This is a genomic window from Nonomuraea rosea (assembly GCF_039539705.1).
Classification (GTDB): domain Bacteria; phylum Actinomycetota; class Actinomycetes; order Streptosporangiales; family Streptosporangiaceae; genus Nonomuraea; species Nonomuraea rosea.
This window is the reverse complement of sequence record NZ_BAABDQ010000024.1, coordinates 54,422-166,495: the sequence shown is the minus strand read 5'-3', so window position 1 is coordinate 166,495 and position 112,074 is coordinate 54,422. Positions and strand designations below refer to the sequence as shown.

The following is a 112,074-nucleotide window of genomic DNA, read 5'->3' as shown; positions in this document are numbered from 1 at the left end:
GCGCTGCGCCGCGAGATCGAGCGCCTGGAGGCGGTCCAGGTGCGGCGCGCCAGGGTGGCGGGGCTGGCCTGGGCGCAGATCGCCGACGCGGTCGGGGTGAGCAAGCAGGCCGTGCACAAGAAGTACGGCCGGCGCTAGCCGCTAGCGTCAGCGGCAGGCCTTGCTGCTCACGGAGCAGAACTTGACCTCGGGATAGCGAGCGGACGGCTTGTCCAGCAGGGGCTGCGTCTTCTGCCGGAGGTGGCGCGCGAAAAAGGCGGCAACGTACGCTCGGGTGATCTGCGTGGAGCGGGCTCCGGTCATGGCAGCCCCGTGGTCGATGCCGAGCTGCTCGGCCAGCAGCGGGACGTCGGTGAAGGACGCGTGCTCCGCGCCGGTCACCACCAGCCAGCGCTTCCACCCGGTCAGGCCTGCCCAGTCACGCTCCCAGCTGCCGTCCTTGCCTTGGGGACTGCCTCCGGGGGTGTGCATCGTCGGCGACCCCAGGAACAGGAACGGCCGCGACAATCCCTGCTTCGGGATCGGGGCGAACGTGGTGCCGTCCATGTTGACTCCCGCGCGGATGCGGGAGTCCTTCACCATGGCCGCGATGCTGCTCGCGCCGCCGACGGACTGGCCGGCCATCCCGATGCGCGACCGGTCGATCAGCGCGGCGCCCTTCCACGTCGGCTTCGAGCCGGTCAGCCGGTCGAGGATGAAGGAGACGTCCGCCGCCCGGCTCCGCACCACTTGCTCCCCGAAGTCGGTGTCTTTGCTGTGCTCGCAGGCGGCGCACGTGGTGATCCGCCCGCCGGGGAAGGCGGTGGCGACGCTCTCGTACGTGTGATCGATGCCGACCACCACGTTCCCCCTGCTCGCCAGGTCCTCGGCCAGGCTGGTGAGCGAGCTGCGCGGGCTGCCGAAGCCCGGGGAGAGCACCACCAGGGGCAGGGCGTGCTTGCCGCCCGCCGGTACGGCGTCGCTGAACGCGTTGGTCTGAATCTTGCTCAGCATGTCAGAAGGGACGCCGGTCAGCCCGGCGTCCTTCACCAGGAGCTCGGACTCCTTCGGTGTCACGTACGGGGCTCGGTGCCCGTCCCGTGGCTTGGCCGCCGGGTACCACAGGGAGACCATCAGCTCCCTTGACGTCGCCCCGGTCACCCAGGGGTCAGGCCGTGAGGCGTCCTTCAGATGAAGGGAGGTGACGCCGACCGTTCGCGAGCCCGTCGGCTCGGGCAGCCGCGGCGCGGCTGTGGAACCGATGGCCGCGGCAGGAAAGACCGGAACCGAGAAGGTGAGCAGCCCGGCGAGGGCGAACGCGCCGCCACGCGCCACCGCGCTCCGCTCGGACGTCCGGCCACGGCGCCACCAAGGTCCTGGCCGCGCGCAGTGCGCCTGCGACCGGACGACGCCGCCGTGTTCGGCGGCGTGTCCACGCGCCGGTCTCGCATGATTCATCAACTTCTGCGCCTTCCTCGATCAGTGCGGTCACCCGCGACGGGACGACGCTAGGGGTGGCCGAGGGGTGTGCGCGTCGTCCGCCGGGCCGAATCTCAGGGCGGGTGTCATCACTGCGATGTACTCCTGATGGACGCCGGTATCTGTCATCGCGGAGGATGCGGGGCGTTTCGCGCAGGCGTGACAATGTGCTGATGACGGTGCTATGGGAGCGGCTGATGTGGCGGCAGTACATGATGGACGTACTGCGTCCGGATGAAACGCGCCTCCGGCCGTCGCGCAGGGCGCTGGCGGGCGACCTGGTGCTCGCGATTCTGCTGACCGCGCTCGCGGTGGTCGCGGTGACCGGCATGCGCGCCAGTGACGGAAGCACCGGTGACGGTAGCGCTGGTGACGGTGGCGTCAGTGCGCGGTCATGGCCCCTGGCGGAGTCGTTGCAACTGCGCCCTTCCCCGCCCGCACGCCCGTCGGCTCCGTCCAGGCCGGGTCCGCGGGCGGCGGACGAGCCCGGCGGGCAGGGCCCGTACCCGCCTCTGATGGTCCTGGCCACGCTGCCGCTGGCCGTGCGGCGCCGGTATCCGCTGGCAGCCTTCTGGATGGTCGTGCTCGCGGCCCTGGTCACCCACGAGAACGCGACGTGGATCACCGTGCTCGCCTGCGCCGTCGCCGCCTATGGCGCGCTCGCCTACAGCCGTCACCGAGTGGCGGCGGCGGGCGGGATCGTGCTGGCGGCCGTGCTGACCGGCGTCATCTTCCAGGACGTCGTCCCCGCACTGCCGCCCTGGGCGGGTCCCGTCGTCGTGCTGTTCGGCGCGGGAGCGCTGGCAGGGTCCGTCCGCTTCTGGCAGGGGCGGCTGAAGGCCGGCCGGGATCGGATCAGCGCGCTGCAGCGGGCCCAGGACGACGCCATGCGCAGGGCCGTCGAGGAGGAACGCGCCAGGATCGCCGCCGAGTTGCACGACATCGTGACCCACAACGTGAGCGTGATGGTGATCCAGGCCGGTGCGGCGCGCAAGGTGATGGATGCGGAACCCGGGGAGTCGAAGCGGGCGCTGCTCGCGATCGAAGCGGGCGGCCGGGCAGCCATGTCCGAGCTCCGTCACGTCATGGGATTGCTGGCTGCCTCTCCCGGCAGGGCGGAGGACGAGTGGCCGTCGCAGGACGAACCCCAACTCGGGCCCGAGCTCGGGCCGGAGGACGGCGCGGGATCGCGGAACTCCTCCGAACCCTTGTCAGGGCGTACATCTTCGCCAGAGCCAGAACCCCGATTCAGGCTGGAACCGCAGCCCGGGCTCAATCAGCTCGACGCGCTGGTCGCCCGGGTCCGGGACGCCGGGATACGGGTCGGCGTCGAGCTGTCGTTGCCGCCTGACCCTTTGCCTGCCGGGGTCGACCTGGCCGCCTACCGCGTCGTCCAGGAGGCTCTGACCAACACGATCAAGCATGCAGCCGGCGCGGACGCGTTCGTCGTCGTCGGCCACCGGGGCGGTCGGCTGGAGATCGAAGTCACCGACGCCGGCGGAACACGGTGCGACCCGTCGCCGGCCGGCGACGGCCGCGGGCTGATCGGGCTGCGCGAGCGGCTGGCCGTCTACGGCGGCACGCTGGACACAGGGCTCAGGCCCGGAGGCGGATACCGGATCATGGCTCGGATACCGTGGTGAGCCCTTTGAGCCGGCCCCTGCGCGTTGCGATCGCCGATGACCAGGCATTGGTGCGCACCGGGTTCCGGATGATCCTGACCGCCGACGGCATCGAGGTGACGGCGGAGGCGGCCGACGGGGCCGAAGCGGTCGAGGCGGTCCGGCACACCAGACCGGATGTCATCCTCATGGACATCAGGATGCCGCGGATGGACGGCATCGAGGCCACCCGCCGCATCCTTGCCGAGGACGCCGGCGGCGGCACGCGCGTCATCATCCTGACCACCTACGATCTCGACCACTACGTCTACACCGCGCTCGCCGCCGGTGCCAGCGGATTCCTGCTCAAGGACGTCACCCCTGAACATCTGGTGGCCGCCGTAACCCTGGTGCGCACCGGCGACGCCCTGCTCGCTCCGACGATCACCCGGCGCCTGGTGGAGCGGTTCGCCCGCCGGGACGACACCAGGCCCCCCATCCTTCACCGTGATCTCTCGGAGCTGACGGCCCGGGAGCTGGAGGTGCTGCGGCTGCTGGCCACTGGGCTGAGCAACACCGAACTCGCCGAGCGGCTGACGGTCAGCCCGACGACGGTGAAGACCCATGTCGCGCGCATCCTGTCCAAGCTCGGTCTCAGGGACCGGATCCAGGCCGTCGTGCTGGCCTACGAGACCGGGCTGATCTCTCCGGGCGGCCCAGAACTCGGCGGGCAGCCGGGACGGCTGTAGCCCGGCCGGGGCTGACTCAGCCTTCGACGCCAAGTGCGATGGAGCGGAATCTGGCGTTTACCACCGTCCGCAGGGGACGACCGGATGAGCTACGCGACCAGCGGGAACTACTCTCCATGACTCGCGCCCGCAGATCGCCCAGCCACTTGGGCACCTCGCCCCAGCGTTCCCGCCAGGCCGCAGTGCGGCAGCGCTGGCTGCAGTACTTGGCATCGGCGCGTTTTTGCAGGCCTGCCCACCACGTCCGCCCGCAAACCGGACAGCGCGATCGCGAACCCGCCGTTCGACTCGATGGCACTCACCGAGATGCAGGCCGACAAGGTGAGCGGCGTGTGGATCGCGGCGAACCCCGATCGCGGCCCATCGTACGTCCTCAACTTCCGAGGAGGCCGCTGGACCAGATCCGCCCTTCCTCGGGGACGCATCGGGCGCATCGTGCCGATACCCGGCACGACCGGATTGTTGATCCTGGCCCAGGAGGCCAAGGACACATTTCTGATCTATGAGCTCAGGTAAGGCTTATCCGTGCAGCCGACATGCGCGCGAGGTGCCAACGAGAAAAGCAGCGCCTACCTCCGTCTCACGCACGGATGGAGACAGTCCGAGTGAGCTGATAGCGGCCTGCGGTGGCCCTCTCAGCCCGCGAGTCACACCAAGCCCGTCAGCTTGAACATCAGGGCAGCCCCCGGCCAACCCACCTTACTCAGCGCACACCCTGGCTGATCACCAAGGTCAAGATCAGCGGCTTAGGAGCAGGCACTAACCCACCAACCCGCGCTGCCGCCGAGCAACCTCTTCCGGTAGGCCGTCAGGAACTGTTCGAACGACGGGGCGCGCACAGGCAGCGGGCCGCCATGGATCTCCCAGGAGAACACCTGTCCGCGAACGCCGTCAGGCTCGGGAGCAAGATCGATGCAGTGCAGATTGCCGCCACTGTCCTGCGCGAACGGGACCCAGCCGGGATGCCACCACCGGTATCGGACAGACCCGTTGTCCGGATCCAGCTCGTGCGGTTCCGCACTGTCGAAGGCGCCTTCGGCGAGAAGATCGGTGAGGCCGCGCCGGCAGCTGAGGATGTCCGGCACCGACATCCCGTCGTACTCGAACACTTCCAGACCGGCAGAGCCGCCGAACAACCGCAGGTACGACCGGAAATCGGCCGGCAACGTTTCACCGACCGCGGCTTCGAGTTCGGCGACCGCGGCCGGGGCCGCCGCACCGCGTCGGCTGCTCAATCTCTCGGCGGCACCGACGTCATGCGCGGCGAGCCAGTCGGCGATGTCGGACACGATCGTGATCAGCCGCACGGTGCAGGCGTCGATCTCGACGGGGCTCGGCACCTCACGGCGCAGGAGTGGCGCGGCCGTGACGGCGTGTGCGGCATGCCATTCGGCGACCTCGGATGCGCCGTCGGTCAGATCGACCGCCCCATGCTTTCGCAGCAGGGCTTCAAGGTCGCGGTGATGACGGGACCCGGCGATGCGCAGCGCGTTGGTCCTGCGGTTCCCGGTCCCCTTCATGGCGAGCACGTCCGCCCCGGCAGCCAGCAGCGCCTCCACGATTTTGATGTCCCCGCCGTGTGCGGCCAGCATCAGCGGCGTCCAGCCGTCCGGGCGGGACACGTTCGGATCGGCTCCGGCGCGCAGCAGGGCGGACACGATCGGCAGGGGCTCGTCACACGTGAGCGCGTGGGTCAGGACCGTCCCGGCAGCCGGATCGTCCGGGTCGTTCGGGTCACCCCGATCGCTGTGGTTGACGTCGGCGCCCGCGCTGATGAGGTACTCGACGAGCTGAAGGCAGCCGTTCATGGCGGCGCTGCTCAACATCGTCGGGCTGCCGGAAACCTGTGCGTCGACCGGCAGGCCCGCGGCGATGAACGGGTGGACCAACTCCACCGAACCGGTGTCGACGGCCCGGAAGACGACCAGATCGACCCAACCGTGGTCGTCGTACTCGGCTGCCGGATCGATACCCTGAGCGAACAGCCGACTCAGCGCATCGGGGTTGTTCTCGTCGATCGCGGCAAGAAGGGCGCGTGTTGGCTGCGGCACCCGCGGACGTTAGCACGCTTGATCGGCTAGCTCCTCCACCGGTCGGCGCCAGCGCTTCCACCGGCCGGCGCTAGTCCTTCCACCGGTCGGCGAACCAGCCCAGGGCGATGTTCCAGGAGTAGCCGCGCCGGATCCGACCGGCCACGTCGGGAGGCAGCGTGCCGAGGCCGCGGTGTTCGAGCAGCACCTCCGTGCCGCCCTCGACCGGGGTGAACGCCACCTCGATCTCCATCCGCCCGGTGTCGTTGATGAGGTCGGCCCACACCAGTCGGTGCGGCGGCTCCCAGGCGAGGACCCGGCCGGTGTCGACGTGGCCGCCGTCCGACCACAGCTCGCGCAGGTAGCCGTCCTCGAACCTGATGCCCACCGCGCGGGCCGGGTCGACCCAGCTGTGGCGGCCGCGCACGTACCAGTCGTCGATCTCGTCGGTGAAGATCCGGAACGCGGTCGCCGGATCGACGGGCACGGTGACGGCGGCCTGGACGGAGTCCTGGTCGCTCATCGGCCGCGCTCCACGTGGTCCTTGAACGAGCCGAGCTGCTCGGCCCAGAACGCCTGCACCTGGTCCAGCCACGCCTGCAGCGCCGTGAACGGCTCCTGGCGCAGGGTGTACAGGCGCAGCCTGGCATCCGCCCCGCCGGCCTCGGCCTGGACGAGCCCGCCTGCCCGCAGCACCCGCAGGTGCCTGCTGAGGGCGGGCGCGCTCATCTGCACGGCCTGAGCCAGCTCGCCGGCCGGGCGCGGGCCGTCGCGCAGCAGGTCGATCACCTTGCGCCGGGTGGGATCGGCGAGGGCGGCCAGCGTGGCGTCCACATGGTTAACGTTGTTGTTAATAGTTGCCTGCTTCCGTTACGCTGTTAATCCTTAACGATAGCGGCAATTATTGCGGAGGCGCGTACATGAGTGTCGAGCTGGGCTACTACACCCTGTCCGTACGGGACCTGGACCGGGCGGCGGCCTTCTACGGGGCGCTGTTCGGCTGGGAGTTCACCCGGGAGCACGACCGCTACCTGCACGTCACGAACACGGCCGTGCCCATGGGGTTCACCTCCGACGAGCCCTCGTCACAGCCGAACCTCTACTACCACGTCACGGACGTCGACGCGGCGGCGGCTCGGGTGGCCGAGCTCGGGGGCAGTGCGGGGGAGCTGTTCGACAGCAAGTCGGGACGCGGCTGCACCTGCACGGACGATCAGGGGACCGTGATCAGCCTGTGGCAGCCCGAGCCCGGCTTCGGCTAGTTGCCAGGCGGTTTCACGCATCTCCGGCGTCACCTTGCCGTCGTCCGCGTTGAAGCGGATCTCCAGGACGAGGTTGCTCACTCGCACCCACAGCGTCATCCGGCTCAAGTCCGTCGCGGCGAAGGCCTCGCCCCCCAGGCCCTTCACGGGTTGGGCCGGCTCGTCGGCCTCCCTCCTATAGTAGGCGAAGATCTCCTCGGCCACGGTGATCCCGCTTCTGTTCCTCCACGCTCGTGCGTGCCGCACCGTGAGCCCGCCGCATCGGGTCGCCGACTGGGGGACGCCCTCCGGCAGCAGGGAGCAGGCGTACGACGCCGCGGCGAAGCGCCCGTCCGACGGGTCGGCGGTGGGCGCGGGCCGGTCCAGGGCCTCGGCGGCCCATTGAGCGGCCTTCCGTGCCTGGTCCGGGTGCTGAGGGTCGAGCTTCGCATGCCAGCCGTAGTTGATGTTGATCACCGCGTTGCTGAGACGGAAGGCCAGGACCGTGGTGTGCGAATGGTCCATGACCAGGATGAACGACTCGTCGCCCACCTTTGCGCTGGTGGGAGTCTCGGGCAGGGCCTCGACCAGCATGCCGGGAAAGACAGAGTCCGGGGGCGGCCAGGGGTCTGTCGGACTGCTGGAGGTGCGCGCGTTCAGCTGACGGACAGTGAAAGGGGGGCGGCCGATCAGGACGCCCCCTTTTATGTGCGTTCAGGTGGGCGAAATCGTATGCCTGCATCGTGATGCTATAGCCTTGGCTGGATGTCCGAAGACCAGCCGGTCAAGCGGCCCGTGCCTACCATGCGTGACATCGCCGCCGCTGCAGCAGTCTCGCAGAGCACCGTGTCCCGTGTTCTCAGCGGCGCGCCCACCACCGTGCCCATCGCGCTGGAGACCCGCCAGCGGGTGCTGCGGATGGCCAGGGAGCTCGGCTACCGCCCCAACCCGCTCGCCCGCGGGCTGCGCGGCGCTTCCACGAACCTCATCGGCGCCGTGGTGCGCGACTTCAGCGACCCCTTCTTCGCGGGGGCGATCGAGGCCCTCGTGGTCGAGTCGATGGCGCACGGCTACAACGTCGTGCTGGGCCACGTGCCGGGCGGGGCGGGCGACGCGGCGGTCTCGCTGACCACCGTGCTGGAGACGCGGCACATCGACGCGGTGGTGCTGCTCGGGGACATGCAGCAGCATCCGCAGCTCCTGGCCGACCTGCGCCACTCGATCGTCCCGGTGATCGCGCTCTGGCCGGGCACGAGCCCGCGCGAGTTCCCGACCGTCGACGCCGACGACCGTGACGGCATCCGGGCCGGGCTGGAGCATCTGGTGGCCCTCGGCCACACGAGGATCGCCTTCGTCAACGCGGAGCTGCCCAACGAATACCGGGCCAGGGAAGACGCCTATCTCGACTTCATGCGTGCCCGGTTCGGCGCCGCGCCGCACGGCTATGTGGAGCGCTGTCCCAGCACCCTGGCCGGCGGCGATGCCGCGCTGCGGCGCCTGGTGGACCGGCCCGACCCGCCCACGGCGGTCTTCGCCTCGACCGACGTGGTCGCCCTGGGCGTGCTGCACGCCGCGCACAGCCTGGGCGTCACGGTGCCCGACCGGCTGTCGGTCGTCGGCTTCGACGACATCCTCATGGCGGCCCACACCGTGCCGGCGCTGACCACCGTACGGATGCCGATAGCGGAGATCGTCGGTTACGCGGTCACGCAGGCGGTCCGGCTCGCGCGCGCACCGGCCGGCCCTCCGGGGCCGGCCCTCGAGATCTTCAAGCCGGCGCTGATCGTACGGGATTCGACCGCCCCTCCGGCCCTGGGGTGAGGCCGGTCAGGACGGGATCCACACGCGCATCGCCTCCGCCCGGCGGTTCGCCCAGGCGAAGTAGGGGATCGCGCCGGCGGTGAGGCCCTCGCCGGACGGCTCCGAGGTCACGTCGACGACCGGGACGTCCACGCCGATCATCGCCGGCTCGATGTCGGGCCGCGGCACCTCCCGGGGCCGGCGGCCGCCGTCCCACGCCAGGTTCTCCAGCTCGGCCGGGGCGTCGGCGGCCTCCAGGCAGTAGACGAGCGGGCCGCGCTCGACGGCGACGCAGCCGCGCATCGCGTCGGCGCGCCGGTCGGGCACGGTGACCCTGATCACCGGTTCGAGATCGAGGACGACGCTGTCGCCCGCGTGCCACCGCCGTGCGTGCCGGACCACGGGGCCGTTGGCCGAGCGGCTCCAGGCCGGCACCCGCAGGGAGAGCATCCACGGCCGGTCCGGCGTCTTCAGCACGCGGACGGTGACGCGGCCGTGCCACGGGTACTCCGTCCGGATCGCGAGGCGGACGTCCCCGACGGTGAGGTCGGCGTCCGCGTACTGGTGGATCTGGACGCCGCCCTCGTCGCCGGTGGCCAGGTAGTGGTGCCAGGAGCTGAGCAGGCGCATGAGATTGGGCGGGCAGCAGGCGCACGGGTACCAGGGCGCGCGCCGGACGTGCCCGGCCGGGTCGGCGGCGCGGTGCGTACGGCGCTGCAGCGGGTTGGTGTAGAAGAACTCCTCGCCGGAGAGCGAGACCCCGGACAGCACGCCGTTGTACATGGCCCGCTCGATCGCGTCGGCGTATTCCGCCTCGCCGGTGGCCAGCAGGAGACGCCAGGCCAGCATCACGCCGGCGATGGCCGCGCACGTCTCGGTGTAGGCACGGTCGGGAGGCAGCTCGTAGGGGTCGCCGAAGGCCTCGTCGCGGTGCCGGCTGCCCGTCCCGCCGGTGAGGTAGGTCCGGCTGCGGGTCAGCTCGCTCCAGCGGCGCCGCACGGCGGCCAGCAGCTCCTCGTCGCCGAGCTCCACGGCGACGTCCACCGCGCCGCAGTCCAGGTAGAGCTGGCGTACGGCGTGCCCGGCGACGGTCGCCGCCTCGCGTACGGGCTCGTGGTCCTGCCAGTACTGGGCCCCGAAGCGCCCCTGGCCGATCAGCCCGTACCCGCGCAGCCCGAGCATCCGCTCGGCGAGCGCGAGATGGCGCTCCGCACCCGTGACCCGGGCGAGCTCCACCAGCGCCATCTCTATCCCCGGATGCCCGTCGAGGCCGGGCCTGCCCTGCGCGCCGAACTCGGCCGCGATATGATCCACGGCGCGCGTGGCGACGGTGAGCAGCCGGTCGTCGCCCAGCCCCCGGTGCCAGGCGACCGCGGCCTGGATCAGGTGCGCCACGCAGTAGAACTCGTGCCCGTACGCCAGGTCGCCGTAGGGGCGGCCGTCCTTCACCACCTGGACGAAGCTGTTGAGATAGCCGTCGGGCCGCTGCGCGGCGGCCACCACCCCGATCGCCTCCTCCGCGGTCGCGCTCAGGGCCGGGTCCGCGCCGCGCGCCAGCTCCCAGCCGGCGGCTTCGAGCCACTTGTAGACGTCGGAGTCGAGAAACGGGAAGGGCGTGCCGCCGTTGTCGTTCTCGGCCTGATACCGCCCCGGCCCGCCGGCGGCCAGCCGGAGGTTGCCCAGCGCTCCGGACTGCTGGAGCCGGCCGAAGCCGTGCGGGATCGTCTTCTCCCGGTTGAGCCGCTGCCGCTGCGCCCAGAACCCGCCGACGATCTTCACCTGGGTGGCTTCGACCGGGCACAGCCGCGATTTCGCCGCCGCGGTCGGCCACACGCTGCCTGCGTTCACTTGATGGCTCCGCTCATCAGACCCGACACGTAGTACCGCTGAAGCAAGAAATAGACGAGGACACACGGGATGATCGAGATGGTGACGCCGGCCTGCAGCATGCCCCAGTCCGTGCCGCCGAGGCTGGTCTCCGTCCGCGACGTGGCCAGGATCAGCGGCAGGGTGAACATGGAGCCGCGGCTCATCATCACCAGCGCGCCGAGGAACTCGTTCCACGAGGTGATGAAGGCGAACAGCGCGGTGGTGACGATCGCGGGCGCGGCCGACGGGATGAAGACCCAGCGCAACGCCTCCCAGGCGGAGGAGCCGTCCATGATGGCCGCTTCCTCCAGCTCCCTCGGCACGGCGCTGAAGCTGTTGCGCAGCACGTACAGGCTGAACGGCAGCTGGATGGCGGTGTGCAGGATCGCGAGGCCGAGCAGCGAGTTGGTCAGGCCGATCTTCGCGAACATCAGGAACATCGGCGTGAGCAGGGCCTGGTATGGGATGATCAGCGCGAGGAGCAGCACCACGAAGATCACCTCCTTGCCCGGGATGGGGAAGCGCGCCAGCGCGTAGGCCGCGGGCACGGTCAGCAGCAGCGTCAGCACGATGGCCAGCAGCGCCGTGCCCAGGCTGTTGGCGAGGTAGACCGGCAGGCCCTGCTGGTAACTCCACAGCCGTGCGTAACTGTCGAAGCTGAGCCCGTGCGGGAGGTAGGTCGGGGGAGAGGCGGCCGCCTCCTCGGTCGGCTTCACCGAGGCGAGCACCGACATCGCCAGCGGCATCAGCATGACGGTGCAGACGGCGAGACAGACCGCCGCCACCAGATACCTGCCGCGTCTCTTCACGGGTGGCTCCGGCGGGTCAGCAGCAGCTGGATCACGGTGAAGACGAGGATCGTGAAGGCCAGGATCATCGACAGGGCGGCGCCGTACCCGAGCTTCAGGTAGGGGAAGGAGTTCAGGTAGATGTAGAAGACCGAGGTCGCCGTCTCGTTGCCCGGCTGACCGGCGGTCATGATGTAGAACTGGTCGAAGGCGAGCAGCGAGCCGATCACGCTGACCAGGGTCACCAGCAGGACGGTGCGCAGGGTCAGCGGCAGGATCACCCGGGTGACCCGCTGCCGGGGGCTCGCCCCGTCGACGAGCGCGGCCTCGACCACCTCCGACGGCACGGCCTGGATCGCGGCGACGAAGAGGATCATCCCGAAGCCGATCACCTTCCAGACCACCGAGGCGATGATCGCGAAGGTGGAGACGCCGGCGTCCACGCCCAGCCACAGCGCGGGCTTCGCGATGATCCCGAGATCGAGCAGGACCCGGTTCACCAGCCCGAAATCGGTGCTGAAGAGCCAGTACCAGAGCAGGCTCGACACCCCGAGACCGATCACGACCGGGACGAAGACCACCGTGCGAGTGAGCCGGCGCAGGCCGGTGTTCCTGGCGGTGAGCAGTGCCAGCAGGTAGCCGCCGACGATGAGGAACGGAGTGATGAGCGCGGTGTAGAGCAGGGTGAAACGGAAGGAGACCCAGAACTGGGTGTCGTCGAAAGCCCGCTCGTAGTTCGCCGCCCCGACGAATCTCGGCGGGGACAGCAGGGACCAGTTGTGCAGCGACATCCAGGCCATCTGCACCAGGGGATAGGCGGTGAAGGCGAGCACGAAGAGCAGAGCCGGTGCCAGGTAGGCGAATCCGACCAGGCGGCCCCGTGGCCCGTGGCGCATGACGGCTCCTCTTGGGGGTGGGGTGTCCACCGGGGAGCCACCCCGGTGGACGCGGCGAGGCTGCCGGGTCTACGACCGGCCGGCGATGGCCTTCATCTCTTTCTTGGCGTCGGCGATGACGGTCCCGAGGTCGTCGTCGCCGTAGTAGGCGCGCTGCAGCATCTTCAGCCACGGCCCCTGCGGCGAGTTGATCTGCTCGAAGAACGTGACCGTGTACGGCGTGCGGCCCACCGTGAGCGCCTTGGCCACGTCGCGGACCAGCGGCTCGGCCTTGAAGTACGGGTTGTCCACCATGTCGGTCCTGGTGGTCAGGTTGAGGGCCTTGGCGTAGACCTCGACCTGCACCTCGTCGGAGAGCAGGAACTTCATCACGTTGACCGCGTCGTTGACCCGCTTGCTCCCCTTGGGCACCACCACCAGGTCGCCGCCGATGAAGGAGGCCGACGAGTTCGGCGTCACGCCGGGCAGCAGGGCGATGCCGAAGTCCATCTTCGGATTCTGCTGGCGCGCCAGCGTGATGTTGAAGTTGCCGGTGCCCATCATGCCGACCTTGCCGGAGCCGAACTGGAGGTGGAACGTCTCGCCGTTCTCCGCGCGGCCGCCTTCGGGGACGTCGCCGGCCTTGACCATGTCGCGGGCGAACTGCAGCACCTGCTCGACGCCGTCGCCGACCAGCGGCTCGCCTCCCGGGCCCGGCGCTTCGATGGTGGCCCCCGAGGCCCACATCAGCGGGCCGACGGTGAAGATGTTGCAGCCGGCGCAGTTGCCGGGCAGGTAGTAGCCCTTGACGCCGCCGCCCAGCGCGGTGATCTTGTCCGCGTACGTGCGCAGCTCGGCCAGGCTCGTGGGCGGCTTGTCCGGGTCCAGCCCGGCCCGGCGGAACAGGTCCTTGTTGTAGAAGAGGGCGGACACGTCCGCGTAAAGGGGCACGCCGAACAGCCGGTTCTCGAAGGTCGCCACCGTCATGTGCCCTTTGCTGGCGGTCTTCAGCTCCGGCCAGTCCTTGGTCTGGTCGGTGATGTCGACCAGTTGCTGTTCCTTCTCGAACTGCGGGGCGTAGATCAGGTCCATGCCCATCAGATCGGGGACGTCGCCCGAGGCGACACCCTGGGCGATCTTCCCCACCATCTCGGTGTGGGGAATGTACGTGAGGTTGATCTTGCAGTCGGGGTTCTTGGCGTTCCAGGCCTCGACCAGCATGTCCACCATCTGCTTGTTGCCGCCTGAGCGCTCCCACATCGTCAGGGCGCCCTTGCTGGCGCATGTCGTCGTCGCGGCCTGCGGTCGGGCGGCCGGCGGGGGTGGCTCCTCCTGGCCGCAGGCGGCGGTTGCGAGCAAGAGCGCCGCCACGGCCGCCCGGACGGGCCATCGGGGATGGGTCCTCATGGGCCAGGCCTCTTCTCTGGGGAGTGGACCGGGGTGCTGAGATGCCTGCTGATGGGAACGTAGCCGAAGATGCATACGATTGCACGCAATCGTTTTCGTCAGGTTTCCGTCGCGACTGCGGCAGCCGTCCGAGGCCGGGAAGGCGCGGTGCCGCATCCGGCGACGGCGATTATCACGGAATGAATACGAATGGGTGCAATCGTATTCACCATCGGTTATGTTGCCCCTAGCAACGGTGCAGGTCAACGCTGGTCCACTCCAGAGGGGGGAGTGCGACGCGCGGCCGTCCGGCCTGTTCGGGGGTCGCAGCTGCATGCACGGCGAACTGTTAACGCAACCGCAAACAATCGCCAGGTGACATATGGCCCGAAGCATCCTGAGGCGCGCCTGGGTATCAGGCGGCCCGCGTTCGGGGGCTCGCAGGACGACGCCGGCTCGATCGGCATGGCGCCCGCCTGCGGGCACGGGTGCTCGAAGCCGATCCGCTACTCAGCGGCGATGACGTAGATCAGCGTATCTGAAGGGAGATCGTCCATGCCCAGCAGCACCCTCGTCAGAAACAGACTCGCCACCGCCGTCAGGGTCGTCCTGGCGGTCGTGGTCGCCCTGGCGCTGAGCCTGCCGGCCGTGTCCCCGGCGCAGGCCCAAGGCGGCGGGCCGAGCATCACCAAGAAGCACTTCGGGACCCTGTCCAACGGCAAGAAGATCGACATCTACACGCTGCGGAACTCGGGCGGGATGCGGGTGAAGATCCTCACCTATGGGGGCATCCTGCAGTCGATCGAGGTTCCCGACAGCGGGGGCGAGCTGGCCAACGTGGCGCTCGGCTTCGACAACCTGTCCAACTATGTCACGAAAAGTCCGTACTTCGGGTGTATCACCGGCCGGTACGCCAACCGTATCGCCAAGGGCCGGTTCGCCCTGGACGGCAGGACGTACCGGCTGGCCACGAACGACGGCCCCAACCACCTGCACGGCGGCGTCAAGGGCTTCGACAAGCGGGTCTGGACGGCACAGCCGTTCAAACGGCGCGACAGCGTGGGGCTCGCGCTGACCTACACCAGCCCGAACGGCGAGGAAGGCTACCCGGGGACGCTGCGCACCAAGGTCGTCTACACGCTGACCGGCGACAACCGGATCAGGATGGACTACCGCGCCACCACCAGCAGGCCCACGATCGTCAACCTCACCAACCACGCGTACTTCAACCTGCGCGGCGAGGGCGACGGCCGGATCCTCGGCCACGAGCTGCAGATCAACGCCTCCCGCTACACGCCCGTCGACAAGACGCTCATCCCCACCGGGAAGATCGCCCGGCTGGGCGGGACGCCGCTGGACTTCCGCGAGCCCACCGCCATCGGTGACCGCATCGGCAGCAAGAACCAGCAGATCACGCGCGGCGGCGGGTACGACCACAACTACGTGCTCGACGCCCGCGGGGTGGCGGCCAGGGTCGTCGAGCCGGACAGCGGGCGCGTGCTCGAGGTCATCACCGACCAGCCGGGCCTGCAGTTCTACTCGGGCAACTTCCTGGACGGCACGCTGCGCGGCACCGGCGGCCACCTCTACCCGAAGCGGTCCGGCTTCGCCCTGGAGTCGCAGCACTTCCCGGACTCGCCCAACCACAGGAACTTCCCGTCGACCGTCCTGCGGCCCGGTGACGTCTACCGGACCACGACGATCTACGCGTTCTCCACGGTGTGACACGTGCGTGCGGAGAACGCCTCCATCCCCCGCCGATCTCATGAGGCAGGATCATGAAAGACATCCATCGGAAGGTCGAGGAGGCCCTCGACACGCTCAACCTGAACCCCGTCGCGCGTCGCCGCCTCCTGACCGGGGCGGGCCTCGTCAGCGCATCGGCCGCCGCGACCGCGCTGCTCAGCGCGTGCACCGGCGACTCGGGCGGGAGCACGCCCGCCGCCTCGGGCGGCACCGCGGCGGCGGCCGGCGCCGGTGACTTCCCGGCCACGCCCAAGTGGAAGTTCGTCTTCGTCTGCCACGTCACCACCAACCCGTTCTTCACCCCCACCCAGTACGGCGCCCAGGACGCGTGCGCGCTGCTCGGCACCGACTTCCAGTGGACCGGGTCGAAGGACTCGATCGTGGCCGAGATGGTCAACGCGACCAACACCGCCATCTCCGCCAAGGCCGACGGGCTGGCGGTGGCGGCCGTGGACAAGGCGGCCTTCAAGGCGCCGGTCGACCGGGCCCTCGACGCGGGCATCCCGGTCGTGACGTACAACGCCGACGGCTCCCGTGAGGACAAGGGGACCAGCCGGCTGGCCTACATCGGGCAGGGGCTCTACGAGTCCGGGTACGCCCTCGGCCAGCGGGCGCTCCAGCAGGTGGACTCCGGCGCCGTGGTGGGGTTCATCGCCACCCCCGGCGCGCTGAACATCCAGCCCAGGATCGACGGCGCCGCGCAGGCGATCAAGGACTCGGGCAAGTCGATCACGTTCGAGTCGGTCGGGACGAACGCCGACATCACCAAAGGGCTGTCGATCATCGACGCGTACGCCCAGGGGCACCCCGGCCTGGCCGGGATGCTCGCCGTCGACGCCGGATCGACGCAGTCGGTCGGGCAGGTCGTCAAGAAGTACAACCTGCGCTCCAAAGGGCTCAAGGTGGCCGGCGGGTTCGACCTGGTGCCCGAGACGCTGACGGCCATCAAGAACGGCGACCTCGACTACACCATCGACCAGCAGCCGTATCTGCAGGGGTTCCTGCCGGTGGTCTACCTCTACCTGTACAAGCTCTCCGGCGGGCTGCTGTTCCCGTCGGAGACCAACACCGGGCTGCTCTTCGTGACCAAGGACAACGTCGGGCCCTACCAGACCACGAAGACCCGCTTCGAAGGCTCGGAGACCGCCCAGAAGGTGGTCGAACGGTCCGGGGCCATCGCCCATGCCTCTTAGCAGGGCCTCGTAGAAGTGCGGCGTGCGTCCCGAATCGGCCCGGGGCGCACGCCGCGCCTCCCGTACAGTCCATGAGGAGGAGGGCGACATGCCCGACATCGGCGATGACGTCCGCGATTCGCCGGCGCCCGCGGACGTGACAGGGCGGCCCGCGCCGAACGGGGCGCGGCGCGGCGCGACCTGGATCCTGCTGCGGGTCAGGGACGAGTTCCTGCGGCGGCGCGAGGCGAGCGTGCTGGTCGTGGCGCTCGCGCTGGGGGCCTACTTCGCCTCCGCCTCCGAGGCGTTCCTGACCCCCGACAACATGGTCAACATCACCCAGGCGGCCGCCCCCAGCGCCATCGTCGCCTGCGGCATCGTGCTCCTGCTGGTCAGCGGTGAGATCGATCTGTCGGTCGGGGTGGTGGCGGCGCTGGCGCCGTTCATGATGCACTACGCGATCGACTACTGGGGGCTGCCGGGGATCCCGGCGATCCTGCTCGCCCTGCTGACCGGCACGGTCATCGGGCTGGGGAACGGGCTCGTCACGGTCCTGCTCAAGGTGCCCTCGTTCATCACCACGCTGGGCACCTTCTACCTGGTGACCGGGATCGTGCTGACCACGTCCGGCGCCTACCCGGCGGAGATCCCCGCGTCGGTGGACAACCAGATCGGGCAGTGGCTGGGGGCGGCCATGTGGGCGCATCTCGGGTGGGCTCTGGTGATCGTGGCGTTCTTCCACGTGCTGTTCACGCGTACGCGATGGGGGTTGCACACGATCGCCGTGGGCGGGAACCTGCTGGGGGCGCAGGAGGCGGGCGTCCGAGCAGGGCGCATCAAGATCGGAAATTTCATGATTGCGGGCACCTTGGGGGCTTTTGCCGGGATCATCGAGGCGTTCCGGGTGCACACGATCGACCCCAACCTCGGCGGCGGCACCGGCCTGATGTTCACCGCGGTCTCCGCCGCGGTCATCGGCGGCACGGCCCTGGCCGGCGGCTCGGGCACGATCATCGGCGGCGCCCTGGGCGCGCTGGTGCTGGCCGAGCTCCAGGACGGCTTCAACCTGATCGGCATCTCCGCCAACCCGTACTTCCTGATCCTCGGCGGCTCCATCCTGCTGGCGATGATCGCCAACGTGTACCTGAGCCGCTTGCGAAGGGCGGGCAAGACGACATGACCTCCCCGGACGCCCCCTCCACCGACGTCCTGCGGGTGGAGCACGTCTCCAAGCGCTTCGGTACGGTGACCGCGCTCCGCGACGTCAACATCCGCCTGGCCAAAGGCGAGGTGCTCGGCCTGATCGGCGACAACGGCGCCGGCAAGTCCACCCTCATGAAGATCATCTGCGGCTTCCACCAGCCCGACACCGGCCGCATCCTGCTCGACGGCGACGAGGTGTCCTTCAGATCCGTCGACCACGCCCGCGCGCTCGGCATCGACACCGTCTACCAGGACCTGGCGCTGATCAACGAGCTGAGCGTCTATCACAACATGTTCCTCAACCGGGAGCCGGTGATCCTCGGCTGCCTGCTGAACAACCGCAAGATGCGCAGCCTGGCCCGCCGGCATCTCGACGACATGGGCGTCCACATCCCCTCCGTGGACGTGGAGGTGGCCAAACTGTCCGGCGGGCAGCGCCAGGCCATCGCCGTCGCCCGATCCGTCTACTCCCGTTCCAAGATCCTCCTGCTGGACGAGCCGCTGGCCGCGATGGGGGCGAAGGAGGGCGTGCAGATCCTCGATCTGGTCCGCGATCTCAAAGCCCGCGGCGAGGTCTCCATAATGATCATCGCGCACAACTACGCCCAGGTCCTGGAGGTCTGCGACCGGGTCAACCTGCTCCAGCACGGCAGCATCACCTTCGACAAGCCGACCGCCCGTACCTCCCTGAAGGAGCTCACCGACCTGGTCGTGGCGGAATACCGCACCGCCCGCGCCGGGCTCCGGCCGGCCGGGGACCCGCCCTGAACGCGCGGGCCGCGTCCGGACCTGCGCCTGGGGGCGTAGCGGGCCGCCTACGGCCTGCGCCCGCGGACGTAGCGGATCGCCAATCCGGTGGGCGATGTGCGTGACCGGCCCGTACGTGATCGTTGGGGCATGACCGATCAGCCGTTCAGGTTCTCCTCCCGCTCGTCCCGTCGCGCCCTCGCCCTGCTCGGCGGGTGCGCCCTCCTGGGCGCTGTCAGCACCCCGGCGGCCGCCCAGTCGCCCGGTCATGGGAGGTGGGTCGGCACGTGGGCGGCCGGTGTGACCGCGGTCCCGGACCGGGCTCCCGGCTACCCCGACGGGAGGATCGCCTACGTCGAGGACCAGACGGTGCGGCAGGTGGTGCACACCAGCGTCGGCGGTGACGCTCTCACGCTGCGGCTGTCCAACGAGCACGGCGACGAGGCGCTGCGCCTGGGCGCGGTGCACGTGGCCGCGCGCGCCGGCGCCGGAGGCACCGACATCGACCCCGCCACCGACCGGACGGTGACCTTCGGCGGGAACCGGGCCGTGACACTCGCCGCAGGCACGCGGATCGTGAGCGATCCCGTCGCGCTGGACGTGGCGCCGGACGCCGATCTCGTGATCAGCCTCTACCTGCCCGGACGCACGGAGGTCAGCACGGTCCACCAGTACGCGCTGCAGGTGAACGCCGTCGCGGACGGCGATGTCACCGGGGCCAGGACGGTGACGCCGGTCGCCGCCCCGGAGCAGTGGATGTTCCTGTCCGGCGTGAGCGTCCGGGCCCGTACCCGGACCTCGGCCGTCGTGGCCCTGGGCGACTCGCTCTCCGACGGCGTCACGACGACCGCAGGCGCCAACCACCGCTGGCCCGATCTGCTCTCGGACCGGTTGCGGGCCGGCCGTAGCCCTGACCTGGGCGTCGCGAACGTCGGCATCGCCGGCAACCGGCTGCTGCACGACCCGAACCCGCCCGCGGGGCAGCCCGTCGAGGCCTACGCCGCCTATTTCGGGCCCTCGGCACTGCACCGGTTCGAGCGGGACGTGCTGGGCCAGCCCGGCGCCGAGCACGTGATCGTCCTCCTGGGGGCGAACGACCTGGGCCAGCCCGGCTCGTCCGCCCCCGTCGCGGAAACCGTCACGGCCGGGCAGCTCATCCAGGGGCATCGGCGCCTCATCGCGCGGGCGCACGCCCGGGGGCTGAAGATCTACGGCGGCACCGTCACGCCGCTCAAGGGCGCGCAGTTCGGCTTCTGGAGCGAGGAGATCGAGGCCAAGCGCCAGGCGGTCAACCGCTGGATCCGCACGAGCGGCGCGTACGACGCCGTGATCGACTTCGACGCGGCCGTCCGCGACCCGGCTCAGCCGCTCCGCCTGCGCCCCGACTACGACGGCGGAGACCACATCCATCTCAACGACGCCGGCGCCCAGGCCATGGCCATGGCGGTGCCCCTGCGTCTCCTCCGCTGACGGCGTATGCCCGGTGTGCGGATTGTTCCAGAGAATATCCCGATTGATGCGTTCGCCTTCACGGGTTGACGCCCTACGCGCGGGTCTTGGGGCCGACCGGGCCATGTGGTCGGCCTTCGGTCGTTGACTCGTCCCGGCGCCTTGGACATTGTTGCTCGATGTAGCTATTCGAGTACTCATAGTGATAGGGCTGAGGTGTCGTGATGATGCGGGATTCGTCCGGGACGGACACGTTCGCGATCGTGGGGCTGGGGTGCCGGTTCCCCGGCGGGATCGTGGATCTGGCCGGGTTGTGGGAGGCGCTGGAGTCCGGGCGTGACCTGGTCGGGACGGTCCCGGGAGACCGGTTCGAGGCCGCGCGGTTCGTCGACACCGGGATGGTGCGGCGGGGGAAGTCGTACACCGCGCGAGGCGGGTTTCTGGGGGATATCGCCGGATTCGACGCGGACTATTTCGGGATCTCGCCCCGGGAGGCGGCGCAGATGGACCCGCAGCACCGGCTGCTGCTGGAGACGGCCGTGGAGGCGCTCGACGACGCGGGGATCGACCCCGCGACTCTGGCGGGCTCCGACACCTGCGTGTTCGTCGGCCTCTCGGACTTCTCCTACGCCGGATTGCAGATGCAGAGAGCTTGGCGGTTGAACGCCTATTCGATGGCGGGCGGTGCTCATTCGATCGCGGCGAACCGGTTGTCGCACTTCTTCGACCTGCGCGGGACGAGCATGGCGATCGACACCGCCTGCTCCTCCTCGCTGGTGGCCGTGGAACGCGCCTGCCGGGAGCTGGCCTCGGGCGACAGCCGGGTGGCGCTGGCCGGCGGGGTCAACGTGCTGCTGAACCCGAACGTCTTCGCCGGGTTCAGCCAGGCGTCGATGCTGTCCAGGCGGGGCCGCTGCGCGGCGTTCTCGGCGGACGCCGACGGGTTCGTCAGGGCCGAGGGCGCGGGCATGGTGGTGCTGAAGCCGCTGGCCGACGCGCTGAACGACGGGGACCGGATCCACGGCGTGATCGCCGGGGCAGGGAGCAACTGCGACGGGCGCACCGCCGGGCTGGCCCTGCCCAGCGCGCAGGCGCAGGAGGACCTGCTGCGGCAGGTGTACGAGCGGACGCGGATCACCCCCGACGAGATCGTGTACGTGGAGGCGCACGGCACCGGCACGCAGGCGGGCGACCCGGCCGAGTGCGCCGCGCTCGGCCGGGTCCTGGGCGCCGCGCGGAGCGTGGGTCCGCTGCCCATCGGGTCGGTGAAGACCAATCTCGGGCACCTGGAGTCGGCGTCGGGCATGGCGGGGCTGTTCAAGGCCCTCGCCGTGCTGCGGCACGGCACGATCCCGGCCTCGTTGCACCTGGAGCCGGTCAACCCCCGCATCGACTTCGCCGGGCTGGGGCTGGAACCGGTCGGGAGCATGCGTCCGCTGGCGTCCCGGGACGAGCGGCGCTTCGTCGGCGTCAACTCCTTCGGGTTCGGCGGGGCCAACGCCCATGTGGTCGTCGGCCCGCCGCCCGCCGCTCCGTCGGGCACCGGAACGACCGGCGAGCTGCCGTTGATCGCCTCCGGGCGCACCCCGCAGGCGGCCGACGAGGCGGCGCGGCGACTGGCCGACCGGCTGGCCGGGGCCGAGCCGGCGGAGTTCTACGACCTCGCGGCCACCGCCGGCCTGCGCCGGGCCAGGCACCGCTACCGCCGGGTGGCGCTGGCCGCGTCCCCGAAGGAGGCCGCGCGGATCCTGGCCGGCCAGGGTGGGAGCGCGGAGGCGGTCGAGCGGGGCCGGGTCGGGCTGGTCTTCGCGGGCAACGGCTCGCAATGGGCGGGGATGGCCGCCGACCTGCTCGGCGACCCGGTCTTCCGCGCCGAGGTGGAGGCGGTCGACGCCGTGCTGACGCCGCGGCTCGGCTGGTCGGTCGCCTCCTACCTGCGTCAGCCGGCCGAGGAGTGGGGGCTGGAGGCCACCGAGGTGGCGCAGCCGCTGCTGTTCGCGGTGCAGGCCGGGATCGTCGAGGTCCTGCGCGATCGGGGCGTGCGGTGGTCGGTCGCGCTCGGGCACAGCGTCGGAGAGGCCGCGGCCGCCTACGCCGTCGGGGCGCTGACGCTGGAGGAGGCGGCGTGGGTGGTCGCCGAGCGCAGCCGGGCCCAGGCGGTCACGGCCGGTGACGGCCGGATGGCCGCGGTGGGCCTGCCGCCGGCCGAGGCGGAGAACGTCCTGGCGGCCTACCCGGGCCTGGTCGTGGCCGCGGTGAACAGCGCCGGGGACGTGACGATCGCCGGTCCGGAGGACCAGCTCAAGCCGCTGGGAGACGAGCTGACGGCCCGGGAGGTGTTCTTCCGGCTGATGGATCTCGATTACGCCTTCCACAGCCCGGCCATGGATCCGGCCCGTGCCACGCTGGCCGCCGGCCTGGCCGGGCTGGCCCCGAGCGGGAGCACCGAGGCGCTGATCTCCACGGTCACCGGCGGCCCGGTGCCCGACAGCGGCCTGGACGCCGGTCACTGGTGGCGCAACGTGCGCGAGCCGGTCCGCTTCGCCGACGCCGTCGATCATGCCCTGGACGCGGGCGTCGACGTCCTGCTGGAGGTCGGCCCCCATCCGGTGCTGCGTACGTACCTGCGCAGGATCGTCGCCGGACGCGGCCGGGCGGCCGTTCTCGCCACGCTGCGCCGCGACACCGCGGGCCCTGGCGCGTTGCGCAGGACCGTCGAGGCGCTGATCGCCGCCGGGGCGGAGACGGACTGGGCGCGCTGGTTCCCCCGTCCCGCCCGGGTGGCGGAGCTGCCCGCCTACCCGTGGCAGCGTGAACGGCACTGGAGCGGCACCCCGCAGGAGTGGATCGTCAGCAGCGGGTCGGGGCGGCTGGACCACCCCCTCCTGGGTGAGCGGCTGCCGGCGGCGGAGCCCTCCTGGCAGGGGCCGATCGAGCCGGCGCTGGTGCCCTGGCTGGCCGACCACAAGGTGGCCGGATCGGTGGTGTTCCCCGTGGCCGGTCACGTCGAGATGGCTCTGGCCGCCGGCCGGCGGGTGCTGGACGGCCCGGTGGAGCTGGCCTGGCTGGCGGTGAGCCGCCCGCTGGTCGTCCCATGGGAGCGGGCCGGCGAGGTCCGCATGCAGCTCGCGTTCTCACCCGGCGACGGCATGGTGTCCATCACCAGCACCGAGGCCGCCGACGGCACCGGCGGTGCGCGGCCCCGTCTGCACGCCCGGTGCCGGGTCCGCGAGCTGCTCGGCCCGCCGCCCGCGCGGGTCGACCTGGCCGGGGCGCGTGCCCGCTGCACCAGCCAGGGCGACGCCGGCGTCCTCTATCCCGAGCTGGCCGAACTCGGTCTGGAGTACGGGCCCGCGTTCCGGCAGCTCGTACGCCTGCACATCGGGGACGGGGAGGCGCTGGCCGCGTACCGGCACACCACGGACCCGGCCGACACCGCGCGGTACGTGGCGCATCCGGCGCTGCTGGACGCCGCGCTCCAGGCGTGTGTGCCCCTCGCGACCGCCCGGGCCGCCGGGCAGTGCTGGCTGCCGTCCGCGATCGGGTCCGTCCGCGTGTGGCGCAGCCCGTCGCCGGAGGGGATGCTGCACGTCCGCGACCGCACGCGCGCTGCCACCGAGCTCTGCTTCGACGTGGTCGTCACCGACCCGGACGGCAGCGTCACCGCCGAACTGCGCGGCGTGCGGCTGCGGCGGGTCTCCGGACTGGCCGACCGGGCGCCCCTGCGGTACGAGACCGTGCTGCGCGCCGCGCCGCATCTCGACCTGCCGCCCGCGTCCTCGCCGCTGCCCGGCAATCACGACCTCGCCCGGGCCGTCGCAACGAGCGTCTTCGCGCTGGAGGCCGGTCGGCGCTCCGTGCGCTTCGCGGACTTCGCCGCCCGGCTCAAGCAGGTCACCGCCCATGTGGCCGCCGCCGCGTTCACCGGCCTGTTGCCTGCGGGCGCGGCCGAGTTCACGCCGGCCGACCTGGTCAGGCAGGGCATGCTCCCCGGCTACGACCGGCTGGCGCGGGCCCTGCTCCGGCTGATGGCCGGCCACGGTCTGGCCGCTCTCGGCGCGGACGGGCGATGGCGGCTGACCGGCGCCGCGAACCCCGGCCCCCTCCTGGCCCGGCTGTCGCCCGACTTCCCGGCCTGCGCCGCCGAGGTGCAGCTGGCGGTCCGCCAGTTGCCGCACCTGCCGCAGGTGCTGCGTGGCGATCGCGACGCCCTGCACCTGCTGACCGGCCAGGGCTCCGCAGAGGCCCTGCAGCAGTTCTACGACGTGGCGCCGAGCGCGTTCCACAACCGGGTCGTCGCCGCGCTGACGGCGGAGATCGTCCGGGCCTGGCCCGATGACCGGCCACTGCGGATCCTGGAGATCGGCGCGGGCACGGGCGGCACCGCCGCCGCCGTGCTGCCACTGCTGCCGCCTGAGCGGTCCGTCTATCACTTCACCGACGTGTCCGAGGGCTTCTTCGCCCGCGCCCGGCACCGTTTCGCCGGCCACACCTTTGTCGACTACCGGACGTTCGACCTGAACGCCGACCCTGCCGGGCAGGGCTTCGCCGACGGCTGCTACGACCTGATCGTCGCGGCCAACGCCCTGCACACCGCGACCGACCTGCCGTCGGCGCTGGCCCGGGTACGCGGCCTGCTGGCCCCCGGCGGCCGCCTGCTGGCCTTCGAGATCCACGACACCGACTATCTGCTGCCGTTCTTCGGCACACTGGACAGCTTCTGGAGCCATGCCGACGAGCTCCGGCCGGATTCGCCGCTGCTGAGCGGCGACCAGTGGACCGATGCGCTGAATGCGTGCGGCCTGACCGACGTCGTCCGTCTCGCTGACACCGGCCTGGCCGACGTCGTCCGTCTCGCTGACACCGGCCTGGCCGATCCCGTTCGCCTAGGTGACACCGGCGAACCGCTCACGGGCAACGCCTCGGTGTTGCTGGCCGCCGCACCCGCGGACGAGACCGCCCAGCCCGCGCTGCCACGACCCGACGACGGCACCCGATGGATCGTGGCCACCGAAGACGGGCCGCAGACGCCACTGGCCGAGCACCTCGCCGCACTCCTGCAAGGCGACACGCGGCACGTGCCGGTGACGACCGCGCCCGCCGGCCCGGCGGCCTGGACGGCGGCGCTCACCGGCGCCGGCGACCCGGCCGTGGTGCTCCTGCTCGGCGACGCCCCGGCCGGCCCCCAGGCGATGCTGGAGCAGGCCGTACGGCGGGCGGCCACGCTACGCGCCCTGGGCACCGCCTGCCGGCACCTGCCCGAGAGCGTCCGGCCCGCCCTGTGGCTGGTGACCCGCCCCACCGGCGCACTGCCCCCGCCCGAACGGGCCACCTGCCCGCACGACGCCGCGACCTGGGGCATGGCCCGCACCCTCGCCAACGAGCAGCCCGGCCTGCGAGTGACCCGGCTGTCGCTGGAACGCCTCGGCGACCCGGCCGCCGACGCCCACCGGCTGGCCCGCGAACTGCTGCAATCCCCCGCCATCGACGACGACAGGCCGGCGGCCCGCGAGGACGAGATCGTGCTCACCACGGCCGGCCGTTTCGTGCCCAGGGAACGCGAACTCCCGTCCGGCGAGCACGTCGAACCGAGCGGCGACCAGCCGTTCGCCCTGGAGATCAGCGCACCCGGCCTGTCCTACGAACCGACCTGGACCCGCATCCAGCCCCTCACACCCGGACCCGGCCAGGTGGTGATCGCGGTACGCGCCGCGGCGCTCAACTACCGCGACATCATGCAGGCGACCGGATTGCTGCCCGCCGAAGAAGCCGAGGAGTTCGCCGGGAACAAGGGCCCCGGCCTCGAATGCGCCGGAATCGTCACCGCCGTGGGCGACGGCGTGCACGACCTGTCGGCCGGAGACCGGGTCTGCGCCGCCGTCCCGGCAAGCCTGGCCTCGCACACGACGGCACCGGCGGCCGCCGTGGTGAAGATCCCCGACGAGCTCAGCTTCGCCGAGGCCGCGACCCTGCCGGTGGCCTTCCTGACCGTCCACTACGCGCTGCACGACCTGGCGCGGCTGACGGCCGGCGAGACCGTGCTGATCCACGCCGCCGCCGGCGGGGTCGGGCTGGCCGCCGTCCAGTACGCCCGCCTGGCAGGCGCCACCGTGATCGCCACCGCCGGCAGCCCGGCCAAACGCGACCTGCTGCGCGCCCTGGGCGTCGAGCACGTCCTGGACTCCCGCACCCTCGACTTCGCCGCCCAGACCCTGCACATCACCGGCGGCGACGGCGTCGACGTGATCGTCAACTCGCTGGCCGGGCAAGCCATCGACCGGGGCCTGGAAGTGCTGAAGCCCGGCGGCCGGTTCATCGAGCTCGGCAAGCGAGACATGTACGAGAACAAGCCGCTGCTCATGCGGCCCTTCGCCCGCAACATCGCCTTCTTCGGCGTCAACCTCCTCGCCCTGCTGCCCCAGGCGGCCGGGCCGGACGGCAACCGCCGCCTGCTGCCCGGCGCGGCCGGGACGGGCAGCAGTCGCGGCCTGCCGCCGGGCGCGAGCGGGCCGGACGGCAGCCGCCGCCTGCTGGCCCAGGTCGCCGAACGCGTCGCGGACGGCCGCTACCGGCCGCTGCCGCACACGGTCTACCCGGCCGCACGGGTCAAAGAGGCGTTCGAGCTGCTGCAACACTCGCGGCACATCGGCAAGGTCATCGTGAGCCTCGATCCGCAGGACGGCCCCGTCGGCGTCCGCACCCGGCCAGAACCGGCCCGGCTCGACCCTGACGGCAGCTACCTGATCACCGGCGGCCTGAGCGGGTTCGGCGCCGCCACCGCCCGCCGGCTCGCCGATCGCGGCGCCCGCCACCTGGCCCTGCTCTCCCGGCGCGGCGCCGACGGCCCCGAGGCGGCCGCCGTGCTGTCCGACCTGGCCGCACGCGGCGTGAGCGCCACGCCGTACGCCGCCGACGTCACCGACGCGGCGGCCATGGCCACGGTGATCGGCCGCATCGACGCCACCGGGCACCGGCTGGCGGGCGTGATCCACGCGGCCATGACCCTCGACGACGGCCCGCTCACCGAGCTGACCGACGAGCGGATCCGCGCGGTCCTGGCCCCCAAGATGGCCGGCGCGGCCGTCCTCGACGTCCTGACCCGCGAGCACGACCTCGACCTGTTCTGGCTGTACTCCTCCTTCACCGGCGCCCTCGGCAACATCAAGCAGTCCGCCTATGTCGGCGGGAACCTGTTCCTCGAAGCGCTGGCCCGGCGACGGCACGGCGACCGACCGGCACTCGCCATCGCCTGGGGCGCGCTCGGAGACTGCGGCCACGTCGCCCGCGAGGGCCTGACCCCGGCCATGGAGGCGTTCGGCGCCGAGCCGGTCGACTCGGGCAAGGCGCTGGCCACGTTGGAGACGCTGACCGGGTCCGGCGCCGTCGTCGCCGGTATCGGCCGATTCGACTGGCTCCGGCTACGCACCTTCCTGCCGACCCTGGTCGCGCCCCGTTTCGCCGGGCTGCTGCCCGATGACGGCGACCACGGCGGTCACAGCCGTCAGGACCTTGTGGCCGCGCTGGCCGGCCGCTCCGCGGAAGCGGGGCTGGAGATCGTCGGCCGCACCCTCGCCGAGCTGCTGGCCCGGATCCTGCAGACCGAGGTCGCACGCCTCGACGCGCGGGTGCCGCTTCAGGACTACGGCGTCGACTCCCTGATGGCCGCCGAACTGCTGACCACGCTGCGCCAGCGGCTCGATGTCGAGATCCCGCCCATGGAGCTCCTCCAGAGCGGTATCACCCTCACCGATCTCGCCCGCCACGTCCTGCTGCGCCTCGGCGGCCGCACCACCGGCTGAGGGGCGGCGGCCGGGCGCCTGGACGCCCGGCCGCCGCCGGCCGGGCGGGCGTCAGCGGGGCACGTCCCCCGAGCTGGGCAGGGCGCGGAGACCCCGGACGGCCGCGGCGATCCCCTTCTTGTCGTAGCCGCCGGTGGGCATGGTGGCGCCGTGAGCGTGGCGGATGATGCCCTGCGCATCGATGAGGACGCTGCCTGACTGCTGCAGCGAGCCGAAGACCTTTCTGGTCAGGCCGATCGTCTCGTGCGGGGTGCCCCGGCGGCCCACGAGGACGGGGAACGGGACCTGGCGCCTGGTCTTCCACGTGGCCGCCGCCTGACGGTCCTCGGGAACCGCGACCAGCACCTGAACGTCGTCGGCCGCGAACTCCTCGCGGCGCCGGCCGAGGTCTTGGACGTGCCTGTTGCAGACCGGGCACGACACCGACCGCATGAAGTAGATCAGCACGGCTTGCTCGCCCTGGTAGTCGGACAGGCGGACGGGCCGGCCGTCGGTGTCCTCCAGCAGCATGTCGGGCGCGGGCGATCCGGTTTGGAGCATGGCGGAACTTCCTCTTCAATCTCGGGTCAGGGAAATACGGCCTAGAGAGGTCAGGCAGGGCCGGTCACGTCGCCCAAGCTGAGCCGGACCTTGTTGCGGGCCCGGTGCAGGTGGGACTTCATCGCGGCGTTGCTCAGGCCGAGCGCCGCCGCGACCCTCCGCCCGGGGTGGCCCAGCACGTCCCGCATGATCAATACTCTGCGCTGAACGTCCGGCAACTCCTGGATCGCCTGCGCGACGAGCTCGGCTTCCAGGCGGCGGAGGGCCTCGTCCTCGGCTGACGTCACCGGATCGGCTTCGGCGTCATGGCGTTCGAACAGCAGCCGGGTGCGGCGCAGGCACTCGTTCCTGACGATCCGGAACATCCACGATGCCAGCGCTCCGGTGGCCCGCAGGGTGCCGATCTTCTGGTAGAGGATGATCAGCGCCTCCTGCGCGGCGTCCTCGGCATCCTGCGGGGACGCGCACAGATGCATCGCGAAGCGCCGCACGTGCGAGTGGGCGCCGTCGAGCACCGCGATGATCGACTCGTGGTCACCAGCCTGCGCGGCCCTGATGAGCTGCGCGCTCGCCCAAGAGCGGTCGGTCACGCCTGCGCCCTCCTCACCCATCCCCATCTCCTTCCAGTGCGGCCATTCACCCCATAAGAGGCGCTCACCCCGCGAAAGGATTCACCTGAATTCAAGCCGGCTCGCCTTTGCGCACCGGCCGGGCACGCTGTGATCATGCCGGTCATGAGTTGCGTCTTCTGCCGCATCGTCGCCGGCGCCGAGCCCTCGCAGACCATCCACGAGGACGAGCATGCCATCGCCTTCCTCAACCCCGCCCAGGCCACCAGGGGTCACGCGCTCGTCGTGCCGAGAGCGCACCACCGGGACCTGGCGGAGATCCCGGTGGAGACGGCGGCGCACGTCATGCGGGCCGCGGTCGAGGTGTCCCGGCGGCTCGCCGGCGCGCTCGGGGCTCCTGGGGTGAACTTCTGGCACGCCAGCGGGGAGACGGCCTGGCAGAGCGTCTTCCACTTCCACCTCCACGTGGTGCCCCGTTTCGAGCTCACCGACCTCACGCCGCCGTGGACGGAGGTCGTGCATCCGGTCGAGTCCCTCGCTGGGCTGGCCGAGGAGATCAGGGGCTGGCGCTGAAAGAGGGGATCCGGTCTCGCAGGCGATCGCGGGCCGTCCGATTGAGGTAGGAATGTGGCGTGGACTCTGAGTTACGCGCCCGCATCCTCCACAGAGCGGGTTTCGTGGTCCGGCTGGTGCTGTTGCTCCTCCTGCTCGCGGGCCTGGTGATCGTCAGCGCACGTTTCTCGCCCTCCTCGCGGACGCTGGGACAGTTCCGTGGAGCGGTGCTGGCCGGGGAGGTCGACCGGGTGACCTACCAGGCCAGAGAGTCCGGCGAACTGGTGTCCCTGACGTGGTCGGAATCCCCGCTGGCCTGGCGGCAGGTTGAGGCTGGCGGGATCGCCGATTCCGAAGGGGCGTACACGACCGCGCGCCTCATGGCCGACGCGCGCCGCACGTTCGTTCCGCCGTCCTTGGTGCGCGAACCCGTGGGGGAGTCCTCCGGCGACGGCCTCTTCCCCGACTGGCCCTTCGACGCTTCCGGCGGCTGGTGGATCGCCGCCTCCTGGTTGCTCGCCTTTTTCGCCATGCTCTTCTCCACACCGCGTCTCGCCAATCGGTGGGCCTGGTTCTGGCTGTTCACCGTCGGGCAGATCGGCGCGGTTCTCTACCTCATGCTGGAGCCGAGGCCGCTGTGGCGCGGCCCCGGCGAAGGGGGCAGCCGAGCCAAGCGGGTGGACGGGGTCCGCGGCTGCGGCTACTCGATCCTGCTGGCCATCGCCTGGTCGTTGGCGGCGATGGGGCTCGGCCGGCTGGCCGGACTGGCCCTGGGCTGAGCACGTGGTCAGCTGCCGGCGAGTACGGCGATCGCCTCGATGGAGATGAGCAGGTTGCGCGGCAGGCTGACGTTGCCCGGCGCCGAGCGAGCCGGCGGCGGGTCAGGCATGTAACGGGCATAGACGGCGTTGATGGCGGCGAAGTCCTCGACGTTCGCGTAGAAGATGGTGGTCTTGACCAGGGTCGCCAGCGACGCGCCTGCTGCGGTGAGCACCGCCTCAAGGTTGCGCAGCGCCTGCTCGGTCTGTTCCTCGATGCCGTCCGGTGCGACGCCGGTGGCCGGATCGATGCCCGCCGTGCCCGAGCAGAAGACGAGTCCGTTGGCGATGATCGCCTGGCTGTAGGGCCCGATCGCGCCCGGCGCCCGGTCGGTTGCGACTTCCTGACGAATCATCGCCGATCCTCTCCATCCGTCAAACGTGCACCAAAGGTCCTATGCGCGTGCCTCGTACACAATGTTGAAGGGTGTCTCGGCGACGCGGCGGAAGCTGCCGAATCCGGCGTCGGTGGCGATCCGGCGCATCGGCTCCTCCCCGGCCTGGGCCCCGAGCGAGTAGCCGCCCTCCTGCGAGAGCGCGTTCGGCACGCACAGGAACGTCGAGAACGAGTAGTAGACCCGGCCGACCGGGCTGAGGTTGTCGCCCACGGTCGCACCGGCGAACGGCTCGACGATCATCCAGGTGCCGCCGTCGGCCAGCCGCTGCCGCACATGGCGGGCCGCGCCGAGCGGGTCGCCCATGTCGTGGAGCGCGTCGAACGTCGTCACGAGATCGAACGGGCCGCCGGTGAAGGTCTGCGCGCCGGCGACCTCGAACCGGGCCCGGCCGTCCAGCCCGCGCTCCGCCGCCCGCTGGCGCGCCGCCTCGACCGACTCGGCGTGGTAGTCCGAGCCGTACACAATCGATCGCGGATATTCCGCCGCCATCAGGAGGGTCGAGGCGCCGTGCCCGCAGCCGATGTCCGCGACGAGCGCGCCGTCGCGCAGCTTCGCCTCCACCCCGTCCAGCGCGGGCAGCCACGTGCTGATCAGACTGGCGCTGTATCCCGGACGGAAGAAGCGTTCGCACCCGGCGAACACCTGGGTGTCGTGGGCGTGCCAGCCCACCCCCGCGCCGGAGCGGAACGCCTCGGTGATCTCCGGCTCGGCGCGCAGCGCGCCCACCGCGAGCTGGAACGCCCCCGGGACGAAGACCGGGCCGTCCGGATCGGTGAGCGCGAAGGCCTGTTCCTCGGTGAGCGAGTAATGTCCCGTCCCCTGGTCGTACTCCACGTAGCCGCCGGCCGCCTGGCCGCGCAGCCACTCATCGACGTAGCGCGGTGCGGTGCCGGTACGTTCCGCGAGCTCGTGCGGTCGCAGCGGGCCGCCGGCGAGGGCCTGGTACAGCCCGAGGCGGTCCCCGGCCACGATGTTGCCGGCCGCTATCGTCGCGCCCAGATCGCCGACGAATCGGTTCATGAACTCGGTCAGCCGTGCCTGGTCGATCGCCATGAGTCACTCCTTTGTCGCGTCGTGTGAGCCTTCACTCCAGTTCTAAGGGCGGTCCGGCCGCGGCGGCATCCGCGCCGGCTACCTAGGCCGCGCCGCGGCATCACCGATATCGGGATCGGTGGCGGCGGGAAGCCCGTTCGCGCCGGTGCCGCGTGCCAGAATGCGAGAAGTGGGCAGGACGATTCTGGAGCGCGAGGACGAGCTGGCCGCGCTGGGCAGCGCCGCCCGCGACGCCGGTGACGGTGCCGGTTCGGTGATCCTCGTCTCCGGTGAGGCGGGGATCGGGAAGTCGAGCCTGGTCGAGGCCATCCGGACGGTGCTCCCGGCGGAGGGCCGGCTCCTCGTCGGCTACTGCGACGACCTGGCGACGCCGCGGGTGCTCGGCCCGCTGCGCGACCTCATCGGCAGCGTCGGCACGGCACTGACCAGGGCGCTGGAGCGCGGCGACCGGGGCGAGGTGCTGGAGGCCCTGCGCGACGAGCTCGGCTGGGCGAACCACCCGACGGTGCTCGCTGTCGAGGACGTGCACTGGGCCGACGAGGCGACCTTCGACGTGCTGCGCTACCTGGTCCGCCGGGCGGCGCAACTGCCTCTGGTGCTGGTGCTGACCTACCGCGACGACGAGCTGCGCACCGACCATCCGCTGCGGCAACTGCTCGGGCTGGCCTCCAGGGCCGGGCGGGTCCGCCGGCTGCGCCTGGCCCGGCTCACCGTGGCCGCGGTACGCCGGCTGAGCGCCGCCGCGGACGTCGACGCCGACGAGGTCTTCGCGGTGACCTCCGGCAACCCGTACTTCGTCACCGAGGTGCTGGCCGCCGGTGACGCGACCGCGGTGCCGCTGACCATCGCGGACGCCGTCCACGCCCGGGTGGCGCAGCTCGACCCGGCCACGCTGGAGGTCCTCGAACGGCTCGCCGTCGTACCGTCGGCCGTGCAGCGCTGGCTCATCGATGAGCTCGTACCGGCGGGCCCGGCCGCGCTGGCCCCGGCCGAGCAGCGCGGCCTGCTCGCCGTCACGCCGAGCCGGGTGAGCTTCCGCCACGAGCTCACCCGCCGCGCGGTGGCGGACTCGATGCCGGCGGCGCGGCGGATGGCGGCGAACCGCAGCGTGCTCGCCGCCCTCCTGGCCAGGCCGGGCATTGAGGTGTCCAGGATCGTGCACCACGCCGCCGAGGCGGGCGACACGGCCGTCATCCTCCAGTACGGGCCGATCGCCGCCCGGGAGGCGTCGGCGGCCGGGGCGCACCGGGAGGCGGCGGCCCATCTGCGGCTGGTGCTCGACCAGCACCCGATCCTCGAGCCGCGAGCCGAGGCGGAGCTGTGGGAGGGCTACGCCATCGAGTGCTACACCGTCGACGCCCCGGCCGCCGACACGCTGGCGGCCCAGCGGCGCGCGGTCGAGCTGCGGCGCGGTGACGACCCGCGCGCCTGCGGGGCCTCCCTGCGCTGGCTCTCGCGGATCTGCTGGTGGGCCGGCGATCCGGAAGGGGCGGACGCGGCGGCCGACGAGGCGATCGCCGTCCTCACCGCCGCCGGCGACGTCGACCTGCTGGCGATGGCGCTCAGCGGCAAGGCACAGCTGCACGCGCTGGCGGGGCGGAGCACCGAGGCCATCGGCGTGGCCGAGCAGGCCATCGCGCTCGGCAAGGACACGCCGGGGACCCTGTCACACGCGCTCAACAATCTCGCCATGGCGTTCTCCGTGACCGGCGACCCGCGCTCCCGCTCCACGATGGAGGAGAGCCTGCGGACCGCGCTCGACGCCGACGAGCCGGAGCACGCCTGCCGGGCCTACGTGAACCTCATCCTGCACGACCTGGAGGCACTGCGGCTCGACGACGCCAGACGCCGGCTCCCCGAGGGCATCGAGTTCGCCGAGCGCTCGGATTTCGTGATGTTCTCGCGCTATCTGCAGGTGGCGCTGGGGACACTGCATTTCGCGGCCGCCGACTGGGACCAGGTCGTGCCGGCCGCGGCGTACGCGCTCGACAGCTCCCCGCCGGTGCGCTGCGCCGCGCTGACCGTGATCGGCCGTGCCCAGCTGCGCCGCGGCGAGCACGGCGCGGTGGACACGCTGCGCGAGGCGTGGCGGACCGCGGTGCCGCTGGGCGAGTGCCAGTGGATGGGCCCGGCCGCCGTCGGGCTGGCCGAGGCCGCCATGCTCGACGGCGACGCCGGTGCCGCCGTCGCCGAGCTGACCGAGGCGTACGAGCTGGCCCGCCGGTTCGGCACGGCCGCCGTCCGGGCGGAGCTGGCGTACTGGCTGACCCGGGCGGGCCGCCCCGTCGGCGGGGACGGGCTGGACCAGCTGCTCGCCGACGGGGACGGGCGGATCCATCCGTACGCGCTGCTCGCCCGCGGCCGGTGGCGGGAGGCGGCCGAGACGTGGCGCGCGGCCGGCTGCCGCTACGAGCACGCGGCGGCCCTGGCCGAGAGCCCCGAGCCGGCCGACCAATTAGCCGCGCTCGCCCTGCTCGACGGGCTCGGGGCCGAACCGCTCGCCCGGCTGGTCCGGGCCCGACTGAAGAGCCTCGGCGTGGCCAGGATCCCGCGTGGCCCGGCGCCCGCGACCCGGATCAGCCCGGCCGGGCTCACCGAACGCCAGGGCGAGGTCGTCCAGCTCCTCGCCCAGGGCATGACCAACGCCGAGATCGCCGGTCACCTCGTCCTCTCGGTGCGCACCGTGGACAGCCATGTCGCGGCGGCGCTGGAGAAGCTGGGCGCCCGCACTCGCAAGGAGGCCGTGGCGCGCGCCCGTGACCTGGGCATCCTCGACCTACGGTGATGACGGCGGCGAGCGCAGAGTTCCCGCGCACGCTGAGCGAACGAGTGATCAAGAGCAGGCTGCCGCGGTCCGCCGGGGACCGCTTCGACGCTCGCGCGATGGAGAGGACGCAGTCGTGACCCCCGGCTCCAGGATCCCCCGGATCAGCGGTAGCGCGCGCCACAGGCGTCGACGGCGTCGGCCACCGCCTTGGCCCGGTCCGCGGCCGCGGCGATCACCGGGTCGCCGGCAGCGTGCGGGGCGCATCTGCCGACGATCTGGTGGAGCCGCTCGGTCAGCACCGTCCAGGCGGCCGCCCGCCAGGGGACCACGTTGTCCATGACGTAGTACATCTCGAAGGCCGGCCCCGCCGTGCGTCCCGGATGCGCGGGGCCGGCGGGCCGCCGGGCCAGCTCGGTGCCGAGCGGCCGCAGGACGCCCGCCATCATCGCGATCGCCGCGCCCACCAGGACGCCGAGCTCTTCCTCGCTCTCGTCGGTGTGGGTGAAGAAGCGGGTGAGCAGCCACAGAATGGCCTCGTAGGCCAGATTGCACAGCTCGGCCAGCACCATCGTGCCGGGATCGCCGATCAGCGGCTGCGGCTCGCGCACGTCGAAGGGCTGGCGGGTGAACGCGCCGAGCGCGGGGTGGGCGGGCTCGAAGCCCGGGTCGGCGGCGCGCAGCGCGGTGTACTCCTCCCAGACCTTCAGGAAGCGGCCGTAATGGGCCTCGCGCCAGTCGCCCTGGGCTCCCTCGCCCTGCTCGATGATCTCGTCGATGGCGGCGCACGCGGACTTGAGATCGGTCACCGCCACCATCTCCGGCCAGCGGAACAACTCCGCGGTGGCCTGCGCCGCGGGTGATCCGCAGAACACCTGCTCCTCGCCGACGCGGGCGGCGAGAGCGGTCAGACCGTCCCTGATGCCGCGGTAGAGGTGGCCGACGGTGGCGAACTCCTGCGCCCGGGGGAAGATCTCGCCGGCCACGACGGGCTCGGGCGGCGGGTCGCAGGCGATGAATCCGGCGGCGTCCACCCGTTCCATGCCTTCGGGTCGTTCGAGGAAGAGGAAGTGGGTCAGCGCGGCCTCGCCGAAGGGTAACAACCGCATCTGGATCGAGGGTGGGAAGGGGCCGCAGGACTGCGGGAAGTTGGGCCGGTTGAAGGTGGGCGCGGCGCCGATGGCCGACATCAGGTTGGCCACCAGGGCGAGGTGCAGCATCTCCTGTACGGCGATGCCGTGCAGCTCCTGCCGCCAGCGGTCCACCGCGGCCTGCTGATCGGCGGTGAGGCCGTCGCTCTTGAGGCTGAACTCGGCGAACAGGTACTGGCACATGATCATGTGCTCGAGCTGGGCGGCCTGGTACAGCAGGTACCACACGTGCTCGCGGTGCTCGATGACGATGGGAGGCTCAGCAGTCATGGCTTACACGATTACACAGAAGGCGACGGCCGTCATGGAGTGATCCGGAGCTCGTCCGGCGTCCAGCCTGCGGTGCCCGCCACGATCCGGACGGCCGCGCGGGCCAGCGGCTCCAGCCCCGCCACGTCGACCTTGTCGATCGTGTCCGCCGAGTCGAACAGGTACATCGGCGCCGACAGGAAGTGCACCAGCGGCACGCCCTCGGGATGGAAGAACGCGCCGTCCGTGGGCGGCATCGGCGAGAACACGTCCGGAGGCAGGACGAACGAGCGCCGCAGGTCCTCCGCCTCCAGCGTCGTGGCGACCAGCCGCTCCAGCTGGGGTGCCCGCGTCGTGAACCACCACCTGACCTCCGGGTCGGCGGTCGGCACGAGCTTGCCGTCCACCGCCTCGCAGCGCAGCGCGGCGTGCTCCAGGTGCAGCTGGAGCACCACATCGGCCAGCTCAGGCCGGTGGCGGTCGATGAAGGCCCGGGTGCCCGCCGCGTGGGCCATGTGCCCGGAGGTGAGGAGGAAGGTCAGATTGTGCGGGCGCTCCGCCGCCGGGACGCGCGCCCAATGGCGTGCGGTGGCCAGGACGAGGGCCAGGCCGGAGGCGTCCTCGACGGCCGAGGCCCAAGGGGCGTCGTGGTGCGAGGCGACGATGACCGTGTGGGGGGAGCCGCCGGGGAGGGTGGCGACGACGTTGTGCGTGATGACCGTGTCGACGGCGGACTCGGCGATCAGCTCTCCCTCGCAGGGGAGGCGGGCGAGCAACTGGCGGGCGTCCGTGCCGGACAGCCACAGGCCGGGGATCGGGCGCTCGATCGCGTCGTACGGCACGTAGTAGTCGCGGGTGTCCCAGGGGAGGCCGGTCAGCGCGCCGACGAAAGCCGCGGCGCCCGCCGCAAGCGCGGGCTCGACGACCTCCATCATCCGCGGGCCGAACGGGAGCGTCTGGACGAGCGTGCCGAAGCTGCCCTCGGGGTCGTAGGCCGAGGTCGCGAGCGTCTTGACGTACGACTGCGGGAGCTCGGTGAAGGTCAGCTCGTCCACCACGATGTCGCCGGGCCGGGCGTCGGCCAGCCGCGCGATCCGGCCGCGCAGGCTCTTGGCCGGCGCCGTGAACGGCAGCGGCAGGCCGGTCCACGAGGTCCCGTCGTCGAGGCGGAGCAGCCCGGCGCCCGGCCGCCAGCGCCGCACCTCGACCGGTTCGAGCGTGACCTCCAGGCCGAAACCCGACAGGCGTTCGGCCAGCCACTGCTCGGTCCACGCGTCCGCCGGGTAGCCGGGGCGGCGGATGCCCTGCCCCACGACGGTCTCGATCCAGCCGAGCATCTCGGCGGCGGACGGAATGTGCTCCATGCCTGCGATCCAACCATTGACAGGACCTGCTTGTGAAGCGAGAGTTCCGGTCATCCGTACAAATTTGGGGAGCTTGTATGAAGCTGATCGTGCTCATCGCCGCGCTCTTACTGGGCGTCCTGGCCAGTCCGGCCCAGGCCGCGGACACCATCGAGGCGCACTACGAGGTCGCCGGCCCGTGGACGGTCGCGACCGCCGACGCGCCGGGGTACAAGCTCTACTACCCGGCCGACCTCGGGGCCGGAGGCGTCGTGCACCCGATCGTCACCTGGGGCAACGGGACCAACGCGGTGCCCACGCAGTATCCGGGGCTGCTCGGCCAGCTGGCCTCCTGGGGGTTCGCCGTGGTCGCCTCCACCGACACCACGACGGGGACCGGGTCCGAGATGATCGCCGCGGCCCAGTACCTGATCGCCAGGAACGCCGACGCCTCCAGCGTCTTCTACGGCAAGCTCGACGTGACCAAGGTCGGCGCGGTCGGCCACTCCCAGGGCGCGGGCGGCGCGGTGAACACCGCCACCAAGTCCGGCGGCCTGATCGACACCGTCGTGCCCATCGCGCTGCCCGCTCCGGTCTGGGTGGGCGCGGGGGACAGCTTCGCGGTCGGCCAGCTGACCTGCCCGGTGCTGTTCGTCAGCGGGTCCACCGACGTGATCATCTCCCCCAACTCGGCGCTCCAGACGTACTACGACCAGGTCCCGGGCGCGGCGGCCAAGGCGCTGCTCAAGGGCGCCGGGCACAACACGATCCAGGGCACGGGCGGCGGTTTCCTCGGGTACGTGACGGCGTGGCTGATGTACCAGCTCCAGGGCGACACGTACGCGCGTGGCGCGTTCGCGGGCGCGGCACCCGAGATCAACACCAACGCCGATTGGCAGAACCAGGTGGAGAAGAACCTGCCCTGAGCCGTCACGCGCCGGCCGGGCGCAGCGCGAAGGCGGCGCGCGGGTTCCCGGTCAGCGCCGCCGTGGCCACCGCGCCCAGCCCCGCCGCCTCCAGCCGGGGCACGAACCGCTCCAGCAGGTACGTCAGCCCGGGCCCGCCGCCCAGCCCGGGCCAGTACGACCGCCGCGCCAGGTCCATGCCGAACAGCAGCCGATGCCCCAGCCCGCGCCCGGCCAGCTCCGCGACGAGCGCGACGATCTCGCTGTCCGGCCCGTACTTGATCCGCCCGGGGCGGTCGAAGGCCAGGTAAGCCCCCCTCTCCGCCAAGGAGATGAGATATCCGGCATCGGGGTTATGGTCGATGTGCCCGAGTACGACCCGATCGGCCGCCACTTCGCCGGCCGACAGCGCGTCCAGCAGCTCGTGCCCCATCGTGCCCTTGTCGCAGTGGGTCACGACGGGCACGCCGGTGCGGACGGCCGCCTGCGCCACCGCGCCTGCCAGCCGCCGCACCCCGCGCCCGAACGCGTGGTACGCGGTCGCGATCTTGATGGCTCCCGCGCGGGCGGACGAGCGCCGGACCAGCGGCCCGACCAGCCCGTACTCGTCCATGCCCAGCACGATCTCCGCGACCAGCAGCTCGGTGATCTCCTCCGGCGCGTAGTGGTGCAGCCAGTGGGCGTCGCTGTAGTAGGCGCTCTTGTGGAAGCCGGTCACCGCGATCACGTGCAGCCCGGTCCGCTCGGCCAGCGCCTTCATCAGCGATGGGCTGCGGCCGAACCCCAGCGGCGTCATCTCCACCGCCGCCGACAGCCCGAGCCGCTGGGCCGCCGTCACCTCCGCGACGGCCGCGTCCAGGGAGTCCAGCCGGTAGTCGGGCTCGTTGCGGACGGGCCAGTCACCGGTCATGAAGAAGTGCTCATGCGCATAGGTCACACCGAGGGCGTCCACGTCCCCCAGCACCGTGCGAACCAGTCCCGCCGTCACAGGAGCGTCCCTTCCTCCAGCAGAGGTCTCGCCGTCACAGGAGCGCCCCTTCCTCGCGCAGCCGGGCGCGCAGCAGCTCGACGTCCAGCGCCGCGGGCTCCGCGCCGGCCTGTGCGGCCAGCGCCGCGGCCGTCCCGGCCGCCTGCCCCATCGCCATGCACTGCCCCATCGAGCGGGCGGAGGCATGGGCGTCGTGCGTGGCCGACAGGCACCGCCCGGCCACGATCAGCCCGCCGACCTCGACGGGCAGCAGGCACCGGTACGGGATCCCGTAGGTCCCGTAGTCGCGCACGTACTCCCATCGGGTGGCCGATCCCGCGGCGTGGTCCTCGATGGGCGCGCCGCACCGGGCGATCGTGTCCGGAAACTCCCGCCCGGCCAATACATCATCAGAAGTCAGGACATATTGCCCGATGAGGCGTCGCGACTCCCGCACACCGATCCGTACCGACGTGCTCAGCAGCACCGCCGACTCGTACCCGGGCACCTTGGCGCGCAGGAAGCGGACGTACTCGCGCACCTGCGCACGTCCCTCACGTTCGGCGCGGGACAGCTCGAACGGGTCGGTCGGGTCGAGCCCGCTCACCCGGGTCAGATTGGTGTGCACGATCCCGTCGTTGACGGTCCTGTGCACCGATCCCTCGCGCCTGGGCAGATCGGCGTCGGCCATCAGCGCGTGCAGCTCGGCCGAGCTCGTGGCGGACAGGTCCACCCCGCCCAGCCGGAACGTGGCCGTCATCGGCTGGGCCCGCAGGCCGGGACGCTCCAGCGCGGCCCCGGCCCGCCAGGCCACCTCGCCGTCGCCGGTCGCGTCCACGATCACCCGGGCCTTGACCAGGAACCGGCCCGCCACGGTCTCCACCTCGACCCCGGTCCCCGGCACGTACGCGCAGACCCTGGCGTGCAGGAGCACGCTCGCGTCCGAGGTGAGCTCGTCCCAGACGAGCTTGAGCTCCTCGGGCTCGTACGTGACGCCGGTGCCGGCCCCGTAGGTGTTGGGCCGCTCGAAGGCGGCGCCGGCGGCGAAGAGCCGCTCGCACACCTCCCAGCCGATCCCGCCGACCACCCTCCGCGAAACCGGACCGGGGGCGTAGAAGCCGTAGAACGTGTCGAGCACGGCGACACCGGTGCCGCCGAGGAAGCCCGCCGGCTCCACCAGCAGGCACGACGCGCCCGCGCGCACCGCCGCGACGGCGGCGGCGCACCCGGCGCTGCCGCCACCCGCGACGACCACATCGCCTTCCCACAGGACGTTCATCGCAGATGCCACCCTCCGTCGACGGGAATGACCGCGCCCGTGGTCCGCCCCGACGACGGCGAGAGCAGCCACACCACGGCCTGCGCCACTTCCTCCGGCCGGCAGGGCGCCCCGCCGAGCGGCATCAGCGCGGGCAGCCTGGCCTGGACGGAAGCGGACGTACGCGCACGAACGCTCATCGGCGTGGCCACGAGCCCGGCCGAGATCAGGTTGACCCGCACGCCGCGCGGCGCGGCCTCGCGGGCGGCGGTCCTGATCAGTGGGATCAGCGCGCCCTTGGCCGAGGCGTAGGCCACCGTGCGGAAGTCGTCGTCGACCGACGTGCCGAGCGCCGAGCCGATCACCACGATCGAGCCGCCCTCGGGCAGCAGGGGGATGGCCGCGCGCAGCAGCCGGAACACCGACTCGTGGTTGACCCGGTGCACCTCGTGCCAGGCCTCGTCGGTGCACTCGGTCACGCCGCCGTCGCCGAGCGACCTGCCGGACATGCCGACCGCGTGCACGACACCGGCGATCCGCCCGTGCCGGGCCGTGGCCTGGGCCAGTGCCTTCTCGACCTGGCCCGGCGAGGTGATGTCGACGCCGTCGGACAGGTCCACGCCGTAGGCGCTCGTACCGGCCGCCTCGATCGCCGCCATGCACGCGCCGCCGATGCCGCCGTCCGAGCCGGCCACCAGGACGGCGCTCATGGCTTCCTGAGCACGGCCGCGGCGCGGCGGGCGTGTTCGAGATAGGCGGCCTCGAACAGCTCGCCGGAGCGGGCGGCGCCGACGAGCTTGGCGCTGGAGATCACCGGCGGCGTCCAGCCGCCCGCGACCAGCAGCTCGGCCGTGCGGACCTTGATCTCGTTGACCACGGCGACGGCCGCCACCGTGCTGCCGGGCCCGACCGGCTCGGCCAGCCCTTCGACCTGGCACAGCGCGTCGCCCACCGGGGTGCGCAGGTCGATCACCACGTCGGCATGGTCGGCGAGCCGGGTCCCGCTGGGATGGCCGGGCTCGACGGCCATGGTCTCGTTCATCGAGGTCACGGCCACGACCCGCAGGCCCGCCTTGTGCAGGCCCATCGCCATCTCGACGGGCACGGCGTTGAGCCCGCTCACGCTGAACACGATGGCCGCGTCGCTCGGCCGCAGCTCGAAGTTGGCCAGGATCGCGTCGGCCAGCCCTTCGACGCGCTCGATGAACATGGCCTGCCGCATCCCGTTCGAGCCGGCCACCTGGGTGTAGAACGTCGTGGACAGGTCGACGATGGGATGGAAGCCGGGATAGGAGCCGTAACGGGGGAACATCTCCTCCACGCCTATCCGCGAATGCCCGGTGCCGAACGTATGCACCACTCCTCCGCCGAGGATGGCCTCCGAGGCGATGCGAGCGGCTTCGGCAAGGTTCTCCTCCTGTGTCCGTTCGATCTCACCGAGCAGGTCCATGGCGCGGCTGATCCACTTCATCCCGATCTCCTCCCATAGAGTGCGGCGCCGATGGCTCCTGCCATCGGGCCCAGTACGGCGGGCAGCACCGCGATGTCACCGATCAACGGTCGTCTCCGCGCGAGCTCGGCACGCAGGGCGGAGCGCATGAGGTCGAGCGCCCCGGCCACCCCGCCGCCCACGACCACCGAGCCGACGCCGAGGAGCGAGGCGGCGTCGCCCAGCGCCACGCCGAGCGCCCAGCCGGCCCGCTCGAACGCCTTGACCGCCCGCCCGTCACCCGCCCTGGCCGCCTCGGCGGCCTCCGCCGCCGTGCCGGAGCCGGCGGCCCGCACGATGCCCGGCCCGGCGGCGAACGTCTCCAGGCAGCCCTCGTTGCCGCAGCAGCAGGCCGGTCCCCCGGGGGAGACCGTGAGATGGCCTATCTCACCGAGGTTGTCGCGCGGCCCGGCGAGCACGGCCCCGCGCAGCGCGACGGCCCCGCCCACGCCGGTGCCGAGCACCGCGAACAGCACGTCGGCCAGCCCGCGGGCCGCGCCCAGCTCCAGCTCGGCGCGGGCGAACGCGCGGGCGTCGTTGACGACGGAGACCGGGGCTCCGGCCAGCTCGCGCAGCCGGGCGGCCACGGGGTAGCCGTCCCAGTCACCCGGAGGGTTCGGGACGAACAGCGCGGTTCCGGTGTCGCGATCCACGTGCCCCGGGAGCCCGATCCCGATGGACTCGACGCGACGGGCCAGCGAGGCCGCGAGCTTCACCGTCTCGTCCGGCCCCGGCGGCGTGGGGACGGAGCCCGACCGGGTCACCGTGTCCCCGTCCATCAGCACCCATTTGGTGTTGGTGCCGCCGACGTCGATGCCGAGCAGGGTCACGGCCCGACCTCCAGCACCGGGGAGGCGAAGCGGGCGCCGCCGCGCGGCGGCTGGAAGGGCTCGACTCCGAGCAGCCGCAGGTAGGCCAGCAGCGGCTGGGAGTGGCTGTGCAGGTTCGCGACCGGGTAGGCCTGCATGGCGACGCCCACGGCGGCCAGGTCCCACGTACGCCCTGGACGGCCGGTCTCGGGCGCGAGGTAGGCGTCGGGGCCCGACAACGTGCCTTCCCAGACGTCCGGGTAGGCGGCCGTGTGCGCGGCCAGCGTCATCCGCCGCCACCAGTCCCAGGCCAGCTCGGGGAGGTGCGCCGCGGCGGCCCAGACGAGCGTCATGTTGATCGCGTACCAGATCGTGCCGACCCCGCCCGGCCCGTACGCGTCGCGCGCGGGCCAGCGCAGCCGCGCGCCCAGCGGGGAGCCGGCGGCCGAAGTGCGCTCGATCGTGCGCAACAGCTCCACGGCCCGCTCAGGTGGGGCGGCGCCGCACAGAATGGCCCACGGCTGCACCTCCAGCCACAGATCGTCGTCGCCGACGACCGCTCCCGGGCCGTACGCGCGGCGGTACCAGCGTCCGTTCCATTCGCCCGCGACCAGGTCGCGCAGCTCCTCGCCCAGCTTGCGGGCCTCGGCGGCGGTCGAGTCGTCGCCGAGGCGCCCGGCCAGCGTCGCGTAGCGGGGCAGGACCCAGGCGGCCATGGCGGAGTTCAGCACGGACTCGCCCTGGGCGATCATCACCTCGCGCGGCACGCCGCTCTCGCTGATGGCCATGTCGTTCCAGTCGGCGTTGAGTATGCGGAGATGTCCGTGCTCGCCCCGTCCGACCACGTCGGCGAGGAACCTGAACTGCCTGCGCAGGTTCTCGTGCAGCGGCACCTCGGGGGCCTCGTGGATCGGGTGGTACGGCACCGGCGCGCGGAAGGCGGCCTCGTCGCCGGTCGCGCTCAGGTACTCGGCGGCCAGCCACAGGGCCCACAGATTCTGGTCCGACGGGCGGAACAGGTCGGTCCAGGGGCGCTTGTCCGGTCCGAGCGCATAGGGCAGGTCGCCGTCGGGCCCGCCCCAGGCGCATGTGTTGCGCAGCACGGAGAGCGCCAGATCCGGCTCGATGTAGACGAGGGGGAGGGCGTGCTGGAGCGGGTCGCGGGCGGCGCCGTTGAAGCCGTGCCTGAAGGAGTAGCAGGATCCCTGGTCCAGGGTGTGGCCGCCGAGCACGCCGTCGGCGCAGGCCGCGCCGGTGAGCAGGGCGGCGTGCCAGGGGATCTCCCGCTCGGCCTCGGGCGCCTGGGCGGCGGCCGCGCGCGGCAGCCGGCCGCGCAGGGCCGCCAGGCTGCCCTCGAACGACGCGGTCTCGAAAGCCGCGGCGTCGGGCGACGCGGGCTCGGGCGACGTCGGCTCGGACGACGCGGCCTTGGGGGCGGAGTCCAGGAGGCCGAAGCGGAAGTCCAGCACTCGCTCGCCTCCCGCAGCCAGCTCCAGCGGCACCTCCAGCCGCCCGCCCCGCGTCCTGGACCCGCCGACGGGCTCCGGCCAGGATCGGGCCCCTGCTCCGCCGACGGGCTCCGGCCCGGAGCGGCTCTCCGCCTCGCCGAGGAGCTCCAGTTCGAGGCCGGGGTCGTCTGTGGCGGTGGCGCCGGTGATGAGCTCGACCCGGGCCGCGGCGGTCACCCATTCCTCGGTCAGCTCCAGCCGCACCGGCGCGTCGAGCAGGTTGCGCACCCGCAGCCGGATCAGCACCCAGGGCTGCTCTCCCTCCGGGCACAGGACCGTGCGCTCCAGGGCCACCCGATCGTCGGCCACCCGGACGATGGCGAAGGTAGGCCCAAAGACCCGCTCAGATCCCGAAATATCGGTGGAAAGCCCGCCGGCTCGGGTCACGCCGGTCCCGCGCGTCAGCCACAGAAGGCCCGTGTGCTCGTCGAACAGGTCGCTCAGCCCGTAGTTGTCCGACACCAGCGTGATCCGCCGGTTGCCCACGTGCGCGAAGTGCCGTCGCGTGGGCGGGTCCAGCACGGGATCCCACTCGGCACGCGCGTCCCGCTCCTGGTCCAGCGTGTACGCGAACGCCGGCAGCCCGTACGCCGTCGTCCACACCCCGTAGGTGCTCATTTGCGTAGTCCTCCCAGCGTCAGCCCCGCCACGTAGTAGCGCTGCAGCAGGAACATCAGCGCCAGCGGCGGCAGCGCCGTGACCAGCGCGGCGGTGCCCACCAGGCCGGCGCTGAAGTCGTACTCGGTCTGGAGCTGCGACAGCCCCACGGGCAGCGGCCACAGCCCGGGATCGTTGGCCACGATGAGCGGCCAGAGCAGGTTGTCCCACTGCGCGAGGAACTGCAGCAGGAAGAGCGTCAGCAACGCCGGCCGCAGCAGCGGCACCCCGACGCGCAGGAAGATGCGCAGCTCGCCCGCCCCGTCCACCCGCGCGGACGACAGCAGCTCACGCGGCAGCGCCAGAGCGAACTGGCGCACCAGGAACACCCCGAAGGCGCTCATCATGAACGGCACGATCATGCCCTGGAAGGTGTCGATCCAGCCCAGCGCCTTGACGATGAGGTACATCGGCACGAGCACCACGATCGGCGACAGCGACAGCGTCCCCACGATCACCGCGAACAACGCCCGGCTGCCGGGGAAGCGGAGCTGCGCGAGCGCGTATCCCGCGGCCGAGGAGAGGATCACCTCCAGCACCGCGACGCCGAGCGAGAGAATCAGGCTGTTGCGCAGGTAGAGCGGGAAGCCGCCCTGCCCGAACAGCGTCGCCACGTGCGCGCCGAGCTGGGCGGCGTCGAACGACAGCCCGCCCAGGTCGTCGGCGTCCGAGGCCGAGGAGACGGCGAACATCGCGTAGACCGGCAGCAGCATCACGGCCACGACCAGCGTCAGCACCGTACCGCGGAGGATCTTCACTCGTCATCGCCTCCCCGCAGCACGCGGAACTGCGTGAACGACAGCGCCAGCATGGCCACGAGCAGCACCATCGCGATCGCCGACGCGTAGCCCATGCGCTCGAACGTGAAGCCGGTCGCCCACATGTAGAGCGGCAGCACCTCGGTCGCCCCCGCCGGTCCGCCCTTGGTCAGCAGGAAGGCGGGCACGAACGACTGCATCGCCCCGATCACCGCGATGACCACCACGAACAGCAACGTGCGGCGCAGCAGTGGCAGCGTGATGCGGTAGAACATCCGCAAAGGTCCCGCGCCGTCGATCCCGGCGGCCTCGAAGACGCTCAGCGGCAGCCCCTGGAGGCCCGCGGTCAGGATGATCACGAACAGGCCGAGGTGCTTCCACGTCGTCATGATCACCAGGGCCCACAGCGCGAGCCCCTCGTCGGTCAGCCACGGCTTCGGCTCCACGCCCACCAGCCCGATCAGCGCGTTCGCCAGGCCCCTGTCGGCGAAGATCGCCGACCAGGTCAGCGAGGTGGCCACCAGCGGCATCGCGGCCGGGATCATGACCAGCGCGCGGAGGAAGGCGTTGTAGCGGCCCGGCTTGCTCAGCGGCACGGCTATCGCCAGGCCGAGCACGACCGACGGGATCACGGAGGCGGCGGTGTAGACGGCGGTGACCGTGGCCGAGTTCCAGAAGCCGGGGTCGTCCAGCATCCTGCGGTAGTTGTCCAGGCCCGTCCACTCGGGCGTGCCGGCGAAGTCGTAGCTGGTGAAGCTGAGGTAGACGGCAGAGGCGAACGGCACGACCCAGAAGACCAGGAAGTAGAGGGCGGCGGGGAGCGCCAGCAGGCCACCCGCGCGCGCCTCCGCCTGCCGCTGCCCGCTGCCGGACCGCCGCACGGCACGCGGCCCGAGCCGTCGCGCGGGCGCGCCTAAGGACGTCGTCACAGGGCGATCCGCATCGCCTGGTCGAAGTCCGCCGCCGCCTGCTCCGGCGTCTTCTTGCCGAACGCCACCGCGTCGGCGGCGTCGGTCAGCGACTTGGCCATCTCGTTCCAGACGGGCGTCTGGGGCCCGAAGTCGGCGTACGGCGCGGACGCCGCCATGATGTCGATGGCCTTCTGGTCGGCTCCCCGCAGCTTCTCCCAGCCTTTGACCGGCGTGAGCAGGCTGGCGTCCTTGAGCTGCGTGGCGGCGACCTCCTCGCGCTGGAGATAGTCGATGAAGTGCCACGCGGTGTACTGGAGCTTGGACTGCTCGGCGACCGCCCACCCCCACGTGTACGCGGGCGCGACCGGCTGACCCGACTCCCAGCGCGGCATCGGCGCGATGTCGAAGACCTTGCCGAACGTCAGCTTGGCGCTCAGCGACGGGAACAGATCCATCGCGAACAGCCCGGACACCAGCATCGCCGCCTCACCGGTGGCGAACAGCCCGAACCCGGACAGCGGGTTCGACAGCTTGGGGTTGCCCAGGCTGCCGTAGTAGCGCAGCGCCTCGACCCCGGCGTCCGTGGCGAGCGTGGCCTTGCTCGCGTCGGGGCTGAGTATCGTGCCGCCCTTGCCCTTGACCAGGGCGAGCAGCTGCATCAGCGTCCACTGCGGGTTGCCCAGGATCCACTGGAGCCCGACCTTCTTGCCGTCTGCCGAGGTCAGCCGCTTGCTGTATTCGGCGACCTCCTCCCAGGTGGTGGGCGGCTTGTCCGGATCGAGCCCTGCTTCAGCGAATCTGTCCTTGCGGTAGTAGAGGTAGCAGATCGTGTAGTCGACGGGGACGCCGTACAGCTTGCCGTCGTAGGACAGCGAGCCGATCGCATGCTCGTCGTACGTGCTGACCAGCGCCTTCTCGTCGGCCACGCCCATGGCCTTGGGGACGACCGGGGTGAGCCGGCCCTTGCGCGCGTGGCCGGGAATGGTCCAGCCGCCGACCTTGAACAGGTCGGGCGGGACGTCGCCGGCGAACGCGGTCAGCAGCTTGGCGTCGAGCTTGTCGACCGGCACGTACAGGGGGGTGATGTCCACCCCGCCGAACTCCTGGACGTACCGGTGCAGCAGCGGGTTGAACACCTTGTCGTACGCCTTGGTCTGGTGCAGCCAGACGGAGATCTTCCCCCGCGGCACCCCGTCGGCGGGCACGGCGTCGACCGGGTCCGAGCCGCAGGCGGCGAGCAGGCCGGATGCCGTGGCGAGTGTGGCGGTTCTGAGCAAGTCACGGCGCGTCAACCTGGTCATGCTCGACCTTCCGATAGGGGGTCAGTGGCCCATGAGAGCGTTCTTGGCGTCGTTGAGCTCCACGGAGAACACGGTGAGATCGCCGCGGGCATGCCGGATGGTGTATTCGAGCGCGGTCCCGCTCTCGGCGCAGGTGCTGCGGGCCGTTGCCAGCAGGGCCGCGGCCATGGGCACGCGCAGCAGCTCGGCGAGCCGGTAGTCGGCGTTGACCGCGCCGATGGTCTCCCGGCCGCTCGCGGGCGTGAGACCGTACTTGGTGCGCAGCAGGTCGTACAGGGAGCCGGTGAGATCCTCGTCGAGGATGCCGGGGACCAGCTCGACGGGCAGGTGGGCGCTCTCCACCATGCAGGGCACGCCTTCGAGCAGGCGCAGCCGCTCGACGAAGACGACCTTCTCGTGCTCCCGCACCCCGAGCGCGACCGCGACATCCGGCCCGGCCGGCTGGAGGTGAGCCTTGAGCAACTGCGTCGTGGGCCTGCGGCCGAGCCGCGCCATCGTCTCGGTGAACCCGACCGGCCGCGATCCCAGCTCCGGCGTCACGGCCAGCGGCGCGGTGTAGGTGCCGCTGCCCTGCCTGGCCACCAGCAGCCCCTCCTGGACCAGGTCGCCGATCGCCCGGCGGGCCGTCGCCCTGCTGACGCCCGCGTAGACCATCAGGTCCTTCTCCGCGGGGATCATCGTGTTGGGCTCGCAGTCGCGGATCACCGCCCGCAGGCGTTCGCGCAGCTGGTAGTAGAGCGGCACCGCGGCAGACGGATCGAGCGCCAGCCTGCGTTCCCAGTCGGTCATGTGGTCCCCGCCCTAAGTTGTACGGACGACCGTATCTTTCCTCGCGCATGGAGAGGGTGTCAACCGCCGCGACCTGGAATCAGACCAGGGGAGAAGCCCAAGGGCTGAGGGCGCCGGTGCGGGCACGGACTCTCCCGCTGGTTCGGCACGCCCTGAGACGACCGTGCCCGTCGTCGGTGCCGGCGGTTGTCGTGGGGACGCGTCCAGCAACGGCGCGAGCTTGCCCGCACAGGGTGCGTGCCCGATCTGCCGGCACAGCCGCAGGGCCTGGCCGGCCCGGTGCGCCGCCGCCTCGCGGTCGCCGTCGCCGCCGCCCAGGGCGATCGGCCCGTCAGGCCCATTGGCCGACACCGGCCCGAGAAGCGCGAACCGCGCCTCCGATTCCATGGGTCCCCTTCACAGCAAGCTTCTCCCGCTGTGATGCTGCCAGGGCCAGGGCGGTCGCCGGGACCAGCACGCTCAAGATCTTGTTCCGCATGAAGACCCTGCCTTCGCTCGATGACGCGAAGAAGCGTCGCAGCCGGGTCTTCGGGAACTCTTCTCGTTCGCTTCCGTGCCCACGCGGGAGGCAGCGGACGATCGCGGCCCCCCTTTCCGGGGTAGCGAGCGCTTCCATGAGAAGTCCGACCCGTCGCGAGCGGACAGCGGGCACCGCCGCAGGCGCTGCGGCCGGCCTCATCTGGGGGCTGGCGTTCCTGATACCGGTGCTGCTGCCCGGCTGGAGCCCGGTGGCCGTGACGGCCGGCCGGTATCTGGCCTACGGCGCCGTGTCCGTGGTGCTCTTCGCGCTGGACGGGCGCGCCCTGTGGCGCCTGCTGCGGCAGCACTGGGGCGTCGCGCTGGCGTTCGCGCTGACCGGCAACATCCTGTACTACCTCCTGCTCGTCATCGGCATCGAGCTCGTCGGAGCGCCGGTCGCCAGCATCGTCATCGGCTGTCTCCCCGTCACCGTGGCGCTGCTCGGCAACGCGCTGTCGCGGGCCTACCGCTGGCGCTCGCTCGTCCTGCCGGCGACGCTCGTGGCGGCCGGCCTGGTCATCGTGAACGTGCTGGCCCTGGGCGGCGCGAGCCCCGCAGCGGATCGGTCGCTCGGGCCGGCGGTCCTGGGCCTGCTGGCCGTCGTGGGCGCCGTCCTCCTGTGGACCTGGTACGGCCTGGCCAACGCGCGGTTCCTGAGCCGCCACCCCGAGGTGCCCGGCGGCGGCTGGTCCACGGTGATCGGTCTCGGCACCGGCGCCATCACCTTGGCGGCCCTACCCGTGGCCGCGTTGTCGGGTCAGCTCGCGCCCGAGCCGTCAGGGCGGCCGCCGAGCCTGGCCGCGTTCCTCGTCGCGGTGCTCGTCCTGGGCGTCGTGGTGTCGTGGGCGGCGACGAGCCTGTGGAACGTCGCCGCGGCCCGGCTGCCACCCACGGTCGCCGGCATGCTGATCAACATCGAGACGGTGGCCGGGTTCGGCTACGTGTACGCGGCGCGCGGGGAATGGCCTCCCCTGGGACAGGTCGCGGGGTTCGCCCTGATCCTCGCCGGCGTGCTCCTGGTCGTCCGCCTCCGCGCCACGAAGGCCGTACCCGCCGAGAGCAGGCTCAGCCGGGCCATGCTGCTGTAGCCCGTCGCGTCGTCAGCGGGCGAACTTCTCGATGGCCGCCGGGGTGACGGGGGTGAAGAAGTTGACGAGGTTGCCGTCGGGATCGCGGAACAGGAGCGAGCGGTTGCCCCAGGGCATCGTGGTGGGCTCGTTGACGAAGTCCCGCACGAAGCCGGTCAGGTTCCGGTGCACGTCGTCCACGTCGTCGACGAGGAACTCGAGGATGACGCTGCGGTTGTCGGCCGGGCGGGCCGAGCCGGGCGCGAACAGCGGGACGGTACGGGCGCCGGCGATCGCGAGCGTGGCCGATGTGGTGCTGAGCTCGGCGAAGTCCTCGTTGGACCAGGTCGCCCGTACGCCGGTGGCGCGCTCGTAGAAGCCGACGAGGCGGGCGACGTCGCCCGTGATGATGCGGATCGAGATGAAGTTCATGAGGTGCTCTCCTGGCCGGTGAATGCTGCTGACCAGACGTTACGCCGAATACTGGACAGAACCCGCCCGGTATCTGTAGGAGAATTCGGAGCATGTCACGACCCGTCGCCCGCGTGCTCACCCTGCTGGAGCTCCTGCAGTCGGGAGGCATCAGGACCGTGGCCGAGCTGGCCGATCGGCTCGACGTCGATGAGCGGACGGTGCGGCGGTACGTCGACCATCTCCTCGACCTCGACGTGCCCGTCGAATCGGTGCGCGGCCGCTACGGCGGATACCGGCTCGGCTCCGGATACCGCATGCCGCCGCTCATGCTGAGTGACGACGAAGGGCTCGCCGTGCTGCTCGGCCTGGTCGCGGGCCGCAGAGCCGGGTTGACGACGACCACGGGCACGGCGAGCGAGACGGCGGCGGCCAAGATCCGGCGGGTGCTGCCCGAGCGGCTGGTGCGCAGGCTCGACGCCGTGCTCGCCTCCGTCGCCTTCACCGCGCCGTCCGGCGAGTCGGCCGCCCCGGAGACCGCGGTCCTGCTCTCGATCGCCGACGCGGTACGCCATCACCGGCCGATCTCGATCCGGTACACCGCCGCCGGCGGCCGGCGCAGCGAGCGCACGCTGCATCCGTACGGGCTCGTCGCCCACTCGGGCAGGTGGTACGTGACCGGCGTGGATCCCGAGATCGGCGCGGACCGGACGTTCCGGCTGGACCGCATCGACGGCACCAAGACGCTGCCCGGCTCGTTCGAACCGCCCGCCGGGGTCGATCCGGCGGAGCGCCTCCTGTCGGGGCTCGCCACGGCCCCGTACCGGCATGAGGTGACGCTGCGGATCCAGGCGACGGCCGAGCAGATCCGCACCCGGCTGCCGGCCGCCGTCGCGATCGTGACGGAGCCGCCGCCCGCGAGCGGCACGGAGAGTGGCACGGAGAGTGGCACGGATTCCGGGACCGAGCACTGGTCGCGCGTCGAGCTCCGCGTGGAGCGGCTCGACTGGCTGCCGGCCGTGCTCGCCTCGCTGGACCGGCCGTTCGTCATCGAACGGCCTGGAGAGCTCCGCGACCTCGTCGCAGCGCTCGCCGACCGGCTCGCACAATCGGCCCGGCGCAGTGTGTGACGGACATCGGTAAGGCCGCGTGCCGATCCGGACAATCGCCTGGACAACGACGTACTGAAAACAACTGTAAAAACTGCACCGTTCCATAGGGAAATGCACCGTTCCACATCGCAGACCGGGTCTGGCGGCCGGTTTGCGCATGGCCTATCTTCCTCACCAAAGGTCGCATCCCGGCCCGGTCTAATGGGCCGGCGAGATGAAAGGCGTTTTATGTCACGCATAATGCCGCGCCTCGCTGCAGCGGCAACGCTGGTGGCCGGAAGCATCGCCCTCGCCCCTGGTGCAGCCCACGCGGCGGCCGCCTGCTCCGCGCCCCAGGAGAAGACGTTCAACCTCCCGGGAAAGCCCGACGTATGGGTCGGGGCGGAGCTGTGCATATACAGCTCAGGGACGAGCGGAAATACCAAGAAGGCCGTGCTCAGCATCAACTGGGACGGGTCGTTCCTCGGCGGCACCCGATTCGACAAATTCATCGCGCAGTCCCGCGTCGAGCGCCATGACACCGTTCTCGACTCCAATAACTGCGACTGGAAAAGCGATCTGAACGGGCACGCCAGTTCCGAAGGGCAGATGTGGGACTGCTTCGCCTGGTGGACCTCCGCCGCGAACGGCGGCTGGACCGCTGACGGGGTGATCATCTACAACATCAACAACGACGGTAAGGGAGACATGCGCTGGGAGCTCGGCGGCTCCCCGTCCATCTCCCTCGCGCCGGACGGGACGGAGACGACCGAGCCGTCCGCGGAGGCCCCCGCCTCCTGACAGCAGCGCCGTCTCCCGCCGTCAGCGGCCCGGCCAGTACGGGCTGAACAGGTCGAACTTGTTCGGCAGGCCCAGCAGATAACGCACGTCGTCGGCGTCGTGCAGCGGCTTGAACTCGCGCGGCAGATAGAGGCTGAAGAGCTGGGCCCGGGTCGCGGAGGAGCCGGCGGCGTCGAGGGCGGCGTTGGCCGCCATCCGCCCGGCCTCGTTGCCGCCCTCCATCGTGGCCAGGTTGATGCTGTTGCGGACGTAGTCGGCGGCGAGGAAGAAGTTGGGGATCTGGGTGCCGGCCGTGGGACGGTTGCTCCAGGACGCGGGCGTGTTGATGAGCAGCGGCTCGTCGTTGGCCACGGCCGCGGTGCCCTCGCCGGTGATCGCCGGATCCACGAACCAGGACCGTACGATCGAGTCGGGCAGCAGCGCCGCCCCACCGGGCAGGGCGGACCGCACCTGCGCCAGCACCTCTTGAACGATCTCCGGCCTGGTGCACTGCCTGGCGGTCTTGCCGAACAGGACGCCAGGCGTGCTCCAGTCGGAGAGGTCGAGCGACAGGCAGTCGGTCACCGTGCCGTCCCCGTAGCTCGCCGCGAAATTCCGGCTCCAGAACTGCGCCTGACTGATCGAGGTGAGCGCCCACGGCGTGCCCGCGTAGATGAGATGGCCGTTCGCGATCGGCCGGGGCTCCGATCCAGGGCGTGATCCAGACGTCGTCGGAAGGGCCGTTGAGCACCTGGTCGGGCGGACCGTACGGGCCGAGGCCGCTGCAGATCAGCGCCTCGAACATCAGGCCCATGGTACGGGTGTTCGCCTTGTCCGGCTGGGCCGCCACCAGGGACGCCGTGAACAGCCTGACCAGCAGATCCCGGTACTCCTGCGACATGAAGTCGGCGAAGCCCATGTTCTCCCACTGGCCCAGCCGCCGGCGACGAAGGCCACGAGCTTGGAGACGAAGAACTCGATCTGCGACAGCGGAACCGAGGTGACGGCCGTCAGGGCGGTGCGTAAGTAGTCCCTGATCGCCTCGGGGGTGAGGGTGCCGCCGACGCCGCCCGGGGATGCTCTCCCGCGCTGCGCGGGCTCGGCCGCGGCCGCCACCCTGGCCAGGGCAGGGCGCCGCGTGATCGCCGTCGATCCGGCACGGTTCCCCGCCACCACGGTCTCCACCCACCTGCTCTTCGCCGGCGGCGTCGCCGAGCCGGCCCGCGTCGGCGCCCTGGAACGCGTCGAGAAGATCGGCGCCCCGCGGCTCTCCCGCGCTTTCATCGGTGGCCCCGGCCATGCGTCCGACGGCTCCTACACCCCGATCGACGGCGTCGACTACGGCCTGTGCGTCCGGCGCGCCGCCCTCGACCAGGCCCTGGCCGAGAACGCCCGCGAGGCCGGCGCGGAGATCAGGCACGGGCATCGCGTCACCGGCATCCTCTGGCAGGACGGCCGTGCCGTCGGCGTGCGCGTCCAGGACGGGCACGGGCACGGGCACAGGCACGGGGGCGCGGAGTACGAGATCCGCGCCCGGCTGGTCGTCGGCGTGGACGGCCGCCGCTCGACCGTCGCGCGTCTGGTCGGCGCCGACCGCCCGCGCATCGCCCACGCCAACGGGCGGGCCTGCTACTACGCGTACTACGAGGACCCGCATCGGGACTGGCGGTCCACCGCCGCGATGTGGCTGACCGGCCGCGAGCTGGGCAACGCCTTCCCCTGCGACGGAGGGCTGACACTGGTGCTGCTGATGCCACCGGTCGATCGGGCCGCGGACTTCCGGGGGAGCCTGGAGGCGGAGTTCGGCCGTACCGAGGGCCTCATCCCGGGGCTGGCCGCGCGCCTGGCGGGGCTGCACCCGCAGCACGAGGATCGTCAGCTCCGCCGAGCACCCGTCGTTCTTCCGCCGCTCGGCCGGTCCCGGCTGGGCTCTGATCGGCGACGCGGGACACTTCAAGGACCCCGTCACGGCGCAGGGGATCCGCGACGCCGCGCGCTCCGGCACGGCGCCGGCGCGCGGCCGGCCATCGTACGGGCGGCCGCGAGCACCCTCCTCGAACTCGCCGGTCATCGGGCGGAGGCCAGGCGCTTGCTGGACGTCGAGGCGGCTCCCCGGACCTGAACGCGGGCTCGCGGCCGGGGGAGCACGACATCAGCCGCATTTCGAAAACTGATGAAACGTTGCCTTCCTTCGCGAATCGTGTCTACGGTCAACTGTTTGAGGCTCGACGACGGGCCCCGATCTCGCCCGCGTGAGAAAGGCGGTCTCGTGACGCAGCTTGTCATCGAAGGCCACGGCGTATCTGTGACCCTTGATCCGGGACGTACCTACCGAATGGGCCGCGACCCAGGATCGGATGTCGTCGTCACGGCCGATCGGGTCTCGCGTACGCATGCCGTGCTGCGCTTCGAGGGCGGCCAGTGGATCGTGGAGGACGCGGGCAGCCGCAACGGCACGTACGTGAGCGGCCACCGCATCCAGCGCGTCGTCGTCGGCCCGGGGACCAGAATCGGCCTCGGCGACCCGTCCGAGGGCGGGATCATGACCTTCCGCGCGGCCCAGCCCCAGACCCCGCCCCAAGCTCCCGTCACGACCCCGCGCCGTACCCCGGTCGCAACGCCTCCCCAAGCGCCGCCCCAAGCCTCGCCTCAAGCCCCGCTCCAAGCCCCGCCCCCGCGCTCGGCCCCTCCGCGTTCCGCACCTCCGCATTCGGCACCCCTTCGTTCCGCACCCCCGCGGGAGCCGGGACGCCGGCCGTCCGGCCCCGGATACGCGGCCCCCCAGCAGCAGCCCGCGCAGGCGTCCCCCGCATACGGAGGCGGCGCCACGGTCCGCTTCCCCCGCACCGGGCAGTGGCGCGAGCCGGCCGCCGTCAGGAACCTCACCGGCGCGCAGGTCGTGCGCATCGGCCGGGCGCCCGAGAACGACATGGTCGTCACCGACCTGCGGGTGTCCCGGCGGCATGCCGAGCTCCGCATCACCGGCGGCGTCCACGAGATCGTCGACGTCGGCAGCCGCATGGGGACCTACGTCAACGGCCGGCGCGTGCAGCAGGCCCGCATCTCCCCGAACGACCTCATCGGCATCGGACCGTCGACGTTCCAGCTCGTGGGCGACACGCTCACGGAGTACGTGGACACGGGCGAGGTCTGCCTCCAGGCGCATGACCTCACCGTCACGGTGGAGGGCGGCAAGGTGCTGCTGGACCACGTGACGTTCCCGGTCGGCGAGAAATGCCTGCTGGGGGTCATCGGCCCCAGCGGCTCGGGCAAGTCCACCCTGCTGCGCGCACTCACCGGGTTACGCCCCGCCGACCAGGGCATCGTCACGTACGACGGGCGCGACCTCTACCGCGACTACGCCGAGCTCCGCTCGCGGATCGGCCTCGTGCCGCAGGACGACATCCTGCACAGCCAGCTCACCGTGCGCCGTGCCCTCATCTACGCCGCCGAGCTCCGCTTCCCCGACGACACCAGGCAGCACGAGCGGAAGGCGCGCGTCGACGAGGTCCTTCAGCAGCTCGGGCTGGAGAACCGCAAGGACAACCGCATCTCCTCGCTGTCCGGCGGGCAGCGCAAGCGGGTCAGCGTCGCCCTCGAACTGCTGACCAAGCCGTCGCTGCTGTTCCTCGACGAGCCGACCTCCGGCCTGGACCCGGGGCTGGACAAGTCGGTGATGCAGATGCTGCGGGGGCTGGCCGACGACGGCCGTACCGTCGCCGTCGTCACGCACAGCGTCGCCAATCTGGACATCTGCGACCGGCTCCTGGTGATGGCGCCGGGCGGGAAGATCGCCTACTTCGGCCCGCCCGCGGAGGCGCTGCCGTTCCTGGGCTTCACGGACTGGGCGGACGTGTTCCTGGCGTTCGACGACCCGGCCAGGGACTGGGCCGCCGAGTACGCGCGATCTTCGCCGTACCAGGAGTACATCGCCGCCGACCTGATCAAGCCGGTCGGGATGCGGCAGCCCGTGCAACGCGAGCTCCCGCCGAAGCAGCAGAGCTGGCCGGAACAGCTCAGCACGCTGGTACGCCGCTACTGCCGCGGCATCGTGGCGGACCGGCTGTTCCTCGGCATCACGGTCGCCCTGCCGATCGTGATGGGCCTGCTGGCGCGCGTCGTCCCGACCGGCAACCTGATGGGCCCCCCGAACAGCAACGGCAACGCGGCGAACCTGCTGCTGATCCTGTGCATCGGCGGCTGTCTCACCGGCGCCGCGAACGCGGTGCGCGAACTGGTCAAGGAACGCCCCATCTACCAGCGAGAACGGGCGGTCGGGCTGTCCAGATCGGCCTATCTCTGCTCCAAGCTGCTCGTCCTCGGCCTCATCACCGTGGCCCAGGGCATCGTGCTGACGTACGTGGCGATGCTGAACGTCAAGACGTACGACAAGGGCGTGTTCACGGCGCCGCTGACCGAGCTCTCGCTGGCCGTCGCGCTGTTGTCGTTCACCGCGATGACCGTCGGCCTGCTCATCTCCGCGGTGGCCAAGACCAGCGAGACGACCATGCCGCTGCTCGTGCTCGTGACCCTGATCCAGCTGGTGTTCTGCGGCGCGCTGGTCCACCTGGACGGCAAACCGGTGATGGAGCAGCTCTCCTGGCTCGTACCGGCTCGCTGGGCGCTGGCCGCGCTGGCCGGCACGCTCGACGTCGGCCAGCTCATCCCGCACGTCCAGGACCCGCCGGACCCCTTGTGGAGCCAGGACTTCGGCACCTGGATCCTGGACATGAGCGTCCTGGCCGCCCTCGCGGTCGTCTGCGCCTTCCTGGTCGCCCGCATGCTCCGCCGCCACGAGCCGGCGGTGATGCGCGGCAAGTGATCGCTCATATGCCCGTGCTCCTGGGAGGTGGCGACGATGACGACAGAGGCGGATCCGGCGATCGGCCGGGTGCTGCGGCACTGGCCGGTTCTGGCCGGGCTCGGGGCGGCCGCGCTCGTGGTCCTCGGCATGGCCACGGGCGCCGAGGTGGCGAAGGCGCTGGCCGCCTCGGCGGTGGTCTACCTGGGGGCGGCCGCGCTGGGGAGCCGGTCCGCGACCTGGCCCGTGTTCTTCGTGACCCTCGCCGTCATCGTGGCCGCGGACCTCATCGACGAGGACTTCGAGGCGACCTGGGCGGTGCTCGGGCTGGGCGTCCTGCTGGGCGGCTACGGTCTGGTGCGAAGCCTGCGCGCGGGCACGCGTCCGGACTTCGCCGGGCTGCCGTTGCAGTCGCTCGCCCTGCTCGGCTTCGGGGCGGCGGCCACGGTCGCGCTGTTCGTCGACGTGACGGCCGGCAGCTATCTGGTGGCGCTGGGGCTGCTCGGCCACGCCGCGTGGGACGTCTACCACTACAGGGCGGACCGGGTCGTGTCGCGTTCGCTCGCCGAGTTCTGTTTCGTGCTCGACACCGCCGTGGCCGTGGCGATCATCGTTCTGACGATCAGATCGTGAGGATGCGGAAAGCGCACGGCGGGGGGGCGCTCAAGCGCGCCGCCGCCGTGTCAGGCTCAGCAGGTCAGGCGGCCTCTGCGGCGCGGAACGTCTTGAGCGCCTCCGGGCCGAAGTACGCGCCGTAACTGGTCGTGGAGTTGCGCAGGGCGTGGGCGGAGATCTGGTAGCCGGTGCCGGTGACCTTGTTGAAGCCCTGGAACCAGGGGCCGCCGCTGGAGCCGCCGCCCATGTCGCAGAGCATCGCGTATTTCATGCCGTACGCCGGGTTCGCCGACGCGCCGCTGCAGTACTGCAGGGTCTGGCCGCCGTTGCCGTTGCTCGGGTAGCCGAGCAGCAGGTTGGAGGTCCCGGCCGTGGTGGCGTTGAACCTGATGCCCTGGCCGCCCACGGTCTGCAGCACCGTCTTGCTCTTCACCGGCTTGACGACGAGCATGCCGAAGTCCAGCGGCGGCTGGTGGGCGCCGTCCTTGTAGTAGCCGGACCAGATGAACATGGTGCGGGCGGCGAACTTGCCGTACGGCGCCGTACCGTTCTTGTACGCCGGGACGAACACCAGGTTCGTGCTCCACCGGCCGTCGTTGTCGATCAGAGCGTGGCCGACAGTCACGACCACGTCCCCGTCGTCACTCGTGACCACGTTGCCGGAGGCCACGAAGTCCTTGCCGTTGCCGCCGGTGCCGAACACCTTGCCCGCGGTCTTGGCGATCAGCCCGCGAGACTTCCAGGTCAGCTGCTTGGCCGCCGTGGTGACGTACGGCACGGCCCATTGCCGGGTCGCGGACGAGAGGGTGGGGGCGACGTCCACCTGCTCCCCGGCGGCGAACGGCGTGACGGTCTTCGCTCCCGCCTTGGCGGCGGGCGCGGTGAGCGGCGCGGCGGCGCGCATCCGCGCCGGCGTCCAGTAGTCGTCGCCCGCCGCCAGCGTCGTGGGCAGCTGGTGCGCGAGCGGGCCGTCGGCGGGCGGCTCGGCGGTGGCCGGGTGAGCGACGAGCGCCAGCGTCAAGGTCGTCAAGCCGGCGATATACAAGGTACGCATGGAGCCCTCCGTGACAAATGTGACGACGGAGGTTTACCACACTTGACATCAAACCGGGCAATCCGCCAAGATCACCGCCCGCTCCAGTACCTGCCGGGCGGCCTGCGCCGAACGCCTGCCGAGCCCGCACGCGGGCGAGACGTCCACGGTGCGGGACAGCGCGCCCTCCACGACCCGCAGGATGCGCCGCTGATCGTCCGGGTCCTGATCCTCGTGCACCAGGCCGGCCGCGAACCCGACGTCGCCGGGGATCGAGGAAAGCGACTCCAGGCCACGGTAGAAGCCCGGGTCGAGGGGAGGCGGCCGGTCGCCCGCGGCCAGCGGCACGTGCACGTACTCCAGGGGGCGGCCGGGCGGCCAGGCCCGTAGCAGGGCCCTGACCATGGCGACCAGGGGCGCGACATTGTTCAGCCGCCGCAGCGCCTTGTTGCCGAGGTCGCCGACGCACAGGTGCACGCCGAAGCGGCTGCCCGCCGGCGCGGCGGCGACCTGCGCGACCATGCCGCGGGCCAGCAGCCGCGCGGTCGCCGCTCGTAAGGGCGGGGGAGCGCCGGCCACCATCACCAGCTCGACCGGGACTTCGAGCTGGAACAGCACGTCCCCGCCGCCCCAGCCGGCGATCTCGCCGATCTCCCGGGCCAGCGCGTCGCGGAAGGCGCGGCGGCGGGTGAACGCAGCCGCCGGTCCGAAGGCGAACAACGCGAGGTCCAGGTCGCCGGGGATCCCCACCTGGAACGACACCGCGTCCAGCCCCTGCTCCGCGCGGATCTCCTTGAAGATCCCGTAGCTCTCCGCGGCGGCGGCCGCGTGGCCGGTGCGCAACGAGGCGGCGGTGAGTTTGTGCCCGCGCCTGACCTTGAAGACGGGACGGTCGTCGTAGCCGGACCAGTCGCCGTCGGCCCGCAGCTCGACGTCCGGGTGCTCGCGCAGGCCGTCGATGATGTGGGCGATCCAGTTACGCCGTGCGCCCGGCTCGCCGTCCGGCAGTGATCGCAGGTACGGGCCCGCGGTGGCGGCCATCTCGATCATGGCCTGGCGGGCGTCGGCGGCCGGATGGCTTCCCACGAGATGGACATGGCGGGGTGGCATGGCCCTGAGTCTGCGCCTCGCCAGGCCGTCCCCAAAGCCTTTGACATGGAATCATTTTCAACAGAAAGCATTCTGGTTAGGCTCGCCGCCATGAAGCCCACGCACCCCTTACGCTGGCTGACCGCCGCGGTCCTCGCCCTGGGCCTGTCCACGGTCGCCCCCGCTTCGGCCGCCGCGCAACACGCGCCGCCGCGCCCCTCCGGCACCCTCCTGCGCGGCCTGGACCTCGACCGCGCCACCGTCCTGGACCTGCAGCGCGCCATGAACGGCGGGCGCTTCGACTCGGTGGCGCTCACCGGGTTCTACCTCGACCGCATCCGCAAGGTGGACCCGCTGCTGCACGCGGTCGTCCAGACCGACCCGGAGGCGCTGCGGGAGGCGGCCCGGAGCGACCAGCGCCGCCGCCGCGGTGCGCGCGGCCCGCTGGAGGGCATCCCGGTCCTGCTCAAGGACAACATCGACACCACAGGACGGCTCCGTACGACCGCCGGCTCGCTGGCGCTGCTCGGCTCCCGGCCGGCCCGCGAAGCCTTCCTGGTCGAACGGCTGCGCGCGGCCGGCGCGGTCGTCCTGGGCAAGGCCAACCTGTCGGAATGGGCCAACTTCCGCTCCACCACCTCCTCCAGCGGGTGGAGCGCCGTGCGCGGGCAGACGAACAATCCGTACGTGCTCGACCGCAACCCCTGCGGCTCCAGCAGCGGATCGGCGGTCGCCGCCGCCGCGAGCCTGGCCGCCGTGACCATCGGCACCGAGACCGACGGCTCGATCGTCTGCCCGGCCGGCATCAACGGCGTCGTCGGCATCAAGCCGACCCTCGGCCTGGTCAGCCGCGCCGGCGTCGTGCCGATCTCCGCGGCGCAGGACACCGCGGGGCCGCTGACCAGGAACGTCACCGACGCCGCCGCCGTGCTCTCGGCCATCCAGGGCGCGGACCCACGCGATCCGGCCACCGTTCCCGGCGGGAACCGCGACTACCTGGGGGCGCTGCGGCCGGACGCGCTGGCGGGCAAGCGCATCGGCGTCTGGCGGTCGGCGGCCGGCGACAACCAGGACGTGCTGGCCACCCTGGACGCCGCCGTCGCCACCCTCAAGGCACGGGGTGCGACCGTGGTCGACGACGTCGAGCTGGAGGGCATCGACGAGGTCGGGGAGCCGGAGTTCGCGGCCCTGCTGACCGAGTTCAAGCACGATCTCAACGTCTACCTGGCCCAGACCCCCGGCCGGCACCCGCGCGACCTGGCCGGGCTGATCGCGTTCAACCAGCGGCACGCCTCGACCGAGCTGCGCTACTTCGGGCAGGAGCTGTTCGAGCAGTCGCAGGCGACCACCGGCGACCTGACCGACCCCGCGTACCGGGCCCTGCGGGAGAAGGCGACGTCGCTGGCCCGGCAGGCGATCGACACCGCGACGGCGCGGAACCGGCTGGACGCGGTGCTCGCCCCGACGAACCACGGGGCCTGGGTGACCGACCTGGAGAACGGCGACGACTTCACCGGCTTCGTCTCCTCCTCCGCGCCCGCGGCCGTCTCCGGCTATCCGGCGATCACGGTCCCGGCCGGCCACGCCAGGGGCGTCCTGCCGCTCGGCGTCACCTTCTTCGGCGGGCCCTTCTCGGAGCCGGCCCTGATCGCTCTGGGGTACGCGTTCGAGCAGGCCACCGCCGTCCGCAAGCCCCCGGCGTACCTGCCGACCCTGCCCTGACCCTGGTATCCCCGCACGACCGGATCGATAGTGTGCGGGAGTGAGTGGAATGCCGGATCGCGGCGCGTTGCACGGCCGGGTCGCCGTGGTCGCCGGGGCCACCAGGGGAGCCGGGCGCGGCATCGCCGCGGCCCTCGGTGAGGCCGGCGCCACCGTCATCTGCACGGGCCGGAGCACCGCGGCGGGCAACAGCACCTCCGACTACGACCGTCCGGAGACGATCGAGGAGACGGCCGGCCTCGTCACGCGGCTCGGCGGCACGGGCATCGCGGTCCAGACCGACCATCTGCGATCCGATGAGGTCCGGCGGCTGGCCGGCCGCGTCCGCGATGATCACGGTCACATCGACGTGCTGGTCAACAACATCTGGGGCGCCGAAGTCCTCAAGGGCGGTCCCGCCGACTGGAACACCCCGATCTGGGAGCACGACCTCGACGCGGGCCTGCGCATTCTGCAACTGGCCGTCACCACCCACCTGATCACCTCCCATCACCTCCTTCCGCTGCTCATCGACAAGCCCGGCGGCCTGCTCGTCGAGGTGACCGACGGCACCGCCGCCCACAACGCCGGCCGCTACCGCATCTCGGTGTTCTACGACCTGGCCAAGGCCGCCGTGAACCGCCTGGCGTTCTCGCAAGGCCACGAGCTGGCGCCCTACGACGCCACGGCGGTCGCGATCACTCCTGGCTGGCTGCGTTCGGAGACGATGCTCGACAACTACGGGGTGAGCGAGAGCAACTGGCACGACGCCCTCGCCGGCGACAGGGACGACGGCCGTCCCACCGCGCCGCCAGGGTTCGCCTCCTCCGAGTCGCCCCGCTACATCGGCCGCGCCGTGGCCGCGCTGGCCGGGGATCCCGATCGCCGGAGATGGAACCAGGAGTCGGTCACCTCGGCCCAGCTGGCCCGCGAGTACGGGTTCACCGACATCGACGGCAGCCGGCCCGACAGCTGGCGCGACAGCGACTGAACAGCTCCGGGGGGCCGTCGCCGGGGCTCTCCTCGGCTATGAGGGATTTGTTCTGTGCCGCGGTGCGGACCTGGCCCTCGTATTCGCCTTGGCCGATGATCGCGCTGTCGAACGGCAGGATCGCCCGGAGCCGAGATTGCCCCAGCTGCCCTTGCCCGGGTCGTCCGAACAGGGGTCGTCCCGCCAGCGAAGGGTCCTTGGACCAGAGGACCTTGTCGATGCGGGCGTGCACGGTCCGGTAGGTGAGACCTTCCTTCCGCTCCACCTCGGTCTTCGTCGGCGGCTGCTCGGTCTCCTTGTCCATGGTGTAGACGACGACGTGCTGAGCGCCGGCGGCGATGCGGGAGACCGCGGCTGCCCTGTTCACGTCGATGTCATGAGCCTGACTCGCGGGCTCTAGCCGGCCCAGTAGCCGTCGTCGGTTTTCGAGGCCGCGGCGGACTCGGCGCTTTCGAACCCCGGGGCCATCGACGCCGACGTGCCGGCGAGATATTCATGATGGTCGATGCCGAGCAACCTGATCCAGCTCTGCTGGCCGAACGTGAGCGCGATGAAGCACCCGAGCTCGACGAGCTCCGCTTCGGAGAAGTGCCGGTGCAAGCGCTCCCAGAACGCGTCATCGGTGTCGAGACGCCAGGCGATCGCCTCGGCGTAGGACAGCGCCGCCCGCTGCCGCTCGTCGTACTTCGGCGCGGACTCGAAGTTCAGCAACTCGTCGTACTGCTGCTCCGACAGGCCTGCTGCGGCGGCTCTGACCGAGCGCTGATTGCCGCAGAACTCGCACTTCACGGTACGGGAGATGTAGACCCGGCAGAGCTCCTTGACCGCGTGATCGCACACGCCGCCGTAGAACAGCGCCTTCCAGGAGTCGGCGAACGCCCAGAACGCGTTCGGCGCATGCGCCCGCACCGCCGAGCTCTCCGGCCGTGGCGTGCCCTCGCGGGCGCATCGGTGCATCTCCTGCCGCATCGCTTCGTCCATCGAGTCAAGCGGCACGTAGCTGATGCGATGTTCGTCCCGCACGGCGCGCTCCCATCCACCGGGTGCCTTCCCTACCTTCATACCGCCGTCGTCATGCCCTGGGAATGCCCTGGGAATGCCCTGGGAATGCGGTGCTGACTGCGGTGCTGACTGCGGTAGCCCGGCCCGGCGCGGCGTCACGGGCTCAGGAGAGCGCCCGGGTGGCGCCTTCCTGGGCCGGCGCGGGACACGGCGCGAGCGTTCGCGGCGGCCGCCAGTCCGAGCGCCGGGGCCTGATCGCGCCGCGCCAATACAGTGCCCCGGCGGCGCGCCGCGCCAGGATGTCGAGCTGAGAGTCGAGGAGCGGCACCTGGGTGTCGGCCAGCTCGGCGCGCACCAGCGCGACGAGGTGCTCCAGCAGCGACTGGTCAGGGTCGGCCTGCGGTTCGGGCGCGATCTCGTCCCGGTGCAGGCCGGGCTTGCGCGGATCTCCCTGCCCGCCGCAGACGCGGCATTCCTCCTGCGCGTCCGGGTCGGCCGGGTCCGTCCACGCGACGTACCGGTGCGGCAGCATTGGTGGCTCGAACATGGGCGAATCACCTCTCACCCAGAGTAAACGCCGAGGTCGTGCCATCGGAAGCGGTGAGCCCGCCCATGATGCTCCACCGCGATATAGCATCCGGCGGGTGAACGGGAAGACCTGGACCGACTACCTCCACGAACGTCACCCGCCGGCCAGGCTGTCCGCGTGGGCGCGCGAGCTGGCGTACTTCCGCTTCTGCCGCGCGTACGGCGGACACGCCAACGACGGCGACCACCTGCTGGTCAGCCTGCGCACCGAGACGCAGACCGGCCTTCTGCGGACGCTGTCCGCCCTCGGCGTACCCGTGACGCGGCTCCCGCCCGGCCGGCCGCGGCCGGTGCCCGGCGTCGCCTACTCCGCGGCCGAGTTCGCCGGCTTCCCGGCCGCCATGCCGCGCTTTCCCGAGATCGGGCAGCCGGGGCACGTGGAGATCGCCGGGCACCGCGCCCACGTCTGGTCGCACGGCGACCGCCTCAACATCAGCCTGGCCGACACCGTCGATCACTACAACGTCACCGACGCCGCGGTCGCCTCGGCCAAGTCGATCGAGGCGCTGCTGGCTCCGATCGCGGGCCAGGTCGTGGACCCGCCGCAGGACGACAGGAACTGCGTCTGCCCCCGCTACTACCCCGGCCTCTGGTGAGCCGGCGCGCACCCCAGGACGACAAGGCCCCTCACCTGCTGTTCAGAAAGGCGAGCACGGCGAGCACGCGGCGGTGGCCGCCGTCGGCGGGCGGGAGGCCGAGCTTGGTGAAGATGTTGCCGACGTGCTTGTGAACGGCATTGTCCGTGATGAACAGCCGGCCGCCGATGTCGTTGTTGCCGAGCCCTTGGGCCATGAGGGTGAGCACCTCGCGTTCGCGCCGCGTCAGCCCGTTGACGGCGCTCGTCCCGCCGCCGGCCAGAAGCTGGGCGATGACCTCGGGGTCCATGACGGTGCCGCCGCCGGCCACCCGGCGCAGGCCGTCGACGAACTCGCTGACCCGGCTCACCCGGTCCTTGAGCAGGTAGCCGACGCCCCCGCGTCCGTCGGCGAGCAGCTCCCGCGCGTAGACCTTCTCGACGTACTGCGACAGGACGAGCACCGGCAGGCCGGCATGCGCGTGCCGGATCTCCAGCGCGGCCCTGATTCCCTCGTCGCGGAAGGACGGGGGCAGCCGGACGTCGACGATCAGCGCGTCCGGCCGGTGCCGGTCCACGGCCTCGACCAGCCCGGGACGGTCGATGACGACCTCGGCGACCTCGATGCCCTTGGTGCCCAGGAGAAGCTCGAGACCGGCGGAGAGCAGGACGTTGTCCTCGGCGATCACGACTCGCACGGGAGCTCCACGGATACCGAGGTCGGGCCGCCCGCCGGGCTGGTGACCAGCATGGTTCCGTCGAGCGCGGCGACCCGCCGCCGCATGCCGCCGACGCCGGTGCCGCGGCTCTCGTCGACACCGCCGACGCCGTTGTCGGTGACCTCCGTCAGCAGCCTTCCCCGGTCGCGGGTGATGCGCACCCGTACCTGGGTCGCGCCGCTGTGCTTGGCGGCGTTGGTGAGCGACTCGGCCACGATGAAGTAGGCGGCGGCCTCGACCGCGGCGGGCAATCGGCCGAGATCGCCGAGGTCGATCTCGGCGGGCACCCCCGAACCCGCCGTGAGCGCCGCCAGCGCGCCGGGAAGCCCCCGGTCGGCCAGGATCGGCGGATACATCGTACGGATCACCTCGCGCAGCTCCGTCATGGCCTCCTCCGTGCCTTCGTGCGCCTCCCGCAGCAGGCCGGCGACATCGCCGGAGCCGTCGGCGAGCGACTCTCTGGCCACTCCCAGCCGCATGGCGATGGCGACCAGCCGGGCCTGCGTGCCGTCGTGCAGGTCCCGTTCGATGCGGCGCAGCTCCGCGCCGTGGGCGTCGAGCACGCCCGCGCGGCTCTCGGTCAGCTCGCCGACCCGCTCGGCGAGCCGGTCCTCCGGCGAGGGCTCCAGGGCCGCCAGGCATCTGCTCGCGTGGAACACCGCGAGCCGGGGCACCGCCCAGAACGCCAAGGCCGAGAAACCCGCGATCTGGACGGCTCCCATGGCCAGCGCGCCGCCCCAGCCGGTCGCCGGGAAGACGCCCAGCAGCCGCAGCGGCATGTCCGCCGGGAACACCCACCACAGCGGAGCCGCGAGCGCGGTGAACAGCACCGTGCCGACGCTGGCCACCGTGGCGAGTCCCGCCGGTATGCCCGTCGCGACGTGCCGTAACGCCCAGCGGACGTCCCGCCTGGTCTCCGGATCGTCGAGCACCTGACGCCACGGCGCGCGGATCCCCTTGCCCGATGTCATGCGCCGGGGGGACACCTGGCTGCCGAGCAGCGCGGCGGCACGGCGGCGATGCCATTCGGCCCATCGCCGCAGGACTCCCAGCGCCCGTGGGAACAGGCCGAGGCCGCCGAGGCCGGCTGACAACGCCGCCGCGGCGAGGAGTGGCAGTGCCATGGTGGTGGCCATCGCGGTGGGCAGGCCGAGCAGGAGGTATCGGCTGCTCCGCAGCGTCTGCTGCCATCGTTCGCGCATGGCCTCCAGTCTGGTCGGCGGCGGCGGTGGGCGCACTACAGCCGGCTGTAGTACCGATCGGGTCGCCTGCCCCATCGTGTGCGGATCGGGGGCGAACCTACCGTTCGTGGTCATGAGCACACCAACGCTTCTCCGTCCCGCCGTGCCCTGGTTCGGGGTAACGGTGTTCCTGGCCATCACGTTCGGCGCCATCTGGGCCGCCGGGGCCGCGGTCTGGCTCGGCGGCGGCGACGTCCAGGGGGACGCCGCCGCGCCCATCCTCATGCTGGCGATGTACACGCCGACGCTGGGAGCGCTTCTCACGGCGCTGATGAGCGGGGAGCTGCGGCGTCCGGGCGACCTGCTGAGACGGACGGGCGTCCGGTCGTCGCGGCCGTTCCCGAGGGTGGCCGGTTACACCGTGGCCGGGCTGCTCCTGGCGCCGCTGCTGGCGGTGGCGGCGCTGGGCGTCAGCTCCGCGGCCGGTGGGTTCGTCTTCCACGATCCGCTGCCGTACGGGAGCCTGGCGGGCGTCCTGGCCTCGCAGCTCCTGATCTTCCCGCTCGGGATGGTGCTGACGTTCGGGGAGGAGTTCGGATGGAGCTACCTGCTGCCGAAACTGCTGCCGCTCGGGCTGTGGCGCGGGCTGCTGATCAGCGGGGTGGTGTGGGGGGTGTTCCACGCGCCGTTCACGTTGCAGGGGTACCACTATCCCGGCATGCCGGGCGGTCTGGCCGTCCTCGCGTTCACGGTCGCGTCGGTGCTGCTCGGCGCCTTGCTGGGCTGGCTGCGTCTCGCCGCGGGGAGCATCTGGCCGGCGGTGGTGGCGCACGGCGCGGCCAACCTGATCGCCTCCGCCCTGCCCGCCGTCCTCGGCAAGCCCACGAGCGCCGCCTTCCACACCTCTCTTTCCGGCTGGCCGGGCTGGGTCGTGATGGCCGCCGCACTCGCGGTGCTCATCGTGACGGGACAGTTCAGGAAACTCACGGTCTAGTACGGTGGCCACCGGACCGGCCTGGTGACGCCTGCACCGAACCATCACATAAGCCGCGCAACGCCCGCATACGCGTCTGCTTTGATGACCGCGTGATCAACCGGAGATCGATCAGGGCCGGCGACGCGTCCTGGACGTTCGGCTGCGGCCTGACCGCGGTCATCGCGGTCACGTGCGCGACGGCCGGGACCTACTTCGACATCACCCTGGTGGCTCGGGCTCAGGTCTATTGCGGGACGGATCTGAGCTCGGGAGAGAAGCTCGTCGAAGTGCTCTGGCTGCTGAGCCGGATCGTCGTCGTCCCGATCGTCTCGGTTCTGTCCGCGATCGCCTCGTTGCCGCTCCACCTGCTCGGCCGGCTTCCCCGGCTGGCCGGCCGGGTGTGGCCGGTTCCCATCCTGCTGGCTCTCACCATCGCCGTCTCGATCGCCGGGCCGGTGGCGATGGTCCTGTACGACGTGGCCGCAGAGGGTACGCCTGACGGTTGCGTGCTGCCCTGGTGGCCGACATGGCTCCCCGCGTCGTGAGAGCCGGGAGCCGTGATGCCGGCGAGGGTACGCGTGTTCGTCAGGCGGGGTCCGCGAGCCTGATCGCCGCGCCTGACGCCGCGCGGCGGGAGGCCCGCAGGGCCGAGGCCAAGGCGCACTTCGACGGTCCCGTCCATCTCGCCGCCCCCGGCCTGGTGCACGACCTCACCTGAGGAGCGCCGGACGGCCGGCATTCATCGGCGCTTCAACGGGTGGTCGTTTGAGGTGAATAGCGGCGCTACGCCGCTGTTCACCGTAAATACAGGAGATGTCATGCTCCATCCCGTTCTTGCGCCCGTGCTCGCGGGTCTGGTGCTCGCCGCCCCACAGGCCGCGGCGGTCCCGGCCGCGCCCACGCAGGCTCCCGCGGTGGTCAAGGACGTCCGCATTCCGCCCGTACCGCTGGGCGACCTGCTCGACCGGCGGACGCTCGTCGTCGCGAACGACAACGACTTCGGGCTCGGGGAGTTCGGTGCGGACGGCCGGCTGGTGGACAGCGGCGTGCCCAGCCACATCGTCACCGTCCGCCTCGCCCGCCCGGTGCGCTGACGGCCGGACGGGCTTGCGGCGGGGTCAGCCGTACGACTTGGCGACCCCGTCGAGCAGGTGCTCAAGAGTGTCGTAGGAGGGGATGTCGACCACATCGATGAGGTCGGTCGCGATGGGCACGTGATGATCCGCGGCGACCTTGGCGAACCGGGTCGCGTCCGTCGAGCGGAACCCGTGCTCGGCGGCGAGACTCTGCAGCTCCGGGTCGGTGCTCAGCAGCCGCCCGACGCGGTCGCCTGACGCGTTGAGCGGCACGAGCGTGTGCTGGGACAGCACGGTCGGTGACGGGTACATCAGCACCATCCCCGGCTTGATCTGCCCTCGCGTGGCCGCGTCGACGAACTGCGCCTCGTAGATCCAGGTCATCGGGGTCGGCCCCATGCCCACCGTGAGATATTCGTGGAACGGGCCCTCGGAGGTGTTGTCGGTGTAGCCCTGGCTGGTGAAGAGCCGAGTCACCAGGGGCAGCACCTTCTTCTCCGCGGCCGCGCCGTGCACGATCGCGCCGTCGTTCGCGACGTAGCCGGCGATCGCCAGATACATGGCCGCGGAGTTCGAGGTGCGGGGATCCGTCGTGGAGATCGCGATGTTCTTGCCGACGGGATAGGCGGTGTTGCCCGGCAGCTGGTCCCATTTCACGTCCGTGGTGGCGAGCTCCAGATAGGCGCCGACGTCGAAAGTCAGCACGGGTCCCTTCTTCACCACGCCGGCCTTGGTCAGCAGCTCCACGATCGGCTGGAACGTCGCGATCGCCATGGGGGAGGAGAACGGCGTGTATTTCGTGCTGACATGCCGCTGACGCTGGATGTACTCGCCCGCCGGCGCGCTCGACGGGAACGCGAAGTCGTAGCGCCCGAGGTCGACCGAGGTGGCGATCTGGCGCGAGCCCGCCGGCTCGACCTCGACCTTCACTCCCTTGCCGGCGAGAGCCCGCACCACGCGGGGATCCTCGAAGAACGCCTTCTTCTCTGACCCGATCACCCCGCGCACGAGCAGCGGAGTCGGGGGCGCGACCGCCGCCGGCTCGATGTTCAAGACCACCACTGCGGCGATCAGGGCGACCGCGGCCACCAGGACAATGGAGATGAATCCCTTGCTGCGGACTCGCGAAAGCCGCGGATCGCTTTTCGGCGAATGACTTTGCGATGAATCGTCAATGCCGGCGGCGGTGTCCGGGACGGATTTCACCGTCGTCGCGGAAAGGGCCGTCTCCGGAGTGGCGTCCGCCGGTTCGGCAGAAGGCGCATCAGCCGGAGCCGCCGTATTGGCCGTCAACTCGCCACGGGCGATGCGTTCGGCCAGGATGGGGACGAAATCTCGGACCGGATGGCCGTCGAAGCGGAGCCGGGCCGCCTCCATCACACCCTCGACATGCTCGGCGGAATGGGCGTCGGCGAAGACCTGGATCAGGTGATCGGTCGTCCGGCGTATCGCCTGTTTCTCGCGGAGGGTATCGACACTCACCCGTATCTCCTCGGCCTAGCATTGGTCGGATGTCGCGGCAAGCTGCCGTGCTTGCCGGGGCGCCGGGCCCAACCTTATAGGGGTTTTCGGGCGCGTCGATAACCGAGTCAACGTTTTATTCAATTTCGCTGGGGACCGGCCGCTTGGAAAGTGTTTGTTCACCTTCGAGTGGCCTTTCAGCTCTCTGGGAATAGCAGCTGTTTATTTTCGTTCACGGAGATGGCACGTGAATGAAGCCGTTGCCGATGGCCGGGGACGGCGGGCCACGTGGACCACGGCGGGCGGCAGATTGCGCCAGACCGTCGTGGTCGTCACGACCTCCTCGAACTGTGCTCGCAGGTCATCGAGCAGCCGCCGCGCCGGGGCGGCCCAGCGCATCCAGGTGTAGGCGAACTGCGTGCAGACCCCCGTGTTGCGGGCGCATGGCCCAGGGGTGAACAAGGGGCTCCCGGATCAGAGCTTGAGCGCGCGGAGCAGCTTGGGTCTGGCGGCCTTGTCCCAGACGGGGGCGAGGCCGCGGTCCGCCGCGGCGGCCTCGTGGCGTTCGCCGGCCAGCAGCAGGCCGAGAGTGAAGGCGTCGGCGGTCGTCAGGCCGGGGCGGGTGGCGAGCCGGGCGAGCTGCCGCCGGGCGACGAGGGCGTCCTGGCGGCGGCCCAGGGCTTCCTGCAGGCGTTCGGCCTGCCGGGCGAGCTTCTTGGCGGGTTTGCCGAGCGTGGGCCTGGCCGCCTCAGCGGTGTAGCGGGCGCGTTTGGCCGCCTTGCGGGTGGAGTGCAGGGCGCGGTCGCGTTCTGGGCCTTCGGGCAGGTGCGCGGCCTTGCCGTACTTGGTCAGGACCTTGCGCCAGCTCCTGGCCACCAGGGCGGGCGTGAGGCGGCCGGCCTTGCGGTTCGCCCGATCGTGGACGGGCGGGCCGGCGATGAAGTCGTCGACGGCGGTCAGCAGGGCGAAGTATCGCGGTGTGCGCAGTGTCCTGCCGAGCTCCTGCCGGGCCTTGCGTTCCCGCGTGGCCAGTTGAGCGGGCCATTCCGCGCTCGTCAGGCGGCTCATGCGGCGCTGCGCGGCGTCTCCGTCCGGGTCGAGGCCGCCGGGCAGCGGGTCGGCGAGCTGCCGGTCGAAGCGGGCGTTGAGCACTTCGAGATCGCGAACCGTGCCCAGCTCGCCGGCCAGCCATTTCAGCTCCGCGTCGAGGGAGCCGGCCTGGTCGCGGTCCAGCAGCCGGGAGTGGGTGCGCAGCAGGCTGCGGATCCGGCGGACGGCCACGCGCATCTTGTGCACCGAGTCGTCGTCGTGGTCGGCCAGCCGTACCAGCGGGTCGTAGGCGAGCACCTGGTCGCGCTGCCGCCGCACATACGCGATCAGGACCTCCGCGGCACTGCGCGCGGGGGCGCCGCCGGGGTCCGGGATGAGGTCGTCGCCCAGCACGTGTGCCAGCTTGGAGACCGCGGGGGAGGGCACCGCGCCGGCCTCGCGCAGTCTGGCCTCGACCGCGTCCAGCACGCCGGTGGGGCCGTCCACCAGCTCGACCTCGATCTCGCGCCAGGAGGCGGGCCGCCGGTCGGCGTCGAGGCGGCGGCCGAGCACCACGTCATCGGCCACCTCGGCCAGGACCTCGCCGCGGCGGCCGCGCAGCCGCCGTATCGTGCGGGTGGTCTGCACGGTGACGATCGGGACGAGCTCGTGCCCGCGTACGTGCGCCGCGACGAGCCCGGCCAGCCGGGCCGGCACCCGATGGACGCCGACGCCCAGCGGGGCGCGCACCTCCTGCCTGGTGCCCTTGGCCATCGGCACCTTGAGATGCCAGCCCTCGTCCGGTCCGCCCCGGCGGCGGCGAAGGGTGATGCCGTGGGCGGCCAGGGTCAGGTCGGGGGTGTCGACATAGTCGGCGACCAGCTGCCGCGTCTCGGGCTCGTCCACCGTGATCCGGCCGTCCGGCCCGGTGAAGTCCTCGATCACGATCTCGGCGACGCCGTCGACCTCGTATGTGCGTTCGACCTCCGTATGGCCTGCCATCTCACTGCTCCTCGACGATCCGAAACACCCCCACTACCCGGTCAAATGGCACAAAACGACCAGGTGGTTTGAGTGCGCGGAGCGTCGTTCCGCGACCGGCGTGCTCGGCCGGGTGCGCCTACTACCGGTCGTTCGCCTTGATGGCGACGCTGACCAGGGCGAGGAAGAGTTCGAGGTCGAGGGGGGTCTCCACCGAGATGGCCACCCATCCTCGTTCGGATTCGGGGTCGAGGTGCGTGCAGGCGTTCAGAGCGTTCTCGAGGCGCTCGATCACCGGCCCGGTGAGGTGGAGGCGCGCGGTGCTGCGGCCGGTCAGCCGCACGATCTCGTGGCCGTCGGAGGTGAACACGGCGCCCGCGGCGGTGGGGATCAAGGTCAGCGAGGGCCAGCTCTGCAGGTGGCGTACGGCCTGGCCGAGACTGGAGGCCCGGCGTTCCAGCGAAGCACTCTGGGGGCTTGCCATACCGACCATGCTGCCCGGCATGTCTTCGACCAGGTAACCCGCTGTTCTCCAACTGTTACGCGACCCTGATGGCCCCGCAACACCTGACTGACCTCGGTCGGAAGAGGTGTCGTGCGGTTGGCCGCGACATGAACATCAGGAGTGGCCGGCTCCTGCGCGATTAGCCACCGGCGCCGGGTGAAGGTGCGAGTCCATGGATGCGAACACCGTGCTGCTGGCCGTCGTCGTGGCCACCGCCCTGGCTTTCGACTTCACCACCGGATTTCATGACACGGCCAACGCCATGGCCACCTCGATCGCCACCGGAGCGTTGCGCCCGAAGATCGCGGTGGCCATGCTGGGGACGTACCTGGTCTGCCGCCTGACCCGCTCGGTGCCGGAGCGGCTGCGTGAGCGCGGGTTCCGCTACGGGCAGATCGGCTCGGCCTGGCTGATCACCCTGCCCGCGGCCGCCGCGGTGGGGGCGCTGGCCTGGGCGGGGGTCGGCGGGATCGGGGGCGCGCTGGGCGTCAGCGTGGTCTTCGCCGTCGCGCTGCTGCTGTCGGGCGGGCTCTACCTGGCTTGGCGCCGGCAGCCGGTGCACGCGGGCAACGTCAACGACGAGTGGGCCGGCCGGCTGACCCCCGTCCAGCCGTGACCACTGAGCCGGTCTCACGGGACCGGCCCCAGCGGGCCGGTCTCAGGGGGCCGGTCTCAGGGGGACGGGTCGGTGTGGTCCTCGTCGTAGATGTCGGAGGCCGAGCGGACGATGAGCGGATCTGGCGTGCCGACCACCTCGTGGTCCTTGTTGTCGTAGTCGAACTGGCTCAGCACGTGGCGCATCGCCTCCAGCCGGCCGCGCTTCTTGTCATTGCTCTTGATGACCGTCCACGGAGCCTCGGGGATGTCGGTGTTGAGGAACATCTCCTCCTTGGCGGCGGTGTATTCGTCCCATTTGTCGAGGGAGGCCACGTCCATCGGGGACAGCTTCCACTGCCGTACCGGGTCCACCTGGCGGATGATGAAGCGGGTGCGCTGCTCCGAGCGGGTCACTGAGAACCAGAGCTTGATCAGGTGCATGCCGTCGCGTACCAGGGCACGTTCGAACTGCGGCGCCTGCAGCATGAACTCCCTGCACTCGGCCTCGGTGCAGAAGCCCATCACCCGCTCAACCCCGGCCCGGTTGTACCAGGAGCGGTCGAACAGGACGATCTCCCGCGCCGCGGGCAGGTGGGCGATGTAGCGCTGCAGGTACCACTGGGTGCGCTCGCGCTCCGACGGCTTCTCCAGCGCGACCACGGTGGCGCCGCGCGGGTTGAGGTGCTCCATGAAACGCTTGATCGTGCCGCCCTTGCCCGCCGCGTCGCGCCCCTCGAACAGGATGACCAGGCGCTCCCCGTTCGCCTTGACCCAGTACTGCAGCTTGACCAGCTCGATCTGGAGCAGCCGCTTGTCCTGGTCGTAGTCGGGGCGGGGCAGCCGCTCGCCGTACGGGTAGTGCTCGCGCCAGGTGTCCACCGGGCTGCCGTCGGAGCGCAGCAGGACCGGGTCGTCGTCATCGCTGTCGTCCACCCACAGGCCGGGGGTTGAATCCAGCAGGGAGACACGATCCATAGTCGTCCTTTCGTGTGTCAGGTCTATCACCCCGTACCCGCGAGGCCATGGGCGGAACGGCGGCGGGCTCAGCGCAGGAGGCTCAGCCCCAGCAGGCCCTCCTTCGTGGCGCAGGGCCGGAACCCGGGCTCGGTGAGCCGGAGCTTGGTCAGCTGCACGCCGTGCCAGGTCGGCTCGGCCGCTTCCAGCCGGCCCGGCGGGCCGCCGATCCGGCAGCCGTGCCGGAATGCGGCACAATGCCGGATGTGATTGTGGACAAGGCGATCTACTGCAACGGCGTGCGCGAGACCATCACCGGCGACATCAGCGACGCGTTCAGCGAAGCACGGGCCGCGGGCGACTGCTTCCTGTGGATCGGCCTGCACGAGCCCAGCCAGGAGGAGTTCGACCTGATCACCAGCGAGGTGAAGCTGCATCCGCTGGCGGTGGAGGACGCCATCCACGCCCATCAGCGGCCCAAGCTGGAACGCTATGACGACACCCTGTTCGTGGTGCTCAAGCCGCTGCTGTACGTGGACGAGACCTCCGACATCGAGGTCGGCGAGATCAACCTGTTCCTCGGGCGCGACTTCGTCATCAGCGTCCGCCACGGCCACGCCGGCCCGCTGTCAGGGGTGCGCCGGCGCATCGAGTCCGATCCCGGCCTGCTGGCCGCCGGGCCGGCCGGGGTGCTGTACGCGATCTGCGATCAGGTCGTCGACACCTACTCCCAGGTCTCCCACGAGGTCGAGCACGACCTCATCATGCTGGAGCGGCACGTCTTCAGCGGCGAGTACGCCGACGTCACCGAGGACATCTACTCACTCAAACGCGAGGTGCTGGAGTTCCGGGCCGCCCAGGACCCGCTGGTGCCGGTCCTGGAGGAGATCGTCAAAGGCCGGGTGGAGCTGTGCGGCGACATCCGTGACGAGTTCCGCGACGTGCTGGATCATCTGCTGCGCGTGGACACGGCGGTCGATGAGCACAACGAACTGCTGACCAGCGCGTTGAGCGCGCACCTGGCCCTGGTGGGGCGTGAGCAGAGCGCGGCGGCCATGCAGCAGAACGCCGACATGCGCAAGATCTCCTCCTGGGCCGCCCTCATCGCCGTCCCCACAATGATCGCCGGGATCTACGGCATGAACTTCGACCACATGCCCGAGCTGCACTGGCTGCTCGGCTACCCGCTCAGCCTGACCGCCATGGTGATCGCCGTCATCATCGTGCACCGGCTGCTGCGCAAGAGCGGGTGGCTGTGAAGTCCTCCGCCCGCCGCCGGCTCACGCCCAGCAAGCTCCTGCTGGCCGCGGTCATCGCCTGGATCATCATCCTGACCGTCCTCATCCTGCTCGACCCTCAGGCATCCGGCCCCACGCCCTGATGATGGACAGTTGTAATTTTGTTGACACTTGTCCATTATCTGAAGGGTGACCTCCGAGCCCGCTCAGGACCGCCGGGTCCGCCGTACGCGGGCCGCGCTCATGCGGGCCGCGATCACCCTGGTGACGGAACGAGGCACGGCCGCCGTGGCGATCTCCGACATCGCGGCGGCGGCTGACATCAGCCGGCAGGCGATGTACCAGCAGTTCGGCGACCGCGACACGCTCCTGCTGGCGGCCGCGGTCGATCTGGCGCAGCGCGAGCTGCTGCCCCGCGCCGCGGAGACCTCGGCCGCGGTGACCGGGCGCGACCGGGCGCTGGCCGTGGCGCGGCACTTCGCCGGCCATCGGGTGTTCTACCGGGCGCTGCTGACCGGCTCGTGCGCCTTCGGGCTGAACAGGGCCCTGGGCGAGCTGCTCCTTCCGATCAACCGGCAGGCCGTCGAGCGGCTGGCCGGTGAGCGGCTCGACGCGCACACGGTCGAGGACCTGGCCGCGTTCGTGACCGGGGGCGCGGCCACGCTCGTCAACACATGGCTGGTGGACGGCGACGACCCGCTGGACCCGGAGGAGTTCACCGACCGGCTGATGCGGACGATGTCCATCGTGACCGCCGCGATGCGCGAGCCCGACTCGATCGCCAGGGCCGGGGAGCACGACCGGTGAATCCGTACGAAAAGCCGAAAAGTCAGGAGCTGTCGATGAGCGCAGGCGAGCCCCAGGTCCGCACCACCGCCGGAGCGGTACGCGGCCGCCAGGAGGACGGCCTGGCCGTCTTCCGCGGCGTCCCGTTCGCCGAGCCGCCGGTGGGCGGCGCGCGCTTCGCGGCGCCGCGGCCGGCGCGCGGATGGGAGGGGACGCGGGACGCGTTCGCCTTCGGCCCGCCGCCCCCGCAGGAGGCGGGAATGGCCGGCCAGAACGGTGCGCAGGGCGACGACTGGCTGACGGCCAACGTCTGGACGCCCGATCCGGACCCGGCCGCCCGCCGTCCCGTGATGGTGTGGATCTACGGCGGCGCGTACAAGCTCGGCTCCTCCAGCAGCCCCGGCTACGACGCCCGCCGGATCGCCCGCGACGGCGACCTCGTGGTGGTCACGTTCAACTACCGCGTCGGCATCGAGGGATTCGCCCAGATCGAGGGCGCGCCGGCCAACCGGGGCCTGCTCGACCAGGTCGCGGCCCTGCGGTGGGTGCAGGAGAACATCGCGGCCTTCGGCGGCGACCCCGGCCAGGTCACCGTCTTCGGCGAGTCGGCCGGCGCGGGCTCCATCGCCGCGCTGCTGGCCATGCCGAGCGCGGCGGGGCTGTTCCGGCGGGCCATCCTCCAGAGCGTGCCGGGCACGTTCTTCTCCGCCGAGCTGGCCGGCGACATCACCGCCGCCATCGCCGCCGAGCTGGGTCTGCGCCCCACCGTGGCCGACCTCTCCGGCGTGGACCCCCGGCGGCTGCCCGAGGCCGGGGCCGCCGTGGGCGCCGGCATGCGCAAGTACGCGGACCGCTGGGGGCAGGTCGCGCACACCCCGACGCCCTTCTCGCCCGTGGTCGACGGCGACGTGCTGCCGGCCACGCCATGGCAGGCGCTGTCGGACGGCGCCGGACGGGACGTGGAGCTGATCGCCGGGCACAACCGGGACGAGTTCCGGCTGTTCGTCGCCTTCGGCGGGCTGCTCGGGAAGGTCGGCGACGAGCAGGCGGCGCAGGCGCTGCGCGTGTTCGGGCCGGGCCAGGACGGCGAACGGGCCTACCGCGCCGCATTCCCCGGCGCCACGGCCGGAGACCTGTACGAGCTCGTCCAGTCCGACTGGCTGTTCCGCATGCCCACGCTGCACCTGGCCGAGGCGCAGGTCGCCGGCGGCGGCAAAGCGCACGTCTACGAGCTCACCTGGCCCAGCCCGGGCAGCGGCGGAGCCATGGGCGCGTGCCACGGGCTGGACGGGCCGCTGCTGTTCGGCACCTTCGACGCCCACCTCGGCCCCATGCTGCTCGGTCCCGAGCCGTCCGCCGAGGCCGAGGCGCTGTCGGCCCGCTTCCGCGCGGCCTGGACCGCCTTCGCCGCCACCGGCGACCCGGGCTGGCCCGCGTATGACACCCGGCGGCGGCTGGTCCAGATCCTCGACGCGGAACCGGCGGTCACCGCCTACCCGGAGGAGACCTCCCGCCGCCTCTGGCAGGACCACCGCTTCCCGGCCCTTCCCCTGCTGACCTCCTGACGCCGGCCGGCGGTCTGCCGCTCGCCGAGCGCGGCGCGGACGGCGTCCACTCGCCTGCCCGCGATGCGTCAGCGGGTCTCGCCGCCGGTCTTGGCGCCCTTCAGGTCCGCGCCCGTCAGGTCGGCGCCGGTGAGGTTCGCCCCTTTCAGGTCCGCGCCGCGCAGGATCGCCTTGCGCAGATCCGCGCCGCGCAGGTCCGCCCCGCTCAGGTTCGCCCCGCGCAGGTCCGCGCCCCGCAGGTCCGCCCCGCGCAGGTCCGCGTTGAACAGGTCCACCCCGCTGAGGTCCGCCGAGCTCAGGTCCGCCTTCCTGAGGTTCGCCTCGAACAGGTCCGCCCCGCTCAGGTCCGCGCCGTTCAGGTGCGCCCCGCCGAGGTCCGCCGTGAACAGGACCGCGTACGACAAGTCCGTGCTGTTCAGGTACGCCCCGTGCAGGTCGGCGCCGGACAGGTCCGCATGATCCAGGTTGGCCCCGCTCAGGCGGGCTCCACGCAGGTCTGCCCGGGTCAAGACGGCGGTGCCGAGGTTCAGGCCGCTCAGGTCCGCGCCCGGCACACGGATGCGCGCCAGGTCGCAGACGCAGACCCAGTCGTGCCCGAGCTCGGTGTTCGCCGCGTCGTAGACGCTGCCGAGCACGGTCAGGGCCATCTGCACGTCGGTGGCCGGCTGTCCGAGCGACCGGGCCTTCGACATCGATTCGTGCTCGCGCACGTACGTGGCCATGACGTCGACGGTCGTCACCCGATCGCGCTGGGAATCCTGCGCCAGGCGGCGCAGCGTGTGGATCGCGTCCATGCGGACCTCGATCTTCGCCGAACCGAGCCGCTCCACGGCCTGGGTGTACGTGGTGACGACCGGCTCCTCCCGCGGGGCCTCCATGGACCCGGTGATGTAGGCGAGCCCGCCCGCGGCCAGCACCAGCCCGAGGACGAGGCCCCAGGTGCCCATCCGCTGAAGAAGCATCCTCCGCCCGGAGCCGGCGGATTCCTCGGGCGGGCCTGCCTCGATCTCGTCCGGGCCGGGGCGGGTACGCAGTCTGCTCGCGACCCGGCGACCGGCTGCGACCACTAGGGCGGCGGCCGCGAGGGCGGTGAGCGCCAGGGGAGGGAGGTCGGCCGTAGAGTACGGCGGCACCAGGTATGCGGGAAGCCACTCCAGGACCGGCCGCCACCAGGCGGGACCGGCGAGCAGGGAGAAGGTCACGGTGGCGATGACGGTGAGGACGACCGCGCCGATCGACCAGATCAGGATCCGCCGCAGACGTGCTTGCCGGGTTGTCACAGTAACCATTCGACCTGAAGGCGGGTGCCAATGGTAGGCCTTTCCCCCGAACTATCACTTAGGTGATCCATCGGACGCTGAAGCAGCGGTCCAGGGGGTAAAGCGCGCCCTTCATCGCCGCCGTGGGCGGGTGAGGCGGCGGAGGCGCGGCCACTGCCACATGACCACGCCGGACGCCACGAGCACCGGCACGATGAACCACTGGATCGCCGCGTGCGCGGGCGAGCCCGGCGGCGGCGCCAGGTAGACGTAGGCGGCGATCGCCAGCCCGCCGATCAGATGCAGGGTGCGCTGGACGGTGCGGATCTGCTTGCCCTTCATGGTGCCCTCCGTTATATGGCTTGCCATGGATACTACATGGCAAGCCATACAGTTAGTCGGCGTGGAGGGCCGTCCGGAGATCGGCGAGCAGGTCGGGCCGGGCGGGACCGGGGGTCTGGAGGCGTACGGAGTGAAGACGGCCGTTCCAGGAGGAAGGGACGCGGTAGCGGTCGGACACGGGCAGGCCGGCGTCGTGACCCAGGCGCAAGCCGGTCCCGCCGTGCTGGAGGGCGACGGGGAGGAGACCGTCGAAGGTCACGGAGCCCACCACCGCGTCGCCGTGGAGGAGGTGGAAGGCGGGGCCGTCCTGGCCCGTGGTGTGGGCGACGCCCAGGGACTGGCGGCCGGGCGGCACGGGGCGGTCGCCGGTGACCTCGATGAGCTCGCCGGCCCGGGAGAAGGTGAAGGCCAGGCGGCCTGCGGCGACGTAGAGCGCGAAGCCGCCGTGCCGGTCCCCGAGGGCGAACAGGACGCCGTCCGAAGCGCCGGCGGCCTCCACCTCGGCGGTGAAGCGGAAGCCGCCGAAGAGCATGGGGAGGGACTCGTCGCAGACGGGCGAGGCCCCCGGCCGGAACGTACGGTCCCCGCCCACCGGCCAGGCCGGGCCGATGAGGGCGCCGAAGCGGTTCACGAGGTCGTCGTAGAGCGGCAGGACGTGGTTGCGCCCGGCCTCCAGGTCCCACCGCCGCCGGAGCTCCCCGACGACGCCGGGATGCTCGGCGGACACGTCGGTGGCCTCGGAGAAGTCCGCGGACAGGTCGTACAGCGCCCAGTGGTCCGCCGCGAAGCTCCGGCTTCCGGTGAGCAGCCGCTCCTCGTCGAGCACACCCGTCGAGACGTGATCGGTGGTCGCCTTCCAGCGTCCGTGGATGAGGGAGCGGGAGCCCAGCAGCTCGAAGTACTGGGTGTCGCGCGGCGCGGGCGCCCCGGCGTCGTCGAAGCCGGCACGGAAGCTGGCGCCGTCGATCCGCTGCTGCTCGATCCCGTCCACGACGTCCGGCGCCTCGATGCCGATCGCGTCCAGCAGCGTCGGGAACAGGTCGTTGACGTGCACGACCGGGCCGCGGATCGCGCCGCCGTCGCGGATCCCGTCCGGCCAGTGGACGATGAGCGGCGTACGGGTGCCGCCGAGCCAGGTGTAGCGCTTCCACAGCCGGAACGGGGTGTTGCCGGCCCACGCCCAGCCCCACGCGTAGTGGTTGTAGGTGCTCGGGCCGCCCCAGTCGTCGTAGTGGGCGAGGTTGTCCCGCAGGGACTCGGCGATGCCGGAGGTGAAGCGGTGCTCGTTGAAGCTGCCGTCCACGCCTCCCTCTGCGCTGGCCCCGTTGTCGGAGAACAGCACGACGATCGTGTTGCCGAGCTGTCCCGTCTCCTCCAGCTGGTCGAGCAGGCGGCCGATCTGGGCGTCGGCGTGGGTGCGGAAACCGGCGAAGACCTCCTGCTGGCGGGCGTACATGCGGCGCTCGTCGGGGCCGAGGTCGGCCCAGGCGCGCACCCAGTCAGGACGCGGCGTGAGGACGGTGCCGGGCGGGACGACGCCCGTGGCGAGCTGGCGCTGGAAGATCTCCTCCCGCCACGCGTCCCAGCCCCGGTCGAACCGGCCGCGGTAGGGCTCGGACCATTCGGGCGTCACGTGGTGCGGCGAGTGCGTGGCGCCGAGGCCGACGTACAGGAAGAACGGTTTGCCGGGGGCGGCGTGGCGCTGGTCGTCCAGGAAGCGGATGGCGCGGCCGGTCAGGTCCTCGGTGAGGTGGTAGCCCTCCTCGGGGGTGGCGGGCGGATCCACGTAGTGGTTGTCCTCCACGAGGTTGGGGGCGTAGTGGTTGGCGTCGCCCTGCAGGAAGCCGTAGTAGCGCTCGAAGCCGGCGCCCAGGGGCCAGTGGCTGAACGGGCCCGCCGCCGAGCGCTCGTAACGCGGGGTGAGGTGCCATTTGCCCACGGCCAGGGTGGAGTAGCCGTGGTCGCGCAGGATCCGCGGCAGGGGCGCGGCCGAGCGCGGGATGCGGGCGGTGTATCCGTGGTGGTCCAGCGGGAGGTCGGCGAGGAAGCCCATGCCGACGGCGTGGTGGTTGCGTCCGGTGAGGAACGAGGCCCGCGTCGGCGAGCACATCGCCGTCACGTGGAAGCGGTTGTAGCGCAGCCCGCCGGCGGCCAGCCGGTCCATGGCGGGGGTGGCGATGTCGGAGCCGAAGCAGCCGAGCTGGGCGAAGCCGGTGTCGTCCAGGACGATGGCGACGACGTTCGGGGCGCCGTCCGGCGGCCGGCCGGCCCTGCGGAAGATCGGTTCGGAGGTCATGTGCGGCGCTCCTCGCTAGGACGGAACGGACTACGGCTGTGGTGCCCCGATGGCATTGATCGTGCCGCGCTGTGCGCAGGAGCACCAGGCCAGCGGGTAGATGTGCGCAGAGCGATCAACGGTGAGGGGCGATGGTATGAGGTGACAGGGATCGTGCGCCCCGAAGATCGGGGCGAAAGCCCGCGTTCCCGCCAGCAGAAAGGGCCCTATGCCCGCTCCAGCACAACCTCTCTGGGCGGCCGTATCACTCCTCATCGCGATTGACCGGCCCGGAGAGGCGGGCACATGATGTACCGGCTCCCCCTCGACGCGCCGCCGCGGCATCCCGTCGCCGTGACCCGGCCGCGCACGCTCGTGACCGACCCGGCCGGCCTGTTCACCGAGCTGGCGCGGCTGAACATGCCGTACGGCGACTACGTCGTGTGCGGCTCCGCCGTCCTCTACGTACGCAACCTGCGGTCCTGCATGGGCGACCTGGACGTGCTGGTCCGCGGCCCGGCCTGGGGCATCGCCCTCACCCTCGGGGTCACGCCGAGCACCGCCCCGTCCGGCTACGGGCAAGTGATCAACCATCCGGCGTTCGCCATCGAGTTCGTGGACCGCTGGACCCCCGGATGGTCGACGCACTACCTGATCGAGACCGCCGACCTGATCGACGGCATCCCGTTCATGCGGCTGGGCGACGTCCTCGCGTGGAAGTCGCGTGCTCGCCGGCCCAAGGACCTGCCGGACATCTACGCCATCGACAACCTGCGCCGCCTGTGGAGCGGGCCTGCGGCGTGACGAGCGCGACGCGCGTCACGGGAGCGGTCCCGGGTCGCCCTGGCAGATGAAGGCCCCCCAGGCGAACGGGTCGGAGTCGTGCCGCCTGACTGCGAGCTGGGCGGCCCGCAGCGCCTCTGCGCGACCGTGGCCGGCCCGGATCACCTGGTTGTAGAAGTGCTCCATCACCTGCCTGGTCTCCCGGTCGGGCACCTTCCACAGGCTCATGACCAGGGTCTCGGCCCCCGCCAGCATGAACGCCCGGCGCAGGCCGAAGACACCCTCTCCGACGTGCACGTAGCCCAGGCCGGTCTCGCAGGCGGACAGGACGACGAGCCGGGTGCCGACCAGGTCCATCGTGGCGACGTCGTCCGCCGTCAGCAGGCCGTCTGCGGGCTGGGCTGCCGGCTGGGCTGCCGGCTGGGCTGCCGGCTGGGCTGCCGGCTGGGGGAGCGCGGCCGCGTTGGCTCCGGCCAGGGCCAGGCCGGAGCGCAGCAGCGGGTTGACGGGCACCGCGTCCCCGGCCGGCCCGCCGGAGGTCGCCGGCACGGGCCCGGGGTCGGGGAGGAAGAAGCCATGCGTGGCGATGTGCAGAACGGCTGGCGCCCGGACCTCTTTGAGCGTGGCCTTCAGCGCCTGCGCCTGGAGCAGCGGGCGGACCCCCAGAACACTCGCGACGTGCTCGCCCTCGGCGCGGGTGCCGGCCAGCGGGGTGAACCGGAGCCCAGGCTTCTCGCCGTCGCTCCCCAGGTCGAAGTCGGGGTCGGCGATGACCAGCGGCTCAGAAGCGGGGGAGGGGGAGCCGGGACCGGCGAAGCGGGCGAGGTCCCTGCCGACGCTGAGGTACGTCAGGACGAAGTCGTCGATCACCCACCGCTCGGCCCCGAGAGGCAGGATCTCGAAGGGCAGCCTGGTGAGATCGCCGTCGGGGGCCAGGAACAGCCGCCGCCGGTCCCCGGCCGCCTCGCGGACGGGATCGAAGACGCGGCGGCGCAGCCCGTACCCCGCGTCGGCGGCGCCGATACCGGGCGGCAGGGCGTCCGGCCGGATCTCCGGCTCATGCGTGATGACGGAGCGGTAGAAGGCGATCAAGTCGTCGATCGGCTCGGCCGGGCCGAGGTCCAGCAGGGCGACCTCGTCGGGTGCCCCATCGAGGAGCACGAACGCGAGGTAGCGCGCCGGCCGCAGATCCGACAGCGGGTGGCCGGACCGGGGCGAGCCCGGCGCGACGTCGAAAGGTGTCACGCGGACGAACTCCACCAGCGCGGAGCCCGCCGGCAGCGCCGCGGCGATCGTCGCCCGGCCGGCCGAGCGCAACCGCTCGTTCAGCCCGGTGCCGGGAACCTGGCGGGCCAGCTCGGCCTCCAGGTCCTGGCGGCGGATGTCCCATTCCGACAGCAGGCGCCGCTCCTCCTCGCTGTACGGCGGACCTGCCAGCATCCGCCCGGCGCTCTGGGCACGGAGCGCCGCCAGCTCGCGGAACTGCGGCGCGAGCCGCGGATGGCGATGCCCGAGCGACGCGTCCCGCTGCGCGGCCGCCCCCTCGGCCACGATCGCCTTACGCCGCAGCACGAGGTCGAACGCCATCAGGACGGCGGCGGGACGCCCGGTGGGAGGCGCTGCGGGAGGCGCTGCGGCAGGCGCTGCGGGATGCTCTGAAGCCAGCGACAGCACGACGGACAGGGCCAGGGCCAGATCGGCCTGAACGGGGGCGATGTACGCCATCCGCTGGCGCTCCGAGGCGAGCATGAAGACCTTCTCGACGAGCTGGTCCTGCCGCTCGGCGACCTCCTGGACCAGCTCCAGCGCTCGATCCGCCCGGCCGAGCCGCGCCGACAGCAGGCAGAGGTTGCTGAGCGTCTGCACCAGCATCGGGTGGTCGGCGGCGCGGGTCAGCCGGTGCACCCGCAGGGACTCTTCCAAGATCGACTCCGCCTCGTCGGGGTGGCCGAGCCGCATGTGTGCCAGCGCGAGGTTGTTGAGCGTCTCCGCCACTTCCGGGTGCTCGTCGCCGAGCACCAGCCGGCGGATGTCCAATGCCTGGACGAGCAGGTCCTCCGCCTCGGCGGGGTCGAGGACCGTCAGGGCGACGGCGAGGTTGTTCAGCGACTGGGCGACGTCGGGGCTGTCGGGCGCCAGGTTGTCCTGGCGGAGCCGCAGGGCCTCCCGCCACAGCGTCACGGCTTCCACCGGGTCGCCGGTGTCCCACATGAGGATCGCCAGGTTGTTGAGCACGATGGCCGTGCTCACCTCGTCGCCGATCCCGCGCTGGACCTCCAGCGCCCGCCGGAGACGGCGCTCCGCCGCCGCATGCTTGCCGATCATGGTCAGCAGCTGCCCGAAATTGTTGAGGCTGGTCGCCACCTCGGGATGCTCGTCCCCGAACCGGGCGGCCAGCATGGAGCCGGCCTGGCTGTGCAGCTGCTCGGCCTCGCCGAAGTGACCGAGGTGTCCCAGCACGTCGGCGAGCATTCCCATGGTGTAGGCGATCGCCGGGTCTCCTGGCGGCAGCGCCGCGCGCTGATTGATGAGCGTCAACCGCAGCATCGACTCCGCACCGGTGAAGTTGCCCAGCCTCCGGTGCAGGTGGGCGAGAATGCCCAGCGTGTTGGCCACGTTCGGATGGTCCCCGCCGAACGTCTTCAGCCCCGTGGCCAGCGCCGCTTCGAGCACCGGCTTGGCGGCGGCCAGGTCGCCCCGGTCGAGCAGGAGCCGGCCCAGATTGCTCAGGGCCGTCGCGTGCTCCGCGGACTCCTCCCCGAACACCTCGTGCCGGACCGCCACGGACTCGCGCAGCAGCGGCTCGGCGCTGCGGTGGTCGCCGGCGCGCGCGTAGGAGTCCGACAGGTTGTTGAGCACGAACGCCAGCCCGGGGCCGGGCTCCGGCGCGGCGCGGAAGATCGCCAGCGCCCGCTCCAGGAACGGCCGTGCCTGCGCGAACCTGCCCAGCCCGGACAGGGTCAGGCCGAGGTTGTTCAGCACGAGCGCGGCGTCGTCGTCCTCCGCTCCGTCGAGGAGCGTCAGCGCCTCCTCCAGCAACGGCACCGCGGCCGCCGGATTCTCTGCCTGCCGATGCGTCTCGCCCAGGTTGTTCAGCGCGGCGGACAGCTCGCGCCGCGCAGCGTCCGGGCTCGCCCGGACGATGTCCACCACCGCCTGTGCGGTGGGGACGGCGTCGGCGGGGCGGCCCAGCCCTTGGCAGAGCTGGACGGCCTGACGATAGAGCGGCAGGGCCTCCGCCGCGTTCCCGTCCGCCCGGTGGAAGTCCGCCAGGGCGGTCATGGCCGAGAACGCGGTCATCGGTTCGGAGCCGCCGTACGCGAGTGACAGCTCCAGCGCCTCTTCACGCAGCGCCAGCACCTCGTCCCGGCCGGCGGCCGGGTCGGACACGCCGGCCAGCCGGGTGAGGGCGTCCGCGAGGACCAGCGGATCGGCGTCGGCAGCCGTCCGCAGGCCGTCCACGACGCGCCGCCACAGGACGATCAGGACGCCCCCGCCGGCGTGGTGCGCCGTGAGGGCCTTGGCGGCCGCGAGCAGCCGGTGGGGATCGGACCCCGCGCGCTCGATCTCCTCCATCAGGAGCGCCTCGGCCCCCTCACGGTCACCTGCGGACCGCAGCAGCCGGGCGAGCTGGAGGCGGCGCTCGGCGACCTGGGCGTGATCGGCTCCGAGCGCCGCCGACTCCGTCTCGAACGCCTCCCGGAGCAGCGAAACGGCCTCGCGGTCGTCGCCGCCTGCGTGCAAGAGCGAGGCGAGCCTGGCCTGGAGACCGGCCACGGCCGGTGAGTCCGCGCCGAACAGCCGGCGGCGGATGTCCAGGGCCTCGCGGAAGAGGGATTCGGCCGCGGGTCCCCGGTCCGTGGCCCCGTACAGCTCGGCCAGGTTGAGCAGGGCGGTCGCGACCCCGGGGTCATCGCCGTCCGACGTCCTGCGGATGATGGCGAGCGCCTGCCCGAACAGGGATTCGGCGGCGCCGTATTCCTGCAGCGTCTGCTTGAGCGCGGCGAGATTGTGCAGCGCCCAGCCGACGTCGCGGTGCTCGGGGCCGCGGGCCCGGCGGACGATGGCCAGCGCGCGCTCGTAGTGGTCGTCGGCCTCGACCAGCCGTCCCGTCGTGAAATAGAAGGCGCCGAGGCTGTTGAGGCTCCTGGCGTACTCGGCGGAATCGGCGCCCGAGACGGCGGCGTGCAGCTCGGCGACCTCATGCAGCAGCGGCTCGGCCGTTCCCGCGGGGTCGTCCGGCTCGGTCGCCAGCGTCCCCGCCACCTGGCTGAGCAGATCCAGGGTGCGGATCGTGTCCGGATCCTCGTCGCCGAGGCCGGCGCGGCGCAGGTCGAGGGCGCGCCGGTACCCCTCCGCCGCTTCCACGTGGCGTCGTTGCGCCGAGATGGCCGTGGCGAGGTTCTCCCAGGCGAGCGCGAGCTCCTGACCAGGGCCGAACGCGGCCTCGACGCCGTCGGCGGCCTCGCGGAAGAGCGCCTCGGCCGCAGGGTGGTCCCCGCTGTCGAAGAACAGCGCGCCGGCCTCGTTGAAGGCCGTCAGCACCTCGGGGTGGGTGCCGCCGAGCCGGTGGCGCGCGTGCACGGCCGCGCCCGTCAGGTACGTGGCGGCGTCGTGGCCGTCCCCGAGCTCCTGGGAGAGCACCGACAGCAGGCGGAGTCCCTGTTCCAGCTCCGGATGACCGTCTTCGAGCACGGTGGCCCGGATCGCGTGGGCGTGCTCGGCGAGCGGAAGCGCGTCGGCGTACCTTCCTGTCGTGGTGTGGATCAGTGCCAGGTTGCCGAGGCAGGTGGCGTACTCCGGGCTGTCCTCGCCCGCGGTGCGGCGGGTCAGGTCGAGCGCCTCACGGGACAACGCCTCCGCCGCGTCCGCGTCGCCGAGGACCCGACGCAGCTCGGCCAGGTTGTTCAGCGTCGCGGCGAGCTGGGCCGCGTCCTGCGGCGGCAGCCCGCGGGCGATGTCGAGTGCGTCCAGGGCGCGGGCCAGGGCCTCCTGATGGAGTCCCTGCGCGTACAGGCCGGCGACCTGCTGGTTGAGCGCCGCCACCTGCCGGACCGGCGATGCGACCATGGCTCTCCTCGCCTGGGGGTCAGATCTCCCCCCTCCGTATCGCCTCGCCCGCCTTCGACACCCCTACGGGGTCGAAGAGCGTCCACAGCGAGGAGAGTGTGTGCCGTTCGAGGTCTGCGAGACGCGGCGACGCCCCGAACGCCCGCATCAGGGGCCACCCCTGCGACAGCATCGGCACGAACGGCACAGCCCGCGCCACGGGGAAGCCGCTGAGCATCGTGATGTCGAAGAGCCGGACCCCTTCGAGATCGCCGGCCAGCCAGTTTCCCATCGCGCGGATCCGGTCGCGATCACGCAGGTCGTGGTAGGCGTACGCGGCGAAGAGCGCGAGTGCCGGGTCGAGGCTCTTGAAGCTCTGCATCTTCCTGGCGAGCAGCGGAGCGTCGTCGGATTCCAGCCGGAAGACCCCGAACTCGGCGGCCGATGCGATCAACGCGCGCAGGGCGCGCAGCTCCGCTGCCCGCTGCTGAAAGTCGCGCCGGCGCTGGGATCCGTTCGAGGGCTCGTACACGACGTCGGCGAGCTCGCCGTCCCGGTAGGTCAGCTCGGCGATGAAGTCGGGGATCACCGGGAGGACGGCGCCGTTGCCGTCGGCGAACCTCAGCAGCACCTGACCCTGGCGCCCCGGATCCGGAGTGACCCTGACCAGGTCGTAGCCGGGGCCCAGCACCTCGGCCTCGGCGTGCGCGGCGTAGACCTCGTCGATCGTCGTCCCGCGGACCTTGAACCCGCAGCGGGTCTCGAAGTGGCGGGGGCCGGACGAGGGGAGCCTGCGATCCACCGCGTCCCGCAGCGGCGGCCAGGCCGGGCCCCGGCGCACGGCGTCCAGGGCACCGGGCCCGAGGTCCAGCGCCCGCCGTAAGAGCGCCTGCGAGAGCGCGGGCCGGGAGTCGTCGACGACATCGGCGGGAAGCGGACCTCGCGTCCCTTCTCTCGGCCAGCCGTAGGGCATCGGGATCTTGGACAGCCACACGTCGTCCCCGGAGGTGATCCGCGCGTCCGGGATCTGGTTCGTCCCAGGAGGGAGGCGCAGGGCGCGCAGCCGCCTGGCCATGTCCGCCTGGAGGTGCTTCTTGAGGGGGCGCGGCCGGATCAGCCCGAACAGCTCCCGGCCTTCCTGATGCCGGTCGAGGACGCTCGTGTCCTGCCCGGTCAGCGCGTCGGTCAGGGCGTCGGTGTAGAGCGCGCGGAAGCGGCCCGCGGTCGTGGCGGGATCCTTGACCTCGTACGCGGGCTTGCCGAGGGTGCTGGCGAAGAACACGTCCACGTCCCGCTCGGGACCGTCGGGGCCGGTGTTGGGAAAGATCTCGCTGCCGCTGACCTGCTGGGCCTCGATGCCTTCCGCGGCGGTGCGGCAGGCGTCGGAGATCAGGACGACGTGCGGGATGCCGCATCGCCGGGCCAGCACGATGCTGCTCTCGACGTTCACCGCGGCCTGGGAGTCCTCCGGGGCGTGCGACAGCAGCCAGTATTCGCCGTACTTGATGTTCACGCCGTGCCCGGCGAAGTAGATCACCAGCTGTTCGACCCCGGCACGATCGACGATCTCCTTGACGGCGCGCTTGATGTCGTACACCTCGACGGGCCCGGTCTCGTCGGTCAGGACCGTCACCAGATCCGGGCGCATTCCCTGGCCGAGAGCCCAGCTCCGCATGGCCGCCACACCCGCGGTGGTGGCCGCGAGCGGGGGAAGGTCTCCCGTCCTGCTCACCCCGATGAGAACGGCTGCCTGCAGCACGCCCCTCCCTCCCCGTGAAGCATCATTCTCGGCGTGCGCCGAGGCGGCTGTCCAGACCGCATGCGGCTCTCGTCAGTAGTCGAGCACTCCGCTGATGACGTCGATCTCGTCATCGGTGCTCAGCTCGCTCTTCAGGAACACGAAGGTGTCGAGCAGCCGCATGCCCTCGCTCGCCCGGCGCCAGCGCCAGACCTCGCCGTCCTTGGTGGCGGCCCTGGTCAGAAGGTCGAGGTGGTTCGCCCGGTCCCAGAGCAGCCCGTTGGCGTTCGCATGGAGCGCGGGGGAGGCGCCCCCTCCTGCCCCCGTACGCACGCGGAAATAGGCTGCCTGACTGCCATGCGGTGAGAGGGCGAACGCGGCACGGCCGCTGCGCTTCTCCTTCGGATACTCGAACATCCGGGCGTCGGTCAGGCGGATCACCCGGCCGCTTCTCAGCTTGAGCTGCCACGGCGCGCACAAGTGCTGCACTCCGACACGCGGCGCCGCCTGCGCCGCCACTCACTGCCCGGCTCAGCTTTCGGTGATCAGTTTGCGGTAGACGTCGTAGGCAGGCTTGGGCCGGTAGTCGCTGGTGGTCAGCCCGAGCTGGGCGGCCGGCTCGGCGCGGGCGGAGTCGGCGTCACGCAGGCCGAACAGCTCGTGGTGCGTGACGTTGTGGCGGGTGGCGGCGGCGGCCACCGTACGGATCATGATGTCGAGCCGGGCGGCCTGGTCGGCGGGTGGTCGGGTCCGGTGGGGGTGCCGTTCTCGGCGACGTGGATGGGCACGTCCGGGCCGAGGTGGGCGCGGGGCATGCTCTCCTCGCGCAGCTGGCGCAGCGCGTGCTCGGTGAGCCCGGCCAATGCGGGCTCCGGCACGGGAGAGAAGGCGTCCGGGTAGAGCCCCAGGCCCACGTAGTCGATGTGGGCCGCGAAGTCCGCGGGTGCGAGCGCCTCCAGATGCGCCCAGAACTCCTCGTCGCCGCCGAGGAACTCCGGCGGCTCGGCGACGGAGAAGCCGAGCAGGACGTCGCGGTGCCCGGCCGCGTCGAGCAGGCGGCGGGCGTGGCGCGTCCCGGCGGTGAGGGCGTCGAGCACTCCGGGGGAGCTGCCGTCGATCCAGGGCAGCTTGAAGTTCGGCTCCAGGGTGATCTGCAGGAAGTGCGCGAGGGCCCCGTACCGGTGGACGGCCTGCTCGATGAAGGCCAGCCAGCCGTCGAGGTCGCGTTCTTCGGGCAGGTAGCACAGGACCAGGTCGAGCCGGCGGTTCCCGGTGCGATACCACTCGTCGGGCATGGTCAGCTCGCGCATCCGCCGCTCGGGCGCCAGCACCTGGGCCTTCTCGGGGTCCGCGGGCGTCCCCAGGAAGTGCACGTATTCGCGCACGACGAAGGGCCGTCCGCCGCTCAGCCCGCCGACCAGGTCGTCGATGGCCGCCGGGTCGTCCGGCGGGCCCGCCGTGGCGGCCACCTGGCCGGCCGCGTAGATGCCGTACGTCAATCCGCTCATGTCTGTCCCTTCGCCGGCCAGGCCAGCTCGCCGTCGTCGATGCGCGCGATCAGCGCGCTGATCCATTCCGCCTCTGAGCGCAGCTGGTGCAGGACGAACCCGACCTCGATCATGATGATCTCCGGCAGGCCGGGGTCGTTCGCCCGCTCCAGCTCCGCGATCCGCTCCCGCAGTGACTCCAGCCGCCCGCGCAGCACGTGCGGGGCCTCGGCCCGGTCGAGCGCGCCGAGATAGGCCAGGGCGTCCACGAACGCCGAGGTGGCCACCTTGGCCTCGCGGATCTGCCGCCGCACCCGGTCCCTGAAGACGTCCCAGCCCTGCTCGGTCAGGGCGTAGACGGTGCGTGCCGGGCGGTTGCCCATCTGCTCGACCCCGGTCGGGGCCACCCAGCCGGCCGCCTCCAGCGACCGTACGAGCGTGTAGACGGAGCCGCTCTTGGCGTTCAGGTACGGGTAGCGCTCGTTGAGCGCGGCCGCCAACGCGTAGGGGTGCATCGGCTGCTCCACCAGGAGGCCGAGCAGCCGCAGGGTCAGTGGGTTGTCCACCGCGGTCAAGGGCATACCCGAATACTATCAGTCGTATACGGCTATACATCCGCAAAGGCGTTTGCGGTGGGACGCCGGCCTGCCCGGCCGTGCGGCGTTTCCTGGATGATCCGCGGGTCGAGCGGGCGGGTGCTCAGGAGTGCCCGATGATCTGGTGCGGCCGGTAGGGGGTTTCCAGGCGGGCCGTCTCCTCTTCGCTCAGGGCCACGTCCACCGCCGCGATCGCGTCGTCGAGATGACCCGCCTTGCTCGCCCCGACGATCGGCGCGCTCACCCCGGGCCTTCCCAGGAGCCACGCGAGCGCGATCTGCGCGGCGGGCAGGCCGCGTTCATCGGCGACCGCGCGCACCACGTCGACGACGTCGAAGTCCGCGTCCTCGTACATGCTGCCGGCCAGCGGGTCGCTGCCGGATCGGACGGTGTCCCGCCGGCCGTCGCGCCGGCGGCTCCCGGTGAGCAGCCCGCGCGCGAGCGGGCTCCACGGGATGACGCCCACCCCCTGGTCCACGCAGAGCGGGAGCATCTCCCGCTCCTCCTCCCGGTACACGAGGTTGTAGTGGTTCTGCATCGACACGAACGCGGTCCAGCCGGCTGTCCGTGCGATGTGCTGGGCCTTGGCGAACTGCCAGGCGTACATGCTGGAGGCCCCGATGTAGCGGGCCTTGCCGGCCCGCACCACGTCGTGCAGGGCCTCCATGGTCTCCTCGATCGGCGTCTCGGGGTCCCAGCGGTGGATCTGGTACAGATCGACATGGTCGGTCCCGAGCCTGGTCAGTGAGTCGTCGATGGCGGCCAAGATGTGTTTGCGCGACAGCCCCCGGTCGTTCGGGCCCGGACCTGTCGGGAAATAGACCTTCGTGGCGAGGATGTAGTCGTCGCGGCGGGCGAAGAGCTTGGCGAGCAGCCGTCCGGTGATCTCCTCGCTCGCGCCCTCCGAGTACATGTCGGCGGTGTCGAAGAACGTCACGCCGCTTTCGACCGCGCGCCGCACGATCGGCTCGGCCGCGTCCTCGCGCAGGATCCAGTCCCGGGAACGGGGACTGCCGTAACTCATCATGCCCAGGCAGATCCGGGAGACCCGCAACCCCGACGAGCCCAGCTTCACGTACTGCATTCAGGTGCGCCTTTCTGTGGAACCTTGGTAGCGGACTCGCGGTGCACGGCGACCGAGAGCACCACGAGAGCGACTCCGGCGAGCTCGGCGAGCGAGGGGAGCTGCCGGAGCACGGCGATGCCGATCACCGTGGCCGTGGCCGGCAGCAGCGCCACCAGCAGCGCGTACGTCGAGCGCGCCATGCGTGCCATGGCGAGCTGATCGCACACGTACGGGATCACCGACGAACAGATCCCCACCCCGATCCCGGCGGCCAGCGTGATCGGCTCGAACACCGCGGGCGCGGCCTGCCAGACGCCCACCGGCGCGACGAGCACGCAGGCGACGAGCATGGCGGCGGCCAGCCCGTCGATGCCGTCGACGCCGGGCAGCCGCCGGGCCGTACGGTGGGCCAGCACGATGTAGGCGGCGAACAGCACCGCGTTGGCGAAGGCGAACGCCAGCCCCAGCGGCTCCCCCTCCAGCCGGATGCCGGTCAGCACGTAGACACCGCCGACGGCGGCCACCAGCGCCACGAGGTTACGTACGGTACGGGCCCCGAGCGCCGCCAGCACGATGACCGGCAGGAACTCGATCGCGGCGACGGTCCCCAAGGGCACGCGGGCGATCGCCAGGTAGAAACAGACGTTCATGGCCGCGAGCACCGCGCCCCAGGCGATGATCGTACGACGGCTCGCGGCGTCCATCCGGGCGAGGGTCCGCCAGGGACGGCGCCAGAGCGCGAAGACGAGTGCGGCGCTCCAGATCCGCAGCGCCGCCACCCCGAGCGGGGCGAGCGCGGTGAACAGAAGCACGGCGAAGGCCGGGCCGAGGTAGTGGAAGACGGCGCTCCCGATGAAGTAGGTCCATGGAGGCGCCGCGGAAAGGACGGCACGAGGGCCGGTGTGCGGCATGACGCCATGGTCGGCCACTCCGTAATTTAGAAGAATGGCGAATCGAAAGATCAGACCCGAGCGTGCGTACGAACCGAAGGGAATGGACGCCCTCGACCTTCGTATTCTCGCCGAGCTGCAGGTCGACGGCAGAGTGAGCTTCGCCGAGCTCGGCCGCAGGGTCGCTCTGTCGGCCCCGGCGGTGGCCGACCGGGTGCAGCGGCTGGAGGAGTCGGGGGTGATCACCGGCTACCGGGCCGAGGTCGATCCGCGGGCGCTGGGGTTCCCGGTCACGGTGATGGTACGGATCCGTCCGGCGATCAGGGAGCTGCAGCGCATCTCCAAGATCGCCCAGGAGGTTCCCCAGATCGTCGAGTGCTACCGGATGACCGGCGACGACTGCTTCTACTTCACGATGCACCTGCGGGGGGTCGACGAGCTCGAACCGATCCTCGACCTGTTCACCCCGTACGGTCACACGACCACGTCGCTCATCCACACCGCGCCGGTGCCCCGCCGCCCCCTGCCCCTGGAGCCCTCCTGATCAGTTCAGATCGGAGCGCGAGTGCCTTGACCAGCTCGGCGGCCATCACGGCCTGGCCTGCGGCGGAGAAGTGGATGCCGTCGGCGCTCAGCAGGTCCGGCCGGTCGTTGACCGGGTGATCCCACATGTCGGCCAGCACCGCGCCGTGCTCGGCGGCCAGCTCGCGGATGACGCCGTTCAGGGCGCGGACCCGGTCGTGCCAGTCCGGGAAGCCCGGCACGACGAAGGCCCGGCCCAGGGTGAAGGTCGTCAGCAGCGCGCCGGTCGCGGCGGCGCGCCCGAACAGCTGCCGCATGGTCCGCCCGATCGTGGCGAGGTCGGGCTCGGGCCGCCACAGGTCGTTCGCGCCGCAGGAGATGTGCAGCAGGTCGGGGCCGAACTTCACGATCCGGCCCAGCTGCCTGTCCAGCGTCTTGGCCGCCGTCGCCCCGATGACGGCGGTGTTCAGGTACGCGAGGCCGGGGTGGACGCGGCGGAGCAGGCCGGCGAGCCGGTCGGGCCAGCCCATGTCGGCGTAGCCGGGGCTGGGGCCGTGGGTCCCGGCCGCGAGGCTGTCGCCCATCGAGGCGAAGCGCCGCCAGGGCGCGTCGGCCAGCCACGTCGCGCTCTGCATCGGCAGGCAGAAGGGGTCGGACTCCTCAGCGGGGAAAGGCGTCATAAACAAAACGTACGATCGATCGTACGTTCACGCAAGCTCGCCGCCGGCCGGGGTGAACGCCGCGGCGTGGTCGCGGGCGAAGTCGGCGAGGTCGCGCGCGGGGCGGCCGAGCAGGTCGCCGACCGTACGGGTGGTGACGTCCCCCCAGCCGGAGCCGTACGCTTGCGCGTACTCCTCCAGCATGTCGGCGATCCAGACCGGGACGCCGTAGCCGAGCAGCGTCTCGCGCTTGGCGTCGTCGCCGACCGGCAGGTACGTGACGGACCTGCCGAGTGCGAGACTCAACTGGCCCGCGACCTCGTCGAACGTCAGCGAGCGCGGGCCGGTGAGCGTGTACGTCTCGCCGTGGTGCCGATCCGGGTCGTCGAGGAGCACCCGGGCGGCGCACTCGGCGATGTCGCGGACGTCGATCATGCCGATCCGCGCCGAGGCCATGTTCAGCGAGAACGTGCCGGTGGCGGCGATGTCGCCCGCCTCGTTCAGCAGGTTCTGCATGAACCAGTGGGGACGCAGGATCGTCCAGCGCAGGCCGCATCGTTCGGTCTCCCGGTCCGACAGCGCGTGCAGCCGGCCGCTGCGGTTCGGCGCGTCGTGCGCCGCGCCGACGACGGACAGGCGCACGACGCGCTCCACTCCGGCCTGGCGGGCGGCCCACACGGCGTTCATGTTGTGCTCCGGAGCGCGCGGGCCGTTCGGGGTGAGCAGCCACAGGTCCTGCACGCCCTCGAAGGCGGGCGGCAACGACCTGGCGTCGTCGAGGTCGCCGGTGACGACCTCGGCGCCGCGCTCGCGCAAGCCCGTGGACTCTTCGCGGACGAGAGCGCGAAGGTGCACGTCGGCCCCTTTCAGCGCATCGAGCAGCGCGCTGGACACGGTTCCGGTGGCTCCGGTGATCAGGACAGTGCGTGACATGTTCGTCATCCTTCGGTCGAGACGGCATGGGCGGGGGTGTCAGCCGGGGTGTTCGCGGGTTTCCGCGCCGCCCGGCCGGCGGTGACGCGTTCCAGGGTCCAGAGGACGACGGTCCCGGCCGAGAGGGTGGCGCCCAGGACGCACACGCCGGTCCAGCCGCCGTACGCCCAGACCGCCGAAGCCAGTGCGGATCCCACCGCGCCGCCGACGAAGAGGGAGGTCATGAAGGCGGAGTTGATCCGGTTGCGGGCCTCGGGGCGCAGCGCGTACAGGACGTTCTGGCTGCTGTTGAGCACCGCCTGATGGGCGAGGTCCAGCGTGATCACGCCGGCCAGCAGCCAGACCAGCGAGCTCGAACCCGCCGCGATCGCCGCCCAGGACGACAGCAGCAGGACCGTCCCCACGCCGGTCACGATCTGCACGTAGCCGCGGTCGGCCAGCCGCCCCGCCACCATGGCGGTCAGCGCACCGACGGCACCGGCCAGCCCGAAGAGGCCGATGGCCGACTCCGACCAGCCGTACGGCGGCTGCACCAGCAGGAAGGTCAGCGCCGTCCACAGGACGCTGAACGAGGCGAGGCTCAGCGCCCCGATCCCCGCCCGCCACCGCAGCAACGGCTCATACCGGAACATCGCCATCGTCGAGCGCAGCAAACCGAGGTACGACCCGCCGCCGCCGTCACCGCCGAGCCGGGGCAGGAAGACCCGCAGCAGCACGGCCATGAGCACCATCAGGACGGCGTTCACCCAGTAGACCGTCCGCCACCCGCCCAGCTCCGACAACGCCCCGGACGCGGTGCGCGCCAGCAGCAGGCCGAGCATCAGCCCGGTCATCACCGTGCCGACCACCCGGCCGCGCTCGGCCGGGTCCGCCAGCGTCGCCGCGAACGGGACCACGATCTGCGCTCCCACCGAGGTCAGCGCGGTCAGCGCCGTACTGGCCAGGAGCACCGTGCCGTTGGGGGCGACGGCCGACACCAGCAGGAACACCGCGGTCGCCGCGTAGAGCGACACGGCGAGCCGCCGCCGCTCCACCAGGTCGCCGAGCGGCACCAGCAGGATCAGCCCCAGCGCGTACCCCGCCTGCGCGGCCGTCACCACCAGCGCCGCCGGCGAGGGACCGATCCCCAGCTCCCGGCCGATCAGGTCGAGCAGCGGCTGCGCGAAGTAGTTGCCCGCGACTGCCAGCCCGGTCGCCACCGACATGAGCAGAAGCAGCCCGCGGGACATGTGTTGTTTCGTCGCCGTCATGGCCCCAGCTTCGGCGACAAGGGATCAATGAGTCCAATGCATGTTTGTCATCTCATCGATCGTGTATCACGATGGATCCATGGAGCTGCAGCAGATGCGCTACGTCGTCGCCGTCGCGGAGACGAGCAACTTCACCCGCGCCGCCGAGCAGTGCCTGGTCGTCCAGTCCGCGCTGAGCCACCAGATCGCCCGCCTGGAACGCGAGCTGGGCGCCAAGCTGTTCGACCGCACCAGCCGCCGCGTCCGGCTCACCCCCGCGGGCGAGGCGTTCCTCCCCGCCGCCCGCCAGGCGCTCGACGCCGCCGAACGCGCCCAAGCCGAGGTGGCGGCCGCCGCGGGCGAGATCCGCGGCCGGCTCGCCGTCGGCGCCATCCCCACCGTCGCGGCGGTCGATCTGCCGGCCGCGCTGAAGCGGTTCCACCTGCGGCATCGGCAGGTACGCATCAGCCTCCGCTCGGGCGCGAGCGAGGAGCTGACCGAACGGGTCCGGCAGGGCACCCTGGACGCCGCCTTCCTGGGGCTTCCCCTGGGCGCGCGTCCCAAGGGCGTGCGCGGCCGCGAACTGGCGCGCGGCGACCTCGTCGCCGTGGTGGCGGCCGGTCACCCGCTGGCGGCCAGGGAACGCGTGGACCTGCACCAGCTGTCGGACGAACCGTTCGTCGACTTCCCACCGGGCAGCGCCGCGCGGGCGCAGTCGGACGAGGCGTTCGCGGCGGCCGGAGTCCGGCGCGAGGTCGCCTTCGAAGTGACGACCGTGGACTTCATGGCCCGCCTGATCCGCCAGGACCTGGGCATCGGGATGCTGCCCGCCGCCTTCGTGTCCGAGCTGCCCGATCTGCCGGTGCTCCGGCTTCGCGATGCTCCCGCACGCATGGAGCACCTCATCTGGAGCCGCTTTCCGCCGTCGCCCGCCGCCGCGGCGTTCCTCTCGGTCCTCGGCGTCCCGGCGGCGGACTCCTGACGTCTGGCCTACGGTGTGGCGCCGTAGGTTCCGTAGGCCGGGACGCCGGTCGATTCGAAGGTGTGCACCGACAGGCCGCCCGGCGTCATCTCGTGGCGGACGAGCCGCAGGCCGGCCGGGGCGCCGCCGTCCGGGAACAGGCGCCGGCCCTGGCCCACCACGACCGGGGCGATCACGAGCCGCAACGTGTCGACCAGCCCGGCGGCCAGCAGGGACTGGGCCAGCTCGGCGCTGCCGTGGACCTGCAGCTCACGGCCGGGCTGCCGCTTCAGCTCGGCGACCTGGGCGGGGACGTCGCCGGACAGGATCGTGGTCGGGTCCCACGCGGCCTCGGTCAGGCTGTGGGAGGCCACGTACTTCGGCAGGCCGTTCAGCGCGGCGGCGGAGGGGTGGTCGGTCATCTTCGGCCAGTCCCGCGCGAAGCTCACATAGGTACGGCGGCCGAACAGGAACGCGTCCGCCTCGCCGAGCCAGGCGCTGACCAGCCGGTCGAACTCCTCGTCCAGATGCGGCACGAACCAGCCGCCTCGCGTGAACCCGCCGCTGGTGTCCTCGTCCGGGGACCCCGGGCCCTGGGAGACACCGTCAAGCGTCAGGAACTCCTGTACGACCAGCTTCATCCCGCACCACTTCCGCTTCTCGATGGGGGAACGCGACCGTCCCCGCTCATTAGACAGCCGTGGCGCGCGAAACTCATCGGCCCTGACCTTGCTCATAGACGATTAGTCATGTATGAGTAATCGCATGAGTTCGACGAGATTGTTCGTCCTCGGTGAGCTGGCCCGCCGAGGGCCGATGCACGGCCATCAGATCCGCCGGGCAGCCCAGCTCGACCACCTGGACCTGTGGACCGACGTCAAGCCCGGCTCGCTGTACGGGGCGCTGCAGCGGATGGCGGCAGAGGGGCTGGTGCGCCCGCTGCGGACCGAACGGCAGGGCGGGCGGCCACCGCGGACGATCTACGAGATCACCACCGAAGGCCGGCACGAGCTGGAGATCCACCGCTCCACGGCGCTGCGCGACACCCGGATGCTGCCCAACCCGATCGACCTGGCTCTGTTGCACGTGCAGGACATGCCGGAGGAGTCGGTCGGCGCGGCCTTGCGGGACCGGCGCGCCTCGCTGTCCCACCAGCACCAGTCCATGCTGCACCTGCGCGACGAGGCCGACCCGTACCTGACCGCGATGGAACGGGTGATCTTCGACCACACCCTGCGGCGGCTGCAGCTTGAGCTGGACTGGCACGACGAACTGCTCGGCCAGCTGCCGAAGCTGCTGGCCGCGGACACCACCGAGCGCGAAGGCGGGCAGGACGATGGCTGAGCGGATCGCCGTCATCGGCGCGACCGGGCTGATCGGCCGCGCCGTGGTCGCCGCGCTGGTGGCGGGCCGGCACGAGGTCGCGGTGCTGGCCCGCGACCCCAGCGGGGCGCGCGAGCACGTCCCCGGCGCCGGCGACTACGTGGCCTACCGCCAGGAGGAGGAGATCACCGGCGACGGCGCGGCGCTGCTGGCCGGCGCCGATCACGTGGTGAACCTGGCGGGCGCGTCGGTGTTCCGGCCCTTCACCGGGCGCCGATACCTGCACAAGGTGACCCAGCAGCGGATCACGGGCACCGAACGGCTGGTCGCCGCGTTACGCGCGGCTCCGGCACGAGCACGTACGCTGATCAGCGCCTCGTCGATCGGGGTCTACGGGTTCGGCGCACCCTCCGATGAGGAGGTCGCCGAGACGACCCCGCCACTGCCCGGCCACTACGCCGAAGGATCGGCGGAATGGGAGGCCGCCGCCGAGGCGGCCGGCCCGCGAACCAGGGTGGTGCTGCTGCGCATGGGGTACGTGCTGGCCGCCGAGGGCGGCCTGGAATACCAGCTCCAGCAGGCACGCAAAGGCAAGGCGGCCTACTTCGCCCCTGGTACGCAGTGGCTGCCCTGGATCCACCTGGACGACGTGGTGGAGTTCGTCCTGCGCGCCGTGACCGAGGAACACTGGCGCGGCGCCTACAACCTCGTCGCGCCGCAGGCGGTACGCAGCCGCGAGTTCGCCGAGACCCTCGCCCGGGTGGTCGGCTCGCCTCCGCCGCGGAAGTCCCCGGCCGTGCTCGCGCGGGTGTTCGTCGGGGCCGGCGCCGACATCCTGCTCGGCGGCCGCCGCGTCGTGCCCGCCAGGATGAGCCAGGCCGGGTACGAGTTCGCGTACCCCCGGCTTGAAGGCGCCCTGCGCGCCTGCGCGGCCCCCCGCTGATCGCGCCGGACGCGGGCATTCGCGCCACCCGCGTTCCGTGCCGATAACCCAGGGGATCCGCGTACTTTATGCCGTTCTTGACACGTGATCATTCTGGCGTCCATACTCCGATCGAAGCGCTTGATCAGCTTCCGAGGCTCCTCTTCGATACCGGGCCTTGACTCTCATCTCGGTTGTCAGGCTCTTTTTTGTGTTCACGCACGGCACCCCCCAGGACGCAAGGAGTGACATCTCGAAATGCATTCGGGAGCGTTAAGGCGTAATGTGCGCCGGGCAGTTCCGGTGGCCCTCATGGCCACGCTGATGATGCTGACCGGCGTCTCTCCGGCCGCCGCCCACTGGAACGGCACCGGCCAGGACATCGCCAGCATCCATATCTACCCCTACAGCTACAACAGCACCTGGCAGACGCCGATGAACAGGGCGCTGTCCAACTGGAATGCGACGTCGAGCCCCGCGAATTTCTACAAGAGCTCGAATTCGGGCTCGACGATCACGGTGAAGTCCTACAGCAACACCTGGTACGGGACTTACCAGCGGTGCGGCGGGATGTGCATGTACGTCAAGCTGAACTCCCGCACGATCAACCGGGACGCGTCGAACTTCTCGAACTTCGTCACGAGCACGCTGGTTCACGAGTTCGGGCACGCGCTGAACCTCGCGCACAACTCGACCACCTCGATCATGAACACCAGCAGGAACCGTAATTCGATGACCAAGCCCCAGTCGCATGATGTCGCCGACGTCAACGCCTACTACTAAAGGAGGCCGGCCTGTGTTACGGCGTCTTGGCGCGCTTGTCCTCGCTGCGGTGTTCGTGACCGCCTGCTCGGCGCATGAGGATTCCGTCCTCTATCGAGCCGACTATCCCCAGTACGAAAGCGCCGACGCGCTCTACGACAAGGCGAACCTGGTCGTCGAGGCCCGCATCGTCGGAGCGCCGCGGTATCTCGAGGAAAAGGTGGAAGCGCCCGATCCAGCGGAGACGGATCCCGCCCTCAATCCCAACGCGGGAGCCCCTGCCGGGGTGGCCGCTCAGCCCGAGGCCCCGCCGACGGTCATCACCGTCTACACCGCCCAGGTCGTGCAGGTCTTCAAGGGCCAGGCCCAGGTGGGACAGTCGATCGAGGTCAAGGAGCTCGGAGGGAGCTTCGAGGGCGTGACCTACGAGGAGGAGCACACCACTCCGATGACCCAGGACGGCGGCTACATCCTGTTCCTGGAAACCTACCCGGACTCGCCCGCCGCACTGCTCAACCCCGTCCAGGCCAAGTATCCGCTGGACACCTCCAGCAACCCCGCGCCGCTGCCGGAGAACACTCTCAAGGTGACGCGCGCCGAGCTGGAAACCATGTCGTGATCGAACGCGCCTGACCCCGGAAGGCCCTCCTCGCGAGGGCCTTCCGCATGTCCTCTCACCCGGCGGTGACGGCGGCGTCGTAGACCAGCGTGTACCGCCAGAACAGGCGGCGCCGGATCCGGGCGCCGGGCAGCTCCCGTGCGGCCGCGGCCCGGATGTCGGCCAGGGTCTCCTGAGGTGCGGCGGTGGGCGCCGTCATGTGCACGGGCGGAGCGTCGGCGCGCGCGGGGTGCTTGACCAGCCCCACGATCGGGTTGGCGAGCATGGCGGGCAGCGCGGTGAGCAGGTCCGCGGGCCCCGCCTCCCGGTAGCAGCCGACGACCACGAGCCGCCCGCCAGGGGCGAGACAGCCGCGCAGCTCCCGCAGGGTGGGCACCAGGGGGAGGTGGTGCAGGACGGCGACGAGGGTGATGGCGTCCCAGCGCCGGTGCGGGTCGCGATCCGCGAAGCCGGCTCGCACGACGGTGACCGCGGGGTCGTCGGCGAAGCGCTCCGCCGCGGCGCGGGCGGTCGCGGGATCGGGTTCGAGCCCGGTGACGGTTACGGGTTCTGCGGCGGTGGCGCGGCGGCTGAGCAGAGCGGCGAGATTACCCGTTCCGCACCCGACATCGAGGACATGGCGCGCCCCGGACGCGGCCACCTGACCGGCCACCCAGCCGCCGTAGTGGTCGTTGTGGCTCCATGGGTGCCGCCGGTTGAGACGTTCGAGATAAGACACCAACACCATGACGATCACCTTAACGAGGCGCCCCGGCAAGGTGATCACCTGGCGAGGCTGGACTGAGCGGTCCGGCCCCACGTCCACGCCCGGTGCCCGCTGATCCAGGTCAGCGGGGAGGTTCGATGGCCAGGGCGTGCCGGAAGACGTTGCGCGGGTCCCAGCGGGCCTTCACCCGTTGGAGGCGTGCGTAGTTGTCCTTGTAGTAGAGCCGCTGCGCGGGCACGCCCGAGGTGTTCCAGGCCGGGTCGGCCAGGTCGGCGTCCGGGTAGTTGATGTAGGAGCCGTCGTTGACCTCGCCGGGCACGGGCACGCCGCCGGTGCCGGCGTACACGTCGCGGTAGAGGCCGCGGACCCAGGCGAGGTTCGCCGCGTCGTCGGCCTCCTCGCCCCAGATCGTCTGGTAGACCGCCTTCATGACCACGTCCCGCTGCGCGATCGCCGTGGCCTCCGGCGCCACCGCGCGGACCTGGCCGCCGTAGCCGACGAGCAGCATGCCGGAGCCCTGGCCGCCGGTGGAGTTCGTCAGGTTGCGGTAGATGGCCGCGAGCTGCTTCTCGGTGAACGAGCGTCGCAGGTAGCCGGCCTTGATCTTGTATCGCCGGACGAGCACGTCACCAGGCTCGCCGCTGCCCGGCCAGGTCATCCGGTGCAGCCACGGCATCGACCGCCGGAGGTCGAGCACCGGTGTGAGGTCCACGCCGGCGGTCACCGCCGACACGAAGGCGGTCGCCATGCCGTCGGCGTCGGGGAGGTCCGCGTCGATCTGCACGACCAGCATGACGGTTCCGCCGGCGCGGTGGGACGGCTGGAGGATCCCGTACACGCCGGCGTACTTGGAGCCGGGCGCGCTGTTGCGCTCGTGCCAGGTCCCGAAGTTGCGCAGCAGCCCGGTGAGCGCCTTTTCGGTCATGTGCTCCCAGGACCAGAAGATGACGTGCTGCAACATCCGCTGCGGCGCGGCCGGCAGCAGCCGGGACGGGTCGGTGCCGGTGACGCCGGGCGAGCGCAGCCAGTACCGGGTGACCACGCCGAAGTTGCCGCCGCCCCCGCCGGTGTGCGCCCACCACAGGTCGTGGTTCGGGTCGTCCGGCTCGCGGGTGGCGACCACCGCGCGGGCGGTGCCGGCCTGGTCGACCACCACGACCTCCACGGCGTACAGGTGATCCACCACCGAGCCGTACCGCCGGGACAGGGGCCCGTACCCGCCGCCCGCGAAGTGCCCACCGGCGCCCACCTCCGGGCAGCCGCCCCCGGGGATCGTCACGCCCCAGCCCTTGAGCAGCGTCCGGTACACGTGCCCGAGGGTCGCCCCGGGTTGCACGGCGAACGCCCGCCGGGCGGCGTCGTAGCCGACCTCGTCCATCGGGGAGAGATCGAGCAGCAACTTCACCGCCGGATCGGCGGTGAAGTTCTCGAAGCAGTGACCGCCGCTGCGCACCGCGACCCGCCGGCCGGACCGCACCGCCTCCGACACCGCGCGCACCACCTGCTCGGTCGACCCGACCACGCGGATCTCGTCAGGCCGGCCCGCGAACCGGAAGTTGTTGCCCCGCAACAGGTTGTCGTAGCGGGAGTCGCCGGGACGCACCGTCACCGGCCCGAATGCCGCCACGCCCGATTCCGTTTCTGTGGTGGTGTCCAACGTGCTGGCCGCCCCCGGCACGATGATCGCCGCGGCGCCCACGCCGGCGAGCATCCCACGGCGGCTCACCGCTTTGACGTCCGGCAGACGCGTACCGCCGTCGTTTGCTTCTGGCATGTCTGTCGCCCCTTTCCGATTGGAGGTCGTCAGCCTCTCAATCCGGCGGCAAGCCGCACATCAACCGATGTCATGAACCGGCGGCTGACCCTTCACTCCTCCGAACGGCGGATCCGCTCTGCCGATCGGATGAGGGCGGGCTCTGTGCTAACTTGGCCATATGACCAACTTGGCCGATCGGCCAAATTCGGCTCGCGGAGACCGCCGCCGCGAGCAACTGGTGGAGGCCGGCATCGCGTTGCTGCGGCAGGAAGGGTGGCCAGGGGTCACCACGCGTGCCGTGGCCGAGCGCGCCGGCACCAACCCCGGCCTGATCCACTACCACTTCGGCGGCCTGTCCGGCCTGCACGCGGCGATCTTCCGGCGGGCCACGGACCAGATCATCACCCCGCTGGTCGCCGAGCTGCTGGGGGCGGCGGACGAGCGGGCGGCGCTGGCCACGATGCAGGCGATGCTGCCCCAGGCCACCGGTGACGAGCACACGACCCGGCTGGCCGCGGAGCTGATCGTGGGGGCGATGCGCGACCCCGCCCTGGGCGTGGTGCTGCGCGACGAGCTCCGCCGGGCCCGCACGCAGCTGGCCGGCCGTCTCGGCCGGCTGCACCCCGGCTGGCCACCGGACCGCCTGAGGGGGGTCGCCACCTTGATCGCCGCCTCGATCGACGGGCTGATGCTGCACCACATGATCGACGCCGAGCTTCCCGCCGGTGAAGCGCTGTCCGCGGTGGCGGAGCTGCTGGAGGAAGGATCGTGAGGGTTCTCATCTGCGGCGGCGGCGTCGCCGGGCTCACGCTGGCGTACTGGCTGCGGCGCCGCGGCATCGAGCCCGTGGTCGTGGAACGCGCTCCCCACGGCCGCCTGGGCGGGTACGGCATCGACTTCTTCGGCACCGGCTACGACATCGCCGCACGCATGGGCATCATCGACCGGCTGACGCCGTATCAGCTGCCGGTCGACTCGGTGGACTTCGTCGACGCCTCCGGCAGTGCCGGCGCCCGGCTGACGGCGGCGCTCCTGGACAAGATCATCCAAGGGCCGCATCTCGCCTTGATGCACACCACCCTCGAAGGCGCCCTCCTGGACGCGGTCCAGGACGACGTGGAGGTCCGCTTCGGGGAGACCATCACCGCCGTACGCGATACCGGCCAGGCCGTCGAGATCGACTTCGCCGGCGGCGGAACAGAGCGGTTCGACCTGCTGGTGGGCGCCGACGGCATCCACTCACGGACGCGCGAGCTCGGCTTCGGGCCTGAGCCGCGCTTCGCCCGCCACCTCGGCTGCCGCCTGGCCTCCTACCCGGTGCCCGACCGCTACGGCTGGGGCCGCGTCCGGGCCCACTACACCGAGCCCGGACGGCAGGCCGTGCTCTATCCCACGGGACGGCCGGGCGAGCTGATCGCCCTGTTCCTGTTCAGGTCGCCGGACGCCGCGGCCGTCCCGCGCGCCGAACGCCTGGACCTGCTCCGCTCCGTCCTCCGCGGCATGGGCTGGATCACGCCGTCGTTGCTGGCCGACGCTCCCGCGAGCGAGTCCGTCTTCATGGACACGATGACCCAGATCGTGATGCCCGCCTGGCATCGCGGCCGGATAGCCCTGGTCGGCGACGCGTGCGGCGGCATGACCATGGTCTCGGCGCAGGGCGTGTCCATGGCGATGGCCGGCGCATACCTCCTGGCCGAGTCACTGTCCGACTCACGGGCCGACCTACGGGCCGACTCACTGTCCAGCTCACGGGCCGACCCACGGGCCGACTCACTGTCCAGTTCACGAGCCGACTCATTGGCCGCCGAGAGCAGCGGTCACGAGCGCGCCTTCATCCGCTATCAGACGCTGATGCGCGGGGAGGTGCGGCGGCGGCAGCGCAACGCGCTGGTGTTCGCCCGCTCGCTGGTGCCGCGCACCCGGGCCGGTCTGCTCGCGCAGAGCCTCGCCAACCGGCTGATCATGCGCGAGGCGTTCGCACCCGTGCTGCGCCGCCAATTCGGCGCCGCCAGCATCCTGCCCCCGCAGACCGCCGACCTCGGAAAGGACTAGAGGCATGGAGATCGTCAAGAAGACCGCCCCGCCGACCGGCCTGCGCCGCCGGCTGTGGCGGCTGCCCATCCGTCTGTACGGGATGGGGCTGGGGCCGATACTGGGCCACCGGATCATGCTGCTCACCCACACCGGCCGCGTCTCGGGCCGGCCACGCCGAGCCGTCATCGAGATCGTCCAGCACGACGAGCACGGCTACGTGGCCGCCTCCGGATTCGGGCCGCGCGCAGACTGGTACCGCAACGTCATCGCCACCCCGGACGTCACCGTCCAGGTGGGCGGAAAGACCTTCCAGGCGCGCGCCGTGCCGATCGCCGCCGACGAGGGCGCCGAGATCATGGCCCGGTACGCGCCACGCCACCCGTTCGCGGCCCGCCAGCTGTGCAAGCTCATGGGCTTCGCCGTCGACGGCAGCGTGCAGGACTACCGCGAGGTCGGCCGCCGCATCCCGTTCGTACGGTTCACCACCCACGCTTGAGAGCGGCCTCCACTGGGTGGAGTCCGGGAGAGCTCGCGATGTGGACCCGCATCTGAGGGCGGCCCCCGCTGGGTGGGGTTCGGGGCGGCTCGCGATGGGGACCCGCGCCTGAGGGCGGCCTCCGTCGGGTGGAGTCCGGTGGGCCCGCGTCTGGGGGTGGCCTCCGTCGGGCGGAGTCTGGGGCGGCTTGCGGTGTGGACCGCGTCTGAGGGCGGCCTCCGTCGGGTGGGGTCCGGGGTGGTTCGCGGTGTGGAAGCATCGAGGGCGTGGACAGGACGGTGCCGCGTTTCGCCATCCGCGAGGGTTACGCCTTCTATCGGGGTCCGTTGACGGACAACGCCCCGCACGCCCACGCCGCGTTCCAGGTCGCCATCGCCGCCCAGGGCGAGGTGACCATGGTCGATGCCGGCGGCACACAGCACCGCGACGTGGCGCTGATCGTGCCGCCGATGGTGCGGCACCGCATGCACGCGACCACCACCTTGCTCACGTTCTTCGTCGAGCCGCATTGCGCGTTCGCGGACCGGCTGCGCGAACGCTGCGACGGCGGCATCACCGCGGCCCCCGACCTGCTCGGCCTCAGCGAAGAGGAGATCCGTCCCACCGGCGGCCGTCCGTCGAGCGGGCTCGACGGGCGACTGCTTGAGGCCATGAACACGCTGGCGGACCAGCGGATCCCCATGCCGGCTCTCGCCGCCCAGGTCGGGCTCTCACCCCAGCGGCTGCGCGCCCTGGCACGAGGCCAGCTGGGCATGCCGCTGACACGCTGGCGTATCTGGCAGCATCTGGCCCGCGCGGCCGAGGCGCTGCGCGACGGCCAGGCGATCGCCGACGCGGCGATCACGGGCGGCTTCGCCGACCAGGCGCATTTCACCCGGCAGATGCGCGAGATGATGGGCCTGACGCCGTCGGCCGCACTGCGAGTTCTGCGCCCGTCAGGCGCGGCGGGGGTGCTGCGCTAGTCGGTCGCGGTGGGGGGTGCTGCGCTGGTCAGGCGCGGCGCGGGTGTTGCGCTGGTCGGCCGCGGTGGGGTGTTGCGCCCGTCAGGCGCGGCGCGCGACGTAGATCGAGATCGACCCGTTGACCGTTGACACGACCTCGGCCTCGCGCACGTCGCGGAACCCGGCTTCGGACATCAGCCCCGGCAGGACGCCGTCGGCGTTGGGCTGGGTGTCCTCCTTGCCGTCCGCCAGCTGCACGACGCGGAACGCCAGGCGCATCAGCATCGTCCGCTGCAGCCCGAAGTCGGCGATCACCAGCTTTCCGCCCGGCCGGAGCACCGCGAGCATCGAGGCGAGTATCGCCCGCTTGGTCGCCACCGGACACTGATGGAGCACGAGGCTGGAGACGACCGTGCTCGCCGAGCCGGCATCCACGACCTCCGTCAGCGCGTCGCCCATGCCCGCCCGCCAGACCGGCGACGGCCCCGCGGCGCCGGCCTTGCGCCGCGCCCTCGCCAGCACGTCAGGATCGGGATCGACACCGATGATCCGCGCTCGCGGCTCGACCCGGTTCAGCAACAGGGCCAGCGAGCCGGTGCCGCAGCCCACATCGACGATCACCTCGTCGGGCCGCGGTGCCACATGCATCGCGACCAGGCCGCGCCACAGGCGCTCGCGCGTCAGAGCGATCACGGAATCGTAGAAGCGCGTAGAGGCGAAGCGCCCCAGCGCGGGAGTGTAGGTTCGCTCGGTCATGCGGGCAGTGTCGTTCGCACGAGACCCTGCGGTCTTGAACGAACCGCTCGTAGCCCGCGCGCCGGTCGCCGCCAGTTCGACGCCTCACCCCTGAAGTGACGATCGGTATTAACGGGCAGTTAGGGACGTCCGAATATCGTCGCATCTCATGAAGATCGGGGACGCCGCCATGAACCATGAGATCTCCCGCCGTTCGATGCTCGCCGGCCTGCTCTCCGGCGCCGGCCTGGTCGCGGTCGGCGGCGCCAACGCCGCGTACGCGGCCGAGGAGCTCAGCCGCGGACCGCGCCGCCGACGCGTGCTGATCGCGACGAACGAGCCGTGGGGCACCTACCATGCCGCGCCCCTGCTGCCGGAGGCCGCGCGCCTGGGCTGGGAGGTCGTCCAGCTCGTGCCGGACCGTACGGGCGTGAAACCGGACGACCCGGTCCAGGTCGCGACCCTCGACGCCGTCCCCGACGCGGATCTGCTCGTCGTGACCGGCGCGGGTGACTGGCCCGCCGACTGCGCCGAACGCCTGCGCCGCCTGCCGCTGGTGGCCGCCTCGCTGGCCTACCAGCAGCCGGTGGAGGCGCCGCGGGCGGCGGAGTTCAGGGGGCGGCTGCGGGCGATCACCGCGTCCTCCCCGGCCGAGGCCCAGGTGTTCGACGACTACCTGGGCACCCGCCGCGACATCACGGTCGTCGGCACCCCGCAGACCGACAACCTGCCCGAGCACGTCCCGGAGCCGGGCACCGTACTGGTGCTGACCAGCGTGACCAAGCCCGACGCCACCGGCGGCGCCGCACCCGGTGCCGAGCTGCTGCTCGCGGCGGCCGAGCGCCTGGCGGCAGCCGGCAAGCACATCCTGGTCGGTCTGCACCCGCGCGAGGATCGCACTCTCTGGGACCGCTTCGAGATCAGCTCCGTGCCGTCGGTGCAGGCCGCTGCCCGGGCCGAGGTGGCCATCGGCATCCCGGGCACCGTCTTCCCCGTCGTCGCCGCGGTCGGTGTGCCGCTGGTCGGATGCACGGACCCCAAGCTGCAGATCCCCGGCTATCTGCTGAGCGTCTGCTCGCACACCATCGCCTCGCCCGACGACGCCGTGGCTGCCGTGGCGGACGCCAAGCCGGTCTCGCGGAAGGTCCTTTACGAGGCGGCCGGCCCGATCGGCGGCTCCGCCAAGCGCTTGTTCAAGGTGTGGCGGCAGCGGGGCTTCCGCGATTGAGCCGGGGGCGGCAGTCAGGCGCCCGCGGCTGAGACCGGAGGGCAGCGGGGCGTCCGCGACTGAGCCCGGTCGCTGGGCGGTCATCGCTCGCGGATGCGCCCCACGAGCATCGGGCGGCCGAGCAGGTCCGATGTGAACGGCACCCCGGTGACCTTCGCCGCCAGGGCGAACCCCCTCGGTACGGCGGTGTCGTGATTGGTGTCCCAGACAGCGTCCCATTCGGTGTCGTCCGCCGGCTTGTCGAGCCCCATGCCCAGCTCACGCATGAAGCCGTTGAGCCGGTCAGGGTCGGAGCCGTAGCGGTCGTAGGGGTGCCGCAGCCGGTAGCCGGTGACGATCGTGCCGTCGATCGCGTACGCGAAGCTGTGCTCGGCGGCGTAGTCGTGCCGGGTGACCGCCAGCACCTCGCAGCCCCTCGACAGCTTGGTCACCACCTCGTGCAGCGTGACCATCCACCCGTAGGGCTCGATGGCCACGCACCACTCACCGGCCTGGAAGACGCCCACATGGCCGCCGCCGTCACCGCCGTGCGTCTCATGGACGAACTCCAAGGCCTTCTCGTCGAGCCCGTCGAAGTCCGACTCCTGCCCCGAGTCGTCGCCGCGGCTGAAGCGGCGCACCACCTGCGCCGGGTCGAGCCCGCGGAAGAAGGCCACGCTGAAGATCACGTCCAGTGGCCCGCCGCCCGCGCCCTCGGGCATGTTGAGCCATTGGAACGAGGCCAAGGGATCGGTCGTCGTCATGCGAGCCATGGTGGCAGGCCGTACCGACAATCCCGCAGACCATGCGGTCGCCGTACGTCAGCGCGCCCGAGGACCACGGCGGCGCCCTCGACACGTGGCGGCTCATCGGCCAGGCTGCCTGTGTGGGCGCCTGACGGGCCGGCGAAGGAGACCGGACATCATGGATGACATCACCCTGCGGGCCGTGGACGGAGTCCACGTGACCACGCTGATCGACAACTCCTCCGACGTCCTGCTGCCGGATGAGGGGCTCGTACGGCGATGGGGGCTGAGCGGGTCCGCCGGCCCCCTCCCGATCGTGCCGAGCGGCATGGCGGAAGGCGGCAGGACGATCGACTTCCTGCGCGCGGAGCACGGCTTCTCGGCCCTGGTCGAGGTCCAGGACGGCGGTGGTGTCCGGCGGGTGCTGTTCGACGCGGGCGTCAGCCCGGACGGGCTGATCACGAACCTCGACCGGCTCGCCCTGCCCCCCGACATCATCGAGACGATCGTCTTCAGCCACGGGCACTTCGACCACGTCATGGGGCTGGAGGGCCTGGCCCGGCGGCTGGGCCCGCGCAACCTGCCGATCCTGATCCATCCGGACTTCTGGACCCGCCGCCGCCTCGTCCTGCCCGGCGGCGCACTCGAACTGCCCACCCCGAGCCGGGCCGCGATCGAAGGCGCGGGATTCGCCGTGGTGGCGGAGCGCCGTCCGTCCTTCCTGCTGGACGGCATGCTCCTGGTGACCGGCGAGGTCGAGCGCACCACCGCCTTCGAGACCGGCATGCCGCCCGCGCACCAGGCGTTCAAGGACGGCGTCTGGCAGCCGGACCCCCTGGTCCACGACGACCAGGCGATCCTCCTGCACGTACGCGGCAAGGGCCTGGTCGTGCTGACCGGATGCGGCCACGCCGGGATCGTCAACATCATCCGGCACGCCAAACGGCTGACCGGGATCGACCGCCTCCACGCCGTCATGGGCGGCTTCCACCTCAGGAGCGGCCCGATCATCGAGCACACGGTGGCCGCCCTGACCGAGGAGAGCCCGTCGGTGGTCGTACCCGCCCACTGCACGAGCTGGCTCGCCCAGCACGCGCTGGCCGCGGCCCTGCCCGGCGGCTTCCGCCCGAACGCGGTGGGCAGCCGGTTCGAACTGTGACGACGTGACGCCGAGGAGGGTTTCTTCTTCGCCGCCTGCAGTTACCACACGTACGTGACCCGACGGCCGGCCCCCTGACGCCGGATGTACTGCGGATGCGGTAGGCGGCCGGTCATCCGTGCGCAGGAGTCGTCCGCGCGGACATCCGGTTAAGGTGCGCGCATGAGCACAGGACGGTTCGGCGTCCCCGCAGGGGTCATGGATGCGGCCATCGCGGTCGGCGTGGCGGCGACGCTGCTGGTCACCGGCCTGTCCGGGCAGCACTCCGGCACCTTCCCCGACCTGCTCGGCTACGCGCTGCTCGCCGCCGGCGGCCTGGCGCTGGCCGCGCGCCGCCGGGCCCCGGTTCTCGTCCTGGCCGTCACCGGGCTGTGCGCGGCGGGTCACCAGGCGGCCGGATTCGACGTGCCTGCGGTCGCGTACCTGTTCGCGGTGTACGCGGCCGTGCGAGCGGGCCACCGCACCATCACGGTGGCGGCGAGCGTGATCATGCTGGCCCTTCTCCCGCTCGCGGCCCTGGCCTCGGGCCTGCACGACACGGGGGAGGCGTTCGCGCAGGCCCGCGGCGCCCTTGAGCTGGCCTGGCTGATCGCGGCCGGGGCCGCGGGCGAAGCGCTGCGGCAGGCCGAGCGGCGGGCGGAGGAGGCCGAGCGGACCAAGGAGGAGACCGCGCGGCGCCGCGCCGACGAGGAGCGGCTGCACATCGCGCGGGAGCTGCACGACTCGCTGACCCACCAGATCTCGGTCATCAAGGTGCAGGCCGAAGTCGCCGTGCACGTGGCGCGCAAGCGCGGCGAACAGGTCCCCGAGGCCCTGCTGGCCATCCAGGAGGCGGGACGTGAGGCGA

106 protein-coding genes (2 of these 106 only partly in view) are annotated in these 112,074 nt (G+C 71.5%); 50 read left to right on the top strand and 56 right to left on the bottom strand.

Going from position 1 to position 112,074, the window contains the following annotated elements:
* Positions 1-138 carry the 3' portion of a hypothetical protein gene (locus tag ABEA43_RS41625; protein ID WP_138667843.1) on the top strand. Its footprint begins 75 nt before the window's first position, so only the last 138 of its 213 coding nucleotides appear in the window; its start codon lies beyond the left edge, outside the window; it ends in the stop codon at positions 136-138.
* Between the two features lie 9 nt (positions 139-147).
* Here the strand turns inward: ABEA43_RS41625 and ABEA43_RS41620 are convergent, their stop codons facing one another.
* Positions 148-1,314 carry an alpha/beta hydrolase family protein gene (locus ABEA43_RS41620; RefSeq protein ID WP_345570939.1) on the bottom strand — a complete coding sequence of 389 codons (1,167 nt, stop codon included), beginning with the start codon at positions 1,312-1,314 and terminating at the stop codon, positions 148-150.
* A gap of 317 nt (positions 1,315-1,631) precedes the next feature.
* Here ABEA43_RS41620 and ABEA43_RS41615 point away from each other — a divergent pair, with 317 nt between their 5' ends.
* From ABEA43_RS41615 to ABEA43_RS41605, 3 genes are all read left to right on the top strand, one after another.
* Positions 1,632-3,101, top strand: a complete 1,470-nt coding sequence (locus ABEA43_RS41615) for a histidine kinase (protein ID WP_345570937.1) — start codon at positions 1,632-1,634, stop codon at positions 3,099-3,101.
* Positions 3,102-3,106: 5 nt separating this feature from the next.
* A complete protein-coding gene (locus ABEA43_RS41610; protein ID WP_345570935.1) occupies positions 3,107-3,808 on the top strand; it encodes a response regulator in 702 nt (233 codons plus the stop codon).
* 291 nt (positions 3,809-4,099) lie between these two features.
* Positions 4,100-4,324 (top strand): hypothetical protein, encoded by a 225-nt coding sequence (locus ABEA43_RS41605; protein WP_345570933.1) that lies wholly within the window; start codon positions 4,100-4,102, stop codon positions 4,322-4,324.
* A 230-nt stretch (positions 4,325-4,554) separates the two neighbouring features.
* On the opposite strand, the gene ABEA43_RS41600 is transcribed toward ABEA43_RS41605, so the two are convergent.
* From ABEA43_RS41600 to ABEA43_RS41590, 3 genes are all read right to left on the bottom strand, one after another.
* A complete protein-coding gene (locus ABEA43_RS41600) occupies positions 4,555-5,859 on the bottom strand; it encodes an SMI1/KNR4 family protein (protein WP_345570931.1) in 1,305 nt (434 codons plus the stop codon).
* Between the two features lie 70 nt (positions 5,860-5,929).
* Positions 5,930-6,361, bottom strand: a complete 432-nt coding sequence (locus ABEA43_RS41595) for an SRPBCC domain-containing protein (protein ID WP_345570929.1) — start codon at positions 6,359-6,361, stop codon at positions 5,930-5,932.
* Positions 6,358-6,672 (bottom strand): ArsR/SmtB family transcription factor, encoded by a 315-nt coding sequence (locus ABEA43_RS41590; RefSeq protein WP_345570927.1) that lies wholly within the window; start codon positions 6,670-6,672, stop codon positions 6,358-6,360. Before ABEA43_RS41590 ends, ABEA43_RS41595 begins: the two co-directional genes overlap by 4 nt.
* 86 nt (positions 6,673-6,758) lie before the next feature.
* Here ABEA43_RS41590 and ABEA43_RS41585 point away from each other — a divergent pair, with 86 nt between their 5' ends.
* The 3 genes from ABEA43_RS41585 (at position 6,759) to ABEA43_RS41575 (ending at position 8,900) form a co-directional block, all read left to right on the top strand.
* Positions 6,759-7,100 (top strand): VOC family protein, encoded by a 342-nt coding sequence (locus ABEA43_RS41585; protein ID WP_345570925.1) that lies wholly within the window; start codon positions 6,759-6,761, stop codon positions 7,098-7,100.
* Between the two features lie 205 nt (positions 7,101-7,305).
* Entirely contained in the window at positions 7,306-7,485 is a 180-nt protein-coding gene (locus ABEA43_RS41580; RefSeq protein ID WP_345570923.1) for a hypothetical protein, read from the top strand.
* 359 nt (positions 7,486-7,844) lie between these two features.
* Complete coding sequence (locus tag ABEA43_RS41575) at positions 7,845-8,900, top strand: LacI family DNA-binding transcriptional regulator (protein ID WP_345570921.1); 1,056 nt, start codon at positions 7,845-7,847, stop codon at positions 8,898-8,900.
* Between the two features lie 6 nt (positions 8,901-8,906).
* On the opposite strand, the gene ABEA43_RS41570 is transcribed toward ABEA43_RS41575, so the two are convergent.
* The 4 genes from ABEA43_RS41570 to ABEA43_RS41555 all read right to left on the bottom strand — a co-directional run bounded on the left by ABEA43_RS41570 (position 8,907) and on the right by ABEA43_RS41555 (position 13,818).
* The gene (locus tag ABEA43_RS41570) at positions 8,907-10,727 is read right to left on the bottom strand and encodes a glycoside hydrolase family 127 protein (RefSeq protein WP_345570919.1); all 1,821 of its coding nucleotides are present in this window, start codon (positions 10,725-10,727) and stop codon (positions 8,907-8,909) included.
* A complete protein-coding gene (locus ABEA43_RS41565; RefSeq protein WP_345570918.1) occupies positions 10,724-11,557 on the bottom strand; it encodes a carbohydrate ABC transporter permease in 834 nt (277 codons plus the stop codon). The genes ABEA43_RS41570 and ABEA43_RS41565 overlap by 4 nt, the downstream gene beginning before the upstream one ends.
* Complete coding sequence (locus tag ABEA43_RS41560) at positions 11,554-12,432, bottom strand: carbohydrate ABC transporter permease (RefSeq protein WP_345570917.1); 879 nt, start codon at positions 12,430-12,432, stop codon at positions 11,554-11,556. The genes ABEA43_RS41565 and ABEA43_RS41560 overlap by 4 nt, the downstream gene beginning before the upstream one ends.
* 69 nt (positions 12,433-12,501) lie before the next feature.
* The gene (locus tag ABEA43_RS41555; RefSeq protein WP_345570915.1) at positions 12,502-13,818 is read right to left on the bottom strand and encodes an ABC transporter substrate-binding protein; all 1,317 of its coding nucleotides are present in this window, start codon (positions 13,816-13,818) and stop codon (positions 12,502-12,504) included.
* A 534-nt stretch (positions 13,819-14,352) separates the two neighbouring features.
* On the opposite strand from ABEA43_RS41555, the gene ABEA43_RS41550 reads away from it, so the two are divergent.
* The 6 genes from ABEA43_RS41550 (at position 14,353) to ABEA43_RS41525 (ending at position 27,913) form a co-directional block, all read left to right on the top strand.
* A complete protein-coding gene (locus ABEA43_RS41550; protein ID WP_345570913.1) occupies positions 14,353-15,522 on the top strand; it encodes an aldose epimerase family protein in 1,170 nt (389 codons plus the stop codon).
* Between the two features lie 53 nt (positions 15,523-15,575).
* Positions 15,576-16,736, top strand: coding sequence for a sugar ABC transporter substrate-binding protein (locus ABEA43_RS41545; RefSeq protein WP_345570911.1), 1,161 nt, complete (start codon positions 15,576-15,578; stop codon positions 16,734-16,736).
* Positions 16,737-16,824: 88 nt separating this feature from the next.
* On the top strand, positions 16,825-17,895 hold the full coding sequence (locus tag ABEA43_RS41540; RefSeq protein WP_345570909.1) for an ABC transporter permease: 1,071 nt from the start codon (positions 16,825-16,827) through the stop codon (positions 17,893-17,895).
* Complete coding sequence (locus tag ABEA43_RS41535) at positions 17,892-18,686, top strand: ATP-binding cassette domain-containing protein (protein WP_345570907.1); 795 nt, start codon at positions 17,892-17,894, stop codon at positions 18,684-18,686. Before ABEA43_RS41540 ends, ABEA43_RS41535 begins: the two co-directional genes overlap by 4 nt.
* A 129-nt stretch (positions 18,687-18,815) precedes the next feature.
* Positions 18,816-20,135, top strand: a complete 1,320-nt coding sequence (locus tag ABEA43_RS41530) for an SGNH/GDSL hydrolase family protein (RefSeq protein ID WP_345570905.1) — start codon at positions 18,816-18,818, stop codon at positions 20,133-20,135.
* A gap of 203 nt (positions 20,136-20,338) precedes the next feature.
* Positions 20,339-27,913, top strand: a complete 7,575-nt coding sequence (locus tag ABEA43_RS41525; protein ID WP_345570904.1) for an SDR family NAD(P)-dependent oxidoreductase — start codon at positions 20,339-20,341, stop codon at positions 27,911-27,913.
* A gap of 51 nt (positions 27,914-27,964) precedes the next feature.
* On the opposite strand, the gene ABEA43_RS41520 is transcribed toward ABEA43_RS41525, so the two are convergent.
* A complete protein-coding gene (locus ABEA43_RS41520; protein ID WP_345570902.1) occupies positions 27,965-28,453 on the bottom strand; it encodes a peroxiredoxin family protein in 489 nt (162 codons plus the stop codon).
* 50 nt (positions 28,454-28,503) lie between these two features.
* Entirely contained in the window at positions 28,504-29,064 is a 561-nt protein-coding gene (locus ABEA43_RS41515; protein ID WP_345570900.1) for an RNA polymerase sigma factor, read from the bottom strand.
* 114 nt (positions 29,065-29,178) lie between these two features.
* Here ABEA43_RS41515 and ABEA43_RS41510 point away from each other — a divergent pair, with 114 nt between their 5' ends.
* Entirely contained in the window at positions 29,179-29,595 is a 417-nt protein-coding gene (locus ABEA43_RS41510) for an HIT family protein (protein WP_345570898.1), read from the top strand.
* A 59-nt stretch (positions 29,596-29,654) separates the two neighbouring features.
* Positions 29,655-30,353, top strand: a complete 699-nt coding sequence (locus ABEA43_RS41505) for a hypothetical protein (RefSeq protein WP_345570896.1) — start codon at positions 29,655-29,657, stop codon at positions 30,351-30,353.
* A gap of 8 nt (positions 30,354-30,361) precedes the next feature.
* Here the strand turns inward: ABEA43_RS41505 and ABEA43_RS41500 are convergent, their stop codons facing one another.
* Positions 30,362-30,748 (bottom strand): Rid family detoxifying hydrolase, encoded by a 387-nt coding sequence (locus tag ABEA43_RS41500; protein WP_345570894.1) that lies wholly within the window; start codon positions 30,746-30,748, stop codon positions 30,362-30,364.
* Positions 30,749-30,787: 39 nt separating this feature from the next.
* Entirely contained in the window at positions 30,788-31,843 is a 1,056-nt protein-coding gene (locus ABEA43_RS41495) for a class I SAM-dependent methyltransferase (RefSeq protein WP_345570893.1), read from the bottom strand.
* A gap of 169 nt (positions 31,844-32,012) precedes the next feature.
* Between ABEA43_RS41495 and ABEA43_RS41490 the strand changes: the two genes are divergently transcribed.
* Complete coding sequence (locus ABEA43_RS41490) at positions 32,013-34,628, top strand: ATP-binding protein (protein WP_345570892.1); 2,616 nt, start codon at positions 32,013-32,015, stop codon at positions 34,626-34,628.
* Between the two features lie 143 nt (positions 34,629-34,771).
* Here ABEA43_RS41490 and ABEA43_RS41485 read toward each other — a convergent pair whose 3' ends face one another.
* Positions 34,772-36,028, bottom strand: coding sequence for a ferritin-like domain-containing protein (locus tag ABEA43_RS41485; RefSeq protein WP_345570891.1), 1,257 nt, complete (start codon positions 36,026-36,028; stop codon positions 34,772-34,774).
* A gap of 32 nt (positions 36,029-36,060) precedes the next feature.
* A complete protein-coding gene (locus ABEA43_RS41480; protein ID WP_345570889.1) occupies positions 36,061-37,371 on the bottom strand; it encodes a M28 family peptidase in 1,311 nt (436 codons plus the stop codon).
* A gap of 77 nt (positions 37,372-37,448) precedes the next feature.
* Between ABEA43_RS41480 and ABEA43_RS41475 the strand changes: the two genes are divergently transcribed.
* On the top strand, positions 37,449-38,276 hold the full coding sequence (locus ABEA43_RS41475; protein ID WP_345570887.1) for a poly(ethylene terephthalate) hydrolase family protein: 828 nt from the start codon (positions 37,449-37,451) through the stop codon (positions 38,274-38,276).
* Between the two features lie 4 nt (positions 38,277-38,280).
* Here the strand turns inward: ABEA43_RS41475 and ABEA43_RS41470 are convergent, their stop codons facing one another.
* The 10 genes from ABEA43_RS41470 to ABEA43_RS41425 are packed head-to-tail and all read right to left on the bottom strand — an operon-like array spanning position 38,281 to position 48,702.
* Positions 38,281-39,243 (bottom strand): phosphotriesterase family protein, encoded by a 963-nt coding sequence (locus tag ABEA43_RS41470; RefSeq protein WP_345570885.1) that lies wholly within the window; start codon positions 39,241-39,243, stop codon positions 38,281-38,283.
* 34 nt (positions 39,244-39,277) lie between these two features.
* Positions 39,278-40,501, bottom strand: coding sequence for an FAD-dependent oxidoreductase (locus tag ABEA43_RS41465; protein WP_345570883.1), 1,224 nt, complete (start codon positions 40,499-40,501; stop codon positions 39,278-39,280).
* A complete protein-coding gene (locus ABEA43_RS41460) occupies positions 40,498-41,190 on the bottom strand; it encodes an SDR family oxidoreductase (protein ID WP_345570881.1) in 693 nt (230 codons plus the stop codon). The genes ABEA43_RS41465 and ABEA43_RS41460 overlap by 4 nt, the downstream gene beginning before the upstream one ends.
* Positions 41,187-41,951: a sugar isomerase domain-containing protein gene (locus ABEA43_RS41455; RefSeq protein ID WP_345570880.1), complete on the bottom strand. Its 765-nt coding sequence runs from the start codon at positions 41,949-41,951 to the stop codon at positions 41,187-41,189. The genes ABEA43_RS41460 and ABEA43_RS41455 overlap by 4 nt, the downstream gene beginning before the upstream one ends.
* Positions 41,948-42,799: an ROK family protein gene (locus ABEA43_RS41450; RefSeq protein ID WP_345570878.1), complete on the bottom strand. Its 852-nt coding sequence runs from the start codon at positions 42,797-42,799 to the stop codon at positions 41,948-41,950. Before ABEA43_RS41450 ends, ABEA43_RS41455 begins: the two co-directional genes overlap by 4 nt.
* Complete coding sequence (locus ABEA43_RS41445) at positions 42,796-44,904, bottom strand: GH36-type glycosyl hydrolase domain-containing protein (protein WP_345570876.1); 2,109 nt, start codon at positions 44,902-44,904, stop codon at positions 42,796-42,798. Before ABEA43_RS41445 ends, ABEA43_RS41450 begins: the two co-directional genes overlap by 4 nt.
* Positions 44,901-45,701 (bottom strand): carbohydrate ABC transporter permease, encoded by an 801-nt coding sequence (locus ABEA43_RS41440; RefSeq protein ID WP_345570874.1) that lies wholly within the window; start codon positions 45,699-45,701, stop codon positions 44,901-44,903. Before ABEA43_RS41440 ends, ABEA43_RS41445 begins: the two co-directional genes overlap by 4 nt.
* Positions 45,698-46,630, bottom strand: a complete 933-nt coding sequence (locus tag ABEA43_RS41435) for a carbohydrate ABC transporter permease (RefSeq protein ID WP_345570873.1) — start codon at positions 46,628-46,630, stop codon at positions 45,698-45,700. The genes ABEA43_RS41440 and ABEA43_RS41435 overlap by 4 nt, the downstream gene beginning before the upstream one ends.
* Positions 46,627-47,913, bottom strand: coding sequence for an ABC transporter substrate-binding protein (locus tag ABEA43_RS41430; RefSeq protein ID WP_345570871.1), 1,287 nt, complete (start codon positions 47,911-47,913; stop codon positions 46,627-46,629). The genes ABEA43_RS41435 and ABEA43_RS41430 overlap by 4 nt, the downstream gene beginning before the upstream one ends.
* Positions 47,914-47,934: 21 nt before the next feature.
* Positions 47,935-48,702 carry a GntR family transcriptional regulator gene (locus ABEA43_RS41425; RefSeq protein ID WP_345570869.1) on the bottom strand — a complete coding sequence of 256 codons (768 nt, stop codon included), beginning with the start codon at positions 48,700-48,702 and terminating at the stop codon, positions 47,935-47,937.
* A gap of 614 nt (positions 48,703-49,316) precedes the next feature.
* On the opposite strand from ABEA43_RS41425, the gene ABEA43_RS41420 reads away from it, so the two are divergent.
* Complete coding sequence (locus tag ABEA43_RS41420) at positions 49,317-50,309, top strand: DMT family transporter (protein ID WP_345570868.1); 993 nt, start codon at positions 49,317-49,319, stop codon at positions 50,307-50,309.
* Between the two features lie 12 nt (positions 50,310-50,321).
* On the opposite strand, the gene ABEA43_RS41415 is transcribed toward ABEA43_RS41420, so the two are convergent.
* Complete coding sequence (locus ABEA43_RS41415; RefSeq protein ID WP_345570867.1) at positions 50,322-50,720, bottom strand: VOC family protein; 399 nt, start codon at positions 50,718-50,720, stop codon at positions 50,322-50,324.
* 92 nt (positions 50,721-50,812) lie between these two features.
* Between ABEA43_RS41415 and ABEA43_RS41410 the strand changes: the two genes are divergently transcribed.
* Together ABEA43_RS41410 and ABEA43_RS41405 are read left to right on the top strand one after the other, a co-directional pair.
* The gene (locus ABEA43_RS41410) at positions 50,813-51,829 is read left to right on the top strand and encodes a helix-turn-helix transcriptional regulator (RefSeq protein WP_345570866.1); all 1,017 of its coding nucleotides are present in this window, start codon (positions 50,813-50,815) and stop codon (positions 51,827-51,829) included.
* 222 nt (positions 51,830-52,051) lie between these two features.
* Entirely contained in the window at positions 52,052-52,591 is a 540-nt protein-coding gene (locus tag ABEA43_RS41405) for a hypothetical protein (RefSeq protein WP_345570865.1), read from the top strand.
* Between the two features lie 21 nt (positions 52,592-52,612).
* On the opposite strand, the gene ABEA43_RS41400 is transcribed toward ABEA43_RS41405, so the two are convergent.
* Positions 52,613-53,155 carry an FAD-dependent oxidoreductase gene (locus ABEA43_RS41400; protein ID WP_345570864.1) on the bottom strand — a complete coding sequence of 181 codons (543 nt, stop codon included), beginning with the start codon at positions 53,153-53,155 and terminating at the stop codon, positions 52,613-52,615.
* A gap of 463 nt (positions 53,156-53,618) precedes the next feature.
* Between ABEA43_RS41400 and ABEA43_RS41395 the strand changes: the two genes are divergently transcribed.
* The 3 genes from ABEA43_RS41395 (at position 53,619) to ABEA43_RS41385 (ending at position 58,004) form a co-directional block, all read left to right on the top strand.
* Complete coding sequence (locus tag ABEA43_RS41395) at positions 53,619-54,692, top strand: NAD(P)/FAD-dependent oxidoreductase (protein ID WP_345570862.1); 1,074 nt, start codon at positions 53,619-53,621, stop codon at positions 54,690-54,692.
* Positions 54,693-54,839: 147 nt separating this feature from the next.
* Positions 54,840-57,392, top strand: a complete 2,553-nt coding sequence (locus ABEA43_RS41390; RefSeq protein ID WP_345570860.1) for an FHA domain-containing protein — start codon at positions 54,840-54,842, stop codon at positions 57,390-57,392.
* 36 nt (positions 57,393-57,428) lie between these two features.
* Positions 57,429-58,004, top strand: coding sequence for a hypothetical protein (locus ABEA43_RS41385; protein ID WP_345570858.1), 576 nt, complete (start codon positions 57,429-57,431; stop codon positions 58,002-58,004).
* A gap of 64 nt (positions 58,005-58,068) precedes the next feature.
* Here the strand turns inward: ABEA43_RS41385 and ABEA43_RS41380 are convergent, their stop codons facing one another.
* Positions 58,069-59,040 (bottom strand): trypsin-like serine peptidase, encoded by a 972-nt coding sequence (locus ABEA43_RS41380; RefSeq protein ID WP_345570856.1) that lies wholly within the window; start codon positions 59,038-59,040, stop codon positions 58,069-58,071.
* 48 nt (positions 59,041-59,088) lie between these two features.
* On the bottom strand, positions 59,089-60,129 hold the full coding sequence (locus ABEA43_RS41375) for a hypothetical protein (protein ID WP_345570854.1): 1,041 nt from the start codon (positions 60,127-60,129) through the stop codon (positions 59,089-59,091).
* A 90-nt stretch (positions 60,130-60,219) separates the two neighbouring features.
* On the opposite strand from ABEA43_RS41375, the gene ABEA43_RS41370 reads away from it, so the two are divergent.
* Positions 60,220-61,830, top strand: coding sequence for an amidase (locus ABEA43_RS41370; RefSeq protein ID WP_345570853.1), 1,611 nt, complete (start codon positions 60,220-60,222; stop codon positions 61,828-61,830).
* 49 nt (positions 61,831-61,879) lie between these two features.
* Entirely contained in the window at positions 61,880-62,800 is a 921-nt protein-coding gene (locus ABEA43_RS41365) for an SDR family oxidoreductase (RefSeq protein ID WP_345571032.1), read from the top strand.
* Here the strand turns inward: ABEA43_RS41365 and ABEA43_RS41360 are convergent.
* From ABEA43_RS41360 to ABEA43_RS41350, 3 genes are all read right to left on the bottom strand, one after another.
* Positions 62,751-63,167, bottom strand: a complete 417-nt coding sequence (locus ABEA43_RS41360; protein WP_345570851.1) for a hypothetical protein — start codon at positions 63,165-63,167, stop codon at positions 62,751-62,753. The two genes, ABEA43_RS41365 and ABEA43_RS41360, sit on opposite strands and share 50 nt — an antisense overlap.
* A gap of 29 nt (positions 63,168-63,196) precedes the next feature.
* A complete protein-coding gene (locus ABEA43_RS41355; protein ID WP_345570849.1) occupies positions 63,197-63,823 on the bottom strand; it encodes a carboxymuconolactone decarboxylase family protein in 627 nt (208 codons plus the stop codon).
* Positions 63,824-63,965: 142 nt separating this feature from the next.
* Positions 63,966-64,349 carry a hypothetical protein gene (locus ABEA43_RS41350; protein ID WP_345570848.1) on the bottom strand — a complete coding sequence of 128 codons (384 nt, stop codon included), beginning with the start codon at positions 64,347-64,349 and terminating at the stop codon, positions 63,966-63,968.
* A 97-nt stretch (positions 64,350-64,446) separates the two neighbouring features.
* On the opposite strand from ABEA43_RS41350, the gene ABEA43_RS41345 reads away from it, so the two are divergent.
* Positions 64,447-64,986 (top strand): sortase family protein, encoded by a 540-nt coding sequence (locus tag ABEA43_RS41345; protein ID WP_345570847.1) that lies wholly within the window; start codon positions 64,447-64,449, stop codon positions 64,984-64,986.
* 31 nt (positions 64,987-65,017) lie between these two features.
* Here ABEA43_RS41345 and ABEA43_RS41340 read toward each other — a convergent pair whose 3' ends face one another.
* Together ABEA43_RS41340 and ABEA43_RS41335 are read right to left on the bottom strand one after the other, a co-directional pair.
* Positions 65,018-65,662, bottom strand: a complete 645-nt coding sequence (locus ABEA43_RS41340) for a LuxR C-terminal-related transcriptional regulator (RefSeq protein ID WP_345570846.1) — start codon at positions 65,660-65,662, stop codon at positions 65,018-65,020.
* The gene (locus ABEA43_RS41335; protein ID WP_345570845.1) at positions 65,650-66,885 is read right to left on the bottom strand and encodes a sensor histidine kinase; all 1,236 of its coding nucleotides are present in this window, start codon (positions 66,883-66,885) and stop codon (positions 65,650-65,652) included. The genes ABEA43_RS41340 and ABEA43_RS41335 overlap by 13 nt, the downstream gene beginning before the upstream one ends.
* A gap of 112 nt (positions 66,886-66,997) precedes the next feature.
* Between ABEA43_RS41335 and ABEA43_RS41330 the strand changes: the two genes are divergently transcribed.
* From ABEA43_RS41330 to ABEA43_RS41315, 4 genes are all read left to right on the top strand, one after another.
* Complete coding sequence (locus ABEA43_RS41330) at positions 66,998-67,858, top strand: CPBP family glutamic-type intramembrane protease (protein WP_345570843.1); 861 nt, start codon at positions 66,998-67,000, stop codon at positions 67,856-67,858.
* Positions 67,859-67,950: 92 nt separating this feature from the next.
* Complete coding sequence (locus ABEA43_RS41325) at positions 67,951-68,385, top strand: hypothetical protein (protein ID WP_345570841.1); 435 nt, start codon at positions 67,951-67,953, stop codon at positions 68,383-68,385.
* Complete coding sequence (locus ABEA43_RS41320) at positions 68,367-68,558, top strand: hypothetical protein (protein ID WP_345570839.1); 192 nt, start codon at positions 68,367-68,369, stop codon at positions 68,556-68,558. Before ABEA43_RS41325 ends, ABEA43_RS41320 begins: the two co-directional genes overlap by 19 nt.
* A gap of 100 nt (positions 68,559-68,658) precedes the next feature.
* Positions 68,659-68,934, top strand: a complete 276-nt coding sequence (locus tag ABEA43_RS41315; RefSeq protein ID WP_345570837.1) for a hypothetical protein — start codon at positions 68,659-68,661, stop codon at positions 68,932-68,934.
* Between the two features lie 24 nt (positions 68,935-68,958).
* Here ABEA43_RS41315 and ABEA43_RS41310 read toward each other — a convergent pair whose 3' ends face one another.
* On the bottom strand, positions 68,959-70,398 hold the full coding sequence (locus ABEA43_RS41310; RefSeq protein WP_345570835.1) for a three-helix bundle dimerization domain-containing protein: 1,440 nt from the start codon (positions 70,396-70,398) through the stop codon (positions 68,959-68,961).
* A gap of 226 nt (positions 70,399-70,624) precedes the next feature.
* Between ABEA43_RS41310 and ABEA43_RS41305 the strand changes: the two genes are divergently transcribed.
* Positions 70,625-70,786: a hypothetical protein gene (locus ABEA43_RS41305; RefSeq protein ID WP_345570833.1), complete on the top strand. Its 162-nt coding sequence runs from the start codon at positions 70,625-70,627 to the stop codon at positions 70,784-70,786.
* Between the two features lie 65 nt (positions 70,787-70,851).
* Here the strand turns inward: ABEA43_RS41305 and ABEA43_RS41300 are convergent, their stop codons facing one another.
* Both ABEA43_RS41300 and ABEA43_RS41295 read right to left on the bottom strand, forming a co-directional pair.
* Positions 70,852-72,408 (bottom strand): CYTH and CHAD domain-containing protein, encoded by a 1,557-nt coding sequence (locus ABEA43_RS41300; protein ID WP_345570831.1) that lies wholly within the window; start codon positions 72,406-72,408, stop codon positions 70,852-70,854.
* A 121-nt stretch (positions 72,409-72,529) separates the two neighbouring features.
* Positions 72,530-72,871: a luciferase domain-containing protein gene (locus ABEA43_RS41295; RefSeq protein WP_345570829.1), complete on the bottom strand. Its 342-nt coding sequence runs from the start codon at positions 72,869-72,871 to the stop codon at positions 72,530-72,532.
* A 193-nt stretch (positions 72,872-73,064) separates the two neighbouring features.
* On the opposite strand from ABEA43_RS41295, the gene ABEA43_RS41290 reads away from it, so the two are divergent.
* Positions 73,065-73,508, top strand: coding sequence for a hypothetical protein (locus ABEA43_RS41290; protein ID WP_345570827.1), 444 nt, complete (start codon positions 73,065-73,067; stop codon positions 73,506-73,508).
* A gap of 56 nt (positions 73,509-73,564) precedes the next feature.
* Here ABEA43_RS41290 and ppk2 read toward each other — a convergent pair whose 3' ends face one another.
* A complete protein-coding gene (ppk2, locus tag ABEA43_RS41285; RefSeq protein ID WP_345570825.1) occupies positions 73,565-74,464 on the bottom strand; it encodes a polyphosphate kinase 2 in 900 nt (299 codons plus the stop codon).
* A 245-nt stretch (positions 74,465-74,709) separates the two neighbouring features.
* Here ppk2 and ABEA43_RS41280 point away from each other — a divergent pair, with 245 nt between their 5' ends.
* From ABEA43_RS41280 to ABEA43_RS41265, 4 genes are read left to right on the top strand one after another with little or no spacing between them, the layout of a single operon-like run.
* Positions 74,710-75,702, top strand: a complete 993-nt coding sequence (locus ABEA43_RS41280; protein ID WP_345570823.1) for a magnesium and cobalt transport protein CorA — start codon at positions 74,710-74,712, stop codon at positions 75,700-75,702.
* Complete coding sequence (locus tag ABEA43_RS41275) at positions 75,699-75,824, top strand: hypothetical protein (protein WP_345570821.1); 126 nt, start codon at positions 75,699-75,701, stop codon at positions 75,822-75,824. Before ABEA43_RS41280 ends, ABEA43_RS41275 begins: the two co-directional genes overlap by 4 nt.
* Positions 75,825-75,870: 46 nt before the next feature.
* Positions 75,871-76,488, top strand: coding sequence for a TetR-like C-terminal domain-containing protein (locus tag ABEA43_RS41270; protein WP_345570819.1), 618 nt, complete (start codon positions 75,871-75,873; stop codon positions 76,486-76,488).
* Between the two features lie 35 nt (positions 76,489-76,523).
* Positions 76,524-78,032 (top strand): carboxylesterase/lipase family protein, encoded by a 1,509-nt coding sequence (locus tag ABEA43_RS41265; RefSeq protein WP_345570817.1) that lies wholly within the window; start codon positions 76,524-76,526, stop codon positions 78,030-78,032.
* 68 nt (positions 78,033-78,100) lie between these two features.
* Here ABEA43_RS41265 and ABEA43_RS41260 read toward each other — a convergent pair whose 3' ends face one another.
* The 3 genes from ABEA43_RS41260 to ABEA43_RS41250 all read right to left on the bottom strand — a co-directional run bounded on the left by ABEA43_RS41260 (position 78,101) and on the right by ABEA43_RS41250 (position 81,929).
* Positions 78,101-79,312 carry a pentapeptide repeat-containing protein gene (locus ABEA43_RS41260; RefSeq protein ID WP_345570815.1) on the bottom strand — a complete coding sequence of 404 codons (1,212 nt, stop codon included), beginning with the start codon at positions 79,310-79,312 and terminating at the stop codon, positions 78,101-78,103.
* 111 nt (positions 79,313-79,423) lie between these two features.
* Positions 79,424-79,633 (bottom strand): hypothetical protein, encoded by a 210-nt coding sequence (locus tag ABEA43_RS41255; protein ID WP_345570813.1) that lies wholly within the window; start codon positions 79,631-79,633, stop codon positions 79,424-79,426.
* 52 nt (positions 79,634-79,685) lie between these two features.
* Positions 79,686-81,929, bottom strand: coding sequence for a sulfatase-like hydrolase/transferase (locus tag ABEA43_RS41250; protein ID WP_345570811.1), 2,244 nt, complete (start codon positions 81,927-81,929; stop codon positions 79,686-79,688).
* A 285-nt stretch (positions 81,930-82,214) separates the two neighbouring features.
* Between ABEA43_RS41250 and ABEA43_RS41245 the strand changes: the two genes are divergently transcribed.
* Positions 82,215-82,712: a hypothetical protein gene (locus ABEA43_RS41245; RefSeq protein ID WP_345570809.1), complete on the top strand. Its 498-nt coding sequence runs from the start codon at positions 82,215-82,217 to the stop codon at positions 82,710-82,712.
* A 15-nt stretch (positions 82,713-82,727) separates the two neighbouring features.
* Here ABEA43_RS41245 and ABEA43_RS41240 read toward each other — a convergent pair whose 3' ends face one another.
* The 8 genes from ABEA43_RS41240 to ABEA43_RS41205 all read right to left on the bottom strand — a co-directional run bounded on the left by ABEA43_RS41240 (position 82,728) and on the right by ABEA43_RS41205 (position 93,538).
* Positions 82,728-87,761 (bottom strand): CHAT domain-containing tetratricopeptide repeat protein, encoded by a 5,034-nt coding sequence (locus ABEA43_RS41240; RefSeq protein ID WP_345570808.1) that lies wholly within the window; start codon positions 87,759-87,761, stop codon positions 82,728-82,730.
* Between the two features lie 19 nt (positions 87,762-87,780).
* Positions 87,781-89,499 carry a caspase family protein gene (locus ABEA43_RS41235; protein ID WP_345570806.1) on the bottom strand — a complete coding sequence of 573 codons (1,719 nt, stop codon included), beginning with the start codon at positions 89,497-89,499 and terminating at the stop codon, positions 87,781-87,783.
* Between the two features lie 72 nt (positions 89,500-89,571).
* Entirely contained in the window at positions 89,572-89,919 is a 348-nt protein-coding gene (locus ABEA43_RS41230; RefSeq protein ID WP_345570804.1) for a hypothetical protein, read from the bottom strand.
* Positions 89,920-90,009: 90 nt separating this feature from the next.
* Positions 90,010-90,189 carry a hypothetical protein gene (locus tag ABEA43_RS41225; RefSeq protein WP_345570802.1) on the bottom strand — a complete coding sequence of 60 codons (180 nt, stop codon included), beginning with the start codon at positions 90,187-90,189 and terminating at the stop codon, positions 90,010-90,012.
* Positions 90,186-90,986 carry a hypothetical protein gene (locus tag ABEA43_RS41220; protein WP_345570800.1) on the bottom strand — a complete coding sequence of 267 codons (801 nt, stop codon included), beginning with the start codon at positions 90,984-90,986 and terminating at the stop codon, positions 90,186-90,188. Before ABEA43_RS41220 ends, ABEA43_RS41225 begins: the two co-directional genes overlap by 4 nt.
* A complete protein-coding gene (locus ABEA43_RS41215; RefSeq protein ID WP_345570799.1) occupies positions 90,983-91,546 on the bottom strand; it encodes a PadR family transcriptional regulator in 564 nt (187 codons plus the stop codon). The genes ABEA43_RS41220 and ABEA43_RS41215 overlap by 4 nt, the downstream gene beginning before the upstream one ends.
* A gap of 118 nt (positions 91,547-91,664) precedes the next feature.
* Positions 91,665-92,645: an aldo/keto reductase gene (locus ABEA43_RS41210; RefSeq protein WP_345570796.1), complete on the bottom strand. Its 981-nt coding sequence runs from the start codon at positions 92,643-92,645 to the stop codon at positions 91,665-91,667.
* Positions 92,633-93,538 carry an EamA family transporter gene (locus ABEA43_RS41205; protein ID WP_345570794.1) on the bottom strand — a complete coding sequence of 302 codons (906 nt, stop codon included), beginning with the start codon at positions 93,536-93,538 and terminating at the stop codon, positions 92,633-92,635. Before ABEA43_RS41205 ends, ABEA43_RS41210 begins: the two co-directional genes overlap by 13 nt.
* A 34-nt stretch (positions 93,539-93,572) precedes the next feature.
* Between ABEA43_RS41205 and ABEA43_RS41200 the strand changes: the two genes are divergently transcribed.
* Positions 93,573-94,061, top strand: coding sequence for an Lrp/AsnC family transcriptional regulator (locus ABEA43_RS41200; protein ID WP_345570792.1), 489 nt, complete (start codon positions 93,573-93,575; stop codon positions 94,059-94,061).
* On the opposite strand, the gene ABEA43_RS41195 is transcribed toward ABEA43_RS41200, so the two are convergent.
* From ABEA43_RS41195 to ABEA43_RS41185, 3 genes are read right to left on the bottom strand one after another with little or no spacing between them, the layout of a single operon-like run.
* Positions 94,009-94,719 carry an SGNH/GDSL hydrolase family protein gene (locus tag ABEA43_RS41195; RefSeq protein ID WP_345570790.1) on the bottom strand — a complete coding sequence of 237 codons (711 nt, stop codon included), beginning with the start codon at positions 94,717-94,719 and terminating at the stop codon, positions 94,009-94,011. The genes ABEA43_RS41200 and ABEA43_RS41195 overlap by 53 nt on opposite strands.
* Before the next feature lie 27 nt (positions 94,720-94,746).
* On the bottom strand, positions 94,747-95,631 hold the full coding sequence (locus ABEA43_RS41190; RefSeq protein ID WP_345570789.1) for an SDR family oxidoreductase: 885 nt from the start codon (positions 95,629-95,631) through the stop codon (positions 94,747-94,749).
* 5 nt (positions 95,632-95,636) lie between these two features.
* The gene (locus tag ABEA43_RS41185) at positions 95,637-96,881 is read right to left on the bottom strand and encodes an MFS transporter (protein WP_345570787.1); all 1,245 of its coding nucleotides are present in this window, start codon (positions 96,879-96,881) and stop codon (positions 95,637-95,639) included.
* Between the two features lie 79 nt (positions 96,882-96,960).
* Here ABEA43_RS41185 and ABEA43_RS41180 point away from each other — a divergent pair, with 79 nt between their 5' ends.
* On the top strand, positions 96,961-97,842 hold the full coding sequence (locus ABEA43_RS41180) for a LysR family transcriptional regulator (protein ID WP_345570785.1): 882 nt from the start codon (positions 96,961-96,963) through the stop codon (positions 97,840-97,842).
* Between the two features lie 8 nt (positions 97,843-97,850).
* Here the strand turns inward: ABEA43_RS41180 and ABEA43_RS41175 are convergent, their stop codons facing one another.
* Positions 97,851-98,462, bottom strand: coding sequence for a dihydrofolate reductase family protein (locus ABEA43_RS41175; protein ID WP_345570783.1), 612 nt, complete (start codon positions 98,460-98,462; stop codon positions 97,851-97,853).
* Positions 98,463-98,586: 124 nt separating this feature from the next.
* Between ABEA43_RS41175 and ABEA43_RS41170 the strand changes: the two genes are divergently transcribed.
* From ABEA43_RS41170 to ABEA43_RS41155, 4 genes are all read left to right on the top strand, one after another.
* Complete coding sequence (locus ABEA43_RS41170; protein ID WP_345570781.1) at positions 98,587-99,165, top strand: PadR family transcriptional regulator; 579 nt, start codon at positions 98,587-98,589, stop codon at positions 99,163-99,165.
* Positions 99,158-100,087 carry a TIGR01777 family oxidoreductase gene (locus ABEA43_RS41165; protein ID WP_345570780.1) on the top strand — a complete coding sequence of 310 codons (930 nt, stop codon included), beginning with the start codon at positions 99,158-99,160 and terminating at the stop codon, positions 100,085-100,087. Before ABEA43_RS41170 ends, ABEA43_RS41165 begins: the two co-directional genes overlap by 8 nt.
* A gap of 291 nt (positions 100,088-100,378) precedes the next feature.
* Complete coding sequence (locus ABEA43_RS41160; RefSeq protein WP_345570778.1) at positions 100,379-100,849, top strand: zinc metalloprotease; 471 nt, start codon at positions 100,379-100,381, stop codon at positions 100,847-100,849.
* A 13-nt stretch (positions 100,850-100,862) separates the two neighbouring features.
* Complete coding sequence (locus ABEA43_RS41155; RefSeq protein WP_345570776.1) at positions 100,863-101,447, top strand: hypothetical protein; 585 nt, start codon at positions 100,863-100,865, stop codon at positions 101,445-101,447.
* A 55-nt stretch (positions 101,448-101,502) separates the two neighbouring features.
* Here the strand turns inward: ABEA43_RS41155 and ABEA43_RS41150 are convergent, their stop codons facing one another.
* Positions 101,503-102,174, bottom strand: a complete 672-nt coding sequence (locus ABEA43_RS41150; protein ID WP_345570775.1) for a class I SAM-dependent methyltransferase — start codon at positions 102,172-102,174, stop codon at positions 101,503-101,505.
* A 100-nt stretch (positions 102,175-102,274) separates the two neighbouring features.
* Positions 102,275-103,927, bottom strand: coding sequence for an FAD-binding oxidoreductase (locus ABEA43_RS41145; RefSeq protein WP_345570773.1), 1,653 nt, complete (start codon positions 103,925-103,927; stop codon positions 102,275-102,277).
* Between the two features lie 160 nt (positions 103,928-104,087).
* On the opposite strand from ABEA43_RS41145, the gene ABEA43_RS41140 reads away from it, so the two are divergent.
* The 4 genes from ABEA43_RS41140 to ABEA43_RS41125 all read left to right on the top strand — a co-directional run bounded on the left by ABEA43_RS41140 (position 104,088) and on the right by ABEA43_RS41125 (position 107,401).
* Positions 104,088-104,681, top strand: a complete 594-nt coding sequence (locus tag ABEA43_RS41140) for a TetR/AcrR family transcriptional regulator (RefSeq protein ID WP_345570772.1) — start codon at positions 104,088-104,090, stop codon at positions 104,679-104,681.
* Positions 104,678-105,961, top strand: coding sequence for an FAD-dependent monooxygenase (locus ABEA43_RS41135; RefSeq protein WP_345570771.1), 1,284 nt, complete (start codon positions 104,678-104,680; stop codon positions 105,959-105,961). The genes ABEA43_RS41140 and ABEA43_RS41135 overlap by 4 nt, the downstream gene beginning before the upstream one ends.
* A gap of 4 nt (positions 105,962-105,965) precedes the next feature.
* A complete protein-coding gene (locus tag ABEA43_RS41130; protein WP_345570770.1) occupies positions 105,966-106,439 on the top strand; it encodes a nitroreductase family deazaflavin-dependent oxidoreductase in 474 nt (157 codons plus the stop codon).
* Between the two features lie 266 nt (positions 106,440-106,705).
* Positions 106,706-107,401, top strand: coding sequence for an AraC family transcriptional regulator (locus tag ABEA43_RS41125; protein WP_345570769.1), 696 nt, complete (start codon positions 106,706-106,708; stop codon positions 107,399-107,401).
* Positions 107,402-107,482: 81 nt separating this feature from the next.
* On the opposite strand, the gene ABEA43_RS41120 is transcribed toward ABEA43_RS41125, so the two are convergent.
* Complete coding sequence (locus ABEA43_RS41120; protein WP_345570767.1) at positions 107,483-108,136, bottom strand: class I SAM-dependent methyltransferase; 654 nt, start codon at positions 108,134-108,136, stop codon at positions 107,483-107,485.
* 148 nt (positions 108,137-108,284) lie between these two features.
* Here ABEA43_RS41120 and ABEA43_RS41115 point away from each other — a divergent pair, with 148 nt between their 5' ends.
* Positions 108,285-109,343, top strand: a complete 1,059-nt coding sequence (locus ABEA43_RS41115; RefSeq protein WP_345570765.1) for a hypothetical protein — start codon at positions 108,285-108,287, stop codon at positions 109,341-109,343.
* A gap of 80 nt (positions 109,344-109,423) precedes the next feature.
* On the opposite strand, the gene ABEA43_RS41110 is transcribed toward ABEA43_RS41115, so the two are convergent.
* Positions 109,424-110,086 (bottom strand): DUF6461 domain-containing protein, encoded by a 663-nt coding sequence (locus ABEA43_RS41110; RefSeq protein WP_345570764.1) that lies wholly within the window; start codon positions 110,084-110,086, stop codon positions 109,424-109,426.
* A gap of 160 nt (positions 110,087-110,246) precedes the next feature.
* Between ABEA43_RS41110 and ABEA43_RS41105 the strand changes: the two genes are divergently transcribed.
* Both ABEA43_RS41105 and ABEA43_RS41100 read left to right on the top strand, forming a co-directional pair.
* Positions 110,247-111,227 carry an MBL fold metallo-hydrolase gene (locus ABEA43_RS41105; RefSeq protein WP_345570762.1) on the top strand — a complete coding sequence of 327 codons (981 nt, stop codon included), beginning with the start codon at positions 110,247-110,249 and terminating at the stop codon, positions 111,225-111,227.
* A gap of 162 nt (positions 111,228-111,389) precedes the next feature.
* Positions 111,390-112,074: the 5' portion of a sensor histidine kinase gene (locus ABEA43_RS41100; RefSeq protein WP_345570760.1), read on the top strand. 443 nt of this gene lie beyond the right edge of the window; 685 of the gene's 1,128 nt are visible here — the first part of the coding sequence; its start codon is at positions 111,390-111,392; its stop codon lies off the right edge, out of view.

Bases quoted from the DNA above. Each gene is read 5' to 3' on its own strand.
- ABEA43_RS41615 (WP_345570937.1), top strand. From the start codon at position 1,632: ATGACGGTGCTATGGGAGCGGCTGATGTGGCGGCAGTACATGATGGAC.
- ABEA43_RS41605 (WP_345570933.1), top strand. From the start codon at position 4,100: ATGGCACTCACCGAGATGCAGGCCGACAAGGTGAGCGGCGTGTGGATC.
- ABEA43_RS41595 (WP_345570929.1), bottom strand. From the start codon at position 6,361: ATGAGCGACCAGGACTCCGTCCAGGCCGCCGTCACCGTGCCCGTCGAT.
- ABEA43_RS41585 (WP_345570925.1), top strand. From the start codon at position 6,759: ATGAGTGTCGAGCTGGGCTACTACACCCTGTCCGTACGGGACCTGGAC.
- ABEA43_RS41575 (WP_345570921.1), top strand. From the start codon at position 7,845: ATGTCCGAAGACCAGCCGGTCAAGCGGCCCGTGCCTACCATGCGTGAC.
- ABEA43_RS41560 (WP_345570917.1), bottom strand. From the start codon at position 12,432: ATGCGCCACGGGCCACGGGGCCGCCTGGTCGGATTCGCCTACCTGGCA.
- ABEA43_RS41555 (WP_345570915.1), bottom strand. From the start codon at position 13,818: ATGAGGACCCATCCCCGATGGCCCGTCCGGGCGGCCGTGGCGGCGCTC.
- ABEA43_RS41550 (WP_345570913.1), top strand. From the start codon at position 14,353: ATGCCCAGCAGCACCCTCGTCAGAAACAGACTCGCCACCGCCGTCAGG.
- ABEA43_RS41545 (WP_345570911.1), top strand. From the start codon at position 15,576: ATGAAAGACATCCATCGGAAGGTCGAGGAGGCCCTCGACACGCTCAAC.
- ABEA43_RS41540 (WP_345570909.1), top strand. From the start codon at position 16,825: ATGCCCGACATCGGCGATGACGTCCGCGATTCGCCGGCGCCCGCGGAC.
- ABEA43_RS41535 (WP_345570907.1), top strand. From the start codon at position 17,892: ATGACCTCCCCGGACGCCCCCTCCACCGACGTCCTGCGGGTGGAGCAC.
- ABEA43_RS41530 (WP_345570905.1), top strand. From the start codon at position 18,816: ATGACCGATCAGCCGTTCAGGTTCTCCTCCCGCTCGTCCCGTCGCGCC.
- ABEA43_RS41525 (WP_345570904.1), top strand. From the start codon at position 20,339: ATGATGCGGGATTCGTCCGGGACGGACACGTTCGCGATCGTGGGGCTG.
- ABEA43_RS41520 (WP_345570902.1), bottom strand. From the start codon at position 28,453: ATGCTCCAAACCGGATCGCCCGCGCCCGACATGCTGCTGGAGGACACC.
- ABEA43_RS41515 (WP_345570900.1), bottom strand. From the start codon at position 29,064: ATGGGTGAGGAGGGCGCAGGCGTGACCGACCGCTCTTGGGCGAGCGCG.
- ABEA43_RS41510 (WP_345570898.1), top strand. From the start codon at position 29,179: ATGCCGGTCATGAGTTGCGTCTTCTGCCGCATCGTCGCCGGCGCCGAG.
- ABEA43_RS41500 (WP_345570894.1), bottom strand. From the start codon at position 30,748: ATGATTCGTCAGGAAGTCGCAACCGACCGGGCGCCGGGCGCGATCGGG.
- ABEA43_RS41495 (WP_345570893.1), bottom strand. From the start codon at position 31,843: ATGGCGATCGACCAGGCACGGCTGACCGAGTTCATGAACCGATTCGTC.
- ABEA43_RS41485 (WP_345570891.1), bottom strand. From the start codon at position 36,028: ATGACTGCTGAGCCTCCCATCGTCATCGAGCACCGCGAGCACGTGTGG.
- ABEA43_RS41480 (WP_345570889.1), bottom strand. From the start codon at position 37,371: ATGGAGCACATTCCGTCCGCCGCCGAGATGCTCGGCTGGATCGAGACC.
- ABEA43_RS41475 (WP_345570887.1), top strand. From the start codon at position 37,449: ATGAAGCTGATCGTGCTCATCGCCGCGCTCTTACTGGGCGTCCTGGCC.
- ABEA43_RS41465 (WP_345570883.1), bottom strand. From the start codon at position 40,501: ATGAACGTCCTGTGGGAAGGCGATGTGGTCGTCGCGGGTGGCGGCAGC.
- ABEA43_RS41460 (WP_345570881.1), bottom strand. From the start codon at position 41,190: ATGAGCGCCGTCCTGGTGGCCGGCTCGGACGGCGGCATCGGCGGCGCG.
- ABEA43_RS41455 (WP_345570880.1), bottom strand. From the start codon at position 41,951: ATGAAGTGGATCAGCCGCGCCATGGACCTGCTCGGTGAGATCGAACGG.
- ABEA43_RS41445 (WP_345570876.1), bottom strand. From the start codon at position 44,904: ATGAGCACCTACGGGGTGTGGACGACGGCGTACGGGCTGCCGGCGTTC.
- ABEA43_RS41430 (WP_345570871.1), bottom strand. From the start codon at position 47,913: ATGACCAGGTTGACGCGCCGTGACTTGCTCAGAACCGCCACACTCGCC.
- ABEA43_RS41425 (WP_345570869.1), bottom strand. From the start codon at position 48,702: ATGACCGACTGGGAACGCAGGCTGGCGCTCGATCCGTCTGCCGCGGTG.
- ABEA43_RS41420 (WP_345570868.1), top strand. From the start codon at position 49,317: ATGAGAAGTCCGACCCGTCGCGAGCGGACAGCGGGCACCGCCGCAGGC.
- ABEA43_RS41415 (WP_345570867.1), bottom strand. From the start codon at position 50,720: ATGAACTTCATCTCGATCCGCATCATCACGGGCGACGTCGCCCGCCTC.
- ABEA43_RS41410 (WP_345570866.1), top strand. From the start codon at position 50,813: ATGTCACGACCCGTCGCCCGCGTGCTCACCCTGCTGGAGCTCCTGCAG.
- ABEA43_RS41405 (WP_345570865.1), top strand. From the start codon at position 52,052: ATGCCGCGCCTCGCTGCAGCGGCAACGCTGGTGGCCGGAAGCATCGCC.
- ABEA43_RS41385 (WP_345570858.1), top strand. From the start codon at position 57,429: ATGACGACAGAGGCGGATCCGGCGATCGGCCGGGTGCTGCGGCACTGG.
- ABEA43_RS41380 (WP_345570856.1), bottom strand. From the start codon at position 59,040: ATGCGTACCTTGTATATCGCCGGCTTGACGACCTTGACGCTGGCGCTC.
- ABEA43_RS41375 (WP_345570854.1), bottom strand. From the start codon at position 60,129: ATGCCACCCCGCCATGTCCATCTCGTGGGAAGCCATCCGGCCGCCGAC.
- ABEA43_RS41370 (WP_345570853.1), top strand. From the start codon at position 60,220: ATGAAGCCCACGCACCCCTTACGCTGGCTGACCGCCGCGGTCCTCGCC.
- ABEA43_RS41365 (WP_345571032.1), top strand. From the start codon at position 61,880: ATGCCGGATCGCGGCGCGTTGCACGGCCGGGTCGCCGTGGTCGCCGGG.
- ABEA43_RS41350 (WP_345570848.1), bottom strand. From the start codon at position 64,349: ATGTTCGAGCCACCAATGCTGCCGCACCGGTACGTCGCGTGGACGGAC.
- ABEA43_RS41335 (WP_345570845.1), bottom strand. From the start codon at position 66,885: ATGCGCGAACGATGGCAGCAGACGCTGCGGAGCAGCCGATACCTCCTG.
- ABEA43_RS41330 (WP_345570843.1), top strand. From the start codon at position 66,998: ATGAGCACACCAACGCTTCTCCGTCCCGCCGTGCCCTGGTTCGGGGTA.
- ABEA43_RS41320 (WP_345570839.1), top strand. From the start codon at position 68,367: ATGGCTCCCCGCGTCGTGAGAGCCGGGAGCCGTGATGCCGGCGAGGGT.
- ABEA43_RS41315 (WP_345570837.1), top strand. From the start codon at position 68,659: ATGCTCCATCCCGTTCTTGCGCCCGTGCTCGCGGGTCTGGTGCTCGCC.
- ABEA43_RS41300 (WP_345570831.1), bottom strand. From the start codon at position 72,408: ATGGCAGGCCATACGGAGGTCGAACGCACATACGAGGTCGACGGCGTC.
- ABEA43_RS41295 (WP_345570829.1), bottom strand. From the start codon at position 72,871: ATGGCAAGCCCCCAGAGTGCTTCGCTGGAACGCCGGGCCTCCAGTCTC.
- ABEA43_RS41290 (WP_345570827.1), top strand. From the start codon at position 73,065: ATGGATGCGAACACCGTGCTGCTGGCCGTCGTCGTGGCCACCGCCCTG.
- ppk2 (WP_345570825.1), bottom strand. From the start codon at position 74,464: ATGGATCGTGTCTCCCTGCTGGATTCAACCCCCGGCCTGTGGGTGGAC.
- ABEA43_RS41265 (WP_345570817.1), top strand. From the start codon at position 76,524: ATGAGCGCAGGCGAGCCCCAGGTCCGCACCACCGCCGGAGCGGTACGC.
- ABEA43_RS41255 (WP_345570813.1), bottom strand. From the start codon at position 79,633: ATGAAGGGCAAGCAGATCCGCACCGTCCAGCGCACCCTGCATCTGATC.
- ABEA43_RS41250 (WP_345570811.1), bottom strand. From the start codon at position 81,929: ATGACCTCCGAACCGATCTTCCGCAGGGCCGGCCGGCCGCCGGACGGC.
- ABEA43_RS41245 (WP_345570809.1), top strand. From the start codon at position 82,215: ATGATGTACCGGCTCCCCCTCGACGCGCCGCCGCGGCATCCCGTCGCC.
- ABEA43_RS41240 (WP_345570808.1), bottom strand. From the start codon at position 87,761: ATGGTCGCATCGCCGGTCCGGCAGGTGGCGGCGCTCAACCAGCAGGTC.
- ABEA43_RS41225 (WP_345570802.1), bottom strand. From the start codon at position 90,189: ATGATCCGTACGGTGGCCGCCGCCGCCACCCGCCACAACGTCACGCAC.
- ABEA43_RS41220 (WP_345570800.1), bottom strand. From the start codon at position 90,986: ATGAGCGGATTGACGTACGGCATCTACGCGGCCGGCCAGGTGGCCGCC.
- ABEA43_RS41215 (WP_345570799.1), bottom strand. From the start codon at position 91,546: ATGCCCTTGACCGCGGTGGACAACCCACTGACCCTGCGGCTGCTCGGC.
- ABEA43_RS41210 (WP_345570796.1), bottom strand. From the start codon at position 92,645: ATGCAGTACGTGAAGCTGGGCTCGTCGGGGTTGCGGGTCTCCCGGATC.
- ABEA43_RS41205 (WP_345570794.1), bottom strand. From the start codon at position 93,538: ATGCCGCACACCGGCCCTCGTGCCGTCCTTTCCGCGGCGCCTCCATGG.
- ABEA43_RS41200 (WP_345570792.1), top strand. From the start codon at position 93,573: ATGGCGAATCGAAAGATCAGACCCGAGCGTGCGTACGAACCGAAGGGA.
- ABEA43_RS41195 (WP_345570790.1), bottom strand. From the start codon at position 94,719: ATGACGCCTTTCCCCGCTGAGGAGTCCGACCCCTTCTGCCTGCCGATG.
- ABEA43_RS41190 (WP_345570789.1), bottom strand. From the start codon at position 95,631: ATGTCACGCACTGTCCTGATCACCGGAGCCACCGGAACCGTGTCCAGC.
- ABEA43_RS41185 (WP_345570787.1), bottom strand. From the start codon at position 96,881: ATGACGGCGACGAAACAACACATGTCCCGCGGGCTGCTTCTGCTCATG.
- ABEA43_RS41180 (WP_345570785.1), top strand. From the start codon at position 96,961: ATGGAGCTGCAGCAGATGCGCTACGTCGTCGCCGTCGCGGAGACGAGC.
- ABEA43_RS41175 (WP_345570783.1), bottom strand. From the start codon at position 98,462: ATGAAGCTGGTCGTACAGGAGTTCCTGACGCTTGACGGTGTCTCCCAG.
- ABEA43_RS41170 (WP_345570781.1), top strand. From the start codon at position 98,587: ATGAGTTCGACGAGATTGTTCGTCCTCGGTGAGCTGGCCCGCCGAGGG.
- ABEA43_RS41165 (WP_345570780.1), top strand. From the start codon at position 99,158: ATGGCTGAGCGGATCGCCGTCATCGGCGCGACCGGGCTGATCGGCCGC.
- ABEA43_RS41160 (WP_345570778.1), top strand. From the start codon at position 100,379: ATGGCCACGCTGATGATGCTGACCGGCGTCTCTCCGGCCGCCGCCCAC.
- ABEA43_RS41150 (WP_345570775.1), bottom strand. From the start codon at position 102,174: ATGGTGTTGGTGTCTTATCTCGAACGTCTCAACCGGCGGCACCCATGG.
- ABEA43_RS41145 (WP_345570773.1), bottom strand. From the start codon at position 103,927: ATGCCAGAAGCAAACGACGGCGGTACGCGTCTGCCGGACGTCAAAGCG.
- ABEA43_RS41140 (WP_345570772.1), top strand. From the start codon at position 104,088: ATGACCAACTTGGCCGATCGGCCAAATTCGGCTCGCGGAGACCGCCGC.
- ABEA43_RS41130 (WP_345570770.1), top strand. From the start codon at position 105,966: ATGGAGATCGTCAAGAAGACCGCCCCGCCGACCGGCCTGCGCCGCCGG.
- ABEA43_RS41120 (WP_345570767.1), bottom strand. From the start codon at position 108,136: ATGACCGAGCGAACCTACACTCCCGCGCTGGGGCGCTTCGCCTCTACG.
- ABEA43_RS41115 (WP_345570765.1), top strand. From the start codon at position 108,285: ATGAAGATCGGGGACGCCGCCATGAACCATGAGATCTCCCGCCGTTCG.
- ABEA43_RS41110 (WP_345570764.1), bottom strand. From the start codon at position 110,086: ATGACGACGACCGATCCCTTGGCCTCGTTCCAATGGCTCAACATGCCC.
- ABEA43_RS41105 (WP_345570762.1), top strand. From the start codon at position 110,247: ATGGATGACATCACCCTGCGGGCCGTGGACGGAGTCCACGTGACCACG.